Here is a 115,343-nt window from a genome sequence, read left to right on the forward strand (position 1 = left end):
ACTACGTCCAGAGCCATGACAGGGTTTGGGTCGCGACGAGGCTCGACATCGCCCGCCATTGGATCAGGACGCACCCGCCGGAGGGCGGCTACGTGCCCTCGCGGCTGCCGCAGGCGCTGTTCACCGAGGTCTATGGCCGGGTCTGGGAGCATTCGCCCTGGATCGCGCAGGAGACCCATGCGGCCGGGCTCTCCCCGGTGCAGGACACGGCCGAAGAGCTGCACAAAGCGATGGTCGCGGTGCTGCGTACGGCCCCGCGCGAGCGGCAGAAGGCGCTGCTCGACGCCCATCCCGACCTTGCCGGCAAGATCGCCGCCGCCGGCGAGCTGACGCCGGAATCGGCCAGCGAGCAGGGCTCGGCCGGGCTCGACCGGCTGACCTCGGACGAACGCGCCCGCTTCACCGCCCTGAACGAGGCCTACAAGGCGAGGTTCGGCATCCCCTTCATCCTGGCGGTCAAGGGCCTGACCAAGGCCGACATCCTCGCCTCGTTCGAAGCGCGGCTGACCAGCACGCCGGAGCAGGAGTTCGCCACCGCCATCGCCGAGGTCGAAAAGATCGCACTCATCAGGCTGAAGGAATTGCTGCCGGGATAGGCGCTCGCCGTCTTTCCGGGGCAGGCCGCAGGCCTGAGCCCGGAACCCAGAACCGATGCCGTGGCCGAAGAAGCCTCGTCAGCCTCGGCGCCACAGCACCGTCCGACATCGTTTCTGGGTTCCGGGCCCTTCGCTGCGCGAAGTCCCGGAATGACGCCGGAGGCTCCGCACAGGCCTGCAGCATCAACGATCAAACAGCATTCACCAAGGCCGCGCTCAGCTCGCCTTGGCCTGCGCGGCGAAGGCGATGAACTGGTCGATGATCGGCTCGGCGTCTTCTTGCGTCACGGCGTGGACGTCCGCGACCGGGCAGGGGCCGGTAATGCGCAGATAGCGCAGACCGGGCTGGCCCTGCTTGCCGACCGATTCCGGCACGAAGCCGATCCCGAGCCCAGCGGAGACCAGGCTGGCGATCGACATCGACTCGACCACCTGCTGCACGATCCTCGGCAGGAAGCCGAGCTGCGCGCAGAAGGATTGCAGATGCGCGGCGAAGGCGGAATCGCGCAGCCGGTAGAAGACGAAATCCTCGTCCTTCAGCGCGAGGATCGTGGTTGCCTTCTTCCCCGCCAGTGGATGGCCGGCAGGAACAGCAAGGCCGATCCGCTCGCTCCAGACCCGGCGGATGACGAGGTCGCGATCGTCAGGAGCAAGGCGCAGGAAGCAGATGTCGACCCGCCGCGCCTTGAGCGCCTCGACCTGCTCCTGCGGCGGCATCTCGTCGATCGTGATCTCAACATCCGGGTGCATGCGCTGGAATTCGGCGATCGCCAGAGACAGGCCGCTCAGAAGCACCGAATTCGTCGTCGCCAGGTGGATGATCCCGGCCCGGCCCTGTCCGATCGCCCGCACCTGCGCGGCAGCCTGCCGCGTCTGCGCCAGGATCGCGAGTGCATGGCGGCGAAAGGCATGGCCGGCGGCGGTGAGCTCGACCTGTCGGCTGTTGCGGCGGAACAGCTCGGTCTTCAGCTCATGCTCGAGATCGCGGATCTGCTGGCTCAGCGGCGGCTGCGAGATGTTCAGCTTCTGGGCGGCCGCCGTGAAGCTCAGCTCCTCGGCCAGGGCCACGAAATAGCGCAGGTGACGCAGTTCCATCCCGGGCTCCCACGGCGATGATCAGCTTTCTATCTATATGCCATACATATAGATGATAACGAACAATATATTGGACCGATTGGTTCCCCGCTGCCATTCCTCTCCCGACAACAAGGCGCGGATGCGCCGATCGGGAGGGTAGCCATGCCGAAAATGACCGCTGCCGAAGCCGCCGTGCTGATCCTGGAGCTGGAGGGCGTGAAGCAGGCCTTCGGCGTCCCGGGCGCCGCGATCAACCCGTTCTACGCCGCAATGAGGCCGCGCAACCGCATCGGCCACATCCTGGCGCGCCATGTCGAGGCCGCCTCGCACATGGCCGAGGGCTATACCCGCGCCGAAGCCGGCAATATCGGCGTCTGCATCGGCACGTCGGGGCCGGCCGGCACCGACATGATCACCGGGCTCTATTCGGCCTGGGCGGATTCGATCCCGATCCTGTGCATCACCGGCCAGGCGCCACGCGCCCGCCTCCATAAGGAGGATTTCCAGGCCGTCGACATCGAGTCGATCGCCAAGCCCGTGACCAAATGGGCGGTGATGGCGCGCGAGCCGGGCCAGGTCCCGGGCATCTTCCAGCATGCCTTCCACCTCATGCGCAGCGGACGTCCCGGCCCGGTGCTGATCGACCTGCCATTCGACGTGCAGACCGCCGAGATCGAGTTCGATCCCGACACCTACCAGCCGCTGCCGGTCTACAAGCCGGCGGCGAGCCGCGCCCAGATCGAGAAGGCGCTGACCATGCTGAATGCGGCCGAGCGGCCGCTGATCGTCGCCGGCGGCGGCATCGTCAATGCCGATGCCTCCGATCTCCTGGTCGAGTTCGCCGAGGTCACCGGCGTGCCGGTCGTCCCGACCCTGATGGGCTGGGGCACGATCCCGGACGATCACCCGCTGATGGTCGGCATGGCCGGCCTTCAGACCAGCCATCGCTACGGCAACGCGACCATGCTCGCCTCGGACCATGTCCTGGGCATCGGCAACCGCTGGGCCAACCGCCACACCGGCAACGTCGAGGTCTACACCAAGGGTCGCAGCTTCACCCATGTCGACATCGAGCCGACGCAGATCGGTCGCGTCTTCACGCCCGATTTCGGCATCGCCTCGGATGCGGGCAAGGCGCTGGAGCTGTTCGTGGAGATCGCCACGGAATGGCGCGCCGCCGGCAAGCTCAAGGACCGCACGGTCTGGGTCGAGGAGTGCCGCGAGCGCAAGCGCACCATGCTGCGCCGGACGCATTTCGACGAGAGCCCGATCAAGCCGCAGCGCGTCTATGAGGAGATGAACAAGGCCTTCGGACGCGACACCACCTATGTCAGCACGATCGGCCTGTCGCAGATCGCCGCCGCCCAGTTCCTGCATGTCTACAAGCCGCGCGGCTGGATCAATTGCGGGCAGGCGGGGCCGCTCGGCTGGACGATTCCCGCGGCGCTCGGCGTCTGCGCCGCGACGCCCGGCACGCCGGTCGTCGCGATCTCCGGCGACTACGATTTCCAGTTCCTGATCGAGGAACTGGCGGTCGGCGCCCAGTTCCGCACGCCCTACATCCATGTCCTCGTCAACAACTCCTATCTCGGGCTGATCCGCCAGTCGCAGCGCGGCTTCAACATGGACTACTGCGTGCAGCTGTCCTTCGAGAACCTCAACTCGCCAGAGCTCGGCGTCTACGGCGTCGACCACGTCAAGGTCGTCGAGGGGCTCGGCTGCAAGGCGATCCGGGTCACCGAGGTGCAGGACATCCTGCCGGCCTTCGAGCGGGCCAAGGCGATGCTGGACGAGTTCCGCGTGCCGGTCGTCGTCGAGATCATCCTCGAGCGCATTACCAACGTCTCGATGGGGACGGACATCGACAAGGTGACGGAGTTCGAGGACCTGGCGCTCGCCGCCGAGGACGCGCCGACCGCCATCGCGCTGCTCGACTGATATCGACCGGGAGGTTTCAACCCATGCCGAAGTTCTGTGCCAACCTGACGATGCTCTTCAACGAGCATCCCTTCCTCGATCGCTTCGATGCCGCCGCCAAGGCCGGCTTCAAGGGCGTCGAGTTCCTCTTCCCCTATGCCTTTGCCAAGGACGACATCGCCGATCGACTCAAGAGGAACGACCTGACGCAGGTGCTGTTCAACCTGCCGGCCGGCGACTGGGACAAGGGCGAGCGCGGCATCGCCTGCCATCCGGACCGCGTCGGCGAGTTCCAGGACGGTGTCGGCAAGGCGATCGACTACGCCAAGGCGCTCGGCAGCACCATGGTCAACTGCCTGGCGGGCCTGGCGCCGGCCGGGATCGAGCGGGACAAGGCGGCGCAGACGCTGGTCGACAACCTCGCCTTCGCGGCGGCGGCGCTGAAGCGGGAGGGCATCCTGCTGATCATGGAGCCGATCAACAGCTACGACATCCCCGGCTATGTCGTGAACCGCTCGGCCGAGGGCATCGCCATCATCGACGCGACCGGCTCCGACAATCTCAAGCTGCAATACGACATCTATCACATGCAGCGCATGGAAGGTGAGCTGGCGGCGACGATCGAGAAGCTGTTGCCGCGCATCGCCCATATGCAGCTCGCCGACAATCCCGGCCGCAACGAGCCCGGCACCGGCGAGATCAATTACGGCTTCCTGTTCGGGCTCATCGACCGGCTCGGCTACGCCGGCTGGATCGGCTGCGAATACAAGCCGAAGGCCGGCACGGTCGAGGGACTCGGCTGGCTCAAGAACGCAACGCGCTGACGCATCGGACCGAAAAGTGGATCCCACTTCTCGGGAAAATCCGATGCGACAACAAGACGATAAGGACCGGAGGACACGTCATGAAGATCGGATTCATCGGGCTTGGCATCATGGGCGCGCCGATGGCGGGCCAACTGATCAAGGGCGGGCATGAGGTCCACCTCTACAGCCGCACGCAGGTTCCGCAGGAGCTCGCTTCAGCGGGCGGGCGCTCCTGCGCCTCCGCCACCGAGGTCGCGCAGAACGCTGACATCATCATCACCATGGTGCCCGACACCCCGCATGTCGAGGACGTGCTGTTCGGCGAGGCCGGCGTCGCCAAGGGCCTGTCGAGCGGCAAGATCATCGTCGACATGAGCTCGATCTCACCGGTGGCGACCAAGGAGTTCGCCAAGCGGATCAACGCGCTCGGCTGCGACTATCTCGACGCGCCGGTCTCGGGCGGCGAGGTTGGCGCCAAGGCGGGGACGCTCTCGATCATGGTCGGCGGGCCGCAAGGCGCCTTCGACACGGTCAAGCCGCTCTTCGACCTGATGGGCAAGAACATCACCCTGGTCGGCGGCAATGGCGACGGCCAGACCACCAAGGTCGCAAATCAGATCATCGTCGCCCTCAACATCGAGGCGGTGGGCGAGGCGCTGCTGTTCGCCGCGAAGGCGGGCGCCGATCCCGCCAAGGTCCGCCAGGCGCTGATGGGGGGCTTCGCCTCCTCGCGCATCCTGGAGGTGCATGGCGAGCGCATGATCAAGCGCACCTTCGCGCCGGGCTTCCGCATCGAGCTGCACCAGAAGGACCTGAATCTCGCTTTGTCGACGGCGCGCTCGCTCGGCGTCTCCCTGCCGAACACGGCGACGGCGCAGGAATTGTTCAATGCCTGCGCCGCCCATGGCGGCGGTGCCTGGGATCATTCCGGCATGGTGCGCGCGCTGGAGACGCTCGCGAATTTCGAGATCGGCCAGACTGAGAAGGCCTGATCCGGGCAGGCGAGGGCGCCGGTCGAGGGGGACGTGCATCATGACGCTCACACAGAACGCATCCCATGACGATCGCTCCAACGCGGCGCCCGATGGCCACGAGGTCATGCGCCGCCTCGACGAACTGGCGCGCTTCTCCGCTGATCAGGGCGCGCTGACGCGGCTGTTCCTGACCGCCGAGCATCGCCAGGCCATCGGCCAGGTCGAGGCCTGGATGCAGGAAGCCGGCCTTTCGACCCATGTCGACGACATCGGCAACCTCGTTGGCCGCAGCGCCGGTGCCAGTGCCGGTCAGCGGACCCTGCTGCTCGGCTCGCATATCGACACGGTCCGCAATGCCGGCAAATACGACGGCAATCTCGGCGTGATCGCCGCGATCCAGGCCATAAGGCGGCTGCGGGCCGAAGGGATCGAACTGCCCTTCGCCATCGAGGTGCTCGCCTTCGGCGACGAGGAGGGCGTGCGCTTCCCGGTGACGCTGAACGGCTCGCGCGCTGTCGCCGGCCGCTTCGATTCCGCCGTGCTCGATGTTTGCGATTCCGACGGCGTCTCGCTGCGCCGGGCGCTGACCGAGTTCGGCTTGGATCCGGCGGGCATCCCTGGCATCCGGCGCGATCCGGCCGGCATCCTTGGCTATGTCGAGGTCCATATCGAGCAGGGCCCGGTGCTGGAGGAGCGCGGCCTGCCGGTCGGCGTCGTCACCGCGATCAGCGGCGCCAGCCGCTTCACCATCACCATCGATGGCGTCGCCGGCCATGCCGGCACGGTACCGATGAACCTGCGCCGCGATGCCTGCGCCGCGGCGGCGGAGATGATCTTGGCAGTCGAGCGCGTCGCCTCGATGCGGCGCGACGTCGTCGCCACGGTCGGGCGCATCGCGATCGCGCCCAGCGCGGTCAACGTCATCGCCTCAAAGGCCGAGTTCTCGCTCGACCTGCGCAGCCCCTCGGACGAGGCGCGCCACGCCGCCGTCCGCGACCTCAAGCGTGCCTTCGAGGCGATCGCGGCCTATCGCAACGTCACCTCGACGATCGTCGCCTTCTACGAGGAGGACGCGGCGGTCTGCTCGCCGGCAATCGTCGCGGCGCTGGAGCAATCGGTCGCGGCGCGCGGCGTCGTGCCGTTGCGGCTGCCGAGCGGGGCGGGGCATGACGGCCTCGCCATCGCCAATCTCTGCCCGTTCGGCATGCTGTTCATGCGCTGCGCCGGCGGCATCAGCCACAACCCGGCGGAGGCGGTCGAGGCCGCCGACGTGCAGGTGGCGGTCGACGTGCTCGTCGACTTCCTGCGCACCGCCTCTCCCGAAACCTTCAGGACCTGAACAGGAGACCGACCATGAGCGTCGCCATCGACGGGACGACACTGACCGCGGAGCAGGTGGTGCGCGTCGCGCGCGCCGACGGCGAGGCCGGCTTCGCCGCCGCGACGCTGGCGCCCGAGGCGCGCGAGCGCATCGCCGAGGCGCGCGACTATATCGACACGAACTTCATGAGCGACGATGCGCCGTTCATGTATTCGTTCAACACCGGCGTCGGCCTATTCAAGGACCAGCGCGTGCTGATGTCGGAGATGACCGACTATCAGCGCAACACCGTCTATGCGCATGCGACCGGCATCGGCGAGCCGCTGTCCGAGGATGCGACCCGCGCCACCATGCTGCTGCGCGCCAACGCCTTCGCCTCGAACTATTCCGGGCCGCGCGTCGAGGTGGTCGAGCGCCTGCTCGCATGCCTCAATGCCGGCCTGCACCCGGTGATCCCGTCCAAGGGTTCGGTCGGCGCCTCCGGCGACCTGGCGCCGCTCGCCCATATGTCGGGCGCGATCTGCGGCTTCCCGGAAGCCGAGATGATCTACAAGGGCGTGCGCATGCCGGCCCGCGAAGCGCTGCAGCGCGCCGGGCTCTCGACCGAGTTCCCGCTCGCGGCCAAGGATGCCTCGGCGCTGATCAACGGTTCCACCGTCTCGCTCGCCGTCGGCGTGCTGGCGATGGAGGATGCCCGCCGGCTGCTGAAGCATGCCGACATCGCGCTCGCGCTGACGCTGGAGTGCATCCGCGGCGAGCTCGCCGCCTTCGATCCGCGCGTCCACAAGGCCCGCCCGCATCCCGGCCAGGCGGCGACGGCGCGCAACATCCTGCGCATCGCCGGCGATTCCAAGCGCTGTGGCGAGGCGGCCCGGCAGCTCGTCTTCCCGGACGAGGCCCGCGCTCCCGGCAGCAAGGCGCCGCCGCGCGTGCAGGACGTCTATTCGATCCGCTGCGGCCCGCAGGTCCACGGCCCGGTACGCGAGGCGATGGAGTTCGTCACCCGCGTGATGACTACCGAGATCAACTCGGCCACTGACAACCCGCTGATCTGCAAGGATGGCGGCGGCTATGTCTGCATCTCGGCCGGTCATTTCCACGGCGCTTATGTCGCGCAGGCCATGGACCTGCTCGCCATCGCCGCCACCGATCTCGGCTCGATCTCCGAGCGCCGCCTGGCGCGGCTGATCGACCCGACCATGAGCTACGGCCTGCCGCGTAACCTCCTAGCGGGCAAGCGCGGGCTCAACACCGGCTATGCCACGGTACAGTGCTCGATGTCGGCACTGGTGATGGAGAACCGGCATCTCTCGACGCCCGGCTCGGTCGATTCGATCCCTGGCAAGTCGAACGCCGAGGACCATGTCTCGAACTCGACCTGGTGCGCCCGCAAGGCCCGCACCGTGGTCGAGAATGTCGAGCAGATCCTCGCCTGCGAGATCCTGATGGCCTGCCAGGCGCTCAGCCTCGTCGACGACCTCGCCAGGGATTATCCGATCGCCAAGGGCAGCCGCGCCGCGCTCGATGCCGTGCGCGCGGTCATCCCGCCCGCGCTCCAGGGCGACCGCTGGTACGCCACCGAGATCAACCAGGCGCTGGCGCTGCTCCGCTCCGGCGCGATCGTCGAGGCGGTCGAGAGCGCGGTCGGCCCGCTGGAGTAAGATCGGATGCGCCCGGCTCCCGCCGGGCGCTGCCCTGCACGTTCGCCACTTCGAAACGTCTTGGCACCATCATGGCGCCAGCCGTCCGGAGAGCCCGCGTGGAAACCACCCTCTACCCGCCCGTCAAGCGCTTCCTCGAGGAGCTCGGCTATGCCGTGAAGGGCGAGATCGGCCGCTGCGACCTCGTCGGCCTCAGGGAAGGCGATCCGACGGTGGTGGTGATCGGCGAGCTGAAGCTGGCCTTCAATCTGGAGCTGATCCTGCAGGGCGTCGACCGGCTGCGCCTCGGCGACGAGATCTGGCTGGCGGCGCAGCTCTCCGCCAGGGGCAAGGGCCGGGAGAGCGATCCGCGCTATCGCGATCTTTGCCGTCGGCTCGGCTTCGGCCTACTCGGCGTCAGCAGCACGGGGCGCGTCGAGGTTCTGGTCTCGCCGACTGCGCCGACGCCGCGCAAGAACCCGAAAGCCCGCTCGCGGCTGGTCGACGAGCACCGGCGTCGCAAGGGCGACCCCGCAGCCGGCGGCAGCACGCGCCGGCCGATCATGACCGCCTATCGCCAGCAGGCGCTCGCTTGCGCTGTAGCGATGAGCGCGGCGCCGCAGCGCCCGCGCGATCTCAAGCCGTCCTGTCCCGATGCCCAGAAGATCCTGCACCGCAATGTCTATGGCTGGTTCGAGCGTGCCGAGCGCGGCGTCTACGGGCTGACCGAGGCGGGGCGCAGCGCGCTCGCGCGGTGGGAGATGACGCCGGCCTGAGCGCGCGGACTGCGGTCTCGTATCGGCTGCCCCCTTCTGGATGCGTTGAACCCGGCTGGCTGGTGCGCACCGCCACCTTTCTGTAAGCGGTGGTGGAAGACAGGGGCAGGGCGCGCGACGCGGCGGACCGTGGCACGGGAGCAGAAGCATTTTCTGAGGCTGGCGCTCGGCACGGGCGATGCGGGCTATGCCGGCATGCTCCTCCTCGTCCTCGGCGCCACCGCCCTGGCGGGAATGATCGTCTGGTTCGCGCCGCTGGAAAGCGTCTCGGCGATCTACATGCTGCCGGTGCTCGTCGCTGCGATCCGCTACGGTACCGGCCCGGCGATCGTCGCCGCTTTGCTCGGCGCGGTCATGACCTCGCTGTTCTACCCGCCCTTGTTCAGCGTGCTGGTGTTCCGGCCGGCGCAGATTATCGATCTCGTCACGTCCCTGGTCGTGGCGCTGACCTTGGGCTGGCTCGCCGGCCATCTGCGTGCCCAGATGTTCGAGGCGCGTGAAGAGGAGCGCCGCACCCGCCAGCTCTATCGCCTCAGCAGCGAGATCGCCGGTGCCGTCGATGTCGCGGCGATCTACGACATCGTCGCCGCTCACATGGCCGGCCTGCTTGGGCGCGAAGTGGCGCTCTTCGCTGCTGCAGAGGGCCATTCCTGGCGCGCGATTCGCGCCCCAGCGGCGGGAACGCCGGTCGACGAGCTCCAGCGCGCGGTCGAGCGCTTCGCCAGCAGGACTGGCGACGCCGGAAGGGCGGACGTCGAGGTGCTGGCGCTCGGCTCGCAGCAGCATTGGCTGCTCTGCAATCTCGGTGGCCCGGCGTGGCCGAAGGCGACCCTCGCAGTGCCGCTGGGCGGCGCCGATGCCGGTACGACCGACAAGGTGGTCGCCCAGGCTCGCTCCATCCTCGCCGAGGGCGAAAGATCGCTGGAGCGGCTCGGCCTGACCCGCGCACTGGAGGAGCGGCAACTGCGCCAGCGCAGCGATGCCTTGCGCGACATCCTGATCGAGGCCGTCTCGCACGAATTGCGCACGCCTATCGCCAGCATCCTCGGCTCGGCGAGCGTCCTGTCCACGGCCCCGTCACTCGCTTCCGAGCTGCGCCTGCATGAGTTGTCCACTGCGATCGGCTCGGAGGCTGCCCGCCTCGACCGCCGCATTCAGAGCCTGCTCGACGTCACCCGCATCCGGGCCGGCGCTCTGCAACCGCGCTTCGACGAGCTCGATCCGGCCGACATCGTCAATGCCGCGCTCGACGGAGCCGCGGAGCGACTGGGCGGCCGCAAGGTGGTGCTGGCTCTGGATCGGGACTTGCCGTTCGTTCGGGTCGATCCGGTACTGGTCGAGCAGGCGCTGATCAACATCCTGGAAAATGCCGCGAAGTTCGCGCCGGATGCCGCGCCGATCGCCATCAGCGCCGGCGAACGCGATGGGAAGCTGGCGGTCGAGATCCGCGACGAGGGGCCCGGCCTCGACCGGGGCGAGGCCGAGCGGATCTTCGAGCGCTTCCATCGCGGCGAGCGTCATGCCGATATTGCGGGCGGCAGCGGCCTCGGGCTCACTATCGCCAAGACCTTCATCGAGGCGAATGGCGGCAGCATCGAGCCGCTGAGCGAGGGGCCGGGCAAGGGCACGACGATGCGGATATGGCTGCCGCTCACAGCGCGGCATATGAGGGACACCGGTGATGACTGAACCGCGGCAGCAGACCGGCCCGCTCGTCCTCGTCATCGACGACGAGCCGCAGATCCGACGCTTCCTCAAGACCGGCTTCGAAATGCAGGGCTTCCGCATCGCCGAGGCGGAGACGGCGAAGCAGGCGCTCGAGCTCGCGGTGATGCGCCGGCCGGACCTCGTCGTGCTCGATCTCGGCCTGCCCGATGCCGATGGCGCGAGCGTGCTGGAGGCGCTGCGCGGCTGGTTCCAGGGCGCGGTCATCGTCCTGTCGGTCCGCAGCTCGGAGGAGGAGAAGGTCGCGTTGCTGGAGAAGGGCGCGGACGACTATGTCGTGAAGCCCTTCGGCATGGCCGAATTGCTTGCTCGCGCCCGGGTCGTGCTCCGGCGCATCGCCCAGCCGGGCGCTGCCGAGCCCGTCCTGCGCGTCGGCGGGCTGACGCTCGACCTTGCCCGGCGCATGGTCAGCCTCGACGGCGTCCCGGTCGTGCTCTCGCCGAAGCAGTTCGCGCTGCTGCGGGTGCTGGGCGCCCATCACGGCAAGGTCCTGACCCACCGCCAGTTGATGAAGGAGCTCTGGCCGCAGGACCCGGACGAGGACGTGCAATATCTCCGCATCCTGATGAAGAAGCTGCGCGACAAGATCGAGCCCGATCCGGCCCGCCCGACCTATCTCGTGACCGAGCTCGCCATCGGCTATCGGCTGCGGACGCAGGAGCAGCTCGATGCGGTCGGCTATGCGCAGGCTATGCGCTAGGCCGGTTGCCGACATGGAACGGCTAAGCGCGTAGCTGCTAGCGACGGACTCCGAGAAGCGCGTGGGGACGCGTCCGGAGCCGGGAACGCCTGTATGTTCAAACTCTGGTTGGCGCTCGCCACGGTGGGCGGCATGGCCGCGGCCGTCTGGTTGGCCTGGGCCTTCTGTCGCGAGCTGATGCCCGTGGCCCGGGCGATCGACAAGCTCGGCAGCTCGCTCGGCGTTATCGCGAGCTGGCTCGTCCTGCTCGCCTGCCTGATCAGCGCCGGCAACGCCACCATCCGCTATCTGCTCTCCTACAGCTCCAATGCCTGGCTCGAGCTGCAATGGTACATGTTCGCCGGCATGGTGCTGCTCGGCTCGGCCTATACATTGCGGGTCAACGAGCACGTCCGCGTCGACCTGTTCTACGGCGTCGTCTCCGACCGGACCCGGCACTGGATCGATCTCGTCGGCGGCGCCGTATTCCTGATGCCGATGTGCCTGGTGATGATCTGGTTCACCTGGCCCTGGTTCGTGCAGTCCTGGACACTGAACGAATCCTCCAGCAATGCCGGCGGTCTGATCCGCTGGCCGGTCATCCTGCTCCTGCCGGTCGGCTTCGTTCTGATCCTGCTCCAGGGCATCTCCGAGATGATCAAGCGCGCCGCAGCGCTGCGCGGCTTCCACCAGCACGAATACGCTTACGAGAAGCCGCTGCAATGATCGACGCCATCCGCGCCAATCTCGGCCCCATGATGTTCGGGGGCCTGATCGTCTTCCTGCTGATCGGCTATCCCGCCGCCTTCTCGCTGGCGGCGGTCGGGCTGTTCTTCAGCTTCATCGCGATCGAGATGGGGGTGATCGCGCCCCAGTACATGGGCAATCTCACCTTCCAGCTCTATTCGATCATCTCGAACGACCTCCTGCTCTCGATCCCGTTCTTCACCTTCATGGGGGCGGTGCTGGAGCGCTGCGGCCTGGCCGAGGACCTGCTCGATTCGATCGGACAGCTCTTCGGCAGCGTCCGCGGCGGCCTGTCCTATGCCGTTATCTTCGTCGGCGCGATCCTAGGCGCCATCACCGGCACGGTCGCCGCCTCGGTCATCGCCATGGGCGTGATCTCGCTGCCGGTGATGATGCGTTACGGCTACAACATGCAGCATGCGACCGGCGTCATCGCCGCGTCCGGCACCATCACCCAGTTGATCCCGCCCTCGCTCGTCCTCGTCGTCCTCGCTGACGTGATGGGCAAGTCGGTCGGCGACATGTATGCCGGCGCGATCGGCCCCAGCATCGTCCAGGTCGCTCTGTTCTGCGTCTGGGTGGTGATTCTCAGCTTCACCAGGCCGCACCATGTGCCGGCGCTGCCGCCCGAGGCGCGCACGCTCAAGGGCTGGGCGCTTGCGATCAAGTGCGTTCGCGGCATCGTGCCTTCGGCGGCGCTGATCTTCCTCGTGCTCGGCACGATCTTCATGGGCCTGGCGACGCCGACGGAAGCGGGCGCGATGGGCGCGGTCGGCGCGCTCGGGCTGGCGGCGCTCTACCGCACGCTGACCGGGAAGCTGACCTATCAGGCGATGTCCTCGACCATGCGCATCACCGCCATGGTGACGATGATCCTGATCGGCGCGCGCGTCTTCAGCCTGGTCTTCCAGGGCGTCGGCGGCGGACTCTGGATCGAACACATGCTGACCGGGCTGCCCGGTGGTCAGGTCGGCTTCCTGGCCTTCACCATGGTGTTCGTCTTCTTCATCGCCTTCTTCCTCGATTTCTTCGAGATCGCCTTCATCATCATCCCGCTGCTGACCCCGGCGGCGACCAAGCTCGACATCAACCTGATCTGGTTCGGCCTGCTGATCTGCGCCAACATCCAGACCTCGTTCATGCATCCGCCCTTCGGCTTCGCGCTGTTCTATCTGCGCGGCATCGCGCCGCCGACGGTGAAGAGCCGCGACATCTATCTCGGCTCGATCCCGTGGATCGTGCTGCAGCTTGTGCTCGTGGCGCTGATGATCGCCTTCCCGGAGATGGTGACCTACTGGCTCGACAAACCCGTGACCGTCGATCCCGCCGCGCTGGAGCGGCAGCTCAACAGCATGCCGGGCCTCGGCAACATGCCGGGACTCGAGCTGGACGGGCTGAGCCCGCCCAAGCCCTGAGCGGCGGCGGGCTTGCCGTCGCCGTCAGGTGTCGAGCCCGGCGAGCATCCGCGTCAGAGCCGCCGACGACATCGGCCTGGCGAGCGGGTAGGACTGGCCGGCCCAGAGCAGGGTGAAGTCGTCGCGGCCCGCAGCTTCCGCGGCGCTGCGCAACGGTCCCAGCGCCGTGCCGGCGGTCGGGAAGACCGGCGCCAGCTCGGAGAGCGGGCCAAGCTCCGCCATCGCCCGGTTGACGATGCCGCGCGCCGGCCTGCCGGTGAACAGGTTGGTGATCGCCGTCGGCCGTTCGCTCATGCCGAGCGCCTTGCGGTAGATCGGCGAGATCTTGGCCTCGGGCGTGAACAGATAGGCGGTGCCGACCTGGACGGCCGCCGCTCCCAGCGCGAAGGCCGCCTCCACGCCGCGCCGGTCGGTGACGCCGCCGGCGGCGATGACCGGAACCGGGACGGCATCGACCACCTGCGGCACCAGCGCGAAGGTGCCGACCTGCTCGGAAATCCGGTCGTTCAGGAAGATGCCGCGATGGCCGCCGGCCTCGGCGCCCATGGCGATGACGGCGTCGACGCCGCGCTCGACCAGCCACCGCGCTTCGGGCACGGTCGTGGCGGAGGCGATGATCCTGGCTCCGATGCGCTTCACGCGGTCGAACAGCTCCGGCGCAGGCAGGCCGAAATGGAAGCTGACGACCTCGGGCCGGTACTCCTCGAGTACGGTTGCCAGGGAGGCGTCGAAGGGCGTGCGCCCGCTCGGCGTCTTCGGCATGTCCGGATCGAGCCCGGCCTCGGCATAGTAGCCGGTGAGGCGGTTGAGCCAGGCGGCTTGGCGCGCCGGATCGTCGGCCGGCGGTGTATGGCAGAAGAAGTTGACGTTGATCGGCCGGCGCGTGCCGGCCCGCACCGTGTCGAGCGCGGCCCTGAGGCTCGCCTCGTCGTATTGCGCGCCGGCCAGCGAGCCGAGCCCGCCGGCTTCGCTGACGGCAATGACCATCTCCGGCGTGCTCGCGAGGGCCATCGGTCCCTGGATGATCGGCAGCTCGATGCCGAACAGGTCGAGCAGGCGCGCTTGTGCGGTGCTGGTCATGGTTGTTCCTCGCGCGGGACGGGGCCGGTTGACGCTAGAGTCCGGCTCGGCTCGCCGATTGCAAGGCGAAGGTCAGCGCATCCGCAGTGCAGGATTGGGCGAGACCCTGTTCGAGGTCTTTGCCGGCCATTGGCAATTTCCAAGCCCTCATCCTGAGGAGGCCGCGTCAGCGGCCGTCTCGAAGGATGCTCCAGGAGTCTCTGGAACCATCTGGATCATCCTTCGAGACGCGATCTGCGATCGCTCCTCAGGATGAGGGCTGCGGGGGACAACGCGACCTTTTGGAGTCAAGCCGGCTTATGCGGCAAGGCGAGGCCGTAGCCGTCAGCCTCGCCGGGCTGCTCCTCGGCCGGTTGCTCGTCAGCCCTGCGCAGCCTGGTGTCCCTGAGCTCGTCGGCGGCTTCCAGGATCGGGTAGGCGATCGAGGTGATGTGGCCATGGATGCGCTTCAGGTCACGCAGCACGTCGAGATGGATCGAGGAGGTCTCGAGCGACTGCGTCACCCCGCTGCGCAGGCGCTCGTAATGCTTCTCGGTCGCCATGCGCTCGGCGACGCGCATCGCGCTCTTCTCGTCGAAGAGTTGGCGGGCAAGGCCGATATCGCGTGTTGCCAGCACGTTGAGCGCCAGTTGCAGGCTGTGGCTGACCCGGATGTGAAAATCGCGGATCTCGGCGAGGCCTTCTTCCGAGAAGCGATAGCGCTTGCGGATCTTCTTCTCAGCGAGTTCACGCAGGTTCTTGTCGATGATGTCGCCGATATGCTCGAGATTGGTGGTCGCCGTGATGACCTCGAACAGGCGCCGGCTGTCCTCCTCGCCGAGCGGACGGCGCGAGAGCTTGACGAGATAGAGCTTGATCGCCTCGTGGATCGCATCGACGCCGTCATCGGCGGCCGCGATTTCGCGCGAGAGGGCGAGCTTGTCCTGCTCCAGCAGGACCTGCAGGTCCTTCAGCATGGCGCCGACGCGGTCGCCCAGATGCAGCGTCTCGCGCATTGCGCTGGCGAGGGCTTCGGGCGGGCTGTCGAGCAGACCAGCGTCGAGATAGAGCGGCCGGATGCGCTGCTCGGCTTCGGGCTTGGCTGGAGTCAGGCGCGTGACCAGCGACGCGATCGGCTGGACGAAGGGCAGGAAGGCGATGGCGCCGATGATGTTCAGCGCCAGATGGATCTCGACCGCCAGGCGCGACGGATCGTGCGATAGCGCGGAGAACCAGCCCGAGAGCGGCTTGGCGAAGGGGATCACGACGAGCGCGATCAGGATGCGCGTCAGCAGGTTGGCGAGCGCGACGCGGCGCTGCACCACCGGCGCGCCGAGCTGGTCGAGCACCGGCACCAGCGCGTTGCCGAGATTGGCGCCGACGATCAGGATCAGCGCGGTCGGTGCCGGGAACAGCCCACCGGCCCAGAACGAGGCGATCAGCAGGACGATGGCGAGACTGGAATGGGTCAGCCAGGTCGCTGCGACGGTGATCCCGACGGCGAGCAGCGGCTCGCTCGCCAGCGCCTCGAACACCGAGCGGAACACGGGCGATTGCGCGAGCGGCGCCGAGGCGGTCTTGAGCTCGGCGAGCGAGAGCAGGATCAGGCCGATGCCGACGATCAGGCGCCCGATATTGCGGGCGCGGTTCATTGCCTCGTTGGCGAGATAGAGCGCGACGCCGACGGAAAGGCAGGCGCCCCAGAGCCAGCCGAGCTCGAAGGAGACCAGGAAGGCTGCGATCGCCGTGCCGACATTGGCGCCGAGCAGCACGGCGAAGGCCATGGGCAGGCCGATCAGCGCCTGGCCGGCGAAGGAGGAGAGCAGCAGCGTCGTCGCCGTCGAGCTCTGCAGGATCAGCGTCACCACCGCCCCGCTCGCCATCGCCGAGACGCGGTTGCCGGCGAAGCGGGCCAGGCCCTGCCGCAGCGAGGGGCCGAAGGCCCGCGTCGCGCCCGTCCGCACCAGCCTCACCGCCCAGATCAGCAGCGCCACCGAACCGGCGAGGTGGATCAGGATGGCAGTGGTGCTCTCGGCGGCGTTCATCGTGGGGAGGGCGTTCCTTCAGGCGAGAATCGGAGAGGTCAAGCGGCGGATTATGCCGCCAAATTCGTTAGCCGTCTTATAAAATCGACGGCGGAAATGGTCTACTTCTTATGCATGCGATGTGAGATGGAAGACGGTCGTCGCACGTTCAAAAGCGCAAGTGCCAGCGACCGTGGCGATCCACGACAACGCTGGCACGTCTTCTTCCTATCCGGTCAGTGTGGAAGAATTGCGGTCACGGTCTGCTCGGCGCTGACGGCTATGCGGCCGGAGTAGGCTTCGGCTGGGATTTGCTCGCAAGGGCGGCGCGCTCGGCCGCCATCGCCGTGATCAGGCGAGGATAGGCTTCCTGCATGGCGTCGCGGAAGGCCTCGAATGGCATCTCGTCATGGTCGGCGCGGTCGAGCACATAGTCCATATGCTGCCGGCCGGCCGCATGGAAGGGCTGGAAGATCGAGTCCGCGCTGCCGTCGAAATCGAGCGGCTCGACGTCGAAGCGGGCGCAGAAGGCAAGGTCGAAGGCCGGCGTCGCCTTGACCCAGCGGCCTTCGAGATGGAGCAGCGTATAGGCGTGCCAGCGGAAGACGTCGGTGCCCATCAGCTCGAGGATGCGCGGCGAGGCCAGGTGGTTGCGTACATCGGCGAAACCGACGCGCGCCGGAATGCCGGCGGCGCGGCAAGCCGCGGCGAGCGTCACCGCCTTGGGCACGCAGAACGAGCCCTTCGCTTCCAGGCAACGCGAGGCGACGAAGATGTCGCGCTCGATGCCGAAATAGCGCAGGTCGTAGGGGATCGCGTCGCGGACGGCATAGTAGAGCCGCACGGCGCGGTAGCGGTCGGGGCCAGTGCCGACATGGCGGTCGACGAAGGCACGGATCGCCGGCGCATTGGCATCGATGAAGGGCGTGGCCTTGAGCGCCCCGGCGAGCCTGTCGTCGCTCATCATCCCCTCCTGATCACGTCCCACGCGGATGCTGCAGCCGCCAGGCGATCTGCGGCAGGCGGTCGGCGCCGAAGAAGCTTTCGCCGTCCAGCGTCACGAAGGGCACGCCGGTGATGTTGGCTGCACAAGCTTCCTCGACAGCTTCACCTAGGCGCTGGCGACCCTCGGCTCCGTCGATCATGGCGCGGATCGCCTCCGGCGTCTCGCCTGCGAGGCAGGGCAGGGCGGCAAGCACGGCCGGGTCGGTGATATCCTCGCCTCTGGCAAAGAAGGCCGCGAAGATCTCGCTCGCCAGTCGTAACCCGTCCTGGGGCCGCGTCGCGGTCCAGGCATGGTGGAGCCGGCCGGCGAGATGAGCCGAGATCTGCAGCGGCTCAGGGATACGGAAGGGCAGGCCGAAGAACTCGGCCGAGCGGGTCACATCCTCGAGGAAATAGCGCCGCCGCGCCGGCGTCTCCAGCGGGTTGGCGACGCCCTGTTGCTTGAACACCGCCCAAAGCAGGATCGGCCTGAGCTCCAGTGCCCGGCCATGCTCCCCGGCCATTCGCGCCAGCGACCCGAGCGCGAAATAGGAATAGGGCGAGGCGAAATCGAGATAGAGGCGCAGCGCTCCGGGCATCGATCAGAACCTGAAGACGCCGTAGCCGGGCGGGCCGAGCGGGGCGTTGAGCGAGGCCGAGATCGCCATGCCGAGCGCATTGCGGGTGTCGAGCGGGTCGATGATGCCGTCGTCCCAGAGCTCCGAGGTCGAGTAATAGGCCGAGAGCTGCTCCTGATAGGCTTTGCGGGTTTCGTCCCAGAGCTGGTCGATCTCGCTCTGGTCGACCGTTCCGCCATTGCGCTTCATCTGGTTGGCCTTGACCTCGGCCAGCGTGTTCGCCGCCTGGTCGCCGCCCATCACGCCGATCTGGTGGTTCGGCCAGGAGAACAGGAAGCGCCCGTCGAAGGCGCGCCCGCACATGCCGTAATTGCCGGCGCCGAAGGAGCCGTTGCACATCACCGTGAATTTCGGCACCCGCGAGCAGCTCTGCGCCATGATCATCTTGGCGCCGTCCTTGGTGATGCCGCGGCGCTCGTATTCCCGCCCGACCATGTAGCCGGTGATGTTCTGCAGGAAGACCAGCGGCGTGTTGTTCTGGTTGCAGAGCTCGATGAAATGCGCGCCCTTGATCGAGGAGTCGTTGAAGAGCACGCCGTTATTGGCGAGAATCCCGACCTTGAAGCCCCAGATATTGGCGAAACCGCAGACCAGCGTCGTGCCATAGTTCGGCTTGTATTCATGGAAGCGGCTGCCATCGATGATGCGGGCGATGATCTCGCGCATGTCGAAGGCCTTCTTGATGTCGTCGGGAACGATCCCGTAGATCTCGGCGGGATCGTAGAACGGCTCCTCCGGCGCCTCGCGCTGCGCCTCCCAGCGCGGCAGCCGGTCCCATTGCGAGACGATGTCGCGGCCGATCTCGATGGCGTGCTCCTCGCTGTCGGCCGGGTAGTCGCAGGTGCCGGAGACACTGGTGTGCATCTCGGCGCCGCCGAGTTCCTCGACGGTGACGTCCTCGCCGGTCGCGGCCTTCACCAGCGGCGGGCCGCCCAAGAAGACCGCGCCGGTGCCGCGCACGATGACGCTGTAGTCGGAGAGCCCCGGGATATAGGCGCCGCCGGCCGTGCAATGGCCGAAGACCAAAGCGAGCTGCTTCACGCCGGCCTTCGACAGCAGCGACTGGTTGCGGAAGATCCGCCCGCCCATATAGCGGTCGGGGAACAGCTCCGACTGGAGCTGCAGGAAGCCGCCGGCGGAATCGCAGAGATGCACGACCGGCAGCCGGTTCTCCATGGCGATGTCGAGGGCGCGGACGATCTTCTTGACCGTGAGGGGATACCAGGCGCCGCCCTTCACGGTCGGATCGTCGGCGCGGATCATCACCTCGCGGCCGGAAACCATGCCGATACCGACGATCGAGCTCGCCGAGGGCGATTCCCCGCCATAGGCCATGTTGGCCGCGAGCGAGGACAATTCGAGGAAGGGCGTGCCCGGATCGAGCAACATCTCGATGCGCTTGCGCTGCGGCATCTTCTGCTGACGGGCGAGCCGGTCGAGGTCGCGCTGCGGGCGGGCGTGGCGCGCCGCCTCCTGCTTCGCCTTGAACTCGGCGACGAGGCGGCGGTTATGCGCCTCGTTGCGGCGGAAATCGGCGGAAGCGGTGTTGATCGACGATTGCAGTCTGGACATCGGGTCAGCCCTCCGCCGGAGCCGCGAGACGGGCGAGCACGGCGTCCTTGTCGAAGCCTTCGCCCTCGCGCGCCGCGATTTCGGCGATCTCGCCGTCGCGCGGCGCATCGAGTTTCATCTGCAGCTTCATGCTTTCGATGGTGACGATGGTCTCGCCGCGCTGGACGCTGTCGCCGACGCGCTTGTGGACCACGACGACCGTGCCCGGCATCGGCGCGCGCACGACGTTCGCGCCGCCGCCGGCTGCGGAGGCTTCGGCTGCGGCATCGAGCCGGCGCAACGCGAAGCTGCGCCCGTCCAGCCGGACGATGGCGCCATCGGCGCTGCCAGCGCGGGCGAAGGCGATGGGCTTGCCGTCGACAGTCAGCCGGTGGCTGCCATCGCCGGCCTCGTCGAGATTCTCCACGACATGCCGGCGGCCATCGACGGAGAGCACCAGATGCGGCCGGCGCGCCAGGATAGTGACGTGATGCACGCTGCCGTCGAGATCGAGCTTGAGGACCATGCTCAGTTCCTCCAAGGCCCGATCGAGGCTTGCGGTTCGGGCACGCCGAGGACGAGATCGCGGAAATCGCGCAGGCCGAGTGCCGCGGCGATCAGCACGGTGTCGCGCATCGCTTCATCCGGCTCGCCGGCGGCGAGCGCCGCCTTGTGCTGGGTGACGAAGCCGGTGTGCAGTTCGCCGGCGGCGAAGGCGGGATGGCCGAGCACGCGGGCGAGATAGTCGATATTGGTCTTGACCCCGAGCAAGGCGAGTTCATGCAGCGCTGCGATGGCGCGCCGCGTCGCGCCGGCACGGTCCGGGCCATGCGCGACGAGCTTGGCCAGCATCGGGTCGAAATCGGCGGTGACGCGCTGGCCGCGATCGAGCGCATTCTCGAAGCGCAGATGGGCCGCCTGCGGCGCATCGAGATGCAGGATCGTGCCGGTCTCCGGCAGGAAGTCGCGCTCGGGATCCTCGGCGCAGATCCGGCATTCGATGGCGTGGCCGTTGGCGGTGACTTCATCCTGCGCGAAGGGCAGGTCGCGTCCGGCGGCGATCTCGATCTGCAGCCTGACGAGGTCGAGCCCGGTGATCATCTCGGTGACGGGATGCTCGACCTGCAGGCGAGTGTTCATCTCCAGGAAGAAGAAGCGGCCATCGGCGCCGAGGATGTACTCGACCGTGCCGGCATTGCGGTAGTTCGAGGCGGCTGCGAGCCTGACCGCCGAAGCGCATATCTCGTCGCGCAGGCCGGCTGGCAGGTTCGCGGCCGGCGCTTCCTCGATGATCTTCTGGAAGCGGCGCTGCACCGAGCATTCGCGCTCGAACAGATGGATGGCGCCGCCCTTGCCGTCGCCGAAGACCTGCACCTCGATATGCCGGGGCCGCTCGACGAAGAGCTCGGCATAGACGCGTCCGTCGCCGAAATAGCGCTGCGCCTCGCTCGCGGCGAGGCGCGCCGCGCTTTCCAGCTCATCGGCCGAACGTACGATGCTCATGCCCTTGCCGCCGCCGCCGGCCGCTGCCTTGATCAGCAGCGGGAAGCCGATCTCAATCGCCTGGCGGGTGAATTCGGCAAGGTCCTGCGTCGGCATCACCGAGGGCGCGACTGGAACGCCATGATCGGTGGCGAACTGGCGCGCCGAGATCTTGTCGCCCATCAGCGCGATGGTGTCGGCATCCGGTCCGATGAAGGTCAGGCCGGCCTCGGCGACGGCGCGGGCAAAGCAGGCGTTCTCGGAGAGGAAGCCATAGCCGGGATGGATCGCGTCGGCCCCGACGGCGCGGGCAGCGTCGATGATCTGGGCGATGTCGAGATGGGCCGCGACCGGCGTCTCGCCGGAGATCTCGATCGCCTGATCCGCCTCGCGTACATGCCGGGCGCGGGCCTCGACCGGATGATGGATCGCGACCGAGGCGATGCCCATCTCGCGCAGCGTCCGGATCACGCGGCAGGCGATCTCGCCGCGATTGGCGATCAGCACCTTGCGGAACGGCGGGTTGTCGTCCGGAGCCGTCATCTTGCGTCGTCCATGGTCTTGAAGCTGTGGAGGGGGCCGCCCGGCGCGAGCCAGGCGGCGGGGACGGGCACAGGCAGGCTCATCAGCACCTGCGCCATCGCCTTGCCCTGCGGATCGTGGCGCAGCGAGGCGATGCCGCCGCCGCCGAGCGCCCGGTGCATCACGAAGTTGAAGCCCCCTAAGCCCGGCCAGTCGAAGCGCTCAACCTTGCCTTGGACATGGTGGGCGAAATGCCGGCCGACGGCCTCCGGCGTCAGCGCCCGGTGCAGCCAGGGCAGGAAGGTGGCATCGCGCGCGATCACGCCGATATTGGCGATGTCGCCCTTGTCGCCGCTGCGGCCGAAGGCAAGGGCGACGAGTGGCACCGCGATTGTCTCGCCGGTAGTCGCCGCAACATCCGCATCGGCGTCGGAAGGAGAGGGCGCGTTCGTGGCGGTCGCGGGGATATGCGCCGGCACCGGCAGGCTCGTCTCGCCGAGGCTCACAGTCGGGTTCAGCTCGGCCTTGTCGACCAGGAAAGAGAACAGCCGGATCACCGGCTGCGGCTCGGGCCGGCCACCGGCGAAGCCGGTCAGGCTCTGCGCCATCGCGGTCGCTGCCGGATAGATCTCGCGGGCGAAGATCTGCAGCGCCTCCTTGCTCGGGTGGCGCACGCCGATCTTGAGCACGACCTCACGCGTCGCCCGCGCTCGGCTCTGCGCGCCATAGCTCGCCTCGGCGCCGAGCGTCTCGACCGATGTTTCGGAGAAATCGGGAAAGCCGGCCTCGCGGATCAATCGCCCGCAACGGGCGAGGATGGCGGTCGCGACCGCTTCGGCCCGCTCCGCCGCGTCGTCACCGACGATCATCATCGTCGTCGCGCAGCGATAGCCGTCGGCATAGGTGGCGCTGACCTTGTAGCTGCCCGACGGCGCCCGTCCACGCGCACCGGAAACCCGGACGCGGTCCGGGCCTGACGCGTCGAGCTTCACCTGGGACCAGTCGCAACAGACATCCGGCAGCATATAGGCCGCGGGGTCGCCGACCTCGTAGACCACCTGCTCGCCGATAGTCGCTGGGCTGATCCGCCCGCCGGGGCCCTCGGGCTTGCCCACCTCGAAGCTGCCATCGGCGTGGCAATCGGCGAAGGGGAAGCCCATATCGGCCCAGTCGGCGGCGACATCGCGCCAGTCGGTGACGATGCCTCCGGTCGCCTGCGCGCCGCATTCGAGGATGTGGCCGGCGAGGCTCCCGGCCGAGAGGCGGTCGTAATCCTCCGGCGTCCAGCCGAATTCATGGATCAGCGGGCCGAGGACCACGGCCGAGTCGACGCAGCGCCCGGTCACCACGACATCGGCGCCGGCTGCGAGCGCCGCGGCGATCGGGAAGGCGCCGAGATAGGCGTTGATGCTGGCGATCCTGTCGGGGAAGGGCGTGCCGGAGAACATCTCGGTGGTGCCGGCAGCCCGCAGGCGCTCGGCTTGCCCCGAGAGGTCGTCGCCGGTGACGATCGCGACCTTGAGATCGACGCCGGCCTCCTTGAAGGCGGCGATCAGCGCGTCGCGGCAGGCTTCCGGATTGACGCCGCCGGCATTGGTGACGACGCGGATGCGTTTTTCCGCGATCTCGCGGGCGAGCGGCTTCATCACCAGCGAGACGAAGTCGGTGGCATAGCCGAGCGCCGGGTTCTTCGCCTTCATCCGGGCGAGGATCGACATGGTGATCTCGGCCAGATAGTCGAGCACGAGGTAGTCGATGCCGCCCTGCCTGACGAGCTGGCGCGGCCCTTCCGGGCTGTCGCCCCAGAAGCCGGCGCCGCAGCCGATGCGGATGCTCTCGCGCATGGCGCTCACCGCCCGGTCCAGGCCGGCGGACGCTTTTCGGCGAAGGCGGCGAAGCCCTCGCGCGCATCCTCGGTGCGAGCCATGTTCGCCAGCATGAACTGGGCGTATTCGAGCGCCGCGTCGGTCGACATCTCCCTGATCTTGGCGAGGCTCTGCTTGCCCAAGCGGATGCCGGTCGGCGACTTGTCGGTAAGGCGCCCGACCAGCCAGTTCGTCTTCGCATCGAGCTCGTCCGCCGGCACGGTGTAGTTGACGATCGCGGCAGCTTCCGGATCGCCTGCCCTGATGGTCTCGCCGGTGAGGCAGAGCTCCATCAATCGGCGATAGGGCAGCACACGCATGAGATAGGGCAGGATCATCATCGGGAAGAGCCCGACCCTGACCTCGGTCACTCCCAGCAGGACGTCGTCGCGCGCCACCACCAGATCGCAGGCACAGACCAACCCGAAGCCGCCGGCCAGCGCGTGGCCATTGACCCGCGCCACCAATGGCAGACGGCAGGCATCCATCCGGCGCAGCAGGCCGGCGACGTAATGGCGGGGATCGGCCGCCTCGATGGTGAAGGGCGTTCCGTCCGCGTTCGGCTTGAGGTCGCCGCCGGCGCAGAAGGCCTTGTCGCCGGTGCCGGTCAGGATGACGGCGCGCACCTCGGGATCGGCCTCGGCCTGGTCGAGCGCGGCGATGATTCCGGTCGCGACCGCTTCGTTCAGGGCGTTGCGGCGGCTCTCGCGATTGATCGTGACGACCAGCGTCGCGCCTTGCCGTCGGGTGATGACCTCGTCGCTCACGGTTCCATCCCTGCGCGGCTCGCTGAGGGAGCCTTCGCCCAATAAATGATTTGAATTCATTTGAGGTGTCAATAGCCGTTCCCGGGTCAGGGTATGTGAAACAGTGCTCAAATGGATTATCTGATTTTGCTGAGGCTGCCGTGCGTTGACAGTGCTGCGTGTCACTGATGAAATAGGCTCAATAAGATCGACGCACCGAATGGTGTGATGCCCGCACCGCTGCGTGACGAGGCGAGGGAGGAGATCGACGTGAATGCCGTGAACGGTAGTAACCGCGCCCACGCCWTCGGCCTCGATGAGGAGCAGAATGCGATCCTCGACGGCGCCGACCGCTATGCCCGCGCCGAGCTCTATCCGCTGTCGCAACGCATGGACGACGAGGAGTGGTGGCCGGACGAGGCCTTCCGGCATATCGGCGCCAGCGGCTTCCTCGGCGCGACCATCCCCGAGCAATATGGCGGGGCGGGGCTCGATTTGCTCCAGGCCGGGCTGGTCCTGCAGGGTTTCAGCCGCTGGAACCACGCCATGGCGCTCTCGGTCGTCGCCCACGACAATCTCTGTGCCAACAACATCTATCGCAACGGCAATGAGGAGCAGCGCCGCCGGTATTTGCCCGATCTCTGCTCCGGCAAGACGATCGGCGCGCTCGGTCTGACCGAGTCTGGGGCGGGCTCGGATGCGCTCGGCTCGATGCGGACCACGGCGCGCCGCGAGGGCGACCACTACATCCTCAACGGCAGCAAGATCTTCATCACCAATGGCCCGGTCGCCGACGTGCTCCTGGTCTACGCCAAGACCGACAAGGAGCGCGGCGCGCACGGCATCTCGGCGTTCATCGTCGAGAAGGATTTCCCCGGCTTCAAGGTGGCGCAGAAGCTGGTGAAGATGGGCTATCGCGGCAGCCAGACGGCGGAACTGCTGTTCGAGGATTGCCGCGTCCCGGCCGCCAACCTCGTCGGCGCCGAGAACCAGGGCGTCGCCATCGTGATGAGCGGGCTCGACCTCGAGCGCGCGATGATCTCGCCGCTCTGCCTCGGCGTCGCCGAGCGGGCGTTGGACCTCTCCATCGATTACGCCAAGACGCGCAAGCAGTTCGGCAAGCCGATCGGCGCCTTCCAGATGGTCCAGTCGATGCTGGCCGAGATGTATGTGCTGGTCGAGACCATGCGCAGCTTCAGCTATCGCACGCTGGCCGAGGCTGCGCCGCTCGAAGTCGGCGGCGGCGGGCGCGGCGACATCCACCGCCTGACCGCGGCCTCGGTGATGTATGCGGCGCAGGCCTGCCACGATGTCCTCGACAGGGCCGTGCAGGTCCATGGCGGCGCCGGCTATATCTGGGAATCGGAGATCAACCGGCTCTTCCGCAGCACCAAGCTGCTGGAGATCGGCGCCGGCACCACGGAGGTGCGCAAGATGATCATCGCTGGCGAGTTGCTGAAGGGGATGGAACGCCATGGCTGAGCCGGTCATCGATGCCAGCGAGCTCGGACTGGATGACGCCGATCTCGCCGTGTTGCCGACGGTCTACGGGCCGGAGGCCTTCGCCGGCAAAACCGTCCTGATCTCGGGTGGCGCCGGTGGCATCGGCCGAGCCACTGCCTGGCTGCTCGGCCGGCTCGGCGCGCAGGTGATCATTGCCGGGCGCGACGAGGGCCGGCTGGAGGCGGCGGCTGAGGCGATGCGTGCTGCTGGACTGAAGGTGGCCGGCAAGACGGTGAACGTGCGCGATCCCGCGACGATCACGGCGCTGCACGACTGGATCGCGGCCGAGTTCGGCGGCATCGACATTCTCGTCAACAGCGCCGGCGGCCAGTTCCCGCAGGCGGCGATCGACTTCTCGGTTAAGGGCTGGAACGCCGTCGTCGACACCAATCTCAACGGCACCTGGTACATGATGCAGGAGGTCGCCCGGCGCTGGCGCGATGCGAAGCGGCCGGGCAGTATCGTCTCGATCGTGGTGGTGACGCGCCAGGGCCTGCACGGCGTCGCCCATACCATCGCGGCCCGGGCCGGCGTGGTCGGCCTGACCCAGGCGCTGGCGGTGGAATGGGCGCCGCTCGGCATCCGGGTGAACTGCATCGCGCCGGGCGCAATCGAGACGCCGGGCTGGCGCGTCTACGATCCGCAGGTGGTCAAGGCCTATCCGCGCTCCAATCCGATGATGCGCACCGCGACGACCTGGGAGGTGGCGGAGGCTTGTGCCTATCTCAGCGGGCCGGCCGCGGCCTATGTCACCGGCGAGGTGCTGAACGTCGCCGGCGGGGCTCAGCTCTGGGGCGAGACCTGGACGATCCCGCGCCCGGCCTTCTTCGATGGCCCGGGCAGCAGTGGCGGTTAGGTGATGATCTCAGCGCGGCCGCGTGGAGGAGGGATTCTCCGGGGTGATTCCGGCCGCAGCCTCGAGCCGCGCCGTCGCCGTCTCCAGCCGGGCGACCACGCTCTCCATCGGGGAAGCCGCCTCGCTGTCGAGCGCCAGGCCGTGATGGACCAGATTGGTGATCGCGTCAGCCATCTCGGCCGGGTCGAAATCGCCTTCGCCACGCAGGAAGGCCCAGGTGCGATGCTCGATGCAGCCGAAGACGAGGTCGCGCACCAGGCTCGGCGAGGTCTCGGGCCGCAGATCGCCGGCGGCGATGCCGACCTTGACCACGTCGACCAGGCGATTGGTGTAGGCGCGGTTCAATTCGAACAGATGCGAGCCGCGATAATCGGGTGCCGGCCGGATCTCCTGGAACATCAGGCGCGACAGCGCCGGGTCGCGGTGGATCGAGGTGAGGTGGGTGTAGACGATGAAGCGGATCTGATTCCAGCTGCCGCGCACCGCGGCGAACTGCTCGGCATCGTCGCGCAGCATCTCCTCGAACCAGTGCTCGACGACCTTGACCAGCAATTCGCGCTTGTTGGCGAAGAAGCGGTAGATGCTGCCCTCGACCACGCCGGCGCGCAGCGCGATGTCGGTGATCAGCGCGTCGTTATAGCCCTTCTCGACGAAGACCTCCTTGGCTGCGGCCATGATGTCGGAGATGCGCCGCTCGGGCGGGAGCCGGTTGACCTGGCGCTTCAGGGCATTGCGGGGCGGCATCGATGATCCTTGCTGAGGCGAAGCGGCGGCGCGCTGGCGGGCCTCGTAAAGCCTGTCGAGGGGTTTGCGCAACGCCGGGTCGTCGCTGCCTGCGTCGTGGCGCTTCAGTCGCGTCCCGGCATTGCCCTAATAAATACCATTCATCACTATCGCGCCGCAAGCAGGAACGCGAGGTACGCCGGAAGGTCGGCCGAGACGCTGTCGCTGCATATTCGGACTGGATGGCCATGCCGGGTTTCGCGGGTGACGACGCTCGCGAAAGGGCTGCTAAGTCGCGTTCATTGTGTTGGCGTCCGGGCGCGGGCCGGGAAGCATCGTGTTGTTAGGGGAGGGATCCTTGCCGTTGCCTGCCGCTTTCGCCGGACGCCTGCGCGTTCCCGTCATCGCCGCGCCGATGTTCCTGATCTCGGGGCCGGACCTTGTCGTGTCCTGCTGCCGCAATGGCGTTGTCGGCAGCTTTCCGGCGCTCAACCAGCGGACTACGGCCGGTTTCTCCGACTGGCTCGATGAGATCGCCGGGAGGTTGGGTGATGCAGGCACGGCTGCGCCGTTCGGGGTCAACCTGGTGGTCCACCGCAGCAATCCGCGGCTGGAGGCCGATCTTGCCGTCGTCGTCGAGCGCAAGGTGCCGCTGGTCATCACCTCGCTCGGTCTCAACCGCGACCTGATCAAGGCCGTGCATGGCTATGGCGGATTGGTCTTTCATGATGTGATCAACCTCGCCTTCGCGGCCAAGGCGGCCGATGCCGGTGTCGACGGTCTGATCGCGGTTTCGGCCGGTGCGGGCGGGCATGCCGGGCCGCTCAATCCCTTCGCTGCGCTGGCCGATATCCGCCGCATCTTCGGCGGCACGCTGGTGCTCGGCGGGGCGCTGGGCACTGGTGCGCAGGTTGCTGCCGCCCGGATGGCGGGCGCGGACATGGCCTATCTTGGCACGCGCTTCATGGCGACGCAGGAAAGCATGGCGCCGCAAGCGCTGCGGTCCATGCTGCTCGACGCGTCCGCGGCCGACATCGTCTACACCCCGGCGATCAGCGGCGTGCACGGCAATTTCCTCAAGCCCAGCATCCTGGCAGCGGGGCGCGATCCCGACGATCTCAGCAGGCCCGCGAGCTATGATTTCGGCGCGACGGAAGCCAGGGCCTGGCGCGATATCTGGGCGGCGGGGCAGGGCGTCGGCGCGATCGATGACCTGCCTGCCGCAGCTGATCTCTGCCGGCGATTGGCCGATGAATACGAGGGGGCGCTGGCTGGCGCCGCTCGCCTGTCGTGCCGGGCGGCTGATCGGCCGGCGGACTGAGCCGGGTTCATTGAGCTGCAGATCGGGGACGGGTGTCGAATGGTCTGGCTGATCGGCGCGAAAGGGGTACTTCGGGCGGACTCGTGCGAAAATTCGCAGCTGCCGACAGGGTGGAATCCGGTCGGCGAAAGAGTTGACAGCACAAGATGAATTCTATTCATTAGCTGTATAGAGCTGACGCATATTGAGCCAACAAGCCAGCGCAGCCGGGGAGGATGCCGTGGGAGTCAACGCCGTTCGCGCGGCGGCGCCATATGCGCGCCGGGTGCCCGCAGATGTCGCGGTTGGGGTCGTCGATTGCGGCCTTCCAATCGGCGGTTCCGGGTGTCTCGAATGAATGAGATTCAATACCGCCCCGCCGCGAGCGCCGCTGGCGCGCCCGTCGCGCTCTCCTGCACCGGGATCGAGCGCGTCTTCGGCGGCCTGCGCGCGCTGAAGGGCGTCTCGCTCGATGTCCGCCAGGGCGAGATCCTTGGCCTCGTCGGCCCGAACGGCTCGGGCAAGACCACCATGGTCAACGTGATCACCGGCTTCTACCCGCCCAATGCCGGGCAGGTGACCCTGTTCGGCGAGGACATCACGGCGCTGAAGCCGCACCGCGTTGCCGCCCGCGGCGTCGCCCGCACCTTTCAGAATCTGGCCCTGTTCAAGGGCATGAGCGTTCTCGACAACATCCTGATCGGCCGCCACACCCACATGAAGCCGAGCGCGCTTGGGGCGCTGTTCTACTGGTGGTGGGCGGAGCGCGAGGAGCTGGCGCACCGGCGCGTCGTCGAAGAGATGATCGAGTTCATGCAGCTCCAGGACATCCGCGACGAGCCGGTCGAGGTCATCCCGCTCGGCCTGCAGAAGCGCGTCGAACTGGCGCGCGCCCTCGTCGCCGAGCCGCGTTTGCTGATCCTGGACGAGCCGATGGCCGGCATGAATCAGGAGGAAAAGGAATACATCGCCCGCTTCATCCTCGATGCGAGCGAGGCCCGCGGCGTCACCACCCTGATCATCGAGCATCACATGGATGTGGTGACCTCGATCTGCGATCGCGTCGTCGTGCTGAGCTATGGCGAGGTCATCTCGGAGGGCGAGCCGCAGGCGGCGATTTCGCATCCGAGCGTGGTCAGCGCCTATCTCGGCGAGCGCGCCGCCAAGCGCCACCAGGCTGGGAGCGCGGCATGACGGCAGCGCTTGGCAAGATCGGGGAGGTAGCAAGCTGGCCCGTCGCCGCCAATGGCGAGCCGGCGACGCTGATCGCGGCGCTCGCCCGCAACGCTGCTGAGTTCGGCGATCGCGTCGCCTTTCGCGAGCGGCGCTATGGCATCTGGCAGGAGCAGAACTGGCGCGAGGTCCTCGAGGAGATCGCCGCCATGGCGGCCGGGCTCGAAGAGGCCGGGCTGGTCGCCGGCGCCGCGATGACTGTGATCGGCGATAACCGCCCGCGGCTCTATTACGCCATGCTCGCTGCCAACATGCTGCGCGCCTTTTCGTCACCGGTCTTTCCGGACGTGCCTCTGGAGGAGCTGATCGTCGCGACCCGGCATGGCGCGCCGCCCGTCGGCATTGCCGAGGATCAGGAGCAGGTCGACAAGCTGCTGCAGCTCCGCGACGCGACCGGCCGCGTCGCCACCATCCTCTATGACGACGAGCGCGGCCTCGACGGCTACGATCAGCCCCGGCTGATGTCGCTCGATGAGCTTGTGGAAAAGGGGCGCGCGCGGCTGGTACGCGAGCCCGATCTCCTCCGGCGCTTCGTCGACGGGCCGCAGGCCGACGACATCTCGGTGCTGCTGCATTCGTCGGGCACGACCGGCCTGCCCAAGGGCATCCCGCTGCGCCATCGCAACGTCACTGGCGGCCTGCTCAATGCCGGCGCGAGCGGCTATTTCCACAAGCACGAGGAACTCTACGCCTATCTGCCCACCGCCTGGGTCGGCGACTTCGTCTTCACGCTGGGCGCCGGCATGATGATGGCGGCGACGATCAACATCCCAGAGCGGCAGGAGACGGTGATGCGCGACCTGCGCGAGGTCTCGCCGACCTTCTATCTTGCCGCGCCGCGCGCCTGGGACCAGATGCTGACCCGCGTCCAGGTCGGCATGAAGAACTCAACGCCGTTCAAGCGCTGGCTGTTCGAGACGGTGATGGAGCGCGCCGTCGCCTACGAGCGCAAGCGGCTCAAAGGCGACACGCTGACGCTGAAGGAGAAGCTGCTCGACGCGGTCGGCAACGTCCTGGTCTATGCGCCGCTGCGCGACCTTCTCGGGCTTGGCCGGGCCGAGCGCGCCTTCACTGGCGGCGAGGCGCTGGGCGAGGACACGTTCCTGTTCTTCCGGGCGCTCGGCATCAAGCTCAAGCAGTTCTACGGCCAGACCGAGACCTGCGCGCTGACCGCGGCGCAGACCGAGGGGCAGGTCAAGCTCCACACGGTCGGCAAGCCGATGGAAGGCAGCGAGATCAGGATCGACGACAGCGGCGAGATCCTGGTGCGCTCCACCTCGGTGGTCGACGGCTACTATGACGATCCCGAAAGCAGCGCCAAGGCGCTGGTCGATGGCTGGCTGCACACCGGCGATGCCGGGCGCATCGACGAGGACGGCCAGCTCGTCGTGCTCGGCCGTGTTAGCGAAGTCGTGCGCACCGCTTCGGGCGAGCGCTACATCCCGAATTTCATCGAGAACCGGCTGAAATTCAGCCCCTATATCCGCAATGTCGCGGTCATCGGCGCCGGGCGCGGCGAGCTCACCGCGATCGTCTGCATCGATTTTGACGCGGTCGGCCACTGGGCGGAGGAGCGCGGCATCTCCTACACCTCCTATGCCGAGCTCTCGCAGAAGCCGGAGGTGCAGGGGCTGATCGGCCAGGTGGTCAAGCACGTCAACGGCACGCAGCCCGACGGCCTGCGCGTCCGTCGCTTCTCCAACCTGCACAAGGATTTCGACGCCGACGACGGCGAGATCACCCGCACCCGCAAATTGCGCCGCAACGTCATCGAGACGACCTACGCCTCGCTGATCGACGCACTTTACGGCGGGATCTCTGAGACCGTCTTCGACGCCACCATCGCCTACGAGAACGGGGAGCGCGGCGTGATCCGACGGACGCTCAAGATCAGTGAGGTCCTTGCCTGATGGACTGGATCCTGCTCGCGGAACTCTCGACCAACGGCGTCTTCGTCGGCCTGATGTATGCGCTGGTCTCGCTCGGCATCGTGCTGATCTACAAGACCTCCGGCACCGCCAATCTCGCCCAGGGCGCGATCGCCATGACCGGCGGCTATGTCACCTGGGCGCTCGCCACCTTGGTCGGCCTGCCGATGTGGCTGGCGATCCCGGCCGCGCTCGTCGGCATGTTCGGTTTCGGCTTGCTGATGGAACGCATCGCGCTGCGCCGGATGATCGGCCAGCCGGTGATCATGACGATCATGCTGACGCTCGGCGTCGAGATCATGCTGCGTGGCCTGCTGCCGGGCATCTTCGGCGCCGCGGTGAAGCGCCTCGACATCGGCCTGCCGCAGCAGCCGCTCTTCGTCGGAGAGCTCCTGCTCAATCGCTCGACGATGATCGGCGGTTCGATCTCGCTGCTGCTGATCCTGCTCTCGCTGTTCTTCTTCAACTCGCGCTTCGGCGTGGTGATGCGCGCCGTCGCCGACGACCAGACCGCCTCCTGGTCGGTCGGCATCAGGGTCGAGCGTGCGATCGCCGTCGCCTGGGGGCTTGCCGCCGTCTCCGCGACCGCAGCCGGCGTGCTCTGGGGCAGCACCCAGGGCATCGACTGGTCGCTCTCGCTGCTGCTGATCAAGGCGCTCGCCATCGCCATCCTGGGCGGACTCGATTCGATCCCGGGCGTGCTCGTCGCCGGCGTCATCGTCGGCGTTGCCGAGAGCCTCGCCACCGGCGTGCTCGACCCGCTCGTCGGCGGCGGCTCGCGCGACGTGGTCGCGGCCGTGATCATCCTGGTGACGCTCCTGCTCAAGCCGCACGGCCTGTTCGGCCGCCACCATATCGAGAGGGTCTGACGCCGTGTTCTATCGTCGCGCCGGCATCCGCCACACGCGCTATCAGGACGAGCGCCAGCTGTTTCCGCTTGGCTTCGATCGCGGCCTGATCATCGCGGTCATCGTAATCCTGCTGGCGGCGCCCTTCCTGTTCGACCGGCTCTATGTCTCCGGCTACCTGCTGCCTTGGCTGATCTGGACCTCGGCTGCGCTTGGCCTCAATTTGCTGATGGGCTGGTCCGGCCAGATCCATCTCGGCTACGGCGCGGTGATGGGCATCGGCGCCTATGGCTCGGTCCATCTGGTCCGCCTCGGCGTGCCGCTCGAGATCGCGATGATCGCCGGCGGCCTGCTCAGCGCGACCATCGGTACGATGTTCGGCGGCGCAGCCCTGCGCATGAAGGGCATCTATCTGGCCATGGCGACGCTCGCCATGCAGTATGTCGTCGACTTCGTCATTTCGCATTCGTCGGTGATCAGCGGCGGCTCGCTCGCGACCTTGCAGGTGCCGCCGGTCAGTTTCCTCGGCATACCCCTGCAGGGCGATTTGCCGACCTATTACCTCGCCTTCGGCGTCTGCCTCGTCATCACCCTGTTCATGCTGAACGTCCGGCGCACCAGCTTCGGCCGGGCGTTGGCGGCGCTGCGCGAGAAGGACTATGCCGCCCAGATCCTCGGCATCTCGACCTTCCGCTACAAGCTGCTCGCCTTCTGGGTCTCGTCCTTCATCGGCGGCGTCGTCGGCTCGGTGCTGGCGGTGACCTATCTTCGGGCGATCTCGCCCGACCAGTTCCATATCGAGCTCTCGATCCAGATTCTGGCGATGATCATCGTCGGCGGGCTCGGCAGCGTGCTCGGGCCGTTCTTCGGCACGGCGCTGATCCTGTTCGCACCGATCCTGCTCAACAACCTGCTCGGCTTCACCGCGAGCACGCTCGGCTGGTCCTTGCCGATCGACCTGCGCGCCCATCTGCCGCTGATGGCCTATGGCGCGCTGGTGATCGGCTTCCTGCTCTACGAGCCGCTCGGCCTCGCCAAGATCTACGCCAATTTCCGCAACTACTTGCTCGTCTGGCCGTTCCGCCATGCCCAGCGGTGACGGTGCCTCAATCAACGACAGGGCTGGAGGAAACAGGATGTCGCTCGATCGCCGTTCTTTCATCGCCGGCTCGGCCGCGCTGGCTGCGCCGCTCGCCTTGCCGGTGCAGGTCTTCGCCCAGGAGAAGATCGTCCGCTTCACGCTGCCGCAGGACTTCACCCGCATCTACACCTTCGTGACCTCTGAATATAATCAGGGCCAGCGTGACTACTTCACTTTGGTCAACGATCGCGGCGGCGTCGGCGGCTACAAGATCGTCGCTGACATCACCGACCACGCCAACGACCTGCCGCGCGCCATCGAGGCCTATGAGCGCGGCAAGCGAGAGGGCGCCGTGTTGATCGACCCGCTCTCGACGCCGGTGGCGCGCGCGCTCGTGCCGCGCGCACTCGAAGACAAGATCAACATGATTACCGCCTATTCCGGCCGCAGCGATGCCGCCGACGGCAGCGCCTTCCCTTACGTCCTGCCGCTCTCGATCAACTACTGGACCCAGGCCGGCCTGATCATCGAGCAGTTCAAGAAGACCGAGAAGGGCAGCCTCAAGGGCAAGAAGATCGTCTTCGTCCACATCGACACGCCCTTCGGCAAGGAGCCGCTGCCGATCCTCAACGTGCTCGCCAAGAAGGAAGGCTACGAGCTCACCGCCTTCCCCTATACGCCGCCGGGCAACGACCAGTCGGCGATCTGGCCGCAGGTGCGCCGCGCGCGGCCCGATTTCGTGATCTTCTGGGGCGCCGGCGTCGGCCAGACCGTGGCGCTGACCGAGGCGGTCCGCAACGGCCTGCCGATGGACCGGGTCTCGGGCAGCGTCTGGCTGTCTGAATCCGACATGGACGTGGTCGGGCGCGAGGCGGCCAAGGGCGTGATGAAGGTCGAGCCCTGCGTCGGCGGCCGCGAGCCCAAGGTGATCAAGGACATCCTCGCCGACGTCGTCGGCAAGGGCAAAGGCGCTGGCCCCGAGAACAAGGTCGGTACCGCCTATTACAACTACGGTGTCCAGATGGCGACGCTGATGGTCGAGGGCGTGCGCAAGGCGGCCGAGAAGGCGCCGAACGGGCCGGTCACCGGCCCCTGGCTCAATGAGGGCCTGCGCTCGATCACGAACTTCACTGCAGACGGCCTGCTGCCGCCGACCACGATCACCAAGGACGACCACCAGGGCGGCGGCATGGGCCGGATCGCGCGCTGGGACGGCGCCAGGTTCGTGCCGATCACCGACTGGTACTCCGCCAACCAGGACGTGGTCTGGGAGGAGATCCGCAAAAACTCGGAAGAGTTCAAGAAGTCCGGGAAATGACTCTGCACGGGCGGCGCGGGTCCTCCGCGTCGCCCCTTTTCGGATCGAGCCGATGACGCTGCTGGCGCTGAACAATATCGAGATCGTCTACGATCAGGTCTTCCTCGCGGTGCGCGGCGTCTCGATCGAAGTGCCCGAGAAGGGGCTCGTCGCCGTGCTCGGCGCCAACGGCGCCGGCAAGAGCACGGTGCTGAAGTCGATCTCCGGCCTGCTCAAGCCCGAGCGCGGCGCGGTCACACGCGGCGAGATCAGCTTCGAGGGCCGCTCGATCCTTCAAGTCGATCCGCCCGATCGCGTCCGCCTCGGCATCGTTCATGTGCTGGAAGGGCGGCGCGTCTTCGGCCATCTGACGCCGAAGGAAAACCTGATCGCGGCCGCGACCATGCATCGCGAGCGCGGCCATGTCACGGCGCTGATCGACCGGATGTTCGAGACCTTCCCGCGTCTCGCCCAGCGGGCCAAGGCCGAGGCCGGCTATCTCTCCGGCGGCGAGCAGCAGATGCTGGCGATCGCCCGCGCCCTGATGACAGAGCCGCGCCTGCTGATGCTGGACGAGCCGAGCCTTGGTCTCGCGCCTTTCCTCGTCGACGAGATCTTCGACATCGTCCGCAACGTCAACGAGCGCGACGGCGTCGCCGTGCTGCTGGTCGAGCAGAACGCGACTGCGGCGCTGGAGATCGCCCAGTACGGCTACCTGATCGAGAATGGCCGCATCCTGATGAGCGGCGAGGCGGCGGTGCTGAGCGCAAATCCCGACGTCGCCGACGCCTATCTCGGCGGCCACGAGAAGGTCGACTACCACGCGGTCAAGCACTACCGGCGCCGCAAGCGCTGGCTCGCCTGAGGCCGTCATGGGCAAGCACTACGACCGCCTGGAGACCCGCGCGCCCGCGCGCCGCGAGGCCGATCTGTTCCGGCGTTTGCCTCAGATGTTGGCGGCAGCGCAGCGGCTGCCGGCTTGGCGGAAGCATTTGCGCGGCGTCGATCTCGAGGCGGTGACCGACCGTGCCGCGCTTGCTCGCCTGCCGGTGCTGCGCAAGTCGGACCTGCCGGCGACCCAGCGTAGCAGGCCGCCCTTCGGCGGTTTGCTGCCCGGCCGCCCCGGCAATTACCGCCGGCTGATGATGTCGCCGGGGCCGATCTTCGAGCCCGAGAGCCATGACGACGATCCCTGGCGTGTCGCCCGCGCGCTCGCCGCGACCGGCGCCGGCTGGCGCGACATCGTGCTCAACACCTTCTCCTATCACCTGACGCCCGGCGCCTGGTGCTTCGATGCCGGCGCCCGCGTGCTCGGTTGCGCCGTGATCCCGGCAGGACCGGGCAACAGCGACGCCCAGCTTGACCTGATCGAGGCCTACCGGCCGACGCTCTATGCCGGCGTGCCGGATTTCCTCAAGATCCTGCTCGACCTCGGCGCGGCGCGCGGGCGCGACCTCTCCTCGCTGAAGCGTGCGGTGGTTTCCGGCGCGGCGTTTCCGCCCTCGCTGCAGACCGAGTTCCGCGAGCGCGGCATCGACGCGTATCAGTGCTACGCCACCGCCGAATGCGGCATCATCGCCTATGAGACGCCGGCCCGTGACGGCCTCGTCCTCAACGAGGACATCATCGTCGAGATCCTGCGGCCCGGCACCGGGCAGCCGGTGGCGGAAGGCGAGGTCGGCGAGATCGCCGTCACCATCCTCGATCCGAAGAAGCCGCTGATCCGCTTCGCCGTCGGCGACCTCACCGCGGCGTTGCCAGGACCATCGCCCTGCGGTCGCACCAACCAGCGCATCCGAGGCTGGCTCGGCCGCGCGGACCAGTCGGCCAAGGTCAAGGGCATGTTCGTCCGGCCGGAGCAGGTCGCAGCCGTTGCCGCGCGCCATCCGGAACTCGGCCGCTGCCGGCTGGTGGTGATGCGTGCCGGCGAGACTGATGCGATGTGCTTCAAGGCCGAGGCCGCTGCGCCGGGGGCTGGGCTGGCCGAGGCGGTGAAGGCGTCCGTGCGCGAGGTCTTCAAGCTGAGCGGCACGGTCGAGCTGGTGGCGCCGGGGACATTGCCCAACGACGGCAAGGTCATCGACGATATAAGGACGCCGGGCTGAGGCTCGCGACAGCAGACGGGATGAGGACGAGACGATGAGCGATCCGGCAGGCGAGGTGGTGATCACGCAGCGGCAGGGTCCGGTCCTGACCGTGACCATGAACCGCCCCAAGGTGCTCAACGTCCTCGACGAGGCGATGGCCGACGCGTTGGTCGCGGCGTTCTCGGGGCTGGCCGCAGACCAGACGATCCGCGCTGTCATCCTGGCCGGGGCAGGGCGCTCCTTCATGGCAGGCGGCGATCTCGCCCGCTTCCAGGCCGACCTTCCCGGCGCGCCGCAGACCGCGACGAAGCTGATCGACCGCTTCCACACGCTGATGCGCCTGATCAAGGCGATGCCGCAGCCGGTGATCGCGGCGGTGCAGGGCCCGGTCGCGGGCGGCGGCGTCGGGCTTGCGCTCGCCTGCGACCTCGTCGTCGCGGCGCAGGATGCGAGTTTCCTCTCGGCCTACACCAAGCTCGGCACCAGCCCCGATGGCGGCACCACCTGGACGCTGACGCAATTGCTCGGCCCGCGCCGGGCGCTGGAATTCGTGCTGCTCAACGAGGCTGTGAATGCCGAAACCGCGCTCCAGCTTGGCCTCGTCAACCGCCTCGTGCCGAATGGCGAGTTGATGGAAGCGACGCAGGCCATGGCTGACAAGCTCACCCGCGGCAGCGTTGGCGCGCAAGGGGCGAGCAAGGCGCTGGTCCAGGCCGCCACGCATGGCTCCTTCGATGCGCAGCTCGACCTGGAGAAGCAGGCCTTCGTCGCCAATGCCGGCACGGCGGATTTCCACGAGGGCATTGCCGCCTTCTTCGAGCGGCGGCCGCCGAAATTCTAGCTGCGCGGCGCACGCCAGGCGGCGACCAGCCCGGCGACAAGCACCACCAGCAGGAGGCCGTGGAAAACCTTGTCGGCCGCAGTCTGCGGCCCGACGCCGACCATGATGGTCAAGATGCCGACCAGGGTGCTGAGCAGGGCAAACCCCTGAACGGAGAGGGCGATCGTCCGCATCATCGCCGGGCGCAGCAGGCAAAGGACGAGGCCGAGCGCCAGCACAGCTCCGATCACGCCTTCCGCCATCCTGGCCTGGCTATGCTCATGGCCGCCGACCAGGACGCCGGCATGGATCAGCGAAGCCCCGGCAAAGAGCAGGATCTCGACCGCCAGTATCGTGATCAGGGTCGTAGAAGGCTTCATCACGCCTCTCCGCCAGCGTCGATGCGCAGGCCAATTCGGTCGAGGACACCGAGCAGCATGGCCTTCCGGTCGTCGGCCGGATCCAGCGTCCGCCATGCCACGAAGCCGTCCGGCCGGACCAGAACAGCACCGCTGCTGCCGATGCCATAGCTGTCGAGCCAGTCCTCCGCGCCAGTGCCCCAGCCGGAGAGCGGCAGGCTGCATTCGGTCCGGATCGTCTCGGCGGCTGCGTGCCAGGCCGGATTGCGGCTGAGCAGAACGAAGTCCTTGCCGAAAAGGTCAAGCGTCGAAAGCGCCTGGCCCTGGTGCTCGATCGGTCGATGCGGTGCGCGCGTCCCGGGCTGCCCGGACAGAGTTGCGAAAGCTTCGAAAGGAGCATCGGGCGGCGCGTCGTCGCCAAGGATTGCGCCGGCACCGTAGCGCTGGCCGAAGATGACATCGTAATCGGCGACGATCGGCGGCGGCTTCGGCAGGCGCCCGGCCGGGTCCCGGAACCAGGCCTGGAGCCGGGCGAGCGCCTGCGCCAGAGTGGCTGCGATCACCGGACGACGCTCCCGGTCATAGCTGTCGAGCAGCTCCGCCCCTGCCTCGCCGCGCATGACCAGAGCGAGCTTCCAGGCGAGGTTGTGCGCATCATGAATCCCGGAATTGCCGCCAAAGGCGCCGGTCGGCGGCATCAGATGCGCCGCATCGCCGACAAGGAAGCAGCGGCCTTCGCGAAAGCGCTCGGCGATCTGTGCGGCCAGCGCCCAGGGGCGTGCATCGGCCAGTTTGGCCCTGACCTCCGGGCGTCCGGAGCCTCGAGCGACCAGTTCGCGGCAGCGGCGCGCGTCGAATTCCTCCGGCTTGTCGCCATTCTCGGGAAAGTACTGCAGCGCCAGCAGCCAGCGCCCTTCGCGGCGCGGGGTGAGCGTGGCGTTGAGGTCGGTGACGAAGCAGGAGGTGAAGCGCTTGCCATTGAGGGTCGGCGGCAGGTCGGTGTCGAAGATCAGGTTCATCCAGTGTTGCAGCACGCCAGGACCGCTCACGCCGATGCCGAGACGCTGGCGCAGCGAGCCGCCGGCGCCGTCCGCGACGATCAGGTAGTCGGCGACGACGGTTTCCTCGGCTCCGCTGGTCCGGTCGCGAATCCGGGCGCGGACCTGCCGCTCATCCTGCTCGAACGCCTCGAACTCGGTATTGAAGCGCATGGTCGCGCCGAGCCGCTCGGCATGGCGCCGCAGGATCGGCTCCAGCACGTTCTGGTCGCAGGTCGCAGGCTGGGTCGGGCTGTAAGGCGTGGCATCGGGCCAGCCGATCTCGCTCCATTGCACCTCCGGATCGGCCAGGTTTCTCGCCCGGGCGATGCCGCCGCTTTGCTGGTCTCCGGTGCGCCGGGCGCGGATCTCCGCTTCCAGCCCGAGGCTGCGGAAGATCTCCATGCTGCGTGGCGAGATCCCGGTGAACTTGTACTGGATCGAGGTTTCGGCATGGCGCTCGACAACCATGCAGTCGATGCGATGGTGGGCGAGCAGCGCGGCGGCCGCGAGTCCATTCAGGCCGCCACCGACAATGAGGACTCCGGTGCTGGTGCTCATGATGGTTTCCTCTGGAATGACAACGCCTTTGCGATCTGCGGCAGGAGGGCGAAGGCTCCTTGCGGCGCCGCGAGGTCGGTGTCGAGAATTGATTTGATGATTCAAAATATTTGATATATAAAAATATGTCAAGATACCAAGGTCATGAGCCGATGACGCGTGATGCGACGATGCCATCTCCGGAAGAGGCAGCCGCGGCTGCCGCCGAGGCCTGGCGGCTGATGTTCGGCTTCCTGATGCGCTCGGCGCCCGAGCGACTGCTGGCCCAGCAGGAGCGGGGGCTGACGCCGAACGATGCCCGCGCGTTGTCCTCGCTCCTCGCTGACGACAAGCCGATGGGGGCTTTGGCGAAGGAATGGGCCTGCGATCCTTCGACCGCGACCTGGCTGGTCGATCGGCTGGAACGAGCGGGCCTGGCCGAACGTGTCGCCTCGGCTGCCGACCGGCGCGTGAAACTCGTCCGGGCGACGCCGAAGGGCAGGGAGGTCATGCAGGAGCTGATGGCGGCCTATCATCGGCCGCCAGTCGAGCTCACCCGGTTGGCGCAAGGCGATCTGGATGAGCTCGCCCGTATTCTGAGGACATTGCAGCCGGACAAGGCATGAACGTCACCGGATGCCCGTGCGAGGCAATCTTGGGCGCGCTGCGCTTACGCTACTGACGTCCGTGCGCGCGTTCCCGGCATAGTGCGACTGAAACGCGCCCGGGAGATGCCGACATATGACGACGCCTATCCGGATCGGCGCCCTGGCGCCGCTGTCGCCGCCCGGTTGGGTCGAGGCCGGCCAGCATCTGCTTGCCGGGCTCGATCTCGCCGTCGCCGACGTCAACGGTGCCGGTGGGATCGCCGGACGCCCGCTCGAGCTGATCGTGCGCGACACTGCCGCCGATCCGCAGAAGGCAGCAGCCGCCGTCGATGAGCTTGCGGGCCTGGGCATCGTCGCCCTTGCCGGGGAGTACCACAGCGTCGTTGCCCGCGCCGTCGCAGCCAGGGCTGATGCGCTGCGCCTGCCTTTTCTCTGCTCCTCGGCGGTTCTCGATGCACTCACCGAGCAGCCGACGGATTGGGTCGCGCGCATCGCCCCGGCGCAATCCCGCGGCTGGCGGCTCTACGCCGACTTCCTGCTAGGTGCGGGGCATCAGCAGATCGCCGTGGCAACCGTGCCGAGCGTCTATTGGGCCTCGGGGACGCGCATTCTGCAGGACTGCATCACGCCATGTGGTGGAAGCGTCATGGAGTTCGAGATGAACTCGCTCACGCCTGCTGCGCTCTGTGACGAACTCGCCGGCAAGGACGTCACGGCGTTGTTGCTCCTGGTCGGCCATCCGGAGCCGGCGGTGCCGATCGTCAAGGCGGTCCGCAGCGATCCGCGCCTTGGTGGCGTCCTGCTCGGCGCTCCGGCCGGGCCGCCGGAGCTGCCCGAATGGCTGGCCTTGCTGGGCGAGGAGGGCGCCGCGATCCCGTTCCTCCGTTATCTGCCCGAGCAACTCCCTCCGCTTGGCACACGCGTCGAGGCGGCCTTGCGCGAGCGGCTGGCGCAGGGGCCGTCCTTCGTCGCCTTCGAGGGGTACGACACGATTGCCGTTCTTGCCGCGATGCTGCGATCCCACGGCACGGAGCAGGGACGCCTGGCGCAAGCCTGGTCGCAGGTTTCGGTCGACGGCACGCGCGGGCGTATCAGCTTCGCGCGCGTGCCGGGTATCGGTGTCTGGCAATGGGCCTGGCCGCCAATCCAGGTGGTCGACCGGGACCCGATGGCACCCGATCGCTTCAGGGTTCTGCACGCCGGCTGAGAACCTGCCCAGCCGGCGGGCTTTCCTCCTCAGCCGGTCTTGGCCTGGTTGAAGTCCGAGATGCCACCATGCGCGGCCGACCACTTGGCCGGCTCGTTGAGGAAGCTCTCGACCTCGTCCAGCACCTTCGGCTCGAAATGCCCGCTCGCCTTGGCGACCTTGAGCACGTCCCACCAGGTGGTGAGATAGTGCAGGCCGACGCCGATCTCCTTCATCATCGCGCGCCCCTGCGGGAAGATGTCGTAGTAGAACAGCACGAAGCAGTGATCGACCTTGGCGCCGGCGTCGCGCAGGGCCTTGCAGAAGTTGACCTTGCTGCCGCCATCGGTGGCGAGATCCTCGACCAGAAGCGTGCGCGCGCCCTCGACGACCTCGCCCTCGATCTGGGCATTGCGGCCGAAGCCCTTGGGCTTCTTGCGGACATATTGCATCGGCAGCGACAGCCGGTCGGAAATCCAGGCGGCGAAGGGAATGCCGGCCGTCTCGCCACCGGCGACGATGTCGATCGATTCATAGCCGATGTCGCGCACGATGGTGGTCGCGGCGAAGTCGATCAGCGAGGAGCGCAACCGCGGGAAAGAGATGATCTTGCGGCAGTCGATATAGACCGGGCTCGCCCAGCCGGAGGTGAAGATGAAGGGCTTGTCGCTGTAGAAGTGGACCGCCTTGATCTCCAGCAGCATCTTGGCGGCTTCGAGCGCGATGGTGTCCCGGTCGACCGGCATGTAGAGATTGGGCATGGTCTCGTTCTCCAGGGCCAGCGCGCGCCATCCTTCGCCGTTTGCAGGCGTTGGCGCGGCTCGTATCAAATTCGCAAACGGCCCCTTCTCGACAGGTTGCCGGTGAAGGTCAATCCCTGCCGTACGCTGTCCCCGACATGATTGCATGGAGATGCTCGCATGGCCCGGACAAGGCGGTTATGGAGAGGCCAGCCCGCTGGCGGATTCGCCTGGCAGGCCAGTGAACACGGGGGCAGGACATGAGCGTCACGGAACTTTTCGGCAGCACGCAAGCCAAGGCGGTTGCCCCGGCGCAGACACTGACGATCCGCCGCCCGGACGACTGGCATGTCCACCTGCGCGACGGCGCCATGCTGAAGGCAGTGCTGCCCTTCACGGCCGCGCAGTTCAAACGCGGCATCATCATGCCGAACCTGGTCCCGCCGGTCACCTCGGTCGACGCGGCATCGGCCTATCGCGAGCGCATCCTGGCGGCGCGCCCGGATGGCAACGACTTCACCCCGCTGATGACCTGCTATCTGACCGATACGACGTCGCCCGACGAGATCGAACGCGGCTTCCGTGACGGCGTCTGGGCGGCGGCCAAGCTCTACCCGTCGGGTGCGACGACCAACTCCCATCACGGCGTCACCAGCATTCCCAAGCTCGCCCCGGTGCTGGAGCGGATGGAGAAGATCGGCATGCCGGTCCTGGTGCATGGCGAAGCCACCGACCCGGCCGTCGACATCTTCGACCGCGAGGCGGTGTTCATGGAAACCGAGATGCTGCCGCTCCTGAAGCGGCATCAGGGCCTCAAGGTGGTGGTCGAGCACGTCACCACCGCCGAGACGGTCGAACTGGTGCGCGCCCATGCCGGCCGCGCGGCAGGCACGGTGACGCCGCATCACCTGATCATCAACCGCACCTCGATCTTCCAGGGCGGCCTGCGCCCGCATCTCTATTGCCTGCCGGTCGCCAAGCGCGAGCGCCACCGCCTCGCATTGCGCAAGGCGGTCACCGCGGGCGACGGCAATTTCTTCATCGGCACCGACACGGCCCCGCATCTGCGCAGCGCCAAGCAGGCCGAATGCTGCTCGGCCGGCGTCTTCGGCGGCGCCACCGCCTTGCAGACCTATGTCCAGGTCTTCGACGAGGAGGGCGCGCTCGATCATTTCGAGGCCTTCGCCTCGGAGAACGGCGCGCGCTTCTACGGCCTGCCGCTGAACGAGGGCACGATCACGCTGGAGAAGCGGCCCTGCCGGGTGTCGCCGACCGTCGCGGTCGGCGAGGAAGACGTCGTGATCTTCCGCGGCGGCGAGGAACTGCCCTGGTCACTGGGTGAAGTGAGGGGCTGAACCCCGACGTCATGCTCGCCCCTGTGGCGAGCATCCGCGTCTTGAACACCAAACGCTCAATAAAGCGACGGCGTGGATGGTCGGGACAAGCCCGACCATGACGGGAGGGGCCTCCGCGCCCCTCGGGCTCAGCCCGCCGCAGCCGGCTCGATCAGCTTCGCAATGTTGAGCAGTTGCTGGTCTCGTCCGGCGATCGCGCTCAGCATCAGCCCGCCCGAGAGCTTGTCGCCGAGCGGCATCGGCAGCGAGATCGAGCACAGGTCGAACAGGTTGCCGAAGGCCGGATTGCGCAGGATCAGGCGATTGGCCGTGAAGAAGGCCTCGTCACCGGCCTCCATCGCGGCGATCGTCGGCGCCTCGATCGGCACGGTCGGCGCCAGGAAGCTGTCGAGCCCATCGAGCTGGGCGGCGAGCCGAGCGATCAGTGCCCGGCGCTTCTCCATGGCGATGATGTAGTCGGCCGCCTTGCAGGGCACGCCGATGGCGATCCGGGCCGCGACGCGCCGGTCATAGGCATCGGCCTTGCTCGCCAGGAGATCGCGATGCACCGCCGCAGCCTCGACCGTGACGAGCGGCACCGGGCAGATCGCGAACATCTCCTGCCAGAGTCCGTCGAGATCGACTGGCTCGACCGCAATGCCGAGCCGCGTCACGCGCTCGATCGCCGCCTCATAGGCCTTGGCGACGGACGGGGCGGCTTCGGCCAGGAAGCCGCCGCGCGCCACGCCGAGGCGGATACGGGCCGGCGAGATACCGTCCGCAAGATCGAAGGGCCGGTCGGCCAGCACCGAGAGCAGGCGCGCGCAGCCGGCGACGTCCTTGGCCAGCGGGCCGATCGAATCAAGGCTCGGCGCCAGCGGGAAGCAGCCCTCGTCGGGAACCGTCTTGTGCGTCGGCTTCATCCCGGTGATGCCGTTGAAGGCGGCGGGGATGCGGCAGGAGCCGCCGGTATCGGTGCCGACCGTCAGCTCCGACGAGCCTTCCGCCACCGAGACCGCCGCGCCGGAGGAGGAGCCGCCGGGGATGCGCGCCTTGTCGACAGCACTGCCCGGCGTGCCGAAGGTGGTGTTGAGGCCGATGCCAGAGAAGGCGAACTCGGTCATGTTGGTCTTGCCGATGATCACTGCGCCGGCCCGGCGCAGTCGCGCCACCGAGGGCGCATCCTGAGCCGCGGGAGCTGCGCCCTTCAGCGCGCTCGAGCCGGCCCAGGTCGTCACGCCCTTCACGTCGAGCAGGTCCTTGACCGAGACGATCGTGCCGTCGATCGCGCTCAGCTGCAGCCCGGCCTCGCGCCGGCGATCGGCGGCGTCGGCCTCGGCGCGCGCCGTGTCGAGCAGGAGCTTGGTGAACACCGGGGTGCCGTCGCCGATGCGGGCGAGATTGGCTTCGAGCTTGTCGCGGACGCTGCGGGACATCGGACGGACCTGGCTGGTGAGTGGGCGCGCGGCGGATGCCGGCGCCTCTGGTTAGGCCAGTTCGCGATGTGATGGAACCGCCGGCCCGTCATCCCGGCCTTGCGCGGCTAGGCGGCCTGCTCGGGCTGATGGGCGAGCGCTTCCGCGGCGACGCCGCCAGGGCAGGGCAGCAGCGGCTTGCCTTGAAGCAACGCGTTCCGGGCGAATAGTTCGGCCAGCCAGTCGACGAAGACGCGGACCTTGTTGGAGAGGTGGCGGTTCGGCGGATAGATGATGTGCAGTGGCTTCGGCTTGGTGCACCAATCGGTCAGGATCGGCACGAGCCGGCCAGAGGCGATGTGCGCCATCGCCATGAAGGTCGGGACCTGCATGACGCCGAGCCCCGCCAGTCCGGCGGCGACATAGCCGGTCCCGTCGTTCAGCGAGACCACATAGTCGCCCTGGATCTCGATCGTCTCCTTCGGGCTGGCGAAAGTGAAGGGCATGATGCGGCTGGTGCCGGCCCGGCGATAGCCGATCGCGAGATGGCCATCCTCCAGATCGCGCGGGTGCCGCGGCGTGCCATGCTTGGCCAGATAGCCCGGCGTCGCGCAGGTGATCAGCATCATCTCGCCGATGCGGCGGGCGATCAGGCTCTGGTCGTCGATCGCGCCGGCACGGATGGCGAGGTCGAGATTCTCGCCGATCAGGTCGGCTGGCCGATCGGACAGGCCCATGTCGATCTGGATCTCGGGATAGCGCGCAAGGAAGCCGGGCAGCGCCGGCAGGATGATGTCGGTGGCGAACGAGGCGCTGACATCGACGCGTAGCCGCCCGCTCGGCCGGGCCTGCGAGGAGGTCATGCTCTGGTCGAGCTCGTCAATCTCGCCGAGCACGCGCAGCGCCCGCTCGTAATAGGCGGCGCCATCCATCGTCACGGTGACGCGGCGCGTCGTGCGGTTGAGCAATTGCGCGTGCAGATGCCCTTCGAGCTGCTGGATCAGCTTGGTCACGGTCGGCTTTGGCAGGTCGAGCAGCTCCGCGGCGCGGGTGAAGGTGCCGACTTCGACGACGCGCACAAAGGCGCGCATTGCGTTGAGCTGATCCATAGCGAAGCCCCGGATGATCCGTCGATTGTTTCCATATGGAAATAATGTAGGAGCAGAACGGCGGTTTATTAAGCGGAGAGCATCACCTAAATCATGATGCATCGCAACATTCGTCAGGCGTCACCGCCATGCTCGCCCCGTCCGTCCCCGAAAGCCGCTATCGCCGCGCCGTCTTCTGGCGCGAGCAGAGCGTCGCGGTCGGGCGCGACAAGCTCGCCGGCCGGCTCTATGCGCCGGCTGCCGTGCCGGACGAGGCTGGCCTCGTCGTCCACCTGCATGGCGGCACCTTCGACAGCGGCACTCTTGCGTCCGGCGAAGCTGTCGCGACTACGCTGGCCGAGGCCGGCGCGATCGTGATCTCGCTGCCTTACCCGCTCGCCCCGGCCAATCCGTTCCCGCAGGCGCTCGAAGCCTCCTATGCTGCGCTCGAGAAGATCGCCCGCGACAAGGCGCGCTGGGTCGGCAAGAACGCGCCGCTCTATGTGGCGGGCGAGGAGGCCGGCGGCAATCTCGCCGCGGCGCTGGCCATGATGGTGCGCGACCGGCACGGGCCGTCGCTCGCCGGCCAGATCCTGTTCTCGCCGATGCTCGATTCCTGCCTCGGCACCTATTCCTTCCGCAATGCCGAGGCCGGCCCCGTCGGCTGCCGCTGGGCCGATGGCTGGCATGCCTATCTCGGCTCGCCCGAGAAGGCGGCGCACCCTTACGCCGCCCCAGTCAATGCCGTCAGGCTGACCGGGCTCGCACCGGCTCTGATCGTCACCGCCGAGGACGACCTGCTGCGCGATGAGAGCATCAATTATGCGCACCGGCTGAAGGCGGCCGGTGTCGACACCACCATCCGCATTGTCGGCGGCCCGAGCCGCTGGCCGGATGCCTTCGCCGAAGGCCCTTGCGACGGCACCTGCCTGTGCGCGGCCTGTCATCACGTCAGCGAGTTCTTCACCGCGACCGCGCCGTCCTAGCGGCTGCATCGCCCCCGCTCTTTCGATCTCTCTCCACAAAGGAATGAACCCATGATTCTGGGAACGATCCGTCATGCCCTGTTGGGCGTTACTCTGGCTGCCGGCGTCTCGCTCGCGGCTCTTGCCGTTGCCGTCCACGGCTCGAACAAGGCGCAGGGCGACACGGCCCCCGCCGCGCCGGCTGCGACGCCGGTTTCGGTCGCTACGGTCGAGCAGCGCGAGCTGGTCAGCTGGGCCGAGTTCTCCGGCCGGCTCGAGGCGATCGAGCGTGTCGAGATCCGCTCGCGCGTCTCCGGCGTGGTCGAGCAGGTGCACTTCTCGCAAGGCGCGCTGGTCAGGCAGGGTGACCTGCTCGTCAGCATCGACCAGGCGCCCTACCAGGCCGAGTTCGAACGGGCCCAGGCGCAATTGCTCGCCGCCGAAGCGCGCGTTGCGCTTGCTGCGGGTGAGCATGAGCGCGGCCAGAAGCTGATGTCGACGCAGAACGTCTCGCAGCGCGACCTCGATGCACGGCTGAATGCCCTGCGTGAGGCGCAGGCGAACGAGCGCGCCTCCCGCGCCGCCCTGCAGTCAGCGCGGCTGAACCTCGACTACACCCAGATCCGCGCCCCGATCGGCGGCCGCATCGGCCGACTGGAAGTCACCGTCGGCAACCTCGTCGCTGCCGGCGCCAACGCGCCGCTGCTGACGACGCTGGTCTCGGTCGATCCGGTCTATGCGGGCTTCAACGCCGACGAGGGCTCGCTGCTCAAGGCGCTGGCGACCCTGCCGGCTGAGCCCGGCAAGCCGCGCGATCTCAAGCGCATCCCAGTGCAGATGAGCACGGCGACGAACGAGGCCGCGCCGGTCTCCGGCCATCTCAATTTCGTCGACAACGGCATCGATGCCGCGACCGGCACGGTCCGTGTTCGGGCGATCTTCGACAACAAGGACGGCGCGCTGATGCCCGGCCAGTTCGTGCGCCTACGCATGGGCCAGGCCAAGTCCGAGCCAGCCCTCGTCATCAACGAGCGCGCCGTCGGCACCGACCAGAACAAGAAGTTCGTCTTCGTCGTCGGCAAGGACCACAAGGCGGTCTGGCGCGAGGTCACCCTCGGCACCGCCGCTGAAGGCCTGCGCATCGTCACCAGCGGGCTGGAGGCCGGCGAGCAGATCGTCGTCAACGGCCTGCAGCGCATCCGCCCGGGCGCGAGCGTCGCTCCCGAGCAGGTGCCGATGGCCGAGCGTTCCGAATTGAAGAAGCCCAAGACCGAGCTCGCACAGCGCTGAACCTCTCCCGTCATTCCGGGGCAGGCCGAAGGCCTGAGCCCGGAACCCAGAACCGATGCCGGTACTGGGTTGGATGACCCGGTCCCGCGTCTCCGTGAACAGGCGCATCGGTTCTGGGTTCCGGGCTCTTTGCTACGCGAAGCCCCGGAATGACGGCGTGGTTTCGCATATCCATTTCCCGCCCCGCCGGCCGCTTCGGGACCGGCGGGGCCGCCGCCTTGAAGGGGCACCCCAATGAACCTCTCGAAGTTCTTCATCGACCGGCCGATCTTCGCCGGCGTCCTCTCCGTCCTGATCTTCCTCGCCGGCCTGCTCGCGCTGCGGGCCCTGCCGATCTCGGAATATCCCGAGGTCGTGCCGCCGACCGTGGTTGTGCGCGCGCAATATCCCGGCGCCAATCCGCGCGTCATCGCCGAGACCGTGGCGACGCCGATCGAGGAGCAGATCAACGGCGTCGAAGGCATGCTCTACATGTCGAGCCAGGCGACGACCGACGGCGTGATGACGCTGAACGTCACCTTCAAGCTCGGCACCGACCCGGACAAGGCCCAGCAGCTGGTCCAGAACCGCGTCTCGCAGGCGGAACCCCGCCTGCCGGAGGAGGTGCGCCGCCTCGGCGTCACCACCATCAAGAGCTCGCCGGACCTGACGATGGTGGTGCACATTACCTCGCCGAACGGCCGCTACGATATGACCTATCTGCGCAACTACGCCGTCCTCAACGTCAAGGACCGGCTGGCGCGGATCGACGGCGTCGGCCAGGTCCAGCTCTTCGGATCGGGCGACTATTCGATGCGCGTCTGGCTCGACCCGCAGAAGGTCGCCGAGCACGGCCTTTCGCCCTCCGACATCGTCCGCGAGATCCGCGCCCAGAACGTCCAGGCCGCGGCCGGCGTGATCGGCGCCTCGCCGAGCGGACCGGGGCTCGACCTGCAGCTTTCGGTCAATGCGCAGGGCCGCCTCGCCAGCGAGGAGGAGTTCGGCGAGATCATCGTCAAGACCGCCGCGAGTGGCGCGGTCGTACGCCTGAAGGATGTCTCCCGCATCGAATTGGGCGCTGCCGACTACGCGCTGCGCTCGCTGCTCAACGGCAAGTCGGCCGTCGCCGTGCCTGTCTTCCAGGCGCCGAACTCCAACGCCATCGCCATCGCCGATCAGGTTCAGGCGGTGATGAAGGAGATCAAGCAGAACATGCCTGAGGGCGTCGACTACTCGATCGTCTACGACACCACCCAGTTCGTCCGTGCCTCGATCAAGGCGGTGATCACCACGCTGCTTGAGGCGATCGCGCTGGTCGTGCTCGTCGTCATCGTCTTCCTGCAGACCTGGCGGGCCTCGATCATCCCGCTGGTCGCGGTGCCAATCTCGGTCGTCGGCACCTTCGCGGTGATGTACCTGCTCGGCTTCTCGATCAACGCGCTCTCGCTGTTCGGCCTCGTCCTGGCGATCGGCATCGTCGTCGACGACGCCATCGTCGTGGTCGAGAATGTCGAGCGCAACATCGAGAACGGCCTCAGCCCACGCGAAGCCACCTATAAGGCGATGCGCGAGGTCTCCGGCCCGATCATCGCGATCGCGCTCGTGCTCGTCGCGGTCTTCGTCCCACTCGCCTTCATCTCCGGGCTGACCGGCCAGTTCTATCGCCAGTTCGCGCTCACCATCGCGATCTCGACGGTGATCTCGGCGATCAACTCGCTGACCCTGTCGCCGGCGCTCGCCGCCCTGCTGCTGCGCGGCCACGACGCTCCCAAGGACGCGCTGACCCGCGTCATGGACAAGCTGTTCGGCTGGTTCTTCCGCGGCTTCAACCGCTTCTTCAACCGCTCCTCGGAGGCCTATGGCGGCGGCGTCACCCGCATCCTTGGCCGCAAGACGGTGATGCTCGTGGTCTATGCCGGCCTGGTCGGCTTGACCGTCGTGCTCTTCCAGAAGGTGCCGTCCGGCTTCGTGCCGGGCCAGGACAAGCAGTATCTCGTCGGCTTCGCGCAGCTCCCCGACGCGGCGACACTCGACCGCACCGAGGACGTCATCCGCAAGATGGACGCGATCGCCCTGAAGCATCCCGGCGTCGAGAACGCGATCTCGTTCCCGGGCCTGTCGATCAACGGCTTCACCAACTCCTCGAATGCCGGCATCGTATTCGTCGGCCTGAAGCCGTTCGACCAGCGCAAGAGCCCCGAGCTCTCCGGCAACGCCATCGCCATGCAGCTCAACAAGGAGTTCGCCGGCGTCAAGGAGGCGTTCATCGCGATGTTCCCGCCGCCGCCGGTCCAGGGCCTCGGCACCATCGGCGGCTTCAAGCTGCAGATCGAGGACCGTGCCGGCCTCGGCTACAAGGCGCTCGACGAGGCGACCAAGGCCTTCATGGCCAAGGCCGCGGCGGCGCCCGAGCTCGCCGGCATGTTCTCGAGCTTCCAGGTCAACGTCCCGCAGCTCTATGCCGACATCGACCGCACCAAGGCGCGCCAGCTCGGCGTTCCCGTCACCGATGTCTTCGAGACGCTGCAGATCTATCTCGGCTCGTCCTATGTGAACGACTTCAACAAGTTCGGCCGCACCTACACCGTGCGCGTCCAGGCCGATGCGCCCTACCGCGCCTATCAGGAGGACATCGGCAAGCTCAAGGTCCGCTCGAATTCGGGCGAGATGGTGCCGCTCTCGGCCGTGCTCAACGTGCGCACCGATTCCGGCCCCGAACGGGCGATGCGCTATAACGGCTTCCTCAGCGCCGACATCAATGCCGGCCCGGCCCCGGGCTTCTCCTCGGGCCAGGCGCAGGACGCCGTCACCCGCATCGCCGCCGAGACCCTGCCCAAGGGCTTCGCCTTCGAATGGACCGAGCTCACCTATCAGGAGATCCTCGCCGGCAACTCCGCGCTCCTCGTCTTCCCGGTCGCGATCCTGCTCGTCTTCCTGGTGCTGGCGGCGCAGTATGAGAGCCTGACCCTGCCGGTCGCGATCCTCTTGATCATCCCGATGGGCCTGATGGCGGCGATGGCCGGCGTCTGGTGGAGCGGTGGCGACAACAACGTCTTCACCCAGATCGGCCTCGTCGTCCTGGTCGGACTATCGGCCAAGAACGCCATCCTGATCGTCGAATTCGCGCGCGAGCTCGAATTCGAGGGCCGGACGCCGGTCGAGGCCGCGATCGAGGCCAGCCGCCTGCGCCTGCGGCCGATCCTGATGACCTCGCTCGCTTTCGTCATGGGCGTGGTGCCGCTGGTGCTCTCGACCGGGGCGGGCGCCGAGATGCGCCAGGCCATGGGCATCGCGGTCTTCGCCGGCATGATCGGCGTCACCGCCTTCGGCATCTTCCTGACGCCGGTCTTCTACGTGCTGATGCGCAGGCTGTCGGGTAACAGGCCGCTGCGCCAGCATGGGGGGGAGGGGAAGGAACACCTCGCCGAGGCGGCTTGATGGATGACGTTGGCCGCGCCGTGCCGAGGTTCGCTTCGGTCCACGGCGCGGTCACTTTTTTGGGTGCGACCCACGCCAATACGCGCGCACGGTGTCGCGCGCGGCCTTCAGCCACCCTCGTCCCCGGCGATACGTGAATTCGGCGATCATGAAGAGCGTGCCGGACAAGGAGCCGCCGCGGCGGGCGTCGATGACGATGTCAACCAGTTCGAGCCGCTCCGGCCAGATCGCGGCGTGAAACGAGGTCTCCGAACCATTGCAGCTGTCGAAACTCGTCAGTGCGGGATCGGACAGGAATGTCGCCGTCACCCGTTCCGAGAGCTGGCGCCCGGGGCCGAAGCCGGCGAACGCCTCGTCATAGGCCATCTTCCAGCCGAAGGCGCGCGATCCGGAGCGAAGCCAGATCGAGAAGGCGATCCAGCGCTCGCCCTGCCGCAAGCCTTCGATGCTCGCACATCCGGCCCGCACCAGGCCTTCGATCATCTCCGCTGCGAACGGCTCCAGCGCCGGATCGAGCTTTATGGCCCAGCCGCTCTGGTCCTTCCTGCCTTTCCAGCCGCTGGCCTCGATCTGAAGGAACGCCCGGAACGCATCCGCGATCTCTGATCCGCGCGTCAGGGCGACATGCGCGATGCCGGCCTCCGACAAGCGTCTGCTTCTTCGCCGGAACCCTTGCCTCTGTTTGGAGGAAGCTTCCGGATGTCCTGGCAAATCCCCATCGGCTCGACGTGTCAGGATGGCTCGCCGCCGCCGCCCCACGACCATGGAACGGGACCCGCGCCGGGCAAGAACGTCGCGCAGGTAGGGCAGCAATCGCTCATCCGCATTCAGATCGGACGCGACGATGATCCCGGGAAGGGCGGGTTGGCCGGCGATGGCGTCCAGCAGCTTGTCGAGAACATCCGAGGCCAGACCTGCGTCCACGACGGGTGTCCCCGCGAAAACGAGCCGATTCAGAGCTGTGTCGAGAACCTTGAAGAAGCCTCGCCGCTCTGCGAATTCGCCCAGAACCCAGGCGCCGACGAGCACGCGTCGGAGGCCGGATATTCGCCAGATCAGCGCAACAACGATATGCCGCCCACCATGCAGTTCGGCTGCGAGCGCGACTGCCGGGTGCATGTAGACGTTCGGGATCAGGGCGCGACGGACAAGATCGTCCCAGTCATCCTGATACCGCGCGAAATCCGAAGCGGTGACGATCTCCGATTCAAGTCTCTCCGCCTGGTCCAGCCTTGGGGCAGGATGGCCTCGGACTGCCTCGGAGGAACGCGACAGGCGAGAGTGCTGGTCGCCGCGCCACACCGTGCCCGACTGTCTGTCCATTCTGTTGAGAGGACCGGCCTCGTCCACCCGCGACCCCAAGGACCGAATGCGCTGCCTCATGATCTACGAAGGCCTCGCGCGTTCCAGAGATAAATCGGCTTAACACCATTGGTCCGTGGGCAGATCGGTTGCGGCGGGGTGACAAGCAGGCGAATATGGGGCGATACGGTAATCGAAAAGAATTTTCAGATGTGCTCCATCCTCATTTGGCGCCCGCAGCGGGAAGTCGAGCAATGAGCGGTCGCGCAATCCTTCTGGCGGATAGGTTTCGGATGGAGTATAGGATACTGAAAGCAGTGTCCTTGTATTTCGACGACGTTCATATCATCGGTACTGGCGATGGATCTTGGCTCAGGCATTCCCGTCACTGCCGTGCCTTTCATGATTTGGGAAAACCGTTCGCGCTTGCTGGTCCTGGCGAGGCGTCTGCGATAGATCGCTACGCGAAAGATCATCAGATCTCCTGCATCCTTCCGACTTGCGGGCATACCACGCGCTTTCTTGCTGCCTATCCAGACAGGTTCGAGACGCCCTGCTTCCCTGTTCCTGCCGGGGAGGCGTTCGATCTGCTGAACAACAAGCTCACCTTTCATCAGCTCTGCCGTGATCTCGACCTGCCCGTGCCGGACACGAAAATCTTCGAGACCTGGTCCGAGCTGCGCGCCGCTGCCGCGACGGGAGCACTGACCTACCCCTTCATCGTCAAGCCGACGAACCTCGATGGCGGATGGGGTGTGCGCAGGATCAACGGGCCGGAGGATCTGCGCGGGCGGATCGACTACAGCCCGATCCTGGCACAGGATTTCATTCCCGGCCGGGATCTCTGCGTCTTCTATCTGTGCGAGCGCGGAGAGATCATGGGCCAGGTGGCCTACACCTTTGCGCGCCATGGCATCCGTTTTGTGCGGCGCCCCAGTGTCGATGCTTTCAGCCGGGTCGTCGTAGCGCATCTCGCGCTCGATGGGGTGATCGGGTTCGACCTTCGCGAACGAACGGATGGCCAGGTCTTTTTCATCGAGAGCAATCCGCGCTTCTGGTTCCGGATGGACGTCATGGCGCTCGCAGGCTTGGATTTCGTTCGGGCGGCCTTGATGAAGGAAACCCTGGGAAAGGGGCCGCCGGACGGGCTGGAGTTAAGAAATCGCGGCCGCCTCCTCAAGGCAGCTGTGCTGCCCTGGCGGCTCAATTGGCTGGAGCGGCGCGTTATTCGTGAACTTGCTCGCGATCCGGTGCTGCCGCTCCTCGAGCTACTGGGTAGAACGAAACCCGCTGGCCCGCCTCTGCCGCGGGATCAAACCATCGTCACGGTACCGGCAAACGTCACGCCGTACTGACCCGACGTCGCTGCCGGAGTGGTGCCGTCGATTTGGCCCCGGAAGGTTCGGAATTGGCCGGACTCGGCTTTCCGCTTGATCACTTCACCAAGGCCGCACCATCCCGTGCTGGACAAGCGCTTGGCTGGCGCCAAAGCCCCGGACGGATGCAGGGCAGCCCGCCGCAAACGCGAGCAGTGCCGGCCGACGTTTTCGGTCTAGGCTGAGGCCATGGCGGCCTTGCGGGGCAGGGCGGCCGGCCGACAGCCTAAAGGAGTGCTCGCGATGGAACTGCGCTGCGTCGATTGCGCGACGACCTATCCACCGGTGCTGCTCCATCGCTGCAGGGCCTGCGGCGGCATCCTGGAGACGGTCGGCGACGACGACACGCCGCGCGTCTCGCTCGGCGAGAGCGTCACCCCGCTGCTGCGGGCCCGCCGGATCGAGGCCTCGCTGCCTGGCTTCTCGGGCGAGATCTGGCTGAAGGACGAGACCCGCAACCCGTCCGGCTCGTTCAAGGACCGGCTCGTCGCCGCAGCGATGGGCCGGGCGCTGGCGCTCGGCATCGGCAAGGTCGTCTGCGCCTCCTCGGGCAATGCCGGGGCCGCGACCGCCGCCTATGCGGCGCGTGCCGGCATCCCGGCCGTGATCATCGTGCCGGCCCATACGCCGCTGGGGAAGGTGACGCAGATTGCGGCCTATGGCGCGATCCTGCTCCTGGTCGAAGGCCATTACAGCCGCTCCTATGATCTCGCGCTGGCCCTCGCCGAGCGGCACGGTTTTGCCAACCTGACCACCACCTTCATCAATCCTTATGCCGTCGCCGGTCTCACCGCCGTCGGCACCGAGCTGGTCGAGCAGCTCGGCGGCGCGCCGAGCCATGTGCTGGTGCCGACCGGCAGTGGCCCGCTGGTCAAGGGCGTCTGGCAAGGCATCGCCGATGCCGGCGGCACGACCAGATTGATCGCCGTGCAGGCAGAGGGCTGCGCACCGATCGTGCAGGCCTTCGAGGCCGGGGCCGGCGAGGTGATGGCCTGGGGCATGCCGCAGACCATCGCCTCTGGGATCAGCGACCCGCTGATCGGCTATGAGCGCGACGGCACCTATACGCTGAAGCTGGTCCGCCAGAGCGGCGGTCTGGCGATCGCGGTCGGTGACGACGAATTGCGCGAGGCGATGCGGCTGCTCGCCCGCAGCGAAGGCATCTATGCCGAGCCGACCGGCGCGAGCCCGATCGCGGCATTGCCGCGCCTGCTGGCGCAGGGCGCGCTGCCGCCCGGCTCGCGCGTCGTCTGCATGGTCACCGGCCACGGCTTCAAGGACGGCAAGGTCTACCAAGAGATGCCGGTGCGGACCCACAAGGTCGCGGATCCCGCCGATATCGCAGCGGTCGCCGGGCTCTGCGAGGCTGCCCTGCAGGCCGCCTGAAGATTGCCCGAAGATTGCCCGAAGGTTGCCGGATATTCCCTAGCGTCAGGATGCATAATTCGGCTTTGCAGCTGGCATTTTTCTTGCCACGTTCATGCTGCTGCGGGCCGAAGTCTGCAGGGAACGTGGATCAAAAGAGGGGAGTTCGTGATGGGCATTCATGACGACGGAACTTTGGACGGCGCCACTCCCCCGAAAGACGAGGCGGCCCTGATCCTGGAGCGACGCAGCCTGTTCGGCCTTGGGCTTGCCGGGGCTGCGATCGGCGCGGCAGCGGCCGGCCTGCTTAGTCCAGCTTCGGCCCAGGCCCAGACGGTGGCCAAGAGCAAGCTCTACGCCGTCAAGGAACGCGGCAAGCTGATCGTCGGCACCGGCAGCACCAACCCGCCCTGGCACTTCCAGGACGCCAGCGGCAAGCTCGTCGGCATGGACATCGACCTCGCCCGGCTGCTCGCCAAGGGCCTGTTCGACGACTACGAGAAGGTCGAGTTCGTGCTGCAGGGCTCCGACGCCCGCATCCCGAGCCTGGTCACCGACAAGGTCGACATCGTCGTGCAATGGATGACGGTGACGCCGGGCCGGGCCCAGCAGGTCGACTTCACCATCCCCTATTATCGCGAGGGCGTCGGCCTGCTGATGCTGGCCCGCGGCGGCAAGTACAAGAACTACGAGGAGTTGAAGGCGGCCGGCAAGGAGGTCGCGGTCGGCGGCATGCAGAACGTCTTCCTCGAGGAATGGATCCACAAGGCGCTGCCAGGATCGAAGGTCGACGCCTTCGACAGCCCGGACGCGGCGATGCAGGCGCTGAATGCCCGCCGCATCGACGCCTCGATGCAGGATCAGTCGGCGATGCGCTGGCTGATGCAGCAGGCGCCCGGCCGCTTCGTCGATTCCGGCTTCGGCTGGATGCCGAACTCCTATGCCTCGGCGGTGAAGCCCGGCGACCCGACCTGGCTGAACTGGGTCAACACCGCCTACAAGGAGGCGATGATGGGCGTCGATTTCGACTATTTCGCCGCCTCCTACAAGAAGTGGTTCGGCATCGAGCTGCCGATCCCGAAGGTCGGCTTCCCGCAGGAATTCGCCTGATCCTGCATTCGCCTGATCGCAACGTGGCGATGGCGGGCCGGACGTCCGGCCCGCCGCTTTCGGGACCTTCGCGACAGCCATGATCGACTACCATTTCGACTGGTCCGTCATCGCGCGGAACTGGGACAAGCTGACCGACGCGCTTTTGCTCGGGCTCTGGCTGGCGGTGATCTCGCTGGCGATCGGCTGCATCATCGGCATCCTCACCGCCTATGCCCGGCTTTCGGGCAAGAAATGGCTCTCAGGCCCGGTCTGGGCCTATGTCGAGTTCATCCGCTGCACGCCGCTGCTGCTGCTGATCTTCTTCCTGTATTTCGGCCTGCCCGAATTCGACATCAACTTCCTCAACAAGACCCAGAGCTTCGTGCTCTCGCTCTCGCTCTACGCCGGCGCCTACATGTCCGAGGTCTTCCGCGCCGGGCTCTCCTCGATCCCGAAGCAATATGTCGAGGCGGCCAAGGCGATCGGCCTGCGGCCCTGGCAGCGCCAGGCCTATGTCGTGCTGCCGGTGATGTTCCGGATCACCCTGCCGGCGGTCAGCAACAACCTGATTTCGCTGTTCAAGGATACCTCGTTGGCGGCAGCGATCGCCGTGCCGGAGCTGACCTTCGTCGCGCGGCAGATCAACGCCAACACCTTCCGGGTCATGGAGGTCTGGCTCACGGCGAGCGCGCTCTATCTCGCCACCGCCTATCTCATCGCCATCCTGCTGCGCATGGTCGAGCGCCGCTACGCCTCGATCCGCTAGGGAGCCGGCGATGGATTTCTCGATGGCTCCCGGCACCTTCTGGTTCGAGGCCTGGCAGGCTCGCGCCTCGCTGCTCTCCGGTCTCGGCGTCACCCTGCTCAGCTCGGCGCTGAGCATTGTCATGGCGACGGTCTGCGGCATCCTGATGGGGGTCGCACTGTCCTATGGCTGGTGGTGGCTGAAGCTGCTGTCCCGGCTCTATGTCGACCTGATGCGCGGCATTCCGGTGCTCGTGCTGATCCTGTTCACCTATTACGGGCTCGCCTTGTTCGGCGTGAACGTCGCCGCCTTCTGGGCCGGCGTCATCGCGCTCGGCGCCTTCGCCACCGCCCATGTCGCCGAGAACTTCCGCGGCGCGGTCGAATCCGTGCCGGCCGGGCAGATGGAGGCGGCCAAGGCGATCGGCCTCACCTTCGGCAAGCGCCTGTACTACGTGATCCTGCCGCAGGCCTTCCGGCGCATGCTGCCGCCCTGGGTCAACACCGGGCTCGAGATCGTCAAGGGTACGACGCTGCTCTCGATCATCGGCGTCGTCGAATTGCTGCTCTCGGCCCAGCAGCAGATGGCGCGCAACTACATGATCGTCGAGTTCTACCTGCTGACGATGGTGCTCTACCTCATCATCAATTTCGCGCTGGCGCAGCTCGGCGCGCTGCTCGAACGCAAGACTTCCTATCTGCGCTACTGAGGATGCTGCGAAAAAGTGGGAACCGGTTTTTCGCGTGAAGCATGCTCTGGAACTCCTGGATTGATCTGAACGGGACGCGACTGCCGATGACCGAGACTGCGCTGCTTCAGGCCACCAATGTCCGCAAGCATTTCGGCGAGATCGAGGTGCTGAAGGGCATCGACCTCACCGTCAGGCAAGGGCAGGTCGTCTCGCTGATCGGCGCCTCCGGCTCGGGCAAGACCACCTTCCTGCGCTGCGTCAACCTGCTGGAGGAGCACGATGGCGGCGAGATCCTGCTCGACGGCGACCCGATCGGTTACCGGATGGCAGGCGAAACCCGCAAACGCCTGAGCGAAACGAAGATCTCGGCCCAGCGTGCTCGCATCGGCATGGTCTTCCAGCAGTTCAATCTGTTCCCGCACCTGACCGCCGGCCAGAACGTCATGCTCGGGCTGACCAAGGTGCAGGGCAAGAGCGCCGCCGAGGCGAGGGAGATCGCCGACCACTGGCTCGGCCGCGTCGGTCTCGGCGAGCGCCGGGACCATTATCCGTACCAGCTCTCGGGCGGCCAGCAGCAGCGCGTTGCGATTGCCCGTGCTGTCGCCATGCAGCCACGTCTGCTGCTCTTCGACGAGGTGACCTCGGCGCTCGACCCGGAGCTGGTGGCCGAGGTGCTCGGCGTGATGCAGGCGCTCGCCGAATCCGGCATGACCATGCTGCTGGTCAGCCATGAGATGCTCTTCGTCCGCGAGGTCTCGCACCACGTCCTGTTCCTCGACCAGGGCCGGGTCGCCCAGGAGGGCAAGCCGTCCGAAGTCTTCGACAACCCCGAAAGCGAGCGCCTGCGCAGCTTCCTCGGGCGCTTTCACGGCATCTTCAGCCGTTGACCGAGCTTGCCTGACATGGTGGCGCAGGCTTGGCTCAGGGCATTGTTGGCTTGGCCCAAGGCCACGCCATCCCCTGTTCCGCGAACGCGCGGCGCCCGTTCCCCTTGCGCGTCTTGATCTCGCCGCAGGCGATGGGGCGCAGATGCGCCTCGTCCGGCCCGTCGATCGCTGGACGCTAGCCCAGGATCTTGCCCGGGTTGAGGAGGCCGTGCGGGTCCAGCGCTCGCTTGATCGTTTGCATCAGCTTGAGCTGTGCGGGCTGCTTGTAATGGGCGAGTTCGGCGACGCGATAGCTGCCGATGCCGTGCTCGGCGGAGATGCTTCCCCGATAGCTGGCCACGACGTCGTGGACGGCACGGTTGATCGCTGCTTTGGCCTGGGCTTCGGCGCCCAATACGTTGAAGTGGATATTCCCGTCCCCGACGTGACCGAACACCACCAGCTGCAATGCGGCGAAGTCCCGGTGCAGGACATGCGTGGCGTCGTGTATGAAGTCGGGAATGCGGTCGATCGGCACGGAGATATCGTGCTTCACGCTGCGGCCGGATTTCAGCTCGGCTTCGGAGACGTGCTCTCGCAAAGCCCACAGGGCGGCCGCCTGCGCCTGCGTCTCGGCGATCACGCCGTCGGTGGCGTCCCCTGCGTCCAGAGTCGCTGCCAGCGCCTCTTCGATGGCCTCGCGCAAACCGGACAGGCTCGCGGCCGCTTCGATCAGCACGGCCCATGACGGGATCTCCATCGGCGGCTTCAGCCCGAAATGCCGTTCCACCAGAGCCAGAGCGGATGGCGAGATCAGTTCGAAGGCGGCGATCGCGTCGCCGAGCGCTGCGGTGGCGCATGAGAGCAATGCGAGGGCCGAGGCGGGGGTCGGAACGGCAAGGAGCGCCGTGACCCGATGCTTCGGCCGGGGGGCCAGCCGCAGGCTCGCGGCCGTGACGATCCCGAGCGTGCCCTCGGCGCCGATCAGAAGCTGCTTCCAGTCATAGCCGGCATTATCCTTGTGCAGATGCCTCAGGCCGTCGAGGATCGAGCCGTCGGCGAGGACGGCTTCGAGCCCGAGCACGCGTTGACGCGTCATGCCATAGCGCAGGACGTTGACGCCGCCGGCATTGGTCGAGACGATGCCGCCGATCTGGCTGGAGCCTTGGGCGGCGAAGCTGACGGGGAAGAGCAGGTCATGCTCCCGCGCTGCCTCCTGCACGGTCTCGAGCACGGCCCCGGCTTCGACCGTCATGGTCATGCCGATGGGGTCGATGGAGCGGATCGCGTTCATCCGCGACAGATTCAGCACGATCTGGGCCTGCCCGGCGATCGGCACGGCGCCGCCCGCCAGGCTGGTGTTGCCGCCTTGCGGCACGATCGCGATGCTCCGTTCGGCGCAGAGCCGGACCAGGGCGGCGACCTGATCGGCGGTCTTCGGGCGTGCCACGGCGAGCGCGGGCGCGCCGAACTCGCCACGCCAGTCGACACAATAGGGCGCCATCGCCGGATCGCCCGAGACGAGCCCGGCATCGCCCAGAAGCTGATGCAGGGCCGTCAGCATTTCGTCATCGATGCGCGAATGGCTCGTCATGAGGGCTGTCGTCCCGGTTCCGCCGCCGCAGGGGACCGTGATGCCGTCGTCAGGGCCGCGGGCGCGAAGCCGTAGAGGCGGTGCGCATTGTCGGCGAGCACCTGAGCGCGAGCCGTTGGATCGGGCACCCAATCGACGAGCAGATCGAGCAGATCGCCGACATTCATCATGTGCTGCCAATGCGCGACATGCGGCCAGTCGGAGCCCCAGACGCACCGCTCCGGCGCCGCCTCGTGAAGCAGGCGGGCGAAAGGCACGGTGTCGGCATAGGGCGGGCCCTCGACCGAGTTGCGATAGGCGCCCGAGAGCTTGACCCAGGCGCCATCGCGAACGAGCGAGACGAGCGCCTGAAAGCCGGGATCGGCGATCCCGCGGGAGGTTGGGAAGTGCCCCCAATGATCGACGATGAAGGGCACGGGCAGCTTGCCCAATCTCGGGCTCAGTTCCGGAAGGTCCTTGGCGTCGACGAGGAATTGCAGGTGCCAGCCCATGTCCCGGGCGAGCGCTGCGTATTGATCCAGCTGATCGAAGCCGACGCCGCCGCCATACAGGACGTTCAGGCGCAAGCCGACGACGCCGGCCGCCTTGAGCGCAGCGAGCTCCCTGTCGGGCAGGCCGAGCGGGATGACGGCGATGCCGCGCAGCCGGTCGGGATTCGCCTTCAGGGTCTCGACCATCAGGCCGTTGTCCGTGCCGTGGACACTGACCTGAACCAGGACGCCATAGCTCATGCCCGTCGCGTCGAGCATCGCCAGATAGCTCTCCGGCGTCGCCGGGAGAGGGGTGTAGCTGCGTCCACTCACCAAGGGATGCGCCGGCGGCGCCCCGATGACGTGCGCGTGGGTATCGACCGCGCCTTGCGGCACGACGAAGCGCGTCGGCCGGTGCGGGCGGGGATCGGGCCCAGGGCAAGCCGGGGCCCGATCGGTTGAGGGAGCCTGCTCACGCATCGGCGTGCAACACCTTGCCGCGCGTCTCCGGCAGCGCATAGGCGGCCAGGAAGAACAGGACATAGGCGATGAGCGCGAACAGGCAGATGGCGTTGGCGAGCGAGGTCATCTGCGAGAGATAGCCCACCAGGAAGGGAAAGAGCGCCCCGACGCCTCGGCCGAAATTATAGCAGAAGCCCTGACCGGAGCCGCGCAACCTGGTTGGATAGAGCTCCGTCAGGAAGGCGCCCATGCCCGAGAAGTAGCCCGAGGCGAAGAAGCCGAGCGGGAAGCCGAGAACCCAGAGCAGCTCGTTCGACAGCTGAAGCTGCGTGTAAGCCAGGACCACCACCATCGCCCCGAGCGAAAAGGTCAGGAACAGGTTGCGGCGGCCGTATTTGTCGGCGAACCAGGCGCCGACGAGGTAGCCCACGAACGAACCGATGATCAGCGCGGCGAGATAGCCGGTGGAGCTCACGATCGAGAGCTTGCGCTCGGTCGTCAGGAAGCGCGGGACCCAGAAGGTGATTGCGTAATATCCGCCCTGGCAGCCGGTCGCGACCAGCGAGGCGAGGATGGTCGTCTTGAGAATCGGGCCTTTGAAGATCTCGAGGATCGAGGGCCTGTCGCCGGATGCCGCCTCCTTGGCGCGTGTCTCGACCGAGACCTCCGGCTCCTTCACATAGGCGCGCAGATACAGGACCAGCAGCGCCGGCAGGGCGCCGATCGCGAACATCCAGCGCCAGGCCTGCTCCGCCGGCAGCAGCGAGAACAGCGCCGCCTGCGCCAGCACGGCGAGCCCCCAGCCGACCGCCCAGCCAGACTGGACCGAGCCGACCGCACGTCCCCGGTATTGCGCCCGGATCGTTTCGCCCATCAGCACGGCGCCGGCGGCCCATTCGCCACCGAATCCGAGCCCCAGCAGGGCACGGAAGATCAGCAGCTGGTCGAAGTTCTGGGCGAAGGCGCACAGCAGCGAGAAGAAGGAGAACCAGACGATGGTGAGTTGCAGCGTGCGCACGCGGCCGATCCGGTCAGCGAGATAGCCGGCGCCCCATCCGCCGACCGCCGAGGCGAGCAATGTCACGGTGCCGGCGAGACCGGCGGTGCCCGCATCGACCTTCCAGAGCGTGATGATCGTCCCGATCACCAGCGGGTAGATCATGAAATCCATGCCGTCGAGCGCCCAACCGGTAGCGCAGGCCCAGAAGGTGCGCTTTTCGGGGACGGTCATGTCCTTGTAGAAGCCGGTCAGACTCGTGTCTTCGATCGGCGTGACTGTGCTTGAGGATGTCACTGGTCGTTGCCTCCCTCGCTTCGCCTTCCATGGGCGATAGGCTCGTGAGGAGAGGTCTCTCAAAACCTTCGGGTCGGTCTGCCGGAAAATTCTCCGATGCCAGCTCGAATACCGGCATTTTGTCGAAAAATGCTCAACGCCCGCCTATCTGGCGCCGATAGAGCGCCGGGCTCGCGCCGGTCACCGCCCGGAAGGCGACGCCGAAATGCGATTGTGACGAGAAGCCGACCGCCAGAGCGATGTCGACGATCGGCAGATCGGAGGTCGCCAATAGTTGTTTCGCCGCGAGAATCCGCTCCTCGATCACGAAACGATGGGGCGTAAGACCCGTCGAGCGCTTGAAGCTCCGGATAAAGTTGGAGGGGCTCATGCCGGCAACCTTCGCCATAGCCGCCAAGGTGACGGGAGCCCCGAGATCGGCGCGCACGAACTCGACGATGCGCCGGCGCATCGTTCCATCGAGGGGCGGCATAGGCTCGGATCTCGGCGGGCCCGATACCGCATAGCGATCCGACAGGTGCAGCGCGAGCGTGTAGGCGACCTGTTCGGCCAGCAACGGATTGGGGCGATGACCGCTTGCGCTCGCCTCGACCAGGCGCTTCGCAGAAAACTCCAGCATCGGGTCTTCGGTGTCCCAGGCCCTGTCCGTCAGGACGATCGGGTCCGTCGAACCGCGCGCGGCGGCTACTTCTCGCAGCACGGTTTCGCCGAGATAGAGCAGCAGCAGCTTGCCCGAGCCGACATCGGGCACGGCATCTACCACCACGCTGCATCCGGGCTGGCCGATCCGAAATCGGCCAGCTCGCACCGGCGCATCGCGCCGAACCCTGCCGTTCTCGATCAGCACGTGACGGCGTACATCGTACAGCGTGATCGCGACCGTCGGGACCGGCAGCTCCCCGAATTCATAGAGATGCGGACCGGTGACCTCGCTGACGGCCGCGGCAAAGCCCGTCGTCGCCCAGAGGTCGATGAGAGCCGACTGTCTGCGACCCGTGACGAGTTCGGCGTGACGAAGCGGATTCAGCTGCATGAAAGTAGGTCAGGCTGGATAGCCAAAATTCTTAGCACCGATCACAGGACGTCGCCACCGGCTCCGGGATTTCAACCTAAAGCCGCATTCGACGGGCCCAAAGTGCGGATCCTTCGCTCCGATCGCCAGCGCGGCTCGAGAAGCCCTGCGTTTGCAGGCGACGGCGCTACCGAAGTGATTGCGCCGATGCCAAATTCCGGAGTGGGGCAGGGTGGTTCGTGATCTACCTCAGCCCCTTCACCCAAGGCTGCGCCACACCCTGCTCCGCGAATGTGCTGCGATTGCTCTCCTTGCGCTTCTTGATCTCGGCGCGGGCGATGGTGCGCAGGTGGACCTCGTCCGGCCCGTCGATGAAGCGCAGGGCCCGGCCCCAGGAGTAGATGAAGGCGAGCGGAGTATCGTTGGAGAGCCCGCCTGCGCCGAACACCTGTATCGCCCGGTCGGCGATCCTGGTTTGCAGGCGCGTCGCCGCGACCTTGATCGCCGAGACCTCGGTGCGCGCGGCCTTGTTGCCCTGCTTGTCCATCATCCAGGCGGCGCGCAGGCAGAGCAGGCGGGCCTGGTCGATCTCCATCCGTCCCTCGGCGATCCAGTCCTGGACATTGGCGTAGTCGGAGAGGTTGCGGCCGAAGGCTTTCCGCTCCAGCGCGCGCTCGACCATCAATTCGAGCGCGACCTCGCATTGGCCGATCGAGCGCATGCAATGGTGGATGCGTCCCGGCCCGAGTCGCGCCTGCGCCAGCGCGAAGCCCGCGCCTTCCTCGCCGAGCAGGTTCGCTGCCGGCACTCGGACATTGGTGAAGTCGGTCTCGGTGTGGCCCTCGATCGAATAATGGTTCAGCAGCGGCAGGTTGCGCATCACGCTGAGGCCGGGCGAATCCATCGGCACGATGATCATGCTGTGACGCTTGTGCGGATCGGCCTCGGGGCGCGGATCGGACAGGCCCATCACGATGCAGAACTTCACGTTGGGGTGCAGCGCCCCGGTCGTCCACCATTTGCGGCCGTTGATGACGTAATGGTCGCCGTCGCGGATGATGGTGGTCTGCAGGTTGGTCGGATCGGAGGAGGCGACGCCGGGCTCGGTGATCCCGACGCAGGAGCGGATTTCGCCGTTGAGCAGCGGGTTCAGCCAGCGTTCACGCTGCTCAGGCGTCGCGAACATGTGCAGGATTTCCATGTTGCCGGTGTCGGGGGCGTTGCAGTTGAACACCTCCGAGGACCAGTAGATCCGGCCCATGATCTCGGCGAGCGGGGCGTATTCGAGATTGGTCAGCCGCGTGCCAGGTTCGCCTTCCTTGAGCGCCGGCAGGAAGAGGTTCCATAGCCCTTCCGCCTTCGCCTTGGCCTTGAGATCGTCGATCAGCGCGCTGGGGTAGCGCCCGGCCTCGACCTCATGCTTCCAGGCGGCGTCCGCCGGCTGGATATGGGCGTCCATGAAGGCCTGTAAGCTAGCGCGCAGTTCCTCGATCCTGGCCGAATAGGCGAAATCCATGGTGCTCTCCTTAGATCCAGGGCGTCATAACCAGCGGGTAGATCGCGCGCCGCTTCTTCCTTCTCCCCTTGCGGGAGAAGGTGGCCCGAAGGGCCGGATGAGGGGTCGCACAGGTCTATCCGTCATGCTCGCCCTTGTGGCGAGCATCCACGTCTTGAACACCACATGCGATCAACGAAGCGAACGCGTGGATAGTCGGGACAAGCCCGACCATGACGCGGAAAGGTCGCGCGACCCCTCACCCTAGCCCTCTCCCGCAAGGGGAGAGGGGACAGGTCGCGCGAAACCCTCACGCCGCGCCCTTTACCAACGCGTCCGCCCGCTGCGCAAAGCTCTCCGCCATCGCGCCGACCGCAACAGCGTTCTCGGCGGCGGCGTTGCCGGTCTTCGCTCGCGCCGCGATGCCGTCGAGGATGACGGCGAAGCGGAACAGCGAGAAGGCGAGGTGGAAGCGGCCCGGCCCCTGCGCCCGCCTGGCGGCGGCGCAATACCGGGCGATGTATTCGTCCTGTGTGGGGATGCCGAGGCCCTCGCGATCGAGCCCGACGATGCCGGCATACATCGATGGCGTCGAATGCCAGGGCAGGCAGGAGAAGGCGACATCGGAGAGCGGATGGCCGAGCGTCGATAGCTCCCAATCGAGCACGGCGACGACCTTCGGCGCGTCCGGCGCGAACATCAGGTTCCCAAGGCGGAAATCGCCATGGACGATGCTGGTCTCCGGCGTCTCGTCGAGGTTTGCGCCGAGCCAGTCGATCAGGCGGTCGATCGCCGGGATGTCGCGCGTTCGGGTCTCGCGCCATTGCCGGCCCCAGCGCGTGAGCTGGCGGGCGTAGTAGTTGCCGGGCTTGCCGAAATCGGCGAGACCGGCGCCCTGCCAGTCGAAGCCGTGCAGGGCCGCCAGCGCCTCGGCCATGGCGAAATACATCGCGCGGCGCTCATCAGGCGCGACGCCGGGCAAAGCGGTGTCGTGGAAGACGCGGCCTTCCAACCGCTCCATCAGGTAGAACGGTGTGCCGACGACATCGTCGTCCTCATGCAATAGTAGCACCGGCGGAACCGGCACGGCCGAGCCGGCAAGCGCTTTCAGGATGCGGTATTCGCGCTCGACCGCGTGGGCCGAGGGCAAGAGCGGCCCCGGCGGCTTCTTGCGCAGGACGAGCCGCGTGCCGGCCTCGGGGTAGCTGACGAAGAAGGTCGGATTCGACTGGCCGCCACTGATCCGCTCGACCGTCATTTGCCCCGCAGCCCGGCCGGGCAGGGCGGAGCGCAGAAAGGCGTCCAGCCGGGCGGGATCGAATTCGGGCGGGGCGGAAGGAGCAGCCGGCATGGCCGGCATATTCGAAGGCGAGGGCGGGGAGGTCAACGCGTGTCCGCTCACTCCTCCACGCCAGCCTTTACCCGCACCACCGAGACCGAGCACAACGCTTCGGCGACCACCTTGGCCGAGACGCTGCCGAGATGGCGGCGCAGTGTCGAGGAGCAGCGGGCGCCGAGCACGATATGGTCGATGTCGTTGTGCTCGGCGTAGCGCAGGATCGCATCGGCGGCGCTGACCGCCTCGATGACATGATAGCTGACGCGGTCCTCCGGCAGGTGCAGCGGCCGGGCCCAGTCCTTCAGCGCCACCAGCCGGCCGATATAAAGCGAGCGCCCTTCCGCATCGACGGTCTTGGTCTCGCCGATGATCTCGGTCCTGAGCACGGTGAGGCAGGCAAGGGAGGAATCCGGGCGGGCGGCGAGTAGGCGGCTGGTCTCGGCGAGGATCGCCGCGGCCAGCGCATCCAGCCCTTCCGAGAGATCGACGGCGGTCAGCACGATCGAGGGGCCGGCCTTGCGTCGCGCCACCGTCGGCGCGCCGGTGATTTCGGCTTCGTCGCGCTTCTGGAACAGGTCGACCAGCCGCTTGGCGAGGCTGCGTTCCCCGGCGGTGGGGCGCTTGCGCGAGACCGTGACCTGCTCGGGATGACGCAGGTCGAAGGCGAGTTTGGTCGCATCGGCATAGCGCCGGCCGCGATCGACCTCGAGGCAACGGGCGGTGATCGCCTCGAGCCAGGCCGGCGCCTGCTCGTTGACGGCGCGCAAGGACTTGGGCGCGTGATAGAGCCGCCGCTTCATGCCGGGCACGGTCCTGGGCCGGCCGAACGGCTCCTCGCCGGAGGCCATCTGATAGAGCAGGCAGCCGAGTGCAAAGAGGTCGCTCGCCGGGTCGGAGCGCTCACCCAGTACCTGCTCCGGCGCGATATATGCTGATGTCCCCATCGGCTCGGAGCTTTCCTCACCGAGCAGGTCCGGCAGTTCGGCATGGCGGGCGAGGCCGAAATCGAGCAGCACCGCGCCTTCGTCGGTCAGGATCACGTTCTCGGGCTTGAGATCGAGATGGACCACGTTCTGCCGGTGCAGGTCGGCCAGCGCCGTTGCGATCGCGATGCCGATGCGCTGGACCTCGGCGAAAGGCAGGGGCGCCCGCTTGATGCGTTCCGCCAGGCTTGTCCCGGTGACGAAGCCCATGGCGATGAACGGAATGCGGCAGAGCTCGCCCGAGGCGACGAAGCGCGGCACATGCGGGCCTGACAGGCGCTTGTGGATCAGCACCTCGGTCTCGTAGCCGACGATCGTCGAGACATCGGCGCCAGGGTCGAGCACCGGAATCTTCACCACGAGCGGGCCGGGATGATCGGGATGCGTGGCCCGCCAGAGCGTCGCCATGCCACCGGCCTTCAAGCGCTCGCCGAGCGTGAAACCGTCGATGACCGTGCCGGTCCCTGGCCGTTCCATCCTGCCTCCTATCTGCCAATCTGCAGACGCAGGCCGAGCCAGTCGGGCAGGCCGGCCGCCTTGATCTTGCGCGCGGTTTCCTGGGTGTCATAGGGCACGCGGACCATGGTCACTTCGCGCGCCTGCGTATCGAGCAGGGCGAAGCACGCGGCCGGATCACCGTCCCGCGGCTGGCCGACGGCGCCGATCACGACGACATGCCGGTGCACGGCCGAGAGTGGCGCCGGCACGTCGCGCAGGGGGATGAACGCCACCGGCTCGCGCCCGGCCCTCGCATAGAAAATCGTCGGCAGATGGGTGTGGCCGCAGACCACCGTCGCCGCGTCGGTCGCCGCCAGGCAGGCCTCGGCGCTGCGAAGATCGCGCACATAATGCCAGGCGGCGGGATCACGGGCGCTGGCGTGGACGAAGAGCACGTCGTCGAATTCTGCCGTCAGCGGCAGGCTGTCGAGAAAGGCACTCTGCTCGGCTGAGAGTTGCGCCCTGGTCCACAGCGCCGCTTCATGCGCGTTCGGCGTCATGCCGGCGGGGCCGTGCACGGCGGCTTCGTCATGATTACCGCGAACGCAGATAGCGCCCGCCGCGACGAGTTCGCGCGCGCCATCGACGCAGAAGCCGGGATCAGGGCCGTAGCCGACGATGTCACCGAGCAGGACCAACTGGTCCGGCGCCAGCCGGCGCACGACCGCCAGCACCGCTTCGAACGCCTCGCGGTTGGCATGGATGTCGGAGAGGATGGCGATCCGCATTCAGTGTCCAGGCCCGAATCCGGGGATGCCCGCATCGTGGCAGCGCTGCAGCCGGCTTGGCCAGCGCGCCTTTCGGCTCAGAGCTTTGGGGAGTGTCCGGTTTCATAGCATGCACCGGCGCGGTCGGGGATCACGAGCCGGAAAGCCCGTCGAGACCGCGATCCGGCAGGCTCTCTGACACCTGCGCCACTTCGCCCCGGGGCTCGGCCCCCGGGCGAAGTGGTGACAAGCCGCCGCCTCCCCAGCTACTGTCGCGGCTCACGCACTGCCCAGTGGAGAGAAGCCTTGGACGCCGTGCCGAGAGACGATGCCGCCCAGCCCGACGCTGCCGCGGCCTCTGAGCCGCAGAAGCAGCCGCCGCGCGAGATCGAACTGAAGCTGGCCGCTTCGCCAGACGCGCTGGAGGCGCTTCGCGGCGCCGACCTCATCGCGCGCCATGCCCGAAACCAGGGCGTCACCCGCCGGCTCGACGCGGTCTATTACGACACGCCCGACCGTCTGCTCGACCGCAATGGCCTGGCGCTACGCGTACGCCGCAGCGGCAAGCGCCATGTCCAGACGCTGAAGCGGTCAGGCTCAGGCGACCCGCTGGCGCGCGACGAATGGGAGGTCGCGCTGCCCGATGGTGCGCTCGATCTCACTTTGCTGCCGCTCGCCGAGATCGGCGAGCCGCTCGCCAGCCTGTCGGCCGGGCAGCTCGCGCCGGTTTTCGCCACGCGCATCAGACGGCGCCTGCGCCGCCTCGACTATGCCGGCGCGCTGATCGAGATCGCCTTCGACGACGGTACGATCGAAGCCGGCGAGAAGACCCTGCAGGTCAGTGAGGTCGAACTCGAACTGAAGGAAGGCGAGGCGGCGGCGCTCTACGAGCTCGGGCTGGCCATGCTGGATGTCGCGCCGCTGCAGCTCGCGACGCAAAGCAAGTCAGCGCGCGGCTACGGGCTCGCATTCGCGCGCCTGCCGCAGGCGGTGAAGGCCAAGCCGGTCGAGATCGGCGAGCACGACAATGCCGATGCGGCGATCGCCGCGATCCTCGCCAATACCTACAAGCAGCTTCTCGGCAATCTCGCGCCCGTTGCCACGCACGCGGGGCCTGAAGGCGTGCACCAGATGCGCGTCTCGCTGCGTCGCCTGCGCTCGGCGCTGTCGGTGCTGAAACGCGAGGTCGCGTCACCCACATTCGAGCCGATCGGGCGGGAGGCGAAGCGCCTCGGCCATGTGCTGGGGCCGGCCCGCAACTGGGATGTCTTCATCACCCAGACCGTGCCGGATATCGAAGCCGATGGCCTCAATGATTCCGGATTGTCGCTCCTGTGCAAGGCCGCCGAACCGTATCAGGCGAAAAGCTATGCCGAAATCGCAAAGCGGCTGGCGAATCCGCAGACCAGCCGGTTCCTGCTGTCCTTCGGCGCCCTGATCGAGCGCCGCGGCTGGCGCAGCGGCCTTCCCAGCGAGGCGATGGCGGTGCTGGCCGAGCCGGCCGATGATTTCGCCGGGCGGGTGCTGGCGCGAACGCATCGCCAGGCGCTGAAACGCGGCCGCGGCTTCGGCAGCCTCCGGCCCGAGGGGCGTCACGAATTGCGGCTGGCCTTGAAGAAGCTGCGCTACACCGCCGAGTTCTTCCTGCCGCTGCATGACGGCGCAGCGGCGCGACGTTACCTAGCTCGGTTGTCGCGCTTGCAGGAGGCGCTGGGCCTCGCCAACGATGCGGCGACGACGCAGCACCTCCTTGCTGAATTGCGCGGCGGCAAGGCGCCGGAGCCGGAGCTGCATTTCGCCGCCGGCGCCATCCATGGCTGGCAATCGCGCCATACCATCGAAGCCAGCCGCAAGCTCAAGCGGCGCTGGCGCAGATTCGAAGCGGCTAGCGCCTTCTGGAGCTAGACGGTCCGGCGTGCCGCCGCGCGCCCATGATCGGCACGCGGATCGGCTTCGGCCCGATCAGCTCGTCTTCCTGGTGACGATCGTCAGCTCGCCTTCGTTGCTCACCTGGGCCAGGACGACATCCCGTGTCGAGAAGCCCTTGGCTTCGACGGCGGATTTGGCGGCTGGCGCCTTCTCGATGGCCTCGCGCAGCTTCTCGAGCTCGGCCGCGGTGCGTGTCGCCACCAGCTGGTTCACCTGCGCCTTGCTCGCTTCGGGAAGCTCGTCGATCTCGACGACCTTGACCGAGGTGATCGTCGGCGCGCTCGCCGGCGCTTCCTGCGAGGAGGCGGGCGGCTTTGCCGAGGGGCGCTCGGTCGATGGCGCCTGGGCATTGGCTGCCCCGGCGAGGATTGCGGCGGCGCTTGCGGCTGCGATCGTGATCATACGCATGGCAGGTCCTTCCATCGGTTGCGGAAAGGACGATTGAACACCAGCGATGGGACGAGAGGCTGGAGGCGATCAGGTCATTTCGTGACCATCCGGCGGCGCAAACAGGGCAGCGCCGCCGGGAATTCGACCTGTTCTCAGGCGGCGTCGAGCCCGTAGAGCGAGTGCAGGGTGCGGACCGCCAGCTCGGTATAGGCGGCGTCGATCAGCACCGAGAACTTGATCTCGGAGGTGGTGATCGCACGGATGTTGATGCCCTTCTCGGCCAGCGCCCGGAAGGCGCGCGCCGCGACGCCCGCGTGGCTCCTCATGCCGACGCCGATCGCCGAAATCTTCACCACATCCGTCGCGCCCTGCAGCGTCTGGTAGGCGATGGCCTCATGTTTCGATTCGAGCAGGCCCTTGGCGCGCTCGTAATCGGCCGTCGGCACGGTGAAGGTGATGTCGGTGGTCGCCTGGTCGTCGGAGACGACCTGAATGATCATGTCGACATTGATGTTGGCGTCGGCCAGCGGCCCGAAGATCGCCGCGGCGACGCCGGGCTTGTCGGCCACACGCCGGAGCGTGATCTGGGCTTCGTCGCGCGAGAACGCGATGCCGGTGACGATCTGCTGTTCCACGATGTCGTCCTCGTCGCAGATGAGGGTGCCTGGATTGGGATTGTCTGGGTCGTCGAAGGAAGAGCGCACATAGGTCGGCACGCGCTGGACCATGGCGATCTCGACCGAGCGCACCTGCAGCACCTTCGAGCCGAGAGAGGCCATTTCCAGCATCTCTTCGAACGAGACCTTGTCCATCCGCCTCGCCTTCGGGACGATGCGCGGATCGGTGGTGTAGACGCCGTCGACATCGGTGTAGATGTCGCAGCGATCGGCCTTCAGGCCCGCGGCGAGTGCGACGGCGCTGGTGTCCGAGCCGCCGCGGCCGAGCGTGACGATGCGGTGGCTGCGCGGGTTGATGCCCTGGAAGCCGGAGCAGACCGCGATTTCGCGGTTGCGGTCGAAGCCGGCGAGAATGCCGGCGCCGTCGACGCCCTCGATCCTGGCCGAGCCATGCGCGTCCGACCCGTAGAGCGGGATCTGCCAGCCCTGCCAGGAGCGGGCGGGCAGGCCCATCTCCTGCAGCGCGATCGCCATCAGGCCGGAGGTGACCTGTTCGCCCGAGGCGACGACGGTGTCGTATTCGGCCTGGTCGTAGATGGAGGACGCTTCCTTGCACCACGCGACGAGTTCGTTGGTCTTGCCCGACATCGCCGAGACTACGACCGCGACCTGGTTGCCGGCGTCGAATTCGCGTTTGACGTGGCGGGCCGCGTTCTTGATGCGCTCGACAGTGGCGACCGATGTGCCGCCGAACTTCATCACCAGACGGGCCATAGCGTCTAAAGGCTCTCTAATCTGCACCCGGCCGAGCCGGGACGAAACGTCCCCTCGCGCCTAGCGAAGGGCGCGTGTAGATGACGGGAGGTGCGGGCGGTGTCAATGCAGCCATGGTCGGCACGGGCATAAACAGGGTATCAAAGGCGATGACGGCAGCGGCTCGCGAAGGCTCCACCATCGACCCGGCCGAGGTCGCGCGCTTCGACGCGCTGGCCAAAAGCTGGTGGGATCCGAAAGGGCCGATGGCGGTCCTGCACAAATTCAATCCCGTCAGGCTCGCCTTCATCCGCGACCTCGCCTGCGAGCGCTTCGGCCGCGATCCGAAGTCGCTGCGCGCCCTTGAAGGGCTGAGCGTCGTCGACATCGGCTGCGGCGGCGGCGTGCTCTCCGAGCCGCTTGCGCGCTTGGGTGCCGACGTGACGGGGCTCGACCCGGCCACGACCAACATCGCCGTGGCGCGGGCGCATGCGCAGAAGGCCGGCATCGAGATCGACTATCGCGAGCAGACGATCGAGGCCGTTGTGGCGTCAGGCGCCCGCTTCGACATCGTCCTCGCCATGGAAGTGGTCGAGCATGTCGCCGATGTCGATGCCTTCGTCGCCTCCTGCTGCGCGGCGGTGAAGCCGGGCGGACTGCTCGTCATGGCGACGCTCAACCGCACGCTGAAATCCTATGCGCTTGCCATCGTCGGCGCCGAATACATCCTGCGCTGGCTGCCGCGCGGCACGCATGATTGGGAGAAGTTCGTGACGCCGGACGAGCTGGAGGCGGCGATCGAGATCGGCGGGCTCTCAGTCTTCGCCCGCGAAGGCGTCGCCTACAATCCGCTGGCCGATCGCTGGTCGCGCTCGCGCGATCTCGACGTCAACTACATGCTGGCGGCGGGGAGGGCCGGCTGAGGTTCCGCCGGAACCTTCCGCTTCCCCCCTTGTTTTTTGCGCTGCGGCATAATTCGATAGGAGTATGGCGCAGCGCAGCATTGGTCTGCATGATGCCGGTAACGCCACCGGATCAGAGGCGTGGCGACAAGGGAGAATGAGCCGATGGCACAGCTGCAACCCGTTGCGAAGCCCGCGTTGAAGGATCTCTACGAGCTCGGCGAATTGCCGCCGCTCGGCCATGTCCCGGCCAACATGTACGCCTGGACGATCCGCCGCGAGCGCCATGGCCCACCGCAGGACAGCTTCAAGGTCGAGGTCGTGCCGACCTGGTCGATCGGCGAGGAGGAGGTGCTGCTCCTCGTGATGGCCGGCGGCGTCAACTACAACGGCATCTGGGCCGGCCTCGGCCAGCCGATCTCGCCCTTCGACGTGCATAAGGGCTCGTTGCATATCGCCGGCTCCGATGCCTCCGGCATCGTCTGGGCTGTCGGTTCCAAGGTGAAGCGCTGGAAGGTCGGCGACGAGGTCATCGTCCACTGCAACCAGGATGATGGCGACGACGAGGAGTGCAATGGCGGCGACCCGATGTTCTCCTCCTCCCAGCGCATCTGGGGCTACGAGACGCCCGACGGCTCCTTCGCCCAGTTCTGCCGGGTCCAGTCGCGTCAATTGATGCTGAAGCCGAAGCACCTCTCCTGGGAGGAATCGGCCTGCTACACGCTGACGCTGGCGACCGCCTATCGCATGCTGTTCGGCCACGCCCCGCATACCATCAAGCCGGGTGACAACGTCCTGATCTGGGGCGCCTCGGGTGGCCTCGGCGTCTTCGGCGTGCAGCTCTGCGCTGCGTCCGGCGCCAACGCGATCGGCGTCATCTCCGACGAGAGCAAGCGCGACTACGTGCTCGGCCTCGGCGCCAAGGGCGTGATCAACCGCAAGGACTTCAACTGCTGGGGCCAGATGCCCACGGTCAACTCGCCCGAGTACAACGACTGGACCAAGGAAGCCCGCAAGTTCGGCAAGGCGATCTGGGACATCACCGGCAAGAAGGATGTCGACATCGTCTTCGAGCATCCGGGCGAGGCGACCTTCCCGGTCTCCTGTCTCGTCGCCAAGCGCGGCGGCATGATCGTCTTCTGCGCCGGCACCTCCGGCTTCAACATCACCTTCGACGCCCGCTATGTCTGGATGCGGCAGAAGCGCGTTCAGGGCTCGCATTTCGCCCATCTGAAGCAGGCTTCCGCCGCGAACCAGTTCGTCATCGACCGCCGCGTCGACCCCTGCATGTCCGAGGTCTTCCCCTGGGACAAGATCCCGCTCGCCCACCACAAGATGTGGAAGAACGAGCACGCGCCGGGCAACATGGCCGTGCTGGTCTACGCGCCGCGCACCGGCCTGCGCACCTATGAGGACGTCGCCGAGGCGCTGGAGGGTTGAGCAGCCCGCTTCGGGCCTCTCATGCGCCGCCGGCTCGTCTTGTCGGGGCTTCGCGCAGCGAAGAGCCCGGAACCCAGAACCGATGAGCCTGGGTTATCAGGCTGAACGGCTGTAACGCTTCGTTCGGAGACGGTATCGGTTCTGGGTTCCGGGCTCGCTGCTGCGCAGCGCCCCGGAAAGACGGCCGTGGTTCCTTAAAGTCCGCTCAGCACGTCTCCGCTCGACTTCTCCGGCGCCCGGTGCAGCGCGATCGCGGCATTGAGCTCGGCGCCATAGAGGAAGATCGCCGCCAGCCAGTAGAGGAAAACCAGCGCGATCATCGCGGTGGCGAGGCCGGCATAGGTGGTGACATAGGCACCGGCGAAGGAATCGAGATACCAGCCGAAGCCGACACCGCCGATCAGCCAGACCACCAGCGTCATCAATATACCCGGCCACATCGCTCGGATATGCGGGGCGCGGGCCGGCAGCAGCTTGTGCGCGACGCTGAGCGCCAGCACGACCAGCACGGTCGCTCCCGCGATCCGCAGGAAGGCGAGCAGGAAGCCGAGCGGGGCGAGCGCCGGCGCGAAGCCGACGATGCCGCGCCAGATCAGCGGGCCGAGCACGACCAGCAGCGAGAAGGCGAGCATGAAGATCGCGCCGCCGACGACATAGACGATCGATTCCAGCCGCGTGCGCCACCAGCTGCGCCATTCATAGGCCTCATAGGCGCGGTTGAGCCCGATCCTGACCGCTTCGACGCCGGAGGAGGAGAAATACAGCGCCAGGATTGCGCCGAGCGTCAGCGCGTCCTTGCGCACGGCCGTCAGCACTGAGCGGACCTCGCGCGCGATCGGTTCCGCCACCTCGCGCGGCCACGCTTCCAGCAGCAATTGCGCGGCTTCGTCGGCGGCCGCCTGCGAGCCGAAGAACCCGCCGAGCGCGGTGACGAGGATCAGGAACGGGAACAGCGACATCAGCACCGAGAGCGCGATGTGGCTGGCGATCGCCCAGCCGTCATGGGCGATGAAGCGCTCGAAGGCGAGGGCGGGGACTGAGCTCAGCGACATGCAGGTCTCGGGCGGGGCAGGGCGGTGATTGTCGCTGGTTCGGGGCTGCTGGCAAGACGGGAGGATGCGGTGTCCTCCTTCTCCCCCGAGGGGAGAAGGGAAGAGCGCACCCCGAACATGCCGCCACAGCGTCCGCAGGCGGCGACAACTGCCGCTATCGGGCCTATCAGGCACCTAGAAAGCAGCAGCGATGTTCGATTCCCCGCTCTTCCTGCGCCTGTCGCCGGCTCTGTTCGTCTTCCTCTGGTCGAGCGGCTGGATCGTCGCGGGCTATTCGGCCCGCTATTCCGATGCGCTGACCTTTCTCTCGGTCCGCTTCGGCTGTGCCGGCCTGGCGCTCGCCGTGTTCGCCGTCGTCCTCGGTGCACCCTGGCCCAAGACGCGGCGCGCTCTTTTCGATTGCGTCGTCGCCGGCATCCTGCTGCACGCGGTTTATCTGGGCGGCGTCTGGTGGGCAGTGCGCCATGGCTTGCCGGCCGGTGTCTCCGGCCTGATAGCCGGCTTGCAACCGGTCCTGACCGCATTGTTCGCACCCTTGATCATGCGCGAGAGCATTTCGCCGATCCGTTGGCTCGGCATCGTCTTCGGCTTCGTCGGCGTCGCGCTGGTGCTGGAGCCGAAGCTGGTCGGCGTCGCGCCCGAGGCGCTTTCCGCCATCGCGCTGCCGGTTATCGTCAACGTCGTCGGCATGTTCGCCGTCACCTTCGGCTCGTTCTGGCAGAAGGCCCGCATCGTCGAGGGCGACCTGCGCACGGTGACGGCGGTGCAGTACATCGCCGCCTTCCTGTTCACGCTGCCCTTCGCCTTCCTGCTCGAGCCGATGCGGATCGAGTGGAACCTGACCATGGGCCTGGTGCTGGCCTGGTCGGTGCTGGCGCTCTCGCTCGGCGGGATCGGGCTCTATCTCGTGATGATCCGCCGCGGCCAGGTCTCGCGCATCGCGACCTTCCTCTACCTCGTGCCGCCGGCGGTGGCGGTCGAGGCTTGGATTCTCTTCGGCGAGACGCTGAGTCTGATCCAGCTCCTTGGCATGGCGATCGCCGTGCTCGGCGTCGTGCTCGCCAGCCGCAAATAGTCGATGGCCCGATCCTGGGTTCCCGCAAGCCGGTCGATGCTGTAGCCAGAGAGCATGAGCCGGCAGGAACCTGCTCGCTGGCGACAGGGACGAGACGACCATGGCTGTGACGACCGATAATCTTGCTGGCGCCCTCATCGCCGCCCGCCGCGGCCACAAGCTGGTCGACATCGCGACCTTGCCGGTCCCCGCCGATGTCGATGCCGGTTTCGCCGCTCAGGCCGAGGTCAACCAGGGCATGGGCTATCCGCTCGCCGGCTGGAAGGTCTCGCTCGGCGAGGGCGGCCGGCCGATGGCGGGGCTGATGCAGGGGCCTTATCTCAAGTCCGGCGACACTTATCGCGGCGTGCACGGCGCCGAATTGCGCGTCGAGATCGAGCTTGCCATCCGCCTCGGCCGCGACATGCCGCTGCGCCCCGGCCAGCCCTATACCCGCGAGGAGCTGATCGACCATTGCGACGCCGCCCTCGTCGGCATCGAAATCGTCGAGAGCCGCATCGCCGACTGGACCAATGTGCCGTTCCCGCTCTGGCTCGCCGATGCGATGGGCCATGGCGGCTATCTGCTCGGCCCCGAGGTTCCCTTCAGCATCTTCGACGACGTCCCGGCGCTGACCTGCACGGTCGAGCTCGATGGCGACGTGCTCTATGATCGCCAGGCCCTGCATGCCAATGGCGATCCGCTGGTCACCGCGCTCGCCTGGGCGAACCGCTCGGTCGAGGGCCCGCTCGGCCCGCTCAAGGCCGGTCAGATCATCACCACCGGCAGCCTCTGCGGCGGCGTGCTCGCGCCAACGGTCGGCCCGGTCATCGCGCGGCTCGACCCGGTTACGGCGATCTCCTTCGCGCTGGCCGAGCAGGGCGACTGAGAGCCGCGATCCAGGCCATTCGATAATGTCCGGATGGCCAACGATTCGTTCAGGTTTTCGGTTGACGGTAGCCTGACCCCGAGCGTCGAATTGTGATCAATCGGAGGCGCGATCACAAAATCAACGCATTCGCTGCGTTCTAGTTGGGTTGCGTTGGAGGTTTGATGCGGTCATGGCGAAGGGGCAGGATTGGCATTGCCGGCGGAGGCTTGGTTGCTTTCGCGGCGATGCTTGCCGGTGAGGTTTCGCCGGCCCGCGCCTTCGACCTGTCGTCGCTCGACGTCTTCAACCTCTTCGGCAGCAAGGACAAGCCGCCGCCGGTCAGCGCGACGACGCTGCCCTATGAACTGAAGTTCGAGCTCGGCGACGTGCCCGATGCCAGCGCGCTGAAGCGCAGCCTGCAGGACGCCTCGCTGCTCTATCGCCTGCGCGAGGATGCACCACCCGACGGCGAGACCCTGGCGCGCCGCGCCGCCGCCGACATCAATCCGCTGATCGACGCGCTCTGGGCCCAGGGCTATTTCAATGCGCAGGTCGCGATCGCGGTCGACGGCGTCGCGGTGACGCAGGCCGGCGAGCCGCCGGCGAGGCTCGCGCCCACCGCCGAGCGCTACCGCAACCGCGCCCCGGCGCCGATCGTGGTCACGGTCGACCCCGGCCCGCAATTCTCGCTGCGCAATGTCGATATCGTGCCGAGCGGGCGCCGCGATCCCGAAGCGGTGATCTCCGATCCCGGCAAGGTTTCCGGCCTCGTGCCCGGTGCGCCCGCGACCTCCTCCTCGATCCGCGCGGCCCAGGCGGCGCTCGTCGATTACTGGCGCGGCAAATCCCGCCCGCTCGCTCGCGTCGTCGAGGTCCGCCCGGTCGTCGACCACGCCGCGAAGACCATGGACGTCTCGGTCCTGGTCGATCCCGGCCCGGTCGCCGGCTTCGGCGACGTCTCGATCACCGAGACCGGCGACATTCCGCCCGAGGTGATCCGCTCCTTCATCTATCTCGAGCCGGGCGAGCCTTATTCGCCCAAGGCGCTGGCCGACACGCGCAAGTCGATCGCGACCATCCCCGCCGTCGGCTCGGTCCGCATCCGCGAGGGCAAGGGGCTGGACCAGGCCGGCAACCTGCCGATCTTCGTCGAGGTCAACGAGCGGCCCAAGCGCCTGCTCGGCTTCTCGGCGCGTTATTCGACGATCGACGGTCCGGCGGTGAAGACCTATTGGGAGCATCGCAACCTGTTCGGCGGCGCCGAGCGCCTCCGGCTCGAAGCCTCCGTCTTCTTCGCGCCGCGCATCGACGGCACCAAGATCCAGCGCTTCGGTGATTTCGAGCCGACCGATCTCGGTGCTCGCTTTTCCGCCAGCTTCCTGAAGCCGGCGCTCGGCGGCAGCCGCAACGATCTGCTGATCGACGCCAGCGGCGTGCGCGAGCGCATCGGCACCAACCGCTATGGCGGCTACACCGCGCGCTACGCCAATATCACGACGGCCATCCGCCATCGCTTCAGCGACGTCTTCTCGATCCAGGCCGGCATCGAGGCCGAGCGCGGCCAGACCAGCGACGTGCTCGGGCAGGTCGACTACATGCTGGTCGGCGTGCCGCTGTCGTTGCGCTACGATTCGACCGACAGCCAGCTCGACCCGACCCGCGGCATCAGGGTCGCCGCCTCGGTCACGCCCTATGCCGCTTTCGGCGACAATGCTGCGCCCTTCGTCCAGAGCAAGGCCTCGATCTCCGGCTACTACGCCCTCGACGAGGATGCCCGCTATGTCCTCGCCGGCCGGATCGGACTGGGCTCTATCGTCGGCGCCGACCTCGACGAGGTCCCGGCGACGCGGCGGTTCTATGCCGGCGGCGGCGGCTCGGTGCGCGGCTACGCCTATCGCACGCTCTCGCCGCTCGGCCCGCTCAATCACCTGACCGGCGGGCGCAGCCTGTTCGAGGCCTCGGTCGAGGCTCGGATCAAGATCACCAACACCATCGGCATCGTGCCCTTCTTCGACGCGGGCATGGCCTTCGCGTCGCAGTTCCCCAGTTTCAAGGAGAAGATCCAGTACGCGGCCGGCCTTGGCCTGCGCTACTACACGCCGATCGGGCCGATCCGGCTCGACGTCGCCGCGCCGCTCAACCCGCGCAAGGGTGACAAGCCGGTCGCGCTCTATATCAGCATCGGGCAGGCCTTCTGATGGGCAAGCTCCGCATCTCGCGCCTGCTCGCCGGCCTCGCGGCCCTGTTCATCGCCGCCGCGCTGGTCGTCTTCACCGGCCTCGGCGGCTTCGCCCAGAACGCCGGCGAGCGCGGCGTCCTGGCCGACCTGATCTCGAAGGCACTATCGACCGATGGCAGCCAGGTTTCGATCGGCGCCGTCGACGGAGCACTCTCTTCCGATGCCACCATCCGCGACATCGTCATCTCCGACCGGGATGGCCCCTGGCTCAGGCTCGATCGCGCCCGGCTGATCTGGACCCGCTCGGCGCTGCTGCTGCGCCGGCTCGAGGTGAATCGGCTCGAGATCGGCAAGCTCGAGATCCTGCGCAAGCCCGTGCCGGAACCGGGCGCCCCGCCGCCGGCCGACAACTCGCCGATCCTGCCGGAGTTGCCGCTCAAGGTGATCGTCGAGGCCTTCCAGCTCGGCGAGCTCGCGCTCGGCCCGACCGTGATCGGCGCACCCGCGAGGCTTTCGGCGACCGGCGCGGCCCGTCTCGGCCCGCCGAACGAGGGCCTCGATTTTCGGCTCGCCGGGCGCCGGCTTGATATGGGCGGCACGCTCGACGTCAATCTGCGCTTCGTGCCGCAATCGACGCAGCTCCAGCTCGCGGTCAAGCTCGACGAACCGGCCGGCGGCCTGATCTCGACCATTGCCGATCTGCCGGACCGCCCGCCGGTCAAGCTCGACCTTTCCGGCGACGGCCCCCTTGACCGCTTCCGCGCGACGCTCGCCTTCACCGCCGGCCCGACCATCGGCGCCAACGGCACGGCCGATCTCAGCCGCCAGGGCGCGGGCCGGCGGCTCCTGCTCGCGCTCGATTCGCGCATCGCCGGCCTGATGCCGCCGCCGGTGGCGCCGGTCTTCGAGGGTTCGACCCGGCTCGACGGTACCGTGGGATTGGCCGATAGCGGTGCCGTCTCGGTCGACCAGATGGCGCTGGTCTCGGCACTGGCCCGGCTCGACGTAAACGGTGTCTATGGCGCCGACAAGAACCTCGATTTCAAGATAACTGCCGCTGCCCGCCCCAATGCCGAGGGTCGCACCGTCGCCTCCGGCGCCGAGATCGCCAAGCTCGCCTTCGATGCGACGATCCGTGGGCCGGCGGCCGGGCCGCGCATCAACGCCAGCCTGCAGGCGGAGGGCGCGAGCGTTCCCATGGGCAAGCTCGGCAAGCTCGACTTCAGTTTCACAGCGACGCCGACCGGCGCGCTGAATGATCCGGCGACGCGCACCGTGCTGGTCTCCGATGGCGAAGCCTCCGGCGTCGCACTCGCCGATCCTGGCCTGGCGCGCTTCATCGGCGATCGCCTGCGCTTCACCTTGCGCGGCACGGCCTCCGAAGGCGGTGGCGGCGAGTTCGAGACGCTGAAGCTCGCCTTTGGCGGAGCCGAGCTCGGCTATGCCGGCCGCCTCGATCCGGCTCGCATCCTCGGCAAGGTGCAGGCGCGGCTGCCTGATCTGTCGCGCCTCAGCACGCTCGCCGGCCGCCCGCTCAAGGGTTCCGCCACTGTCGCCGCCGATGTCGACGCCGAGCCGAAGAAGCGACTCTATGCCGTCAAGCTCGATGGCGGCGCCGAATCGCTGGCGCTGGGCCAGGAGGCGCTCGACCGGCTGCTCGCCGGCAAGCTCTCGCTCGGCGGCGAGATCCGGGTGCCCGGCAGCGGCGGCCTCGTCGTCAACGGCCTGCGCATCGCCGGAACCCATGTCGCGGCCACCGCCGACGGTGCGCTCGGCGCACAGGGCTCGAGCCTGAAGGCCAACATCGCCATTCCCGATCTGCGCCGGGCCGATCCGAAATTGTCGGGGCAGGGCGCGTTCGATGCGACGCTGACAGGCCCGCTCGACAAGCTGGGTGCGACGCTGAAGGCCGGCATCAGCAACGCCACCGCACTCGGCCGGCCGGTGCCGCGCCTCGCCCTCGACGCCACCCTGCGCGACCTGCAGGGCGCGCTCTCCGGGGACGCCAGGCTCTCCGGCGAGGTCGATGGCCGGCCCGCGACAGGTGCCTTGCGCTTCGCCAAGCGCGATCCCGGTGGCTGGGCGCTGCCGCAGCTCGATATCGCGATCGGCTCGGTCACGCTGAACGGCGCGCTCGATCTCGACGCCTCCAATCTGGCCGAGGGCAACCTCAAGCTCGCCGCCCGCAATCTGGACGATCTCTCGGCGCTGGCGCTCGCCAAGCTCGGCGGCCGGATCGAGGCCGACGTGAAGCTGGCGCGGCCGACCGGCGGCCAGAATCTCGATCTCAAGGCCAGCGCGCAGAAGCTTGTTGCGCCTAGCGTTTCGCTCGATCGGCTCGATGCCGACATCGCCATCGTCGATGCGCTGCGCAAGCCGCTGATCAACGGCACGGTCCAGGTCGATCGCGCCGTCATCGTCGGCGAGGCAGTGAGCGCGATCCGCCTTGTCTCGAAGGGCGGCACTGAGGCCAGCGACATCAGCCTCGACGCCACGGCACGCGGCTTCTCGCTGGCTTCCAAGGGCCGGCTCTCGGTCGCCGACCCCTTGCGCTTCGATCTCGCCAGCTTCACCGCGACCCGCGACGGCCGCAGGATCGCGCTGGCCAAGCCGGCGAGCTTCACCGCGATCGACGGCGGCGTTTCCATCCGCGATCTTTCCATCGCGCTCGATGGCGGCCGGATCACCCTGGACGGTCAGGCGGGCAAGGCGCTCGACCTGCGCTTTGCCGCGCAGAACGTGCCGCTCTCGGCCGCGCGCCTGGCGTCGCCGACGCTCGATCTCTCCGGCACGCTCGACGCGGAAGCGACGATCAAGGGCACGCCCGAGGCGCCGACCGGTCCGTGGCGGGTCCGCATCGCCCGCCTCGTCGCGCCGCAGACGCGCTCCGCCGGCTTGCCGCCGATCGAAATTTCGGGGCAGGGCGCGCTCGATGGTCGTCACACCAGCCTCGACGCCAGCCTGAACGCCGGCCGTTTTGTCAGCCTGACCGCGAAGGGCAGGGCGCCGCTCGGCGGCGAGGGCGTGCTCGACGTGTCCGTCCAAGGAAAGGCGGATGCCCAGCTCGCCAATGCCCAGCTCGCCGCCGACGGCCGGCGGCTGACCGGCCAGCTCGCGCTCGACCTGCGTGCCGGCGGTACGCTCGCCGCGCCGCGTCTCTCCGGCGGTGCGACGCTCTCCGGCGGCAGCTTCAGCGACGCGCTCCAGGGCGTGAAGCTGACCGGGCTCGAGGCGCGCGTCACAGCCAACGGGCCGGAACTGGTCATCGAGCGCTTCGCCGCGCAGACGCCGGGCAATGGCACGCTCTCGGCTCGTGGCAACGTCAAGCTCGATCCGCAGGCCGGCTTCCCCGGCACGATTCGCATCGAGGGCAAGCGCGCCCAGCTCGTCGACAGCGGGCTGGTCCGGGCGGTCACCGACCTCAACCTCGACCTCACCGGCCCGCTGGCGCAGCGGCCGCGCATCGGCGGACGCGTCGATGTCGTCACCATCGAGGTCTCGGTGCCCGATCGCCTGCCGTCGAGCTCGCGGCCGGTCGACGGCATCCGCCATGTCAACGCCAAGGGCCAGGCGGCGGCCCGCCTCGCCGCCGAGCGCAAGGCCCGCGCGATCGCGAGCCGCAAGGGCACGCGCGCGCCGGCCTTCGATGCCGTGCTCGACATCACCGTCTCGGCTCCGGGGCGCGTCTTCATCCGCGGGCGCGGCATCGACGCCGAGCTCGGCGGCGACCTGCGCGTCGGCGGCACCTCCGGCGCGCCGGCCCTGACCGGCGGCTTCGATCTCAGGCGCGGGCGACTCAGCCTCGCCAGCCAGCGCCTCGACTTCAGCAAGGGCCGCGTCACCTTCTCCGGCGACGTCATGCCGACGCTCGACTTCGTCGCCGAGACCCGCGCCGCCGACGTCACCGCGCGGATCATCGTCTCCGGCGAGGCCTCGGCGCCCGAATTCAGCTTTACCTCCTCGCCCGAGCTGCCACCGGACGAGGTGCTGTCGCGCCTGCTCTTCGCTCGCGCCTCCGGCTCGCTCTCGCCTTTCCAGGCTCTGCAGCTCGCCCAGACCGCCGCACAATTCTCCGGCGCCGGCGGCGACGATGTCTTCGAGCGCATCCGTCGCTCGCTCGGCGTCGACAATCTCGATGTGCAGGTGGGGCCGGGCGGCCCGACGGTCGGCGTCTCCCGCGCGATCTCCGACAACATCACCCTCGGTGTGAAGGCCGGAGCCAAGCCCGAGGACAGCGGCGTTTCGGTCGGCATCGACGTGACCCGCCGCCTGAAGCTCCAGGCCGAGACCAATGCCGACGGCAGCGCTGCGGTCGGTGTCGGGGCCGAGTGGGAATACTGAGCCAGCAAATCGCGGCATGGTGCCGTCATTCCGGGGCGAGCCGAAGACTCGGGGCTCGGAGTGCAGAGCCGCTGTGCGTGATCATCGAAGCGGATGGTCCCGAGCGCGCTTCTGGAAGGCAGTGATGCCGGCAACGATGCCCGCCGCTCGCAGGCGGCCCTGGAAAGGCCAGGAGATTCGCTGCAGCGCGGTTCGGCGACTCACGCACAAGACAAATGGAGGAGATTCGCCCCTGACAGGCTGCGACAGGGGGCTTCCAGGGCCTCCGCCGGCCCTGTTCGGTTAATGCTCTCTTAAGTTTGCCGGTCAAAGCGTGGCCCGGCTGCAACACCAGGGGGTAAAGCGGGTCCTCGGCGGGGACTGTGGCGTGATCGTGGTTGATCGGCGGCCGGGCATTCGTAATGGTGACTGTGCGGCGGGACGTTCCCGGTCGCTGTTTTTCGTCTTCGCCTCCGAACGGTTCGGGGACGCGGGCGAAAGACCGGGATAGGCGGGTTCGCCGGACAGGTCTCCTGGGGCCACCGGTTAGGAACACGCCGACGCCCGAGGGTCTCGAAACTCTTTTGGAGGTTATCAAATGAAGCTCGTAAAGAGCCTCCTCCTCGGTTCCGCCGCCGGCATCGCCGCGGTTGCCGGGGCTCAGGCCGCCGACCTTCCTTCGCGGAAGGCCGCTCCGGTCGAATACGTTCGCGTTTGCTCCGCTTATGGCGCGGGCTTCTTCTACATCCCGGGCACTGACACCTGCCTGCGCGTCGGTGGTCGTGTCCGTGCTGAGTACACGGTCGGCACCCGCTACGGCAGCGGCCAGGACGCCTACGGCACCCGCGCTCGCGGCCGCCTGAACGTCGACGCCCGCACCGCGACCGCTTACGGCACGCTGCGTACGTTCTTCCGCTACGAGCTGACCAACAGCTCGGGCTTCTATGCCGGCACCCTCGGCGGCAACCAGGGCATCATCGCCCCGGGGCAGGCTCGCAACGGCGCCGGTGGCGCTGGTACGGCTTCGAACCTCGACCTGGCCTTCATCCAGTTCGGTCCGATCACCGCTGGTCGCGCTCAGTCGTTCTTCGACTTCTATGCGAACGACTTCGGCTTCTCGACGATCCGTACGGCTGACTCGCGCCTCAACCTGTTGGCTTACACCGCCACCTTCGGTTCGGGCTTCTCGGCCACCGTGTCGCTCGAAGATCGCAACACCGGCACCGGCCAGCGTGAGAACGGCGCTTTCGGCCGCTTCACCGGCGCGGGTCTGGTTCTCGGCGGTCAGGACTTCCCGGACATCGTCGCCTCGCTGCGCGTCGATCAGGGCTGGGGTTCGGCTCAGTTGTCGGGTGCTCTTACCCAGCGTAAGGTTGTCTCGACTGTCAACGCTGCCGGCCTCCTCACCCAGGCCAGCGCTGACGAGTACGGCTATGCCATCCAGGGCGGCGTGAAGATCAACCTGCCGATGCTTGCGGCTGGCGATCACCTGTTCCTGCAGGCCGCCTATGCTGACGGCGCTCTCGGCTATCTCGGCTGGGGTGGTCAGTACGGCTCGGGCCGCCAGACGTCCGCGCTCGCTGCCAACCAGCTCGTGATCGGCGATATCGGCGTGGGCGTGCTCGGCAACACCAAGAAGTCGACTGGCTGGTCGGTCGTTGCCGGTCTGCGTCACTTCTGGACCCCGCAGCTGCGTTCGGAGCTCTACGGCTCGTACTCGGAGATCAAGCTGGGCTACGTCCAGGCCGCCGGCTTCTATGCCGCTGGCGCTCCGGTTCGCTCGCTTGATCCGAAGGAGCTCATCGTTGCCGGTAACCTGATCTGGTCGCCGGTTTCGGGTCTCGATATCGGTGTTGAGGTTCTCTACACCCGCACCGAGCTCGCCTCGCGCGTTCTCCCGGTCGACAACAACGGCGCTCGCGTCGCTGGCTTCGGCATCAAGAGCGACGACGCTTGGGCTGGTCGCCTCCGCATCCAGCGCGACTTCTGATCGATCATCCGATCGTTCAAGGGAGGCCCCGGGGAAACCCGGGGCTTCTTTCGTTTTGGGCTGACGTTCGCAGCGCAAAAACCCATCTGATCGTCGCAAGGGCGGGGCGGTCCCTTGCTTGACTTGGGATCGCGATAGGGCGTGATTGGAACGGGTTGCAGGCGGCGGGATTCGACGCCGACGACCCTTGGGCAAGGCGGGGATTTCGGCATGGCGCGGCAGGCCGGGTGGCTCTGGGGGCTTGTTCCGCTGTCCTTGGTCTGGGCGGCTGCCAATGCGCTGAACACCGAGCCCGTACGCCGCGACATCGAGGCGAGGGCGCTTGCGGCGAGCGCGGTGGCCGGCTCTGCCTCGGGCGCGCGCAGCGTCTCGGTCCGCGTCAGCGGGCGCGACGTCTATCTGGATGGCGAGGCCGTCACGGCCGATGGCGCCAGCAAGGCGCTGGCTCAACTTCAATCGGAATTCGGCGTCCGGCGCGTGCTCGGTGGGCTGACGCAGGTCATCGCCCAGAGACCCTATAGCTGGTCGGCGACGCGGCAGGGCAATCTCGTGACGCTGTCCGGCTTCGTGCCCGACGAGGCGACGGCCATGGCAACGCTGGCGGCGGCGCGGGCGCTGGACCCGGGGTTGAAGGTCGATGACCAGCAGAAGGTCTCTTTCGGCGCCCCGGTCGGTTTCGCCGAGCTCGCAGCCCTGCTGATGCGCGATCTCGGCCAGCTCTCCACCGGCAAGGTCGCGCTGGACGATTCCCGCTATTGCGTCGAAGGCACGGCGGCGACGCCGCAGAGCTTCCAATCCTTGCGCGAGGGCGCTGCCAGCGCGTCGCCGAAAGGCTTCACGCGCGTCGACTGCCCGCTCAGCCCGGCGACGGTGAGCCCCTATCGCTGGAGCGCCGAGAAGAGCGTATCCGGCGCCATCACGGTCACCGGCTACTATCCCTCCGATGCGGCGCGTCGCGAGATCGGTGCGTTGCTCGGCCGCGCTTTCCCCTCGGCCGGCGCCGTCAACGATCGCATGCTGCAGGCTGTCGGCGAGCCCCCCGCTTTTGCGAGCAAAGTGGCGCGTGCTGTCGCCGATCTCGCTCGTCTGCGCAGCGGCAAGGCCGAGCTCGACGGCGCCGCCTATCGCATCTCCGGACAAGGACCGGACGGTTACGAGGCCTGCGAGGCGCTGAAGCTGAACATCGCGCAAGGTGACGGTCCCGATTCGGTCGCGCTCGCCAGCATCACCTGCCCGCCACCTCCGCCGCCGGCGCCGAAGAGTGAGCCGGCACCCGCTCCGTCGGTCGACGTGACACCGACCGCGCCGGCGACACCGAGCGCACCTGCGCCGGCCAGTCAGCCATCGGCTCCGGTCAATCCGGTCCCCGCCACGCCTGGCCCGGCTGCAATCACCGAGCCGCAAGCTGCACCGCCGGCAGCACCCCGGCCGCTGCAATGGCGGGCCGAGAAGTCCGAAAACGGCATCGTCCTGTCTGGCGTTGCGCCCGACGCCGCGGCCAAGGTGGCTATGCTGGAGGCGGCGCGTGCGGCGCTGTCCGGCGGCGAGGTCGTCGATCGGACTGTGATCGAAGCTGGTCCGCGCGGCGGTCCCGACTACGGCGAGGCGACCCGCTTCGCCCTCGGGCTCCTCGGCAGGATGGCGCAGGGCAGTGCTTCGCTGGCGGGCTCCGCGCTCAGCCTCACCGGCGCCGCGGCGGACAAGGCCGGCTGGCAGGCCTTGGAGAATGCGCTGAAGGGCAAGGCATTGCCGGCCGGGCTCTCGCTCTCGGGCCGGCCGGCGCTCACCCTGCGCAGCTATGGCTTCAGCGCCTCGATCGACAAATCCGGCGGCTATCTGGGCGGCTATCTGCCCGACGCTGCGGCCAAGGACGCGATCGCGGCCTTGATCGAGGCCTCGCCCATGCGCGGGCGCGTCAGCGACGAGACCGAGATCCTGCCGGCGGCGCCGACCGGATTCGGGGTCGCGGCGCGCGGGGTGGTCCAGGACCTGCTGCGGCTCGATCTGGGCTCGGCCAGCGTGGTCGATCGCGAGGTCAATGTCCGCGGTTTGACCTGCCGCGCGCTGATCCGCGACGAGGTCCAGACCAATCTGGCGAGCGGCTTGCCGGACAGCTTCTCCGGCAAGGCCGAGATCGGCATGCGCCAGACCGGCTGCGTGATCGATCCGCCGAGCAATTGCCAGAACGAGCTCGATGCGCTGACCCAGCGCTATTACGTGATGTTCGGCCAGGGCACCGCGGTCGTGACGCTCGACCCGGTGACCGAGCGGGCGATGACGGAGGCTGCCGCCATCCTCAAGCAATGCCCGACCTCGCGTGTCACCATCGAGGGCCATGCCAATCTCGACGGCGAGCGCAGCGGCTTCAACAATCTCGATCTGTCGAGCCGGCGGGCGCTGCGGGTCCGCGAAGAGCTGATCCGTCGCGGCATCGGCCCGGCCCAGCTCGAGGTCAAGGGCTACGGCACCGATCGGCCGCTGGTGGCCCATGGCGATCCGGAAGCGCGGGTGAAGAACCGCCGCGTCCAGTTCACCGTGGCGAAGTAAGGAGGGAGCGATGCTCTATCTCGCGACCCAGTTCGCCTGGTTTCTCCTCGCTGCCTTCGCGATGGGCTTGGTCTTCGGCTGGCTGACCGGTCGCGGCGGCCCGCGTGGTTTCGCCAGCGGCCCGGTCATCGGCCTCGCCATGCTCTGGGCCGCGCTGGCGGCGCTGGTCTGGCTCCGGCTGGTCAACGATCAGGTGGCGTTCTGGATCGAGACCGCGCTGCTCTATCTGCTCGCCTATGTCGCCGGCTGCCTGATCGGCAGCCTGTTCGCCGGCGAAGGCGAGGCGCTCCCGGCGCTCGCCGCGCCGGCACCGCGCCTCGCCTTGCCGCAGCCTGCTCCGGCTCTTCCCGCACCGGTCGCGCAGGCCAAGGCCAGCGAGGGAGCGACGGGCGAACCGGCTCCCATGCCGAAGGTCGAGGGCGAGGATGGGATCGCCGGCAAGCGCCCGGCCGGCTTCGCCGCTGCCCGCGGCGGGCAGGCCGACGATCTCAAGCTGATCAAGGGGATCGGCCCGCAGAACGAGACGCGCCTGCATGCGCTCGGCATCTGGCACTTCAGCCAGATCGCCGGCTGGACGCCTGACAATGTCGAATGGGTCGGCACCTATCTGGCCTTTCCGGGGCGGATCGAGCGTGAGGACTGGGTGGCCCAGGCGGCTGCGCTGGCACGAACCGCGACGACGGTCGAGCCGGTGACGGCGATCCCGCTCTCCGGAGCGGCACTCGAAGGCAAACGCCCGGGCAATCTCCTGCCGGGCGCGCGCGGCGGCAAGCCGGACGATCTCGGCCTGATCGACGGCATCGGCCCGGCGATCGCCGAGACCCTGAATACGCTCGGCATCTGGCATTTCGACCAGATCACCGCGCTGGGACCGGACGAATTGCGCTTCCTCGCCCACCACACCGGCTTCCCGGGCCGCGATGTTGCTGAGCAATGGCAGGCTGAAGCCAAGATCTTCGCCGGCGGCGGCGAGACCGAGCATTCGCGGGCGGTCAAGGCGAAGCGTCGCAAGAAGAAGCGCTGAGGCGTTTCTCAGCTCGGTTGCTTTTCCGCCTTCGCGATCAGCCGGCCGATACGGCGGACCATGTCCTTGCTGCCGAGCAGGGGGGCATGGCCTTGGCCGGGCGCGGTGAAGGTTTCGCAATGCGGATGGCGCCGCCCCATCTCCTCCAGCGTCTTCTCCGCCAGGAGATCGGAGTTCTCGCCGCGGATGGCGAGCACCGGGACATGGTTCAGCGCGGCGAAATAGGGCCAGAGCTCTGGGAGGGGCGCTTCGAGATCGAGTTCCTCCAGCGTCTTCAGCAGGCGCGGATCATAGTCCGGTACGAGCGCGCCATTGCGCTCGGTCCAGGTCCGGCGCGCCATCATTTCCCATTCGGCCTTGCTGAAGAGCGGGAATTGCTGGTCCGAGAGCCGTTTCAGGATCTCGGCGCCTTCGGCGAAGCTGCGCGGCGTCGGCAGCTTGCCGACATAGCCGCGGATGCGCAGCAACCCGCGCGCATCGATCACCGGCCCGACATCGTTGAGAACGACGCCGCGAATTGCGGTCGGCCGTGCGGCGGCCAGCGCCATTGTCAAAAGCCCGCCGCGCGAGGTGCCGACGAAGACGGCCTCCTCGACGCCGGTCGCTGCCAGAACCTGCATGAGATCGTCGAGTTCGACGCGGATGTCGTAGTCGTGCCAGTCCTTGGCGTAGTCGGAGCGGCCGCGGCCGCGATAGTCGAGCGCCAGCACCCGCCGCGGCCCGTCTTCCGCCAGCGCCAATGCGAGCTCGTGGAAGTCGGCGGAGGTGCGGGCAAGGCCCGGTAGGCAAACGATCGGGAGGTTCGGCGCCGCCTGTGGCCCATATTCGCGGATATGCAGCTTCAGCCCGTCGCGGGCGCTGATGAAGAGGGAGCGGAAGCCGGTATCGGAATTCATGCGGGACTCGGGGAAGCAGGCGGGCGTCTCGCACCTAACCATGGCGGTGGGGTGGGCGAAAGCGGGGCCCGGCTCTGCGATCCGGCCGCAGTGCTCTACGACGCGCCCCAACTCCTCAGCTTGGCGATGCAGCGATTGAAGATGTCGAGCTCCTCCTGCGTGAGCGCGGAGAGGAAATCCTGCTCCATCACCTCGCCCAGACGGTCGGCCTCCTGCCTGACGCTCTCGCCCTTCGTCGTCAGGCGCAGGGACACCCGCCGCGCATCCTCACTTTCGAGCTCGCGCCGGACATAGCCGCCATCGACGAGCTTGCGCAGATGCTTGGAGACCAGCGTCTGTTCGATCAGGCTCGCTTCCGCCAGCGCCCCGGAGGACAGGCCGGGCTCGTCGCCGATCGTCCGGAGCACCCGGAGCTCTCGGATGCTGAGGCCGAGCTCGGCCTTGTAGACCTTCGAGGCCCTGGCCATCGCGGTCTGGTTGAGCTGGTCGAGCCGGAAGGTCAGGAACGGTTCGCGCAGGTCGATGCTCCTCTTTCGCAGCGGTTGACGACCGTCCTACTCGACTTCGCAGCTTCGGCTCAACGCCTGACTTCGCCGCGATCGGCCTGCCAGAGCGCGACCAGCGCCAGGCACGTGCAGGCGATGAGGTAGTAGGACGGCACCATGTCCGAGCCGGTGTTGGCCACCAGCCAGGTCAGGGTGAAGGGCGCGAGCCCGCCGAACAGCAGCACCACCATGTTGTAGGCGATCGACATGCCGGTCGAGCGGACAGTGGTCGGGAACATCCCGGCCAGCAGCCCCGGCGTCGGCGCCCAGATCGCGGCGATCGGCAGGGCGCAGATCGCCTGCACGATCAGCAGCCGCTCGAAGCTCGGCACCGCCACGACATAGGCGAGGAGCGGATAGGACAGCAGCGCGAAACCGAGCATGCCGCAGAGCCAGACGCGGCGCGGATTCCAGCGATCGGCGAGCTGGCCCATGATCGGCACGAAGATGAAGAGCAGGATGCCGCCGATCAGTGAGCTCAGCATCGCGCTGGTGAAGGGCAGCTTGAGCTGGCGCACGACATAGCCCGGCAGGAAGATGAACCAGACATAGTTCGAGGCGGTGCCGGGGATCATGATGCCGCAGCTGCGCAACAGGGCGCTGCGATGCTCGGCCAGCACGGTGCGGAACGGCGTTTGCTTGACCTTGGCGCCGGCATCCTTCTCGTATTCCGGCGACTCGTCGACGAAGCGGCGGATATAGAAGCCGAGCGGCGTGATCAGCGAGCCCAGCAGGAACGGCACGCGCCAGCCCCAGTCCTGCAAGGCTTCCGGCGTCATCAGCGTCGAGAGCGCGTAGCCGGAGAAGGCTGCAAGCGCGAGCGCCAGCGCCTGCGAGCACATCTGGAAGCTGCCATAGAGCATCTTCTTCCGCGGCGGGGCGTATTCGACCAGCATGGCGGTGGCGCTGGCGAATTCGGCGCCGACCGAGATGCCCTGCAGGATGCGCGCGACGATCACCAGGATCGGTGCCAGCATGCCGATCGTCTGATAGCTCGGCGTCAGACCGATCAGCACGGTCGAGAATCCCATGATCAGGATCATCACCGTCAGGATCGGCTTGCGGCCGAAGCGGTCGGCATAGGTCGAGAGCAGCACGCCGCCGACCGGCCGCACCAGGAAGGAGATCGCGAAGGTCGCCGCCGTCAGCAGCGCCGAGACCAACGGGTCGGCGCTCGGAAAGAAGACCTGCGCGATGATGGTCGAGAAGAAGCCGTAGACCAGGAAGTCGTACCATTCGAGCCCGTTGCCGATCACCGAGGAGATGACGGCACGTCGGACCATCGAGGCCGAACGCGGCTGGGTGGCTTCAATCGTGGCGGCAGTCATTCGCCGGCCCCTTCCATGGTCTGGCGCGCGGCGATGCGTGCTAGGATGCTGGCGCCGACAGGCAGCAGGCGGTCGTCGAAATCGAAGGTCGGGTGGTGGCACATCGCCCCGGGCTGGCCGAGGAAGATGTAGGCGCCCGGCCACTGATCGAGCATCAGCGCGAAATCGTCGGAGAAGGGCAGGGGCTTCATGTCGGTGCGGACATTGCCCGAACCGAGGACCTCGCCGGCGGCAGCCGCCGCGGCGGCTGCGGCGCGCGGATCGTTGACGCAGGGCAGGCAGCTTGCCGCCTGCGTGCAAACGATCGTGCAGCCCGACATCACCGCGAAACCCTGGCAGATCGCGTCGAGCTTTTTCAGGATCAACGCCTCGACCGCTGGGTCATAGGTGCGGATCGTGCCGCTGAGTTCGGCCGAGGCTGGGATGATGTTCGGCGCAGTGCCGGCGGTGAGCCGCCCGAGGCTGATCACCGCCGGCGCCAGCGGATCGACATACCGGCCGACGATCGAGGAGATCTCGGTCGCGAGCCGGGCCGCGACCTGCAGCGGATCGATCGTGGTGTGCGGAGCCGCGCCATGGCCGCCGACGCCGTCGATCCTGATCTCGAAGGCGGCGATGCCGGCGAGCGTCGGGCCCGGGCGGACCGCCGCCGTGCCCTCGGCATAGAGCGGGATGGTGTGGAGCGCGTAGACCTCCGAGCAGGGGAAGCGCTCGAACAGCCCGTCCTCGATCATGCGCTTGGCGCCGAGTCCGATCTCCTCGGCTGGCTGGAAGATCAGGTGGATCTTGCCGCGCTTGGGCGGATTGGCCGCGAGATGCCGGGCCGCGCCGAGCAGCATCACCGTGTGGCCGTCATGGCCGCAGCCATGGAAGCGGCCGGGTGCCGTCGAGCGATAGTCGGCGCCAGTCTCCTCGGTCATCGGCAGGGCGTCCATATCGGCACGCAAGCCGATGGTCGGGCCGGGCGCTGCGCCTTCGATCACGCCGACGAGACCGGTGCCGCCGAGGCCGCGATGCACGGCGATGCCGAACGAGGCCAGCGTCTCCGCGACGAAGGCCGAGGTCCTGACTTCCTCGAAGGCGGTTTCGGGATGGGCGTGAAGGTCGCGGCGCCAAGCCTGCAAAGTCGGCGCATGCGCGGCAATGTCCGGCAGCATCAGATGTCCTCCCGATTTTGGGAGTCAGGTACTTGAAAGTTTCAAATATTGCAAATGGCAGGAGTGATCATTGCGAGAGAGCGCTGCCGGGCATGTGGATAGGTTCGCGCCGCGATCGTCGCGGCGCGCCGGGGAGACGGGATTTCAGAAGGAGAGGTGGGCGCTCAATCCCGCTTGCCGCCGCGCTTCAGATCGTAGTCGATCATATAGGCGGTGCGCTGGTTGAGGCGCTGGCGGTAGACCTGCAGGTTCTCCATCACGCGCTGCACGTAATTGCGCGTCTCGGTGAAGGAGATGCGCTCGACCCAGTCGACTGCGTCGACCTCAGGGGTGCGCGGATCGCCATAGGCGGTGATCCACTTCTTCACATTGCCGGAGCCGGCATTGTAGGCGGCGAAGGTCAGGATATAGGAGCCGCGCCAGTCGCCGAGCAGGTCGTTGAGATGGGCTGCGCCCATCTTGGCCGAATAGAGCGGGTCCTTGGTCAGCTTGTCGAGCTCGAACGGCAATTGCGCCCGCCGCGCCGTCTCGCGCGCCGTCGCCGGCATCATCTGCATCAGGCCGAGCGCGCCGGCATGCGAGACCGCGGCCGGATCGAACGCGCTCTCCTGCCGGGCGATGGCGTGGACGATGGCACGCTCCATCGGATCGCCCACCGACGGGAATTCCGGCACCCCGAAGGTCGGGAAGGCGGCCTCGTCGAGCGGGAAGCCGCGCTGCAACGCGATCTTGCCGATGGTCAGCAGCGTCTTGGCATCGCCGCGCTGGCGGGCGATGTCGGCGATCGCTTCGAGCGCGGCGGCATCGTGCAGGCGCTGCGACAGGTCGATCAGCAATTGCCCGGCGAGATCGGGCGCCTCGATCGCGTAGAGCAGCTTCGCGGCCTTGAAGCCGGGCAGATGCGCCAGCGGCGCCGCCATGGTGCGCCGGACCGGCAAATCGACGAGGCCGAGCCGGGCACGGGCGAGTTGGCCATAATAGGCGACCGGGTGCTGGGCGGCGCGGCTGTAGAAGGTCTTCGCCTCATCGGCCTTGCCGAGCGCATCGGCGGCACGGCCTTGCCAATAGGCGGCGCGCGCCACCGAGATCGGCGTCTCGGCGATCTTGGCGGCTTCGGCGAAATGCTTGGCTGCCCGCTCGGCATCCTTCTCGAAGCGGAGTGCGATCCAGCCGGCATGCCATTCGGCGTCGATGCGCTCGGCCGTGTCCTCGGCGCCATGGCCGGACGCGACCGCATAGGCGCCCTTGGCGTCGCCTTCGTCGAGCAGCTTGCGGGCGATCAGCCGACGCTCCTCCCACCAGCCATCGCCATCGCCGAGCACGGCCGGGTCGCGCGGCACCTCGGCGATCGCCTTGGCGGCATCGGCCGGCTTGCCGGAGCGGCGCGCCTGCTGCGCCTGGAGGAAAGCGAAGGAGATGTCTTTCTTCAGGGCCGCCGGCACGGCGTCGATCTGCTTCTGTACGATCGGCCCCTTGGCCTTGGCGCTGGCGAGCCGGACCTTGGCGAGGGCGACATAGTCCTGCGAGACGCGGGCGGCGTTTCGTAGCGCCTCCTCGCTCTTCCCGGCGAAGAGATAGCGTTCGGTGCGCAGGCGATGATCGGCGGCGGTGAGCTTGTCGCCGAAATTGTCGAGCACGATCTTCTCGAGCCCGGCGCCGAGATGGTCCTTGAGCCAGGTTCGGCGGGCAACCGCCAGCGCCTCATCCGTCTTGCCCTCGGCTGCGAGAGCGCGGGCGAGCGCGACGCGCCCGGCCGGGCTGATCGGCTCGCGGCCATGGAAGAAGGCGCGCACGGTCTCAGGGCTGCGCCGATCGGTGACCAGCGCCGCCTCGGCGCGCCGACGGAACGGCGTCGTGCCGGGATAGTTCGGGAAGGCGTCGAGGAATTCGGCGATGCGCTCGAAGCTGACGACATTGGACAGGCTGCGCAGCGCCACCCATTCCAGCATGCCGCGCACCGCCCTGTCGTCGATGCCGCGGGCGATGGCATCGCCATCCTCGAGCTTACCGGCGCGGTAGGCTGCGACCGCCTTCTTCAGCGGTTCGAGATCGATGCGCTCTTCCGGTCGGGCGATCGTGGCCGGCGGCACGGGCGACGCAGGCGGCTCGGTCTGCGGCGCGAGCGAGGCGGTCACGCCGACATCCACGCTCGCTTGTCCGGTGTCGTCGCTCGTATTGACGCGCGCCAGACGCTCGATCTGCAGCGGATGCGAGCCGTCAGGGCCCGCGGAGCAGGGCCCAACAGCAACAAGGATAAGCGTCAGGCCGGCTCCGAAGAACCGTCGGCCCGGCGATAGCGCCATCAAGGGATCCCCCCAAGCAAGCCGGATCGTAGCAGTAGGCCATGCTCCCGCAGGGAGTTTTATGAAGTCCTAACCATGCCGCCACGATATTTGATGGGTTGCCGGCTTTGCGGACTGCGGCTGAAAGGCTATGTCTGTCGCCTGTTTTTTGGCGGGAAACCGTTTCACGCCGAACTTTGTCGTTTTCAGGACCGTCCATGACCAAGCATGCGCCCCTCACCGGTTCGATGCCCGCGCTGGTGACGCCGTTCAAGGGCGGAAAGATCGACGAAGCGACGCTGCGCGCTTTGGTCGACTGGCAGATCGAGAGCGGCTCGACCGGGCTGGTTCCGGTCGGCACCACCGGCGAGAGCCCGACGCTCAGCCATGACGAGCACGGCCACGTCACCGAGATCGTCATCGACCAGGCCAAGGGCAGGGTGCCGGTCATCGCCGGCGCCGGCTCGAACAACACCACCGAGGCGATCTCGCTGGCCAAGCACGCCGAGAAGGCGGGCGCCCAGGCCGTGCTCGTGGTCACGCCCTATTACAACAAGCCGACCCAGGAAGGCATGTACCAGCACTTCAAGGCGGTGAACGATGCGATCGGCATCCCGATCATCATCTACAACATCCCGCCGCGCTCGGTGGTCGATATGTCGGTCGAGACCATGGCCCGGCTCTACGAGCTGAAGAACATCGCTGGCGTGAAGGATGCGACCGCCAATCTCGCGCGCGTCTCGCTGCAGCGCCATGTGCTCGGCCCCGATTTCATCCAGCTCTCGGGCGAGGACATGACCGCGCTGGCCTATATGGCTGCCGGCGGCCATGGCTGCATCTCGGTCGTCGCCAATGTCGCGCCCAAGCTTTGCGCCGACCTGATGGCTTGCGCCCTCAAGGGCGACTATGCCGGCGCGCTGAAGATCCAGGACCGGCTGGTGCCGCTGCACGACGCCGTCTTCAAGGAGCCTGGTCTCGCCGGCGCCAAGCATGGTCTGAAGCGCCTCGGCCGGATCGAGGAAGAGCTCCGCCTGCCGCTGATGCCGGTTACGGCGGCGACCGGTGACGTCATCCGCAGCGCCATGGTTCACGCCGGCCTGTTGAATGCTTAAGTGAGGTGATCGGCGTCGCGGTCTCGCGAGCGCCGGTTGCCGGAGAGTTTCGATGAGCAAGCCAGATCCAGAGCGCTACAAGCTTGCGGCCGATAACCGCAAGGCGCGCTACAACTATGCCATCACCGAGACCTTGGAAGCCGGCATCGCCCTGCAGGGCACCGAGATCAAGTCGTTGCGCGGCGGCCGGGCGACGATCGGCGAGAGCTATGCCGGGCCGATGGGCACCGAGCTCTTCCTGTTCAACGCCCATATCCCGGAATATCTCGAAGCCAATCGCTTCAATCATGATGTCCGCCGGCCGCGTAAGCTGCTGCTGCACCGCCGCCAGATCGACAAGCTGATGGGCGCGATCCAGCGCGAGGGCTACACCGTCATTCCGCTCAAGGTCTATTTCAACGACAAGGGCCGGGCGAAGGTCGAGCTCGGCCTCGGCAAGGGCAAGAAGCTGCACGATAAGCGCGAGACCGAGAAGGCTCGTGACTGGAACCGCGACAAGGCGCGCATCCTGAAAACGGGGGGATAGGCGCCAAATCCATACTATCCGGCGGTCAGCCCTTCAGGCTCGACGAAACTTCCCTCTGGCGCCGGATGGGGCAGCGACCAGCCGAAATAGACCTCGACCGCGACAATCTTGCCGTCTCGGATCGTCATGACCTCGGTATTGCGAAAGCCCTTGCCGTCGAGACCCTCGCCTTCATAGGTCACGAAGACCGTCTCGCCGATCGCGATGAGGCGCTTGAACGTGCAGGCGCGGATGCGCTCGCTGTTCGGCCAGCAGCGTTCGAAATAAGTCGCGCGATCAAGGCGATTGTCGAGCGGGCTGGTGAAATGGAAATCCTCGTCGAGCAGGGCTTCGATCGCTGCCCGATCCTTGTCGACATAAGCTTGATAGCAGGTGCGCGCGATCTCGCTGACGTCATCCGACATGAACTGCCCCTCATTTCCCCATTACAGCCCTAACGGGAAAGGTCGGGGCAGGTTCCGTGCGGTCAGCCCATCGCCTTCTTGAAGTTCTCGTTCGCCTTGTCCCAGTTCACCGTCTTCCACCAGGCGGCGAGGTATTCGGGCCGGCGGTTCTGGTACTTCAGGTAATAGGCGTGCTCCCAGACATCGATGCCGAGCACGGCCTTGGCGCCGAGCTCGAGCGGTGTGTCCTGGTTGGCCGTCGAGATGATGGCGAGCTTCTTGTCCTTGTCGACGACGAGCCAGGCCCAGCCCGAGCCGAAGCGCGTCGCGCCGGCCTGGTTGACCTTCTGCACCAGCTCGAGCATCGAGCCGAAGGCGCCGTCGATCGCGCTCTTCAGTTCGGCGCCGGGTTGCTGGGCCCCGCCCGGCGTCATCAGCTCCCAGAAGAAGCTGTGATTCCAGTGGCCGCCGACATTGTTGCGCACGGCGGTGCGGACAGTGTCGGGCGCAACGCTGAGATCGGCGAGCACCGTCTCGATCGGCGTGGTCCGCAGCGCTTCCCACTGGCCCGCGGCCGTGTTGGCGCCGTTCACATAGGCCTGGTGGTGCAGCGAGTGGTGGATGCGCATGGTCTGCGCATCGATGGTCGGCTCCAGTGCCTCATAGGCATAGCTCAGCTTCGGCAGCGTGAAGACCGGCGGCGGAGCGGCAGGAGCCGGCGCCGTCTGCGCCAGCACCAGTGCCGGACGGGCAATCACGAAGGCTGAACCGGCGGCGAGGCCGGTGAGAAAGCTGCGGCGTTCCAAGGCGTGCCCTCCGGGTGTCGTTGCGGAAACAGAGCTTGCGCGAGCCGCAGCTGCGGTCAAGTGCCCGCGGCTCAACGCCGCTGCTCCTCCATCGACAACGCGATAGGGCAGGGCAGGTTCAGCCCTCCGGCGGCTCGTCCCCCTGGCGGATGCCGTAGCGCCGCTCCAGCCCCGGATTACCGGCGCCGGGCGCGCGCGCCGCGCGCTCGGCCGGGTCGCGGCCGACCTTCTGCATCAGGCTGGCGAGTTCGACGAACTCGTCGCATTGCCGGCGCAGATCGTCGGCGACCATCGGCGGATTGGTGTTGATGGTCGAAACCACCGAGACCTTCACGCCCTTGCGCTGCACCGCCTCGACCAGCGGGCGGAAATCGCCATCGCCGGAGAACAGGTAGATTTGGTCGAGATGGGGGGCGAGCTCGAGCATCTCGATGGCGAGCTCGATGTCCATGTTGCCCTTGACGCGCCGGCGGCCGGTCGCGTCGGTGAACTCCTTGGCCGCCTTGGTGACGACGCGGTAGCCGTTGTAGTCGAGCCAGTCGACCAGCGGTCTGATCGAGGTGTACTCTTCGCTTTCCACCAGTGTCGTGAAGTAGAAGGCTCGGATCAGATTGCCACGTCCCTGGAATTCCTTGAGCAGGCGACGATAGTCCATGTCGAAGCCGAGCTGTTTCGACGTCGCGTAGAGGTTAGCTCCGTCGATGAAGAGCGCGATACGCGGTTCACCTGCCATGTAATGGCTCCTGGCTTAAATACGGTCGATCAATAAGAATCGGCACGGATCTAGGTCGAATAATGTCAGGCTGACGCTCCAAATCGAGCGGTCCTTCGGCGTTTATGTGGTGAATGTGGCGTACCGCGCAAGATTGGGAGCAGATTTTACCATTTTCACGTGCGAGCGCTGCAATATTCAGCTTTTTGGAAAGTCCAATCCCATCTCGCGATAGCGCTCCGGATCGTCGCTCCAATTCTCGCGGACCTTGACGAAAAGGAAGAGGTGGACCTTCGCCTCGGCCGCTTCGGCGATCTCGACGCGCGCCTTCTGGCCGATCGCCTTGATCGTCTGGCCGCCTTCGCCGAGCACGATCTTTCGCTGGCCTTCGCGCTCGACATAGATCGTCTGCTCGATCCTGACCGAGCCGTCCGGGCGCTGCTGCCAGCTCTCGGTCTCGACCGTCGAGCGATAGGGAAGCTCGTCGTGCAGGCGTTCGAAGATCTTCTCGCGGGTGATCTCAGCGGCAAGGAAGCGCAGCGGCGCATCCGAGATCTGATCCTCCGGATAGAGCCAGGGACCGGGCTTCAGCCGGGTCTCCAGCCAGCTGAGGATGTCCTTGACGCCATAGCCGGTCAGCGCCGCGACCATGAAGGTCGTCTCGAACTTGGACTGCTCGTTCACTGCTGCGGTGATGGCAAGCAGCTTCTCCTTCGGGATCGTATCGATCTTGTTGAGGATCAGGAACTTCGGCTGCTTCAGCTGGGCGAGCCTTTCCAGCAGCGCGGTGTTCTCCTCATGGTCGAAGCGCCCGACATCGATCAGCACGCCGATCAGGTCGGCATCGGTCGCCCCGCCCCAGGCGCTCGTCACCATGGCGCGGTCGAGCCGGCGCTTGGGCGCGAAGATGCCGGGCGTGTCGACGAAGATGATCTGTGTCGGGCCGGAGAGGGCGATGCCGCGCACCTGCGTGCGCGTCGTCTGCACCTTGCGCGAGACGATCGAGATCTTGGCACCGACGAGCTGGTTGAGCAGCGTCGACTTGCCGGCATTGGGCGCGCCGATCAGCGCGACGAAGCCGCAGCGGGTCTGCTGGTCGTCCTCAGCCATGGTCCGCCTCCGCTCCTTCGTTCCACAATCCCTGCCGCCGCAGGAAGGCTTCGGCCGCCGCCTGCTCTGCCAGCCGCTTCGAGCGCCCTTCCGCCTCTGCTTCCACCAATGAGCCGATCCGTACCGCGATACGGAAGATCGGCGCATGGTCGGGGCCGGAGCGGCCGCGCTCGGCATAGGTCGGCGTCGGATGGCCCTGGCCCTGCGCCCATTCCTGCAACGCGGTCTTGGCGTCGCGCAAGGGCGTCACCGGCGTCAGCAGCCGCTCGCCGAAGCCGGCCTCGACCAGCTTGCGCGCGGCATCATAGCCACCATCGATGAAGACGGCACCGATGATCGCCTCGCAGGCATCGGCCAGGATCGCCTTGTTCTTGCGCGCGCCCGAAAGGATCTCGCCCTCGCCGAGCCGCAAGTGCGGGCCGACATCCCAAGCGCTCGCAACCGCCGCGCAGGTCTCCTTGCGAACCAGGTCGGCGAGGCGGCGCGACATGTCGCCTTCCTCGGCCTGCGGATAGGTGGTGAACAGCATGTCGGCGACCGAGAGGCCGAGCACGCGGTCTCCCAGGAATTCGAGCCGCTGATAGCTCGCAAGCCGGCGCGGATCGGCGCTCATATGGGTGAGCGCCGTCTCCAGCAGGGCCCGGTCGCGGAAGCGGTGGCCGAGCTTGTCCTCGAGCCGCGAGAGCTCGGGCAGCTTGCGGCCGCTATCGGTGGGCTTGCTCACTTGATCGTCGAGAACATGCGGTTCCAGCGCACCGTCCAGGGCCATTCCCAGATGCGCCAGGCCGACGCGCCCTCGTCGATCGAGAAGAAGATGATCTCGGCGCGGCCGACGAAGTTCTCGAACGGCACATAGCCGACGCTGCGGTCGCGCGAATCGAGCGAGTTGTCGCGATTGTCGCCCATCATGAAGAAATGGCCGGCGGGCACCGTGAACACCGGGGTGTTGTCGAAGGTGCCGGTGTCGCCTTCGCGCTCGATGATGCTGTGGCTGACCCCGTTCGGCAGGATCTCGCGATACTGGATCACGGGGGCAGAGCGGCCCCAGGCGTCGGTGGTGACGAAATCGGCGATCCGCTCGCGCTTCACCGGCGCGTTGTTGATGTGGAGGATGCCGTCGATCATCTGGATGCGGTCGCCCGGCAGGCCGATGACGCGCTTGATGTAATCGGTCGATCCGTCGCTCGGCAGCTTGAACACGGCGATGTCGCCGCGCTTCGGCTCTGCGGCCCAGACCCGGCCCTGGAACAGTGGCGGGCTGAACGGCATCGAATGCTTCGAATAGCCGTAGGTGTATTTCGAGACGAACAGGTAATCGCCGATCAGCAGCGTCGGGATCAGCGAGCCCGAGGGGATGTTGAAGGGCTGGAACAGCAGGGTGCGGATCACGAGGGCGATGAGCAGCGCCTGGACGACGACCTTGATCGTCTCGAGGATGCCGCCTTCGTCCTTGGTCTTGTTCTTGATCTCGGCGTCGTTCGCCACGCGGGGCTCCTGCTGGCTGCGTTTCGCTTGCGCGGTCTAGCCGACTATCGTGTGTCGGACAACGCAGGCGCGATCTGGCAAGTCGATATGGGAGGGATGAACGGCCGTTTCACGGGCCAAAGGCACGCCGTGCCGATACTCTCATCGGCCGGCGCCGGAAAGCCCCGAGTGGTGTTCTCAGCGCAAGGCGCCCCTGCGGGCGGTGCCGAGAGCAGGTCCGGCACCCCACCGAGGGGCAGCGAGGAAGCGCGGTCCGTCACGACCTGTGGCGATGGTGCTGCCGCCCTGCATTGGCGCAGCTTGCCCCTGCGTCTGCGCCAGATTGACGCTGGATTGCGCTGCGATCACAGTCCTGTGATCGCAACCAAAGGGCGAATCGAGATGAGCACGAGAAACTATGTCGCAGAGGTGATCGGTACCTTCTGGCTGACCTTCGCCGGCTGCGGCAGCGCCGTGATCGCAGCGGGCTTTCCGCAGGTCGGAATCGGGTTGCTTGGTGTATCTCTCGCGTTCGGTCTGACCGTCGTCACCATGGCCTATTCGATCGGCCATATCTCTGGCTGTCATCTCAACCCGGCCGTCACGATCGGCCTCGCCGCCGGCGGGCGCTTCCCGGCCGGCCAGGTGGTGCCCTACATCGTCGCCCAGGTCATCGGCGCCATCCTCGCCGCCACCGTGCTCTATTTCATCGCGGTCGGCGCGCCTGGTTTCGATCTCGCCAAGGGTTTCGCCTCGAACGGCTATGGCGAGCATTCGCCCGGCAAATACGGCCTGGCCTCGGCTTTCCTGACCGAGGTGGTGATGACCATGATGTTCCTGTTCATCATCATGGGCGCGACCCATGGCAAGGCGCCGGCCGGCTTCGCGCCGCTCGCCATCGGCCTCGGCCTCGCCTTGATCCATCTGGTCAGCATCCCGGTCACCAACACCTCGGTGAACCCGGCGCGCTCGACCGGCCCGGCGCTCTTCGTCGGCGGCTGGGCCCTGCAGCAGCTCTGGCTGTTCTGGCTGGCGCCGATCATCGGCGGCGTAATTGGTGGCGTCCTCTATCGCTGGCTGAGCGGCGAGTCGCAGGACCAGGTCACCGGCTGACCCCGGCGCCTGCCGCGCAATATCCGCAACCCGAGGTCAGGCCTGGATCGGCCTGGCCTCGATCACGACGAAGGCCTGGGCCAAAGGCGGATCGTCGGTCAGCGAGACATGCACGACCGCCTCGTGGCCCGGCGGTACCATTTGCGCGAGACGCGCTGCGGCGCCGCCGGTCAGCCGCATGGTCGGCCGCCCACTCGGCAGGTTCACCACTTCCATGTCGCGCCAGAACACGCCGGACCTGATGCCGGTGCCGAGCGCCTTCGAGCAGGCTTCCTTGGCGGCGAAGCGGCGGGCATAGGAGGCCGCGCGCGTGGCGCGGCGATCGGATTTCGCCTGCTCGCCCGGCGTGAAGATGCGCTGTGTGAAGCGCTCGCCAAAGCGGGCGAGCGAGTTCTCGATGCGGCGGATGTCGCAGAGATCGGAGCCGATGCCGAGGATCATTCCAGCGGTCTAGCTGGCCGCGCGGCCCTCGTCCATCGCTCGCCGCATCACGGCGATGGCCGTCTCCAGCCCGACGAAGATCGCTTCGCCGATCAGGAAATGGCCGATGTTGAACTCGACGAAGGCCGAAACACCGGCGAGCTTGCGCGCGGTGTCGTAGTCGAGGCCGTGGCCGGCATGGACCTCCAGCCCGAGCGAGGCGGCGAAGGCCGCGCCATTGGCGAGCCGCTGGAACTCGGCCTCGGCCTTGTCGGCATGGCCGTCGGCGACGGCGTGGCACCAGGTGCCGGTATGTAGCTCGACCACCGGCGCACCGAGCTTCGCGGCCATCGCGATCGGCGCCTCGTCAGCCTCGATGAACAGCGAGACGCGGCAGCCCGCCGCCTTCAGCCTGGCGATCGGGGCGGCGAGCGCCTGCGCCTGACCGACGACATCAAGCCCACCCTCGGTGGTGCGTTCCTCGCGCTTCTCGGGCACCAGGCAGGCGGCATGCGGCTTGAACCTCTCGGCGAGGCCGATCATCTCCGCTGTCGCGGCCAGCTCGAAATTGAGTGGCTTGGACAATTCGGTTGCCAACCTTGCCATGTCGGCGTCGCGAATATGGCGTCGGTCTTCGCGCAAGTGGGCGGTGATGCCGTCGGCGCCGGCGGCCACCGCGAGAAGGGCGGCACGCACCGGATCGGGCAGGGCGCCGCCGCGTGCATTTCGCACGGTCGCAACATGGTCGATGTTCACGCCCAGGCGCAAGCGGTTCTCGGTCATGGTCGCCCCTCCGTTATCTGCCGTCTACGCCGCACTCGGCAACGGTTCAAGGCAAGCGATGTGATCGACACCGTCAGCGTTCTTGATCAATTGATGCACGTAATGCGTGTAGTGACTGAAAATGCACGAAATCTGCGGCGTGACTGTTGTTAAGCCCTGGAAACTAGCCTCCGAAATCTCCCTGAGGCGTTTCCAGACCTGTCATGCAGCTTCCCGCGAACCATCGGCAGTTCGAGAGCGAGGTTACCCCCGATCGGCGCGACGCGAACCAGCCGCCCGACCGAGCGCTCGGCCGCGTGATCGCCTGTTCGGGCTCGCGCGCCACGATAGCGGCAAGCGCGTCGGGGGCGACGCCGGGTACGCTGGACGGCTGTGCGATCGGCCGCCTGCTCTCGATCAATCTCGGCACCAGCCGAATCGTCGGGCTGGTCTACGAGATGCGTGCGCTGGAATCGGCCTGGAACGAGGCCGGGTCCAATTCCATAGCGGTCGAGGTCGAGCTGCTCGGCGAGGTCGTCGATGGCGAGAACGGCACTGCGCGCTTCGACAGCGGCATCACCACCTATCCGCCGATCGGAGCGCCGGCGCACCGCATCCGCTCGCGCGACCTGGAGCGCATCCACGATCTCGGTCAGCGCAAGGGCGTCGTCCTCGGCAGCCTGACGCAGGATGCGGGCGTCGCGGCGAGCGTCGACATCGAGCGCCTGCTGTCGCGGCATTTCGCCGTGCTCGGCACTACTGGTGTCGGCAAGTCGAGCGCCGTCGCGCTGATCCTGCGCAAGGCGGTCGCGGCCAGGCCGAACCTGCGCGTGCTGATCCTCGATCCCCACAACGAGTACGCCCACGCCTTCTCCGAGAGCTCCGCGCGGATCGATGCGAGCACGCTCGACCTGCCGTTTTGGCTGTTCCGTTTCGAGGAGTTCGCCGACATCGTCTTCCGCGGCCGCCCGCCGCTGGAGGACGAGGCCGAGATCCTGCGCGAGGTCATCGCCGTCGCGCGCAGCCGCTACCGCACCGTGTCGCCGCAGGACATGGCGCGCGATCTCGGCAGCAGCGTGCTGAAGCGGCCGCTGGAGCTCGGCGCCGCACGTCGCCCGGCCGAGGCCAGCGGATCAGCCGAGCTCGCCGCGCCTTATCGCCTCGCCGATCTCTTCGCGGCGATCGACGAACTGATTGGTCTCCACGAACTGCGCTATCCGCGTACGACCTTGCGCGCGCTCAGGGTGCGGCTGGAGACGCTGCACGGCGACCCGCGCTATGGCTTCCTCTTCGCCCATGCCAACAGCATGGAGACGATCGCCCCGGTGATCAGCCAGGTCTTCCGCGTTCCGCATCGGGGCCGGCCGATCACCGTCTTCCAGCTCGCCGGGCTGCCCTCGGAGGTCGTCAACGCCGTCGCGTCCAGCCTGGCGCGGCTCGCCTTCGACCTCGCCATGGCGAGCCGCGGCAGCTACGAGATCCTGCTGCTCTGCGAGGAAGCGCATCGCTATGTGCCGCAGGACCAGGCGCTCGGCTTCGCACCGACGCGCCAGGCCATCGCCCGCATTGCCAAGGAGGGGCGCAAATACGGCGCTTATCTCGGCCTGGTGACGCAGCGTCCCGGCGAACTCGACCCGACCATCCTGTCGCAATGCTCGACCGTCTTCGCCATGCGCCTCGGCAATGATCGCGACCAGGAGATCATCCGCGCTGCGATCGCCGATGCCTCGGCCAGCACCATCGCCTTCCTCTCCTCGATCGGCAATCGCGAGGCGATCGCCTTCGGCGAGGCGGTCGCAACAACGATGCGCATGCGCTTCCTGGAGCAGCGACCTGAGGAACTGCCGGCGATGGCAGGTCGTGTGTCGGTGCAGACCGAGCACCGCGAGCCGCTGGTCGAGGAGCTCGTCGCCCGCATGCGGGGGCTTTGACGCCGTCGTCAGCAGCAGGATGCGACGAGCGGGCCGTCCGGGAACTCGGCATATTGCGGCAGGGCATCGGTGATCTCGAACCACGGTGCCTTGGAACCGACGAAGATGTGCGCCGTCGGCCTGATGCTGGGTGCGTCGGTCAACGTGCCCAGGGTGACATGGACGAAAGCACCCGCGCGGACCACGGAATACAGCAGCGAGCCACAACGCCCGCAATGAACGTCATGGGTTTCGTCGCTGCCATAGCGCAGCAGGGCGCCGGCGCCTTGCGTGACTTCGAGCTCTCGCCTCGCAATGCCGGCGAATGGTTTGAAGGCTGCTCCCGTGGTCCGGCGGCACTGCGAACAATGGCAGTTCATGGCGTAGTCGAAGGCGTCGGTGACGCTGTAGGACACCGCGCCGCAAAAGCACCGGCCGGACAGATTACGGGGGCGGGAGCGGGTGGAACTGGTCAAATGGAGGCCCCAGGCGAAGGCATTTAGCTTGCCGCATTCAAGCAATGACCGAAGCGCTCGCGTGGCAGCAGCGAAATTCTTGCATCCATCCGCTTCAACCTGTATGAGCGCCGTTCAACCTTTCCATCGCATCGCGCACGATCAGAAGGAGCCGCGAATGGCTCGCGTCACCGTTGAGGACTGCATCGACAAGGTCGAGAACCGCTTCGAGCTGGTTCTCCTCGCGAGCCACCGCGCCCGCATGATCGCCTCGGGCTCCTCGATCCTCGTCCAGCGCGACAACGACAAGAACCCGGTCGTCGCCCTGCGCGAGATCGCCGACGAGAAGCTCACCCCCGAGGATCTCAAGGAAGACCTGATCCACTCGCTGCAGAAGCATGTCGAGGTCGACGAGCCGGAGGCTGACACCGTGCCGCTGCTGACCTCGCAGTCGCATGTCGCCACCCCCGATTCTGAAGTCCAGTTCGATCGGATGAGCGAAGACGATCTGCTGCGCGGCCTCGATGGGCTCGTCCCGCCGACCGAGAGCGCCGACGACGAAGATTGAACCGTCGGAAAGCGTTGACGATATCTGCTAAAGCCCGGCCCTGCCGGGCTTTTTCATGCCTGTCACGCACGGATTGATCTTGCCGCGGCCTGCCGCGATCGTTGATATTGAAGCGAATCCAATCGAGTTGAGCGGTGGAGTTGCGCCCGCATGGGCATGATGCGGCAATATGAGCTTGTCGACCGGGTCAAGCGCTACAACCCGAACACCGACGAGGAGCTGCTCAACCGCGCCTATGTCTACGCCATGCGTGCGCATGGTACGCAGAAGCGCGCCTCGGGCGACCCGTTCTTCGCCCATCCGCTCGAAGTCGCGGCGATCCTCACCGAGCTCAAGCTCGACGACGCCACCATCGTCGCCGCCGTCCTGCACGATACCGTCGAGGACACCGAGGCGACGCTGGAGGAGATCGAGACCCTGTTCGGGCCCGATATCCGCCGCCTCGTCGACGGTCTCACCAAGATCAAGAAGCTCGACCTTGTCTCGAAGAAGGCGGCGCAGGGCGAGAACTTCCGCAAGCTGCTGCTCGCCATCGTCGACGATATCCGGGTGCTCCTGGTCAAGCTCGCCGACCGGCTGCACAACATGCGCACGCTGCATTATGTGCCGCCGGAAAAGCGCCTGCGCGTCGCCGAGGAGACGATCGAGATCTATGCGCCGCTCGCCGGCCGCATGGGTATGCAGGAATTGCGCGAGGAGCTGGAGGAGCTCGCTTTCCGCCATATCAAGCCGGAAGCGCACGCCACCATCACCAAGCGGCTGGAAGAGGTCACCCAGCGCGAGGGCAAGGTCATCGGCGAGATCGAGAGCGATCTCAAGGCCAAGCTCGCCGAGCGCGGCATCGAGGCGCAGGTCTATGGCCGGCGCAAGCGCCCCTATTCGATCTGGAAGAAGATGGAGCGCAAATCCGTCTCCTTCGAGCAGCTCTCCGATATCTTCGGCTTCCGCGTCATCATCGACAAGCCGGAGGACTGTTACCGCGTCCTCGGCATCGTCCACATGACCTGGCCGATGGTGCCGGGCCGCTACAAGGACTACATCTCGACGCCGAAGCAGAACGACTACCGCTCGCTGCACACCACCGTCGTCGGCCCCGGCCGCCAGCGCGTCGAATTGCAGATCCGCACCGACGGAATGGACCGCGTCGCCGAGTTCGGCATCGCCGCCCATGCCCGCTACAAGGACGGACGGACGGCCGGTGTCGTCGCCGCCGCCGACGAGAGCCGCGCCTATCAATGGCTGCGCCGCACCGTCGACCTGCTGGCCGAGGGCGACAATCCCGAGGAGTTCCTCGAGCACACCAAGCTCGAGCTCTTCCACGACCAGGTCTTCTGCTTCACGCCCAAGGGGCGCCTGATCGCCCTGCCGCGCGGCGCGACGCCGATCGATTTCGCTTATGCTGTTCACACCGATGTCGGCAACACCGCCGTCGGCGCCAAGATCAATGGCCGGATCGCGCCACTTCTCACCGAGTTGCAAAACGGCGACGAGGTCGAGATCACCCGCGCCGAGGGTCAGGCGCCTCCGGCCGCCTGGGAATCGCTGGTAGTGACCGGCAAGGCGCGCGCCGCCATCCGCCGCGCCACGCGCGTCGCGGTGCGCCGGCAATATGCCGGGCTCGGCCGCCAGATCCTGGAACGCGCTTTCATGCGGGCCGAGCGGCCCTTCACCGACGAGAAGCTGAAGGCCGCGCTGAAGCGGCTTGCGCGCACCGCTGTCGACGACGTGCTCGCTGCCGTCGGCCGCGGCGAAATGTTCTCGGGCGACGTGGTGCGGGCGGTCTATCCCGATCTGGAGCCGGAGAAGCGCGCGACAGGCGAGGCCAAGACGGCGCCGCCCGGCAAGGGCTGGTTCGAACTGCGCCAGGGCGAGAACCTCAAGTTCAAGCTGCCGAACGAGACGCCGGGCACCGACGCGATCCCGATCCGCGGTCTCGGCGGCGACCTGCCGGTCCGTTTTGCGCCGGGTGGCGGCGCCGTGCCGGGCGATCGCATCGTCGGCATCCTGACGCCGGGCGAGGCGGTGACGATCTATCCGATCCAGTCGCCCTCACTCGCCGCCTTCGACAACGAGCCCGAGCGCTGGCTCGATGTGCGCTGGGACCTCGACGACAAGCGCCCGCAGCGCTTCCCGGCGCGCATCCAGCTCAACTCGATCAACGAGCCGGGCTCGCTCGCCCAGATCACCACCACCATCGCCGAGCATGACGGCAATATCGACGCGGTCTCGATGGTCCGTCCGACGCCGGATTTCACCGACGTCACCATCGACCTGACGGTCTGGGACCTGAAGCACCTCAGCGCGATTATCAGCGAACTGCGCGAGAAGCGGGTGATCAGCCGGGTCGAGAGGGTGGTGGCGTAGTGCGCGTCACCCCGCCCGGAACGCCGCCGCGAGCTCCCTGACGAAGGCGTTGGCGCGCGGCGTTGCTACATTGCTGCGCAGCACGACCTCGAACGTATCCAGCGCCGGCAACCCCCAGTCCGGTCCCAGATCGATCGCCCCGCGCGGCGCGATCCGGGCGGCCAGTGGCGAGACGCCGAGGCCGCCTTCGACGGCCGCCAGCACCGCCGCCATGCCGCCGCCGATGAAGGCTTCGCGCCAGGGCAGGCCGGCGCTGTCGAGCGCCTCCATGGCGTGGCGGCGCAGGCGGCATTCCGGCATCAGGCTGACCAGCGGTATCGGCCCATCCGGCTTCGTCAGCGATGGCGCGCCGAACCAGCCGAAGGCGTCACGCCGCAGCACCTCGCCGGTGCGGCCTGAGCCCAGCCGGCGGATCACCGCGACATCGAGCTCGCCGCGCTCGAACGCCGTGTCGAGCGCGGCCGAGGGCTCGATGCGAAGCCCGATCACCAGAGAAGGGTCGTGGCGGGCCAGCCGTGCCAGCAGGGCAGGGGCGTCGGCTCCCACCGCCTGCTCGCTAATGCCGATGCTGATGCGCTCCTGAACCTGCTGGAACGAGGTCCGGGCTCGCTCATGCGCCGCCATCAAGTCACGCGCCGCCGGCAGGAAGCGCTCGCCCTCGGCTGTCAGCCGGACGAGGCGCGGATGTCGCTGCAGCAGCAATTGGCCGAGCGCCTCCTCCAGCTTCTTGATGCGCGTCGAGACCAGCGATTGCGCCGTGCCGAGCGCCTCGGCGGCACGGGTGAAGCTGCTGAACTCCGCCGCGCGCAGGAAGGCGGCGACGCCGTCGAGGTCGAGTGTGTTGCTCATGACAAATCTGGATTCGAGATTATTGATATCGTCAAAAATACGATTTTCAGATCGTCATTTCAAGCCTAGTTTCAAGGCGTCGGCGGCGAAGACCGCCCTCGTCCTATGGAGCCTGTCATGCCCCTGATCCGGATTTCGATGCGCCGCGGCCGCCCGGCCTCGCACCCCGCCGCCATCGTCGATGGCGTCTATCGCGCCCTTCGCGCAACCTTCGAGGTGCCGGAGAACGACCTCTTCGCCGTGGTGCACCAGCACGAGGCCGAGGAGTTCATCTTCGACAACAATTATTTCGGCTTCAACCGCAGCGACGCGCTGGTCATCATCCAGCTTACCGTCGCCAACACCCGTGGCGTCACCCAGAAGAAGGCGCTCTATGCGGCCATCGCCGAGAACCTGCAGAAGGAGCCGGGCTTGAGGCCCGACGACATCTTCATCAACCTCGTCGAGGTCAAGCGCGAGGACTGGTCCTTCGGCGGCGGCATCGCGCAGTACGTGGCGTGAGCCGATGGAGCCAGAAAAGGCGCGGGGAACCCTCTCCTGGAAGGAGAGGGCAGGGTGAGGTATGGGCGGTCTGATCCGTTCGGCGAGCGCTCACCGCACGGTCGGGTTCAGGCTCACGATATCGCTCCCGAACACCTCACCCCTACCCCTCTCCTTTCAGGAGAGGGGATCCCGCGCTTCTGCTGACAACGTTGTGCGCGCGGGCACTGGAAACATCACCCCTGATGCCCCTAACTCTCCCCGCATGGAATGGAGCGACGAGGGCACGATCATCGGTGTCAGGCGTCATGGCGAGAGCGCCGTGATCCTGGAGGTGATGACGCGTGACCATGGCCGTCATCTCGGCCTCGTCCGCGGTGGCCGCTCCAGCAAGCAGCAACCGGTGCTCCAGCCCGGCAATCTCGTCTCGCTGACCTGGCGGGCGCGGCTCGACGAGCATCTCGGCGAGTACAAGGTCGAGCTCCTGACCTCGCATGCGGCGAGGCTGATGGCCCAGCCAGTCGCGCTCTACGGCCTAGCCAATGTCGCTGGCCTGCTGCGCCTGCTGCCGGAGCGCGATCCGCATCCCGGCCTCTATGAGGGGCTGGCAGTGCTGCTCGCCCATCTCGACGAGATCGCGATCGCCCCGGCGCTGATGGTGCGCTTCGAGCTCGCCATGCTCTCAGAGCTCGGCTACGGGCTCTCGCTCGAACGCTGCGCCGTCACCGGCCTGCGTGAGGATTTGAGCCATGTCTCGCCGAAATCCGGCAAGGCGGTGAGCCGCAAGGCCGCCGAGCCCTATCTCGACCGGCTGCTCAGCCTGCCGGCCTTCCTGAGCGAGGGACAGGGCGCGCGCCGGCCGGCGCCGGCCGAGATCGCTGCCGGCTTCGCCCTGACCGGTTTTTTCCTGCGCCGCGACCTCTATGAGCCGCGTGGTTTGCAGGAGCCGCCGGAGCGGGTGCGCCTGCTGGAGCTGGCAGCGAGAATCCACTGATTTCCGCTGGTTTTCAGGCATCGGCGCTTTGCGTCGCTTGCATCCCGGCTGCATCGTTGCATCAAGTGATTCGGGCCCTTATTCCCTCGTGTTTGCGAGGTATGGACCGGTGTCGGCCCCTCAGCCGGGCTGCGTGTCGAACTAGGTTGGTAGAAGCATGGGCAAACCCGTCGAGCCACCTCCGGAGGAGGAAGCCGAACGCGTCGATCTGAAGAGCGCGCTCGAGGAGCGCTATCTTGCCTATGCGCTCTCGACGATCATGCACCGCGCCCTGCCGGATGCGCGCGACGGGCTGAAGCCGGTCCATCGCCGCATTCTCTATGCGATGCGCCTGCTGCGGTTGAACCCCGATGTCGTCCACCGCAAATGCGCGAAGATCGTCGGCGACGTCATCGGCGGCTTTCATCCGCATGGCGACCAGTCGGTCTACGACGCCCTGGTGCGTCTCGCCCAGGATTTCGCCCAGCGCTATCCCCTCATCGACGGACAGGGCAATTTCGGCAATATCGATGGCGATAACGCCGCCGCCTACCGCTACACCGAAGCACGCATGACCGAGGTCGCGCGCCTCCTGCTCGACGGCATCGAGGAGGACGCGGTCGATTTCCGTCCGACCTACAATGCCGAGGACGAGGAGCCGATGGTGCTCCCGGCCGCCTTTCCGAACCTGCTCGCCAACGGCTCGCAGGGCATCGCGGTCGGCATGGCGACCTCGATCCCGCCGCACAACGCCGCCGAGCTCTGCGACGCGGCGCTCTATCTGATCCAGCATCCGGACACGACGTCCGAGCAGTTGATGACCTTCGTGCCGGGGCCGGATTTCCCGACCGGCGGCATCATCGTCGAGTCGCGCTCGTCGATGGTCGAGACCTATCGCACCGGCCGTGGTGGCTTCCGCACGCGGGCGCGCTGGCATGTCGAGGACCAGGGTAGAGGCACCTGGTTCGTCGTCGTCACAGAGATCCCCTACGGAGTCCAGAAGGGCCGGCTGATCGAGAAGATCGCCGAATTGCTCAACGACCGGAAACTGCCGCTGGTCGCGGACCTGCGCGACGAGTCGGCCGAGGACATCCGCGTCGTCATCGAGCCACGCGCCCGCAATGTCGACGCCAACCTGATGATGGAATCGCTGTTCAGGCTCTCCGAGCTGGAATCGCGCATTCCGATGAACATGAACGTGCTGACCGGCGGCGTGGTACCGCGCGTGCTCAGCCTCGCTGAAGCGCTGCGGGCCTGGCTCGACCATCGCCGGGAGGTCTTGCAGCGGCGCTCGCGCTTCCGCCTCGGCCAGATCGAGAAGCGCCTCGAAATCCTCGCCGGCCTCTTGATCGTCTATCTCGACCTCGACCGGGTGATCAAAATCATCCGCGAGGAGGACGAGCCCAAGATCGAGCTGATGAAGGTCTTCGCGCTCAACGAGGTCCAGGCCAATGCCATCCTCGACACCCGCCTGCGCGCCTTGCGCAAGCTGGAGGAGATGCAGCTCAAGACCGAGTTCGACGAACTGACCCAGGAGAAGGGCCAGATCGAGGGGCTGCTCGCCTCCGAAGCCCAGCAGTGGAAGACCATCTCCTGGGATATCCGCGAGGTGAAGAAGTTGTTCGGCCCGGAGACGGCGATCGGCAAGCGCCGCACCACCTTCGCCGACATGCCCGACACGACCGATATCGATCTGACGCAGGCCATGGTCGAGCGCGAGCCGGTGACGGTGGTGATCTCGAAGAAGGGCTGGATCCGGGCACTGAAGGGCCATGTCCAGGACCTCTCGACCCTGTCCTTCAAGGGGGACGACGGCCTGCGCACCGCCTTCTTCAGCGAGACGACGTCCAAGATCCTGGTGATGGCGACCAACGGCAAGGTCTTCACGCTGGAGGCCTCGAAGCTGCCCGGTGGGCGCGGCTTCGGCGATCCGATCCGGCTGATGATCGAGCTGGAGGAGAGCGCCGAGATCGTCGCCGCCTTCCCCTACAAGGCGGGCTTGAAGCTTCTGGTCGCCAGCACGGAAGGGCGCGGCTTCGTCGTGCCGACCGATGATGTCGTCGCCAACACCCGCAAGGGCAAGCAGGTGCTGAACATCGAGGCGCCGGTCGAGGCGATGCTCGTCGTGCCGGCCGAGGGCGACCATGTCGCGATCATCGGCCAGAACCGCAAGCTGCTCTGCTTCCCGATCTCCGAGGTTGCGGAGATGGGCCGCGGCAAGGGCGTCAAGCTGCAGCGCTACAAGGATGGCGGCCTGTCGGACGCCAAGGTCTTCAAGCTGGAGGACGGGCTGACCTGGCTCGATTCCTCGAGCCGGACCTGGACGGTGGCGCAGGCCGAATTGCTCGAATGGCTCGGCCACCGCGCCGAGGCAGGCCGCCTGCCGCCCAAGGGCTTCCCGAAGAACAACAAGTTCGGGGGCTGATGCACGACGTCATGCTCGGGCTTGACCCGAGCATCTCAGGCCGGCGGATGTTCCGGTAGTCTACCCGTCACGAGATTCTCGGGCTTGCGCTTCGCTTCGCTCGAGAATGACGGCACTTCAAAGGCTTCCGTCGATCCGTTGAATC

The 115,343-nt window shown here is 67.2% G+C and carries 96 protein-coding genes; 53 read left to right on the forward strand and 43 right to left on the reverse strand.

Translation table 11 applies throughout. The annotated features are described in order from the left end of the window. On the forward strand, window positions 1–596 hold a 596-nt coding region (gene uraD, locus AC1DS0_RS21500; protein ID WP_476816314.1), incomplete at its 5' end, for a 2-oxo-4-hydroxy-4-carboxy-5-ureidoimidazoline decarboxylase. A 216-nt stretch (window positions 597–812) separates the two neighbouring features. Here uraD and AC1DS0_RS21505 read toward each other — a convergent pair. Beyond that, entirely contained in the window at window positions 813–1,691 is an 879-nt protein-coding gene (locus AC1DS0_RS21505; RefSeq protein ID WP_476816315.1) for a LysR substrate-binding domain-containing protein, read from the reverse strand. 144 nt (window positions 1,692–1,835) lie between these two features. Between AC1DS0_RS21505 and gcl the strand changes: the two genes are divergently transcribed. The 10 genes from gcl to AC1DS0_RS21555 all read left to right on the forward strand — a co-directional run bounded on the left by gcl (window position 1,836) and on the right by AC1DS0_RS21555 (window position 13,673). Further along, window positions 1,836–3,611 carry a glyoxylate carboligase gene (gcl, locus tag AC1DS0_RS21510; RefSeq protein ID WP_476816316.1) on the forward strand — a complete coding sequence of 592 codons (1,776 nt, stop codon included), beginning with the start codon at window positions 1,836–1,838 and terminating at the stop codon, window positions 3,609–3,611. A gap of 23 nt (window positions 3,612–3,634) precedes the next feature. Then, window positions 3,635–4,414, forward strand: coding sequence for a hydroxypyruvate isomerase (gene hyi / locus AC1DS0_RS21515; protein WP_476816317.1), 780 nt, complete (start codon window positions 3,635–3,637; stop codon window positions 4,412–4,414). A gap of 59 nt (window positions 4,415–4,473) precedes the next feature. Further along, entirely contained in the window at window positions 4,474–5,388 is a 915-nt protein-coding gene (gene glxR, locus AC1DS0_RS21520; RefSeq protein ID WP_476816536.1) for a 2-hydroxy-3-oxopropionate reductase, read from the forward strand. Between the two features lie 40 nt (window positions 5,389–5,428). Beyond that, window positions 5,429–6,709 (forward strand): allantoate amidohydrolase, encoded by a 1,281-nt coding sequence (locus tag AC1DS0_RS21525; protein ID WP_476816318.1) that lies wholly within the window; start codon window positions 5,429–5,431, stop codon window positions 6,707–6,709. A 14-nt stretch (window positions 6,710–6,723) separates the two neighbouring features. Further along, entirely contained in the window at window positions 6,724–8,352 is a 1,629-nt protein-coding gene (locus AC1DS0_RS21530) for an HAL/PAL/TAL family ammonia-lyase (RefSeq protein WP_476816319.1), read from the forward strand. 98 nt (window positions 8,353–8,450) lie between these two features. Continuing rightward, window positions 8,451–9,107, forward strand: a complete 657-nt coding sequence (locus AC1DS0_RS21535) for a DUF2161 domain-containing phosphodiesterase (RefSeq protein ID WP_476816320.1) — start codon at window positions 8,451–8,453, stop codon at window positions 9,105–9,107. Between the two features lie 129 nt (window positions 9,108–9,236). Further along, on the forward strand, window positions 9,237–10,796 hold the full coding sequence (locus AC1DS0_RS21540) for an ATP-binding protein (RefSeq protein ID WP_476816321.1): 1,560 nt from the start codon (window positions 9,237–9,239) through the stop codon (window positions 10,794–10,796). Next, window positions 10,789–11,532, forward strand: coding sequence for a response regulator (locus tag AC1DS0_RS21545; RefSeq protein ID WP_476816322.1), 744 nt, complete (start codon window positions 10,789–10,791; stop codon window positions 11,530–11,532). The genes AC1DS0_RS21540 and AC1DS0_RS21545 overlap by 8 nt, the downstream gene beginning before the upstream one ends. A gap of 132 nt (window positions 11,533–11,664) precedes the next feature. Next, a complete protein-coding gene (locus AC1DS0_RS21550; protein ID WP_476816537.1) occupies window positions 11,665–12,237 on the forward strand; it encodes a TRAP transporter small permease subunit in 573 nt (190 codons plus the stop codon). Further along, complete coding sequence (locus AC1DS0_RS21555) at window positions 12,234–13,673, forward strand: TRAP transporter large permease (protein ID WP_476816323.1); 1,440 nt, start codon at window positions 12,234–12,236, stop codon at window positions 13,671–13,673. Before AC1DS0_RS21550 ends, AC1DS0_RS21555 begins: the two co-directional genes overlap by 4 nt. A gap of 24 nt (window positions 13,674–13,697) precedes the next feature. Here the strand turns inward: AC1DS0_RS21555 and AC1DS0_RS21560 are convergent, their stop codons facing one another. From AC1DS0_RS21560 to AC1DS0_RS21600, 9 genes are all read right to left on the reverse strand, one after another. Further along, window positions 13,698–14,753 (reverse strand): NAD(P)H-dependent flavin oxidoreductase, encoded by a 1,056-nt coding sequence (locus tag AC1DS0_RS21560; protein WP_476816324.1) that lies wholly within the window; start codon window positions 14,751–14,753, stop codon window positions 13,698–13,700. 287 nt (window positions 14,754–15,040) lie between these two features. Beyond that, window positions 15,041–16,777, reverse strand: coding sequence for a Na/Pi cotransporter family protein (locus AC1DS0_RS21565; protein ID WP_476816325.1), 1,737 nt, complete (start codon window positions 16,775–16,777; stop codon window positions 15,041–15,043). A 259-nt stretch (window positions 16,778–17,036) separates the two neighbouring features. Next, window positions 17,037–17,720 carry a transglutaminase-like domain-containing protein gene (locus tag AC1DS0_RS21570; protein ID WP_476816326.1) on the reverse strand — a complete coding sequence of 228 codons (684 nt, stop codon included), beginning with the start codon at window positions 17,718–17,720 and terminating at the stop codon, window positions 17,037–17,039. 13 nt (window positions 17,721–17,733) lie between these two features. After that, window positions 17,734–18,339 carry a DsbA family protein gene (locus AC1DS0_RS21575; RefSeq protein WP_476816327.1) on the reverse strand — a complete coding sequence of 202 codons (606 nt, stop codon included), beginning with the start codon at window positions 18,337–18,339 and terminating at the stop codon, window positions 17,734–17,736. A 3-nt stretch (window positions 18,340–18,342) separates the two neighbouring features. Continuing rightward, on the reverse strand, window positions 18,343–19,950 hold the full coding sequence (locus tag AC1DS0_RS21580; protein WP_476816328.1) for an acyl-CoA carboxylase subunit beta: 1,608 nt from the start codon (window positions 19,948–19,950) through the stop codon (window positions 18,343–18,345). Window positions 19,951–19,954: 4 nt separating this feature from the next. Then, window positions 19,955–20,455: an acyl-CoA carboxylase biotin carboxyl carrier protein subunit gene (locus tag AC1DS0_RS21585; protein ID WP_476816329.1), complete on the reverse strand. Its 501-nt coding sequence runs from the start codon at window positions 20,453–20,455 to the stop codon at window positions 19,955–19,957. A 2-nt stretch (window positions 20,456–20,457) separates the two neighbouring features. Beyond that, complete coding sequence (locus AC1DS0_RS21590) at window positions 20,458–21,954, reverse strand: acetyl-CoA carboxylase biotin carboxylase subunit (RefSeq protein ID WP_476816330.1); 1,497 nt, start codon at window positions 21,952–21,954, stop codon at window positions 20,458–20,460. Next, entirely contained in the window at window positions 21,951–23,777 is a 1,827-nt protein-coding gene (locus AC1DS0_RS21595; protein WP_476816331.1) for an acyclic terpene utilization AtuA family protein, read from the reverse strand. The genes AC1DS0_RS21590 and AC1DS0_RS21595 overlap by 4 nt, the downstream gene beginning before the upstream one ends. Window positions 23,778–23,782: 5 nt before the next feature. Further along, the gene (locus AC1DS0_RS21600) at window positions 23,783–24,565 is read right to left on the reverse strand and encodes an enoyl-CoA hydratase-related protein (RefSeq protein ID WP_476816332.1); all 783 of its coding nucleotides are present in this window, start codon (window positions 24,563–24,565) and stop codon (window positions 23,783–23,785) included. A 207-nt stretch (window positions 24,566–24,772) separates the two neighbouring features. Here AC1DS0_RS21600 and AC1DS0_RS21605 point away from each other — a divergent pair, with 207 nt between their 5' ends. Together AC1DS0_RS21605 and AC1DS0_RS21610 are read left to right on the forward strand one after the other, a co-directional pair. After that, a complete protein-coding gene (locus AC1DS0_RS21605) occupies window positions 24,773–26,026 on the forward strand; it encodes an acyl-CoA dehydrogenase family protein (protein ID WP_476816333.1) in 1,254 nt (417 codons plus the stop codon). Further along, window positions 26,019–26,903 carry an SDR family oxidoreductase gene (locus tag AC1DS0_RS21610; protein WP_476816334.1) on the forward strand — a complete coding sequence of 295 codons (885 nt, stop codon included), beginning with the start codon at window positions 26,019–26,021 and terminating at the stop codon, window positions 26,901–26,903. Before AC1DS0_RS21605 ends, AC1DS0_RS21610 begins: the two co-directional genes overlap by 8 nt. Window positions 26,904–26,912: 9 nt before the next feature. Here AC1DS0_RS21610 and AC1DS0_RS21615 read toward each other — a convergent pair whose 3' ends face one another. Then, a complete protein-coding gene (locus AC1DS0_RS21615; RefSeq protein WP_476816335.1) occupies window positions 26,913–27,647 on the reverse strand; it encodes a TetR/AcrR family transcriptional regulator in 735 nt (244 codons plus the stop codon). Window positions 27,648–27,984: 337 nt separating this feature from the next. On the opposite strand from AC1DS0_RS21615, the gene AC1DS0_RS21620 reads away from it, so the two are divergent. The 9 genes from AC1DS0_RS21620 to AC1DS0_RS21660 all read left to right on the forward strand — a co-directional run bounded on the left by AC1DS0_RS21620 (window position 27,985) and on the right by AC1DS0_RS21660 (window position 38,241). Continuing rightward, complete coding sequence (locus AC1DS0_RS21620) at window positions 27,985–28,947, forward strand: NAD(P)H-dependent flavin oxidoreductase (RefSeq protein ID WP_476816336.1); 963 nt, start codon at window positions 27,985–27,987, stop codon at window positions 28,945–28,947. Window positions 28,948–29,280: 333 nt separating this feature from the next. Next, window positions 29,281–30,120, forward strand: a complete 840-nt coding sequence (locus AC1DS0_RS21625) for an ABC transporter ATP-binding protein (protein WP_476816337.1) — start codon at window positions 29,281–29,283, stop codon at window positions 30,118–30,120. Then, window positions 30,117–32,069, forward strand: coding sequence for an AMP-dependent synthetase/ligase (locus AC1DS0_RS21630; RefSeq protein WP_476816338.1), 1,953 nt, complete (start codon window positions 30,117–30,119; stop codon window positions 32,067–32,069). Before AC1DS0_RS21625 ends, AC1DS0_RS21630 begins: the two co-directional genes overlap by 4 nt. Continuing rightward, window positions 32,069–32,956 (forward strand): branched-chain amino acid ABC transporter permease, encoded by an 888-nt coding sequence (locus tag AC1DS0_RS21635; RefSeq protein WP_454029502.1) that lies wholly within the window; start codon window positions 32,069–32,071, stop codon window positions 32,954–32,956. Before AC1DS0_RS21630 ends, AC1DS0_RS21635 begins: the two co-directional genes overlap by 1 nt. A gap of 4 nt (window positions 32,957–32,960) precedes the next feature. Beyond that, window positions 32,961–34,034 carry a branched-chain amino acid ABC transporter permease gene (locus AC1DS0_RS21640; RefSeq protein WP_476816339.1) on the forward strand — a complete coding sequence of 358 codons (1,074 nt, stop codon included), beginning with the start codon at window positions 32,961–32,963 and terminating at the stop codon, window positions 34,032–34,034. Between the two features lie 37 nt (window positions 34,035–34,071). Then, window positions 34,072–35,334 carry an ABC transporter substrate-binding protein gene (locus AC1DS0_RS21645; protein ID WP_476816340.1) on the forward strand — a complete coding sequence of 421 codons (1,263 nt, stop codon included), beginning with the start codon at window positions 34,072–34,074 and terminating at the stop codon, window positions 35,332–35,334. 52 nt (window positions 35,335–35,386) lie between these two features. Further along, complete coding sequence (locus tag AC1DS0_RS21650) at window positions 35,387–36,178, forward strand: ABC transporter ATP-binding protein (RefSeq protein ID WP_476816341.1); 792 nt, start codon at window positions 35,387–35,389, stop codon at window positions 36,176–36,178. Window positions 36,179–36,185: 7 nt separating this feature from the next. Continuing rightward, window positions 36,186–37,418, forward strand: coding sequence for a phenylacetate--CoA ligase family protein (locus AC1DS0_RS21655; protein WP_476816342.1), 1,233 nt, complete (start codon window positions 36,186–36,188; stop codon window positions 37,416–37,418). A gap of 34 nt (window positions 37,419–37,452) precedes the next feature. Next, a complete protein-coding gene (locus AC1DS0_RS21660; RefSeq protein ID WP_476816343.1) occupies window positions 37,453–38,241 on the forward strand; it encodes an enoyl-CoA hydratase/isomerase family protein in 789 nt (262 codons plus the stop codon). On the opposite strand, the gene AC1DS0_RS21665 is transcribed toward AC1DS0_RS21660, so the two are convergent. After that, window positions 38,238–38,600 carry a hypothetical protein gene (locus AC1DS0_RS21665; protein WP_476816344.1) on the reverse strand — a complete coding sequence of 121 codons (363 nt, stop codon included), beginning with the start codon at window positions 38,598–38,600 and terminating at the stop codon, window positions 38,238–38,240. The two genes, AC1DS0_RS21660 and AC1DS0_RS21665, sit on opposite strands and share 4 nt — an antisense overlap. Continuing rightward, the gene (locus tag AC1DS0_RS21670) at window positions 38,600–40,177 is read right to left on the reverse strand and encodes an FAD-dependent monooxygenase (protein WP_476816345.1); all 1,578 of its coding nucleotides are present in this window, start codon (window positions 40,175–40,177) and stop codon (window positions 38,600–38,602) included. Before AC1DS0_RS21670 ends, AC1DS0_RS21665 begins: the two co-directional genes overlap by 1 nt. A 170-nt stretch (window positions 40,178–40,347) precedes the next feature. Here AC1DS0_RS21670 and AC1DS0_RS21675 point away from each other — a divergent pair, with 170 nt between their 5' ends. Beyond that, on the forward strand, window positions 40,348–40,782 hold the full coding sequence (locus tag AC1DS0_RS21675; protein WP_476816346.1) for a MarR family winged helix-turn-helix transcriptional regulator: 435 nt from the start codon (window positions 40,348–40,350) through the stop codon (window positions 40,780–40,782). A gap of 115 nt (window positions 40,783–40,897) precedes the next feature. Further along, a complete protein-coding gene (locus AC1DS0_RS21680; protein WP_476816347.1) occupies window positions 40,898–41,971 on the forward strand; it encodes an ABC transporter substrate-binding protein in 1,074 nt (357 codons plus the stop codon). 29 nt (window positions 41,972–42,000) lie between these two features. Here AC1DS0_RS21680 and AC1DS0_RS21685 read toward each other — a convergent pair whose 3' ends face one another. Beyond that, on the reverse strand, window positions 42,001–42,711 hold the full coding sequence (locus AC1DS0_RS21685) for an orotate phosphoribosyltransferase (RefSeq protein WP_476816348.1): 711 nt from the start codon (window positions 42,709–42,711) through the stop codon (window positions 42,001–42,003). 239 nt (window positions 42,712–42,950) lie between these two features. Between AC1DS0_RS21685 and pyrC the strand changes: the two genes are divergently transcribed. Continuing rightward, complete coding sequence (gene pyrC / locus AC1DS0_RS21690) at window positions 42,951–44,045, forward strand: dihydroorotase (RefSeq protein WP_476816349.1); 1,095 nt, start codon at window positions 42,951–42,953, stop codon at window positions 44,043–44,045. Between the two features lie 128 nt (window positions 44,046–44,173). Here the strand turns inward: pyrC and AC1DS0_RS21695 are convergent, their stop codons facing one another. Both AC1DS0_RS21695 and AC1DS0_RS21700 read right to left on the reverse strand, forming a co-directional pair. Beyond that, window positions 44,174–45,460, reverse strand: a complete 1,287-nt coding sequence (locus AC1DS0_RS21695; RefSeq protein ID WP_476816350.1) for an amidase — start codon at window positions 45,458–45,460, stop codon at window positions 44,174–44,176. A gap of 107 nt (window positions 45,461–45,567) precedes the next feature. After that, window positions 45,568–46,548, reverse strand: coding sequence for a LysR family transcriptional regulator (locus AC1DS0_RS21700; protein WP_476816351.1), 981 nt, complete (start codon window positions 46,546–46,548; stop codon window positions 45,568–45,570). A gap of 128 nt (window positions 46,549–46,676) precedes the next feature. On the opposite strand from AC1DS0_RS21700, the gene AC1DS0_RS21705 reads away from it, so the two are divergent. From AC1DS0_RS21705 to AC1DS0_RS21715, 3 genes are all read left to right on the forward strand, one after another. After that, window positions 46,677–47,513 (forward strand): alpha/beta hydrolase fold domain-containing protein, encoded by an 837-nt coding sequence (locus tag AC1DS0_RS21705; protein ID WP_476816352.1) that lies wholly within the window; start codon window positions 46,677–46,679, stop codon window positions 47,511–47,513. A gap of 51 nt (window positions 47,514–47,564) precedes the next feature. Then, entirely contained in the window at window positions 47,565–48,782 is a 1,218-nt protein-coding gene (locus tag AC1DS0_RS21710; protein WP_476816353.1) for an efflux RND transporter periplasmic adaptor subunit, read from the forward strand. A gap of 234 nt (window positions 48,783–49,016) precedes the next feature. After that, window positions 49,017–52,199, forward strand: a complete 3,183-nt coding sequence (locus tag AC1DS0_RS21715; RefSeq protein WP_476816354.1) for an efflux RND transporter permease subunit — start codon at window positions 49,017–49,019, stop codon at window positions 52,197–52,199. A gap of 51 nt (window positions 52,200–52,250) precedes the next feature. On the opposite strand, the gene AC1DS0_RS21720 is transcribed toward AC1DS0_RS21715, so the two are convergent. Next, window positions 52,251–53,549 (reverse strand): GNAT family N-acetyltransferase, encoded by a 1,299-nt coding sequence (locus AC1DS0_RS21720; RefSeq protein WP_476816355.1) that lies wholly within the window; start codon window positions 53,547–53,549, stop codon window positions 52,251–52,253. 275 nt (window positions 53,550–53,824) lie between these two features. Between AC1DS0_RS21720 and AC1DS0_RS21725 the strand changes: the two genes are divergently transcribed. The 6 genes from AC1DS0_RS21725 to AC1DS0_RS21750 all read left to right on the forward strand — a co-directional run bounded on the left by AC1DS0_RS21725 (window position 53,825) and on the right by AC1DS0_RS21750 (window position 59,657). Next, a complete protein-coding gene (locus AC1DS0_RS21725; protein ID WP_476816356.1) occupies window positions 53,825–54,856 on the forward strand; it encodes an ATP-grasp domain-containing protein in 1,032 nt (343 codons plus the stop codon). A 264-nt stretch (window positions 54,857–55,120) separates the two neighbouring features. Beyond that, window positions 55,121–56,263 carry a threonine synthase gene (thrC, locus tag AC1DS0_RS21730; protein WP_476816357.1) on the forward strand — a complete coding sequence of 381 codons (1,143 nt, stop codon included), beginning with the start codon at window positions 55,121–55,123 and terminating at the stop codon, window positions 56,261–56,263. Between the two features lie 150 nt (window positions 56,264–56,413). After that, window positions 56,414–57,352: a transporter substrate-binding domain-containing protein gene (locus AC1DS0_RS21735; protein ID WP_476816358.1), complete on the forward strand. Its 939-nt coding sequence runs from the start codon at window positions 56,414–56,416 to the stop codon at window positions 57,350–57,352. 82 nt (window positions 57,353–57,434) lie between these two features. Next, complete coding sequence (locus AC1DS0_RS21740) at window positions 57,435–58,100, forward strand: amino acid ABC transporter permease (RefSeq protein WP_454029667.1); 666 nt, start codon at window positions 57,435–57,437, stop codon at window positions 58,098–58,100. A 10-nt stretch (window positions 58,101–58,110) separates the two neighbouring features. Further along, window positions 58,111–58,788: an amino acid ABC transporter permease gene (locus tag AC1DS0_RS21745; RefSeq protein ID WP_201303036.1), complete on the forward strand. Its 678-nt coding sequence runs from the start codon at window positions 58,111–58,113 to the stop codon at window positions 58,786–58,788. Window positions 58,789–58,874: 86 nt separating this feature from the next. Continuing rightward, entirely contained in the window at window positions 58,875–59,657 is a 783-nt protein-coding gene (locus AC1DS0_RS21750; RefSeq protein ID WP_476816359.1) for an amino acid ABC transporter ATP-binding protein, read from the forward strand. Window positions 59,658–59,832: 175 nt separating this feature from the next. On the opposite strand, the gene AC1DS0_RS21755 is transcribed toward AC1DS0_RS21750, so the two are convergent. From AC1DS0_RS21755 to AC1DS0_RS21790, 8 genes are all read right to left on the reverse strand, one after another. Beyond that, the gene (locus tag AC1DS0_RS21755) at window positions 59,833–61,230 is read right to left on the reverse strand and encodes an FAD-binding oxidoreductase (RefSeq protein ID WP_476816360.1); all 1,398 of its coding nucleotides are present in this window, start codon (window positions 61,228–61,230) and stop codon (window positions 59,833–59,835) included. Then, complete coding sequence (locus AC1DS0_RS21760; protein ID WP_476816361.1) at window positions 61,227–62,180, reverse strand: amidohydrolase family protein; 954 nt, start codon at window positions 62,178–62,180, stop codon at window positions 61,227–61,229. The genes AC1DS0_RS21755 and AC1DS0_RS21760 overlap by 4 nt, the downstream gene beginning before the upstream one ends. Further along, complete coding sequence (locus AC1DS0_RS21765; protein ID WP_476816362.1) at window positions 62,173–63,456, reverse strand: MFS transporter; 1,284 nt, start codon at window positions 63,454–63,456, stop codon at window positions 62,173–62,175. The genes AC1DS0_RS21760 and AC1DS0_RS21765 overlap by 8 nt, the downstream gene beginning before the upstream one ends. Window positions 63,457–63,589: 133 nt before the next feature. Continuing rightward, window positions 63,590–64,489, reverse strand: a complete 900-nt coding sequence (locus tag AC1DS0_RS21770) for an AraC family transcriptional regulator (protein ID WP_476816363.1) — start codon at window positions 64,487–64,489, stop codon at window positions 63,590–63,592. A gap of 223 nt (window positions 64,490–64,712) precedes the next feature. Next, a complete protein-coding gene (locus AC1DS0_RS21775) occupies window positions 64,713–65,984 on the reverse strand; it encodes an acyl-CoA dehydrogenase family protein (RefSeq protein WP_476816364.1) in 1,272 nt (423 codons plus the stop codon). A 289-nt stretch (window positions 65,985–66,273) separates the two neighbouring features. Then, window positions 66,274–67,314: a phosphotransferase family protein gene (locus AC1DS0_RS21780; RefSeq protein ID WP_476816365.1), complete on the reverse strand. Its 1,041-nt coding sequence runs from the start codon at window positions 67,312–67,314 to the stop codon at window positions 66,274–66,276. 47 nt (window positions 67,315–67,361) lie between these two features. Continuing rightward, a complete protein-coding gene (locus AC1DS0_RS21785) occupies window positions 67,362–68,762 on the reverse strand; it encodes a protein kinase domain-containing protein (protein WP_476816366.1) in 1,401 nt (466 codons plus the stop codon). Between the two features lie 8 nt (window positions 68,763–68,770). Next, window positions 68,771–69,511, reverse strand: coding sequence for a metallophosphoesterase family protein (locus tag AC1DS0_RS21790; protein ID WP_476816367.1), 741 nt, complete (start codon window positions 69,509–69,511; stop codon window positions 68,771–68,773). Between the two features lie 294 nt (window positions 69,512–69,805). Here AC1DS0_RS21790 and AC1DS0_RS21795 point away from each other — a divergent pair, with 294 nt between their 5' ends. Beyond that, window positions 69,806–71,395: a CYTH and CHAD domain-containing protein gene (locus AC1DS0_RS21795; RefSeq protein WP_476816538.1), complete on the forward strand. Its 1,590-nt coding sequence runs from the start codon at window positions 69,806–69,808 to the stop codon at window positions 71,393–71,395. Window positions 71,396–71,452: 57 nt separating this feature from the next. Here AC1DS0_RS21795 and AC1DS0_RS21800 read toward each other — a convergent pair whose 3' ends face one another. Both AC1DS0_RS21800 and AC1DS0_RS21805 read right to left on the reverse strand, forming a co-directional pair. Further along, complete coding sequence (locus tag AC1DS0_RS21800; RefSeq protein ID WP_476816368.1) at window positions 71,453–71,827, reverse strand: hypothetical protein; 375 nt, start codon at window positions 71,825–71,827, stop codon at window positions 71,453–71,455. 134 nt (window positions 71,828–71,961) lie between these two features. Further along, window positions 71,962–73,200: an aspartate kinase gene (locus tag AC1DS0_RS21805; RefSeq protein ID WP_476816369.1), complete on the reverse strand. Its 1,239-nt coding sequence runs from the start codon at window positions 73,198–73,200 to the stop codon at window positions 71,962–71,964. A gap of 149 nt (window positions 73,201–73,349) precedes the next feature. On the opposite strand from AC1DS0_RS21805, the gene ubiG reads away from it, so the two are divergent. Next, a complete protein-coding gene (gene ubiG, locus AC1DS0_RS21810) occupies window positions 73,350–74,102 on the forward strand; it encodes a bifunctional 2-polyprenyl-6-hydroxyphenol methylase/3-demethylubiquinol 3-O-methyltransferase UbiG (protein ID WP_476816370.1) in 753 nt (250 codons plus the stop codon). Window positions 74,103–74,246: 144 nt separating this feature from the next. After that, window positions 74,247–75,521 carry a crotonyl-CoA carboxylase/reductase gene (ccrA, locus tag AC1DS0_RS21815; protein ID WP_476816371.1) on the forward strand — a complete coding sequence of 425 codons (1,275 nt, stop codon included), beginning with the start codon at window positions 74,247–74,249 and terminating at the stop codon, window positions 75,519–75,521. 194 nt (window positions 75,522–75,715) lie between these two features. On the opposite strand, the gene AC1DS0_RS21820 is transcribed toward ccrA, so the two are convergent. Continuing rightward, a complete protein-coding gene (locus tag AC1DS0_RS21820; protein ID WP_476816372.1) occupies window positions 75,716–76,573 on the reverse strand; it encodes a YihY/virulence factor BrkB family protein in 858 nt (285 codons plus the stop codon). A 190-nt stretch (window positions 76,574–76,763) separates the two neighbouring features. Between AC1DS0_RS21820 and AC1DS0_RS21825 the strand changes: the two genes are divergently transcribed. The 7 genes from AC1DS0_RS21825 (at window position 76,764) to AC1DS0_RS21855 (ending at window position 90,558) form a co-directional block, all read left to right on the forward strand. Continuing rightward, entirely contained in the window at window positions 76,764–77,648 is an 885-nt protein-coding gene (locus AC1DS0_RS21825; RefSeq protein WP_476816373.1) for a DMT family transporter, read from the forward strand. 100 nt (window positions 77,649–77,748) lie between these two features. Then, entirely contained in the window at window positions 77,749–78,516 is a 768-nt protein-coding gene (locus AC1DS0_RS21830; RefSeq protein WP_476816374.1) for a fumarylacetoacetate hydrolase family protein, read from the forward strand. A 209-nt stretch (window positions 78,517–78,725) separates the two neighbouring features. Further along, complete coding sequence (locus AC1DS0_RS21835) at window positions 78,726–80,696, forward strand: autotransporter assembly complex protein TamA (protein ID WP_476816375.1); 1,971 nt, start codon at window positions 78,726–78,728, stop codon at window positions 80,694–80,696. Next, a complete protein-coding gene (locus AC1DS0_RS21840) occupies window positions 80,696–85,018 on the forward strand; it encodes a translocation/assembly module TamB domain-containing protein (RefSeq protein ID WP_476816376.1) in 4,323 nt (1,440 codons plus the stop codon). Before AC1DS0_RS21835 ends, AC1DS0_RS21840 begins: the two co-directional genes overlap by 1 nt. A 577-nt stretch (window positions 85,019–85,595) precedes the next feature. Continuing rightward, a complete protein-coding gene (locus tag AC1DS0_RS21845) occupies window positions 85,596–86,987 on the forward strand; it encodes a porin (protein WP_152014142.1) in 1,392 nt (463 codons plus the stop codon). Window positions 86,988–87,197: 210 nt separating this feature from the next. Continuing rightward, window positions 87,198–89,534 (forward strand): OmpA family protein, encoded by a 2,337-nt coding sequence (locus AC1DS0_RS21850; RefSeq protein ID WP_476816377.1) that lies wholly within the window; start codon window positions 87,198–87,200, stop codon window positions 89,532–89,534. A gap of 10 nt (window positions 89,535–89,544) precedes the next feature. Beyond that, window positions 89,545–90,558, forward strand: coding sequence for a hypothetical protein (locus AC1DS0_RS21855; RefSeq protein ID WP_476816378.1), 1,014 nt, complete (start codon window positions 89,545–89,547; stop codon window positions 90,556–90,558). Window positions 90,559–90,566: 8 nt separating this feature from the next. On the opposite strand, the gene AC1DS0_RS21860 is transcribed toward AC1DS0_RS21855, so the two are convergent. The 5 genes from AC1DS0_RS21860 to AC1DS0_RS21880 all read right to left on the reverse strand — a co-directional run bounded on the left by AC1DS0_RS21860 (window position 90,567) and on the right by AC1DS0_RS21880 (window position 96,619). Next, a complete protein-coding gene (locus AC1DS0_RS21860) occupies window positions 90,567–91,454 on the reverse strand; it encodes an alpha/beta fold hydrolase (RefSeq protein WP_476816379.1) in 888 nt (295 codons plus the stop codon). 95 nt (window positions 91,455–91,549) lie between these two features. Next, on the reverse strand, window positions 91,550–91,921 hold the full coding sequence (locus tag AC1DS0_RS21865) for a MarR family winged helix-turn-helix transcriptional regulator (protein ID WP_476816380.1): 372 nt from the start codon (window positions 91,919–91,921) through the stop codon (window positions 91,550–91,552). 110 nt (window positions 91,922–92,031) lie between these two features. Further along, window positions 92,032–93,327 (reverse strand): MFS transporter, encoded by a 1,296-nt coding sequence (locus AC1DS0_RS21870; RefSeq protein ID WP_476816381.1) that lies wholly within the window; start codon window positions 93,325–93,327, stop codon window positions 92,032–92,034. Beyond that, window positions 93,324–94,484, reverse strand: coding sequence for an amidohydrolase (locus tag AC1DS0_RS21875; RefSeq protein WP_476816382.1), 1,161 nt, complete (start codon window positions 94,482–94,484; stop codon window positions 93,324–93,326). Before AC1DS0_RS21875 ends, AC1DS0_RS21870 begins: the two co-directional genes overlap by 4 nt. Before the next feature lie 164 nt (window positions 94,485–94,648). Next, window positions 94,649–96,619 carry a lytic transglycosylase domain-containing protein gene (locus AC1DS0_RS21880; RefSeq protein ID WP_476816383.1) on the reverse strand — a complete coding sequence of 657 codons (1,971 nt, stop codon included), beginning with the start codon at window positions 96,617–96,619 and terminating at the stop codon, window positions 94,649–94,651. A 365-nt stretch (window positions 96,620–96,984) separates the two neighbouring features. Between AC1DS0_RS21880 and dapA the strand changes: the two genes are divergently transcribed. Next, window positions 96,985–97,878, forward strand: a complete 894-nt coding sequence (gene dapA / locus AC1DS0_RS21885; protein ID WP_476816384.1) for a 4-hydroxy-tetrahydrodipicolinate synthase — start codon at window positions 96,985–96,987, stop codon at window positions 97,876–97,878. Window positions 97,879–97,930: 52 nt separating this feature from the next. Further along, entirely contained in the window at window positions 97,931–98,404 is a 474-nt protein-coding gene (smpB, locus tag AC1DS0_RS21890; RefSeq protein ID WP_110492638.1) for an SsrA-binding protein SmpB, read from the forward strand. Window positions 98,405–98,418: 14 nt separating this feature from the next. Here the strand turns inward: smpB and AC1DS0_RS21895 are convergent, their stop codons facing one another. The 6 genes from AC1DS0_RS21895 to lepB all read right to left on the reverse strand — a co-directional run bounded on the left by AC1DS0_RS21895 (window position 98,419) and on the right by lepB (window position 102,900). After that, window positions 98,419–98,808 carry a nuclear transport factor 2 family protein gene (locus tag AC1DS0_RS21895; RefSeq protein WP_476816385.1) on the reverse strand — a complete coding sequence of 130 codons (390 nt, stop codon included), beginning with the start codon at window positions 98,806–98,808 and terminating at the stop codon, window positions 98,419–98,421. Between the two features lie 62 nt (window positions 98,809–98,870). Continuing rightward, window positions 98,871–99,593, reverse strand: a complete 723-nt coding sequence (locus AC1DS0_RS21900; protein WP_476816386.1) for a superoxide dismutase — start codon at window positions 99,591–99,593, stop codon at window positions 98,871–98,873. 118 nt (window positions 99,594–99,711) lie between these two features. Then, complete coding sequence (locus AC1DS0_RS21905) at window positions 99,712–100,326, reverse strand: LabA-like NYN domain-containing protein (protein WP_152014153.1); 615 nt, start codon at window positions 100,324–100,326, stop codon at window positions 99,712–99,714. 177 nt (window positions 100,327–100,503) lie between these two features. Continuing rightward, entirely contained in the window at window positions 100,504–101,415 is a 912-nt protein-coding gene (gene era / locus AC1DS0_RS21910) for a GTPase Era (protein ID WP_476816387.1), read from the reverse strand. Beyond that, window positions 101,408–102,139 carry a ribonuclease III gene (rnc, locus tag AC1DS0_RS21915; RefSeq protein ID WP_476816388.1) on the reverse strand — a complete coding sequence of 244 codons (732 nt, stop codon included), beginning with the start codon at window positions 102,137–102,139 and terminating at the stop codon, window positions 101,408–101,410. The genes era and rnc overlap by 8 nt, the downstream gene beginning before the upstream one ends. Continuing rightward, window positions 102,136–102,900: a signal peptidase I gene (lepB, locus tag AC1DS0_RS21920; RefSeq protein ID WP_152014156.1), complete on the reverse strand. Its 765-nt coding sequence runs from the start codon at window positions 102,898–102,900 to the stop codon at window positions 102,136–102,138. The genes rnc and lepB overlap by 4 nt, the downstream gene beginning before the upstream one ends. 381 nt (window positions 102,901–103,281) lie before the next feature. Here lepB and aqpZ point away from each other — a divergent pair, with 381 nt between their 5' ends. Beyond that, window positions 103,282–103,992, forward strand: a complete 711-nt coding sequence (aqpZ, locus tag AC1DS0_RS21925; protein WP_152014157.1) for an aquaporin Z — start codon at window positions 103,282–103,284, stop codon at window positions 103,990–103,992. A 36-nt stretch (window positions 103,993–104,028) separates the two neighbouring features. Here aqpZ and acpS read toward each other — a convergent pair whose 3' ends face one another. Together acpS and AC1DS0_RS21935 are read right to left on the reverse strand one after the other, a co-directional pair. Further along, window positions 104,029–104,433: a holo-ACP synthase gene (gene acpS / locus AC1DS0_RS21930; RefSeq protein ID WP_100963071.1), complete on the reverse strand. Its 405-nt coding sequence runs from the start codon at window positions 104,431–104,433 to the stop codon at window positions 104,029–104,031. A 9-nt stretch (window positions 104,434–104,442) separates the two neighbouring features. Then, entirely contained in the window at window positions 104,443–105,195 is a 753-nt protein-coding gene (locus tag AC1DS0_RS21935; protein ID WP_476816389.1) for a pyridoxine 5'-phosphate synthase, read from the reverse strand. Between the two features lie 203 nt (window positions 105,196–105,398). Here AC1DS0_RS21935 and AC1DS0_RS21940 point away from each other — a divergent pair, with 203 nt between their 5' ends. Further along, on the forward strand, window positions 105,399–107,105 hold the full coding sequence (locus AC1DS0_RS21940; RefSeq protein ID WP_476816390.1) for an ATP-binding protein: 1,707 nt from the start codon (window positions 105,399–105,401) through the stop codon (window positions 107,103–107,105). An 8-nt stretch (window positions 107,106–107,113) separates the two neighbouring features. On the opposite strand, the gene AC1DS0_RS21945 is transcribed toward AC1DS0_RS21940, so the two are convergent. Then, complete coding sequence (locus tag AC1DS0_RS21945) at window positions 107,114–107,560, reverse strand: GFA family protein (RefSeq protein WP_476816391.1); 447 nt, start codon at window positions 107,558–107,560, stop codon at window positions 107,114–107,116. A 157-nt stretch (window positions 107,561–107,717) separates the two neighbouring features. Between AC1DS0_RS21945 and rpoZ the strand changes: the two genes are divergently transcribed. Next, window positions 107,718–108,107, forward strand: coding sequence for a DNA-directed RNA polymerase subunit omega (gene rpoZ, locus AC1DS0_RS21950; protein WP_057192190.1), 390 nt, complete (start codon window positions 107,718–107,720; stop codon window positions 108,105–108,107). A 156-nt stretch (window positions 108,108–108,263) separates the two neighbouring features. Next, window positions 108,264–110,471, forward strand: coding sequence for a RelA/SpoT family protein (locus AC1DS0_RS21955; RefSeq protein ID WP_476816539.1), 2,208 nt, complete (start codon window positions 108,264–108,266; stop codon window positions 110,469–110,471). 6 nt (window positions 110,472–110,477) lie between these two features. Here AC1DS0_RS21955 and AC1DS0_RS21960 read toward each other — a convergent pair whose 3' ends face one another. Continuing rightward, a complete protein-coding gene (locus AC1DS0_RS21960; RefSeq protein WP_476816392.1) occupies window positions 110,478–111,320 on the reverse strand; it encodes a LysR substrate-binding domain-containing protein in 843 nt (280 codons plus the stop codon). A gap of 117 nt (window positions 111,321–111,437) precedes the next feature. Here AC1DS0_RS21960 and AC1DS0_RS21965 point away from each other — a divergent pair, with 117 nt between their 5' ends. The 3 genes from AC1DS0_RS21965 (at window position 111,438) to parC (ending at window position 115,198) form a co-directional block, all read left to right on the forward strand. Then, window positions 111,438–111,821, forward strand: a complete 384-nt coding sequence (locus AC1DS0_RS21965) for a tautomerase family protein (RefSeq protein WP_476816393.1) — start codon at window positions 111,438–111,440, stop codon at window positions 111,819–111,821. A 244-nt stretch (window positions 111,822–112,065) separates the two neighbouring features. Beyond that, window positions 112,066–112,794 carry a DNA repair protein RecO gene (gene recO / locus AC1DS0_RS21970; RefSeq protein WP_476816394.1) on the forward strand — a complete coding sequence of 243 codons (729 nt, stop codon included), beginning with the start codon at window positions 112,066–112,068 and terminating at the stop codon, window positions 112,792–112,794. 157 nt (window positions 112,795–112,951) lie between these two features. After that, window positions 112,952–115,198, forward strand: a complete 2,247-nt coding sequence (parC, locus tag AC1DS0_RS21975; RefSeq protein ID WP_476816395.1) for a DNA topoisomerase IV subunit A — start codon at window positions 112,952–112,954, stop codon at window positions 115,196–115,198. Window positions 115,199–115,343: the final 145 nt, after the last annotated feature.

The sequence above is a fragment of the Allobosea sp. P4_H5 genome (assembly GCF_056400825.1).

Bases quoted from the DNA above. Each gene is read 5' to 3' on its own strand.
- AC1DS0_RS21745 (WP_201303036.1), top strand. From the start codon at position 58,111: ATGGATTTCTCGATGGCTCCCGGCACCTTCTGGTTCGAGGCCTGGCAG.
- AC1DS0_RS21610 (WP_476816334.1), top strand. From the start codon at position 26,019: ATGGCTGAGCCGGTCATCGATGCCAGCGAGCTCGGACTGGATGACGCC.
- AC1DS0_RS21615 (WP_476816335.1), bottom strand. From the start codon at position 27,647: ATGCCGCCCCGCAATGCCCTGAAGCGCCAGGTCAACCGGCTCCCGCCC.
- AC1DS0_RS21955 (WP_476816539.1), top strand. From the start codon at position 108,264: ATGATGCGGCAATATGAGCTTGTCGACCGGGTCAAGCGCTACAACCCG.
- AC1DS0_RS21770 (WP_476816363.1), bottom strand. From the start codon at position 64,489: ATGCAGCTGAATCCGCTTCGTCACGCCGAACTCGTCACGGGTCGCAGA.
- acpS (WP_100963071.1), bottom strand. From the start codon at position 104,433: ATGATCCTCGGCATCGGCTCCGATCTCTGCGACATCCGCCGCATCGAG.
- AC1DS0_RS21865 (WP_476816380.1), bottom strand. From the start codon at position 91,921: ATGGCCAGGGCCTCGAAGGTCTACAAGGCCGAGCTCGGCCTCAGCATC.
- smpB (WP_110492638.1), top strand. From the start codon at position 97,931: ATGAGCAAGCCAGATCCAGAGCGCTACAAGCTTGCGGCCGATAACCGC.
- AC1DS0_RS21840 (WP_476816376.1), top strand. From the start codon at position 80,696: ATGGGCAAGCTCCGCATCTCGCGCCTGCTCGCCGGCCTCGCGGCCCTG.
- AC1DS0_RS21655 (WP_476816342.1), top strand. From the start codon at position 36,186: ATGGGCAAGCACTACGACCGCCTGGAGACCCGCGCGCCCGCGCGCCGC.
- AC1DS0_RS21760 (WP_476816361.1), bottom strand. From the start codon at position 62,180: ATGCGTGAGCAGGCTCCCTCAACCGATCGGGCCCCGGCTTGCCCTGGG.
- AC1DS0_RS21625 (WP_476816337.1), top strand. From the start codon at position 29,281: ATGAATGAGATTCAATACCGCCCCGCCGCGAGCGCCGCTGGCGCGCCC.
- ubiG (WP_476816370.1), top strand. From the start codon at position 73,350: ATGACGGCAGCGGCTCGCGAAGGCTCCACCATCGACCCGGCCGAGGTC.
- AC1DS0_RS21775 (WP_476816364.1), bottom strand. From the start codon at position 65,984: ATGGATTTCGCCTATTCGGCCAGGATCGAGGAACTGCGCGCTAGCTTA.
- AC1DS0_RS21790 (WP_476816367.1), bottom strand. From the start codon at position 69,511: ATGCGGATCGCCATCCTCTCCGACATCCATGCCAACCGCGAGGCGTTC.
- AC1DS0_RS21830 (WP_476816374.1), top strand. From the start codon at position 77,749: ATGGCTGTGACGACCGATAATCTTGCTGGCGCCCTCATCGCCGCCCGC.
- AC1DS0_RS21685 (WP_476816348.1), bottom strand. From the start codon at position 42,711: ATGCCCAATCTCTACATGCCGGTCGACCGGGACACCATCGCGCTCGAA.
- AC1DS0_RS21805 (WP_476816369.1), bottom strand. From the start codon at position 73,200: ATGGCCCGTCTGGTGATGAAGTTCGGCGGCACATCGGTCGCCACTGTC.
- era (WP_476816387.1), bottom strand. From the start codon at position 101,415: ATGGCTGAGGACGACCAGCAGACCCGCTGCGGCTTCGTCGCGCTGATC.
- hyi (WP_476816317.1), top strand. From the start codon at position 3,635: ATGCCGAAGTTCTGTGCCAACCTGACGATGCTCTTCAACGAGCATCCC.
- AC1DS0_RS21680 (WP_476816347.1), top strand. From the start codon at position 40,898: ATGACGACGCCTATCCGGATCGGCGCCCTGGCGCCGCTGTCGCCGCCC.
- recO (WP_476816394.1), top strand. From the start codon at position 112,066: ATGGAATGGAGCGACGAGGGCACGATCATCGGTGTCAGGCGTCATGGC.
- AC1DS0_RS21565 (WP_476816325.1), bottom strand. From the start codon at position 16,777: ATGAACGCCGCCGAGAGCACCACTGCCATCCTGATCCACCTCGCCGGT.
- AC1DS0_RS21575 (WP_476816327.1), bottom strand. From the start codon at position 18,339: ATGCCCGGAGCGCTGCGCCTCTATCTCGATTTCGCCTCGCCCTATTCC.
- ccrA (WP_476816371.1), top strand. From the start codon at position 74,247: ATGGCACAGCTGCAACCCGTTGCGAAGCCCGCGTTGAAGGATCTCTAC.
- AC1DS0_RS21555 (WP_476816323.1), top strand. From the start codon at position 12,234: ATGATCGACGCCATCCGCGCCAATCTCGGCCCCATGATGTTCGGGGGC.
- AC1DS0_RS21895 (WP_476816385.1), bottom strand. From the start codon at position 98,808: ATGTCGGATGACGTCAGCGAGATCGCGCGCACCTGCTATCAAGCTTAT.
- AC1DS0_RS21960 (WP_476816392.1), bottom strand. From the start codon at position 111,320: ATGAGCAACACACTCGACCTCGACGGCGTCGCCGCCTTCCTGCGCGCG.
- AC1DS0_RS21590 (WP_476816330.1), bottom strand. From the start codon at position 21,954: ATGACGGCTCCGGACGACAACCCGCCGTTCCGCAAGGTGCTGATCGCC.
- AC1DS0_RS21850 (WP_476816377.1), top strand. From the start codon at position 87,198: ATGGCGCGGCAGGCCGGGTGGCTCTGGGGGCTTGTTCCGCTGTCCTTG.
- AC1DS0_RS21545 (WP_476816322.1), top strand. From the start codon at position 10,789: ATGACTGAACCGCGGCAGCAGACCGGCCCGCTCGTCCTCGTCATCGAC.
- pyrC (WP_476816349.1), top strand. From the start codon at position 42,951: ATGAGCGTCACGGAACTTTTCGGCAGCACGCAAGCCAAGGCGGTTGCC.
- AC1DS0_RS21595 (WP_476816331.1), bottom strand. From the start codon at position 23,777: ATGCGCGAGAGCATCCGCATCGGCTGCGGCGCCGGCTTCTGGGGCGAC.
- AC1DS0_RS21630 (WP_476816338.1), top strand. From the start codon at position 30,117: ATGACGGCAGCGCTTGGCAAGATCGGGGAGGTAGCAAGCTGGCCCGTC.
- AC1DS0_RS21870 (WP_476816381.1), bottom strand. From the start codon at position 93,327: ATGACTGCCGCCACGATTGAAGCCACCCAGCCGCGTTCGGCCTCGATG.
- AC1DS0_RS21580 (WP_476816328.1), bottom strand. From the start codon at position 19,950: ATGTCCAGACTGCAATCGTCGATCAACACCGCTTCCGCCGATTTCCGC.
- AC1DS0_RS21855 (WP_476816378.1), top strand. From the start codon at position 89,545: ATGCTCTATCTCGCGACCCAGTTCGCCTGGTTTCTCCTCGCTGCCTTC.
- AC1DS0_RS21550 (WP_476816537.1), top strand. From the start codon at position 11,665: ATGGCCGCGGCCGTCTGGTTGGCCTGGGCCTTCTGTCGCGAGCTGATG.
- AC1DS0_RS21505 (WP_476816315.1), bottom strand. From the start codon at position 1,691: ATGGAACTGCGTCACCTGCGCTATTTCGTGGCCCTGGCCGAGGAGCTG.
- dapA (WP_476816384.1), top strand. From the start codon at position 96,985: ATGACCAAGCATGCGCCCCTCACCGGTTCGATGCCCGCGCTGGTGACG.
- AC1DS0_RS21660 (WP_476816343.1), top strand. From the start codon at position 37,453: ATGAGCGATCCGGCAGGCGAGGTGGTGATCACGCAGCGGCAGGGTCCG.
- AC1DS0_RS21965 (WP_476816393.1), top strand. From the start codon at position 111,438: ATGCCCCTGATCCGGATTTCGATGCGCCGCGGCCGCCCGGCCTCGCAC.
- AC1DS0_RS21935 (WP_476816389.1), bottom strand. From the start codon at position 105,195: ATGACCGAGAACCGCTTGCGCCTGGGCGTGAACATCGACCATGTTGCG.
- AC1DS0_RS21705 (WP_476816352.1), top strand. From the start codon at position 46,677: ATGCTCGCCCCGTCCGTCCCCGAAAGCCGCTATCGCCGCGCCGTCTTC.
- AC1DS0_RS21780 (WP_476816365.1), bottom strand. From the start codon at position 67,314: ATGCCGGCTGCTCCTTCCGCCCCGCCCGAATTCGATCCCGCCCGGCTG.
- AC1DS0_RS21585 (WP_476816329.1), bottom strand. From the start codon at position 20,455: ATGGTCCTCAAGCTCGATCTCGACGGCAGCGTGCATCACGTCACTATC.
- AC1DS0_RS21820 (WP_476816372.1), bottom strand. From the start codon at position 76,573: ATGTCGCTGAGCTCAGTCCCCGCCCTCGCCTTCGAGCGCTTCATCGCC.
- AC1DS0_RS21650 (WP_476816341.1), top strand. From the start codon at position 35,387: ATGACGCTGCTGGCGCTGAACAATATCGAGATCGTCTACGATCAGGTC.
- thrC (WP_476816357.1), top strand. From the start codon at position 55,121: ATGGAACTGCGCTGCGTCGATTGCGCGACGACCTATCCACCGGTGCTG.
- AC1DS0_RS21710 (WP_476816353.1), top strand. From the start codon at position 47,565: ATGATTCTGGGAACGATCCGTCATGCCCTGTTGGGCGTTACTCTGGCT.
- AC1DS0_RS21800 (WP_476816368.1), bottom strand. From the start codon at position 71,827: ATGCGTATGATCACGATCGCAGCCGCAAGCGCCGCCGCAATCCTCGCC.
- AC1DS0_RS21785 (WP_476816366.1), bottom strand. From the start codon at position 68,762: ATGGAACGGCCAGGGACCGGCACGGTCATCGACGGTTTCACGCTCGGC.
- AC1DS0_RS21845 (WP_152014142.1), top strand. From the start codon at position 85,596: ATGAAGCTCGTAAAGAGCCTCCTCCTCGGTTCCGCCGCCGGCATCGCC.
- AC1DS0_RS21675 (WP_476816346.1), top strand. From the start codon at position 40,348: ATGCCATCTCCGGAAGAGGCAGCCGCGGCTGCCGCCGAGGCCTGGCGG.
- AC1DS0_RS21530 (WP_476816319.1), top strand. From the start codon at position 6,724: ATGAGCGTCGCCATCGACGGGACGACACTGACCGCGGAGCAGGTGGTG.
- AC1DS0_RS21905 (WP_152014153.1), bottom strand. From the start codon at position 100,326: ATGGCAGGTGAACCGCGTATCGCGCTCTTCATCGACGGAGCTAACCTC.
- AC1DS0_RS21940 (WP_476816390.1), top strand. From the start codon at position 105,399: ATGCAGCTTCCCGCGAACCATCGGCAGTTCGAGAGCGAGGTTACCCCC.
- AC1DS0_RS21695 (WP_476816350.1), bottom strand. From the start codon at position 45,460: ATGTCCCGCAGCGTCCGCGACAAGCTCGAAGCCAATCTCGCCCGCATC.
- AC1DS0_RS21755 (WP_476816360.1), bottom strand. From the start codon at position 61,230: ATGACGAGCCATTCGCGCATCGATGACGAAATGCTGACGGCCCTGCAT.
- AC1DS0_RS21750 (WP_476816359.1), top strand. From the start codon at position 58,875: ATGACCGAGACTGCGCTGCTTCAGGCCACCAATGTCCGCAAGCATTTC.
- AC1DS0_RS21825 (WP_476816373.1), top strand. From the start codon at position 76,764: ATGTTCGATTCCCCGCTCTTCCTGCGCCTGTCGCCGGCTCTGTTCGTC.
- AC1DS0_RS21735 (WP_476816358.1), top strand. From the start codon at position 56,414: ATGGGCATTCATGACGACGGAACTTTGGACGGCGCCACTCCCCCGAAA.
- aqpZ (WP_152014157.1), top strand. From the start codon at position 103,282: ATGAGCACGAGAAACTATGTCGCAGAGGTGATCGGTACCTTCTGGCTG.
- AC1DS0_RS21665 (WP_476816344.1), bottom strand. From the start codon at position 38,600: ATGAAGCCTTCTACGACCCTGATCACGATACTGGCGGTCGAGATCCTG.
- AC1DS0_RS21635 (WP_454029502.1), top strand. From the start codon at position 32,069: ATGGACTGGATCCTGCTCGCGGAACTCTCGACCAACGGCGTCTTCGTC.
- AC1DS0_RS21700 (WP_476816351.1), bottom strand. From the start codon at position 46,548: ATGGATCAGCTCAACGCAATGCGCGCCTTTGTGCGCGTCGTCGAAGTC.
- gcl (WP_476816316.1), top strand. From the start codon at position 1,836: ATGCCGAAAATGACCGCTGCCGAAGCCGCCGTGCTGATCCTGGAGCTG.
- AC1DS0_RS21560 (WP_476816324.1), bottom strand. From the start codon at position 14,753: ATGACCAGCACCGCACAAGCGCGCCTGCTCGACCTGTTCGGCATCGAG.
- AC1DS0_RS21645 (WP_476816340.1), top strand. From the start codon at position 34,072: ATGTCGCTCGATCGCCGTTCTTTCATCGCCGGCTCGGCCGCGCTGGCT.
- AC1DS0_RS21570 (WP_476816326.1), bottom strand. From the start codon at position 17,720: ATGAGCGACGACAGGCTCGCCGGGGCGCTCAAGGCCACGCCCTTCATC.
- AC1DS0_RS21875 (WP_476816382.1), bottom strand. From the start codon at position 94,484: ATGCTGCCGGACATTGCCGCGCATGCGCCGACTTTGCAGGCTTGGCGC.
- AC1DS0_RS21860 (WP_476816379.1), bottom strand. From the start codon at position 91,454: ATGAATTCCGATACCGGCTTCCGCTCCCTCTTCATCAGCGCCCGCGAC.
- AC1DS0_RS21525 (WP_476816318.1), top strand. From the start codon at position 5,429: ATGACGCTCACACAGAACGCATCCCATGACGATCGCTCCAACGCGGCG.
- AC1DS0_RS21670 (WP_476816345.1), bottom strand. From the start codon at position 40,177: ATGAGCACCAGCACCGGAGTCCTCATTGTCGGTGGCGGCCTGAATGGA.
- parC (WP_476816395.1), top strand. From the start codon at position 112,952: ATGGGCAAACCCGTCGAGCCACCTCCGGAGGAGGAAGCCGAACGCGTC.
- AC1DS0_RS21715 (WP_476816354.1), top strand. From the start codon at position 49,017: ATGAACCTCTCGAAGTTCTTCATCGACCGGCCGATCTTCGCCGGCGTC.
- rpoZ (WP_057192190.1), top strand. From the start codon at position 107,718: ATGGCTCGCGTCACCGTTGAGGACTGCATCGACAAGGTCGAGAACCGC.